The sequence below is a fragment of the Pseudoprimorskyibacter insulae genome (genome assembly GCF_900302505.1).
In the GTDB taxonomy this organism is placed as follows: domain Bacteria; phylum Pseudomonadota; class Alphaproteobacteria; order Rhodobacterales; family Rhodobacteraceae; genus Pseudoprimorskyibacter; species Pseudoprimorskyibacter insulae.
In genome coordinates, this window is record NZ_OMOJ01000009.1 from 1 (window position 1) to 101,123 (window position 101,123).

General features: G+C 60.4%; 98 protein-coding genes and 1 pseudogene. 53 read left to right on the forward strand and 46 right to left on the reverse strand.

The window, feature by feature from the left end; genetic code table 11:
- The coding region (locus PRI8871_RS15735; RefSeq protein ID WP_108887250.1) for a S8 family peptidase at positions 1–1,778 on the forward strand (1,778 nt) is incomplete at its 5' end.
- Positions 1,779–1,944: 166 nt separating this feature from the next.
- Here PRI8871_RS15735 and PRI8871_RS15740 read toward each other — a convergent pair.
- The 18 genes from PRI8871_RS15740 to PRI8871_RS15825 all read right to left on the reverse strand — a co-directional run bounded on the left by PRI8871_RS15740 (position 1,945) and on the right by PRI8871_RS15825 (position 20,589).
- Complete coding sequence (locus PRI8871_RS15740) at positions 1,945–2,673, reverse strand: DUF736 family protein (RefSeq protein ID WP_108887203.1); 729 nt, start codon at positions 2,671–2,673, stop codon at positions 1,945–1,947.
- A 125-nt stretch (positions 2,674–2,798) separates the two neighbouring features.
- Positions 2,799–3,056: a hypothetical protein gene (locus tag PRI8871_RS20015; protein WP_245897888.1), complete on the reverse strand. Its 258-nt coding sequence runs from the start codon at positions 3,054–3,056 to the stop codon at positions 2,799–2,801.
- A 145-nt stretch (positions 3,057–3,201) separates the two neighbouring features.
- The gene (locus PRI8871_RS15750; protein WP_108887204.1) at positions 3,202–3,663 is read right to left on the reverse strand and encodes a DUF6915 family protein; all 462 of its coding nucleotides are present in this window, start codon (positions 3,661–3,663) and stop codon (positions 3,202–3,204) included.
- Position 3,664: 1 nt separating this feature from the next.
- The gene (locus tag PRI8871_RS15755) at positions 3,665–4,051 is read right to left on the reverse strand and encodes a DUF6878 family protein (protein ID WP_108887205.1); all 387 of its coding nucleotides are present in this window, start codon (positions 4,049–4,051) and stop codon (positions 3,665–3,667) included.
- A gap of 121 nt (positions 4,052–4,172) precedes the next feature.
- A complete protein-coding gene (locus PRI8871_RS15760) occupies positions 4,173–8,435 on the reverse strand; it encodes a bifunctional class I SAM-dependent methyltransferase/DEAD/DEAH box helicase (RefSeq protein WP_108887206.1) in 4,263 nt (1,420 codons plus the stop codon).
- A 106-nt stretch (positions 8,436–8,541) separates the two neighbouring features.
- On the reverse strand, positions 8,542–8,817 hold the full coding sequence (locus PRI8871_RS15765) for a type II toxin-antitoxin system RelE/ParE family toxin (protein ID WP_089963184.1): 276 nt from the start codon (positions 8,815–8,817) through the stop codon (positions 8,542–8,544).
- Complete coding sequence (locus PRI8871_RS15770; RefSeq protein ID WP_044353023.1) at positions 8,804–9,103, reverse strand: type II toxin-antitoxin system RelB/DinJ family antitoxin; 300 nt, start codon at positions 9,101–9,103, stop codon at positions 8,804–8,806. Before PRI8871_RS15770 ends, PRI8871_RS15765 begins: the two co-directional genes overlap by 14 nt.
- Positions 9,104–9,207: 104 nt before the next feature.
- Entirely contained in the window at positions 9,208–9,864 is a 657-nt protein-coding gene (locus tag PRI8871_RS15775) for a DUF6927 domain-containing protein (protein WP_089963186.1), read from the reverse strand.
- Positions 9,864–10,457, reverse strand: coding sequence for a regulator (locus tag PRI8871_RS15780; RefSeq protein WP_108887207.1), 594 nt, complete (start codon positions 10,455–10,457; stop codon positions 9,864–9,866). Before PRI8871_RS15780 ends, PRI8871_RS15775 begins: the two co-directional genes overlap by 1 nt.
- A gap of 74 nt (positions 10,458–10,531) precedes the next feature.
- On the reverse strand, positions 10,532–12,514 hold the full coding sequence (locus PRI8871_RS15785; RefSeq protein ID WP_108887208.1) for a ParB/RepB/Spo0J family partition protein: 1,983 nt from the start codon (positions 12,512–12,514) through the stop codon (positions 10,532–10,534).
- Between the two features lie 156 nt (positions 12,515–12,670).
- The gene (locus tag PRI8871_RS15790; RefSeq protein ID WP_088726108.1) at positions 12,671–13,060 is read right to left on the reverse strand and encodes a DUF3768 domain-containing protein; all 390 of its coding nucleotides are present in this window, start codon (positions 13,058–13,060) and stop codon (positions 12,671–12,673) included.
- A gap of 87 nt (positions 13,061–13,147) precedes the next feature.
- Positions 13,148–13,357 carry a DUF6330 family protein gene (locus PRI8871_RS15795; RefSeq protein ID WP_108887209.1) on the reverse strand — a complete coding sequence of 70 codons (210 nt, stop codon included), beginning with the start codon at positions 13,355–13,357 and terminating at the stop codon, positions 13,148–13,150.
- A gap of 23 nt (positions 13,358–13,380) precedes the next feature.
- Positions 13,381–14,319, reverse strand: a complete 939-nt coding sequence (locus tag PRI8871_RS15800; protein ID WP_088726106.1) for an ArdC family protein — start codon at positions 14,317–14,319, stop codon at positions 13,381–13,383.
- 40 nt (positions 14,320–14,359) lie between these two features.
- Positions 14,360–14,845 carry a hypothetical protein gene (locus PRI8871_RS15805; protein WP_108887210.1) on the reverse strand — a complete coding sequence of 162 codons (486 nt, stop codon included), beginning with the start codon at positions 14,843–14,845 and terminating at the stop codon, positions 14,360–14,362.
- A 1,196-nt stretch (positions 14,846–16,041) separates the two neighbouring features.
- Positions 16,042–17,253 (reverse strand): plasmid replication protein RepC, encoded by a 1,212-nt coding sequence (gene repC, locus PRI8871_RS15810; protein ID WP_108887211.1) that lies wholly within the window; start codon positions 17,251–17,253, stop codon positions 16,042–16,044.
- Between the two features lie 213 nt (positions 17,254–17,466).
- Positions 17,467–18,396 carry a plasmid partitioning protein RepB gene (gene repB / locus PRI8871_RS15815; protein WP_089963198.1) on the reverse strand — a complete coding sequence of 310 codons (930 nt, stop codon included), beginning with the start codon at positions 18,394–18,396 and terminating at the stop codon, positions 17,467–17,469.
- Positions 18,380–19,573 (reverse strand): plasmid partitioning protein RepA, encoded by a 1,194-nt coding sequence (gene repA / locus PRI8871_RS15820; RefSeq protein ID WP_009827042.1) that lies wholly within the window; start codon positions 19,571–19,573, stop codon positions 18,380–18,382. Before repA ends, repB begins: the two co-directional genes overlap by 17 nt.
- Positions 19,574–19,707: 134 nt before the next feature.
- A complete protein-coding gene (locus PRI8871_RS15825; RefSeq protein WP_108887212.1) occupies positions 19,708–20,589 on the reverse strand; it encodes a recombinase family protein in 882 nt (293 codons plus the stop codon).
- Between the two features lie 226 nt (positions 20,590–20,815).
- On the opposite strand from PRI8871_RS15825, the gene PRI8871_RS15830 reads away from it, so the two are divergent.
- Positions 20,816–21,883: a hypothetical protein gene (locus PRI8871_RS15830; protein ID WP_108887213.1), complete on the forward strand. Its 1,068-nt coding sequence runs from the start codon at positions 20,816–20,818 to the stop codon at positions 21,881–21,883.
- Positions 21,884–21,910: 27 nt separating this feature from the next.
- Here PRI8871_RS15830 and PRI8871_RS19685 read toward each other — a convergent pair whose 3' ends face one another.
- Positions 21,911–22,393, reverse strand: a complete 483-nt coding sequence (locus tag PRI8871_RS19685) for a substrate binding domain-containing protein (protein ID WP_219929033.1) — start codon at positions 22,391–22,393, stop codon at positions 21,911–21,913.
- Positions 22,394–22,414: 21 nt separating this feature from the next.
- On the opposite strand from PRI8871_RS19685, the gene PRI8871_RS19690 reads away from it, so the two are divergent.
- Both PRI8871_RS19690 and PRI8871_RS15840 read left to right on the forward strand, forming a co-directional pair.
- Positions 22,415–22,789: a kynureninase/PvdN C-terminal domain-containing protein gene (locus tag PRI8871_RS19690; RefSeq protein ID WP_181389494.1), complete on the forward strand. Its 375-nt coding sequence runs from the start codon at positions 22,415–22,417 to the stop codon at positions 22,787–22,789.
- Between the two features lie 266 nt (positions 22,790–23,055).
- Complete coding sequence (locus PRI8871_RS15840) at positions 23,056–24,258, forward strand: aminopeptidase P family protein (protein ID WP_108887215.1); 1,203 nt, start codon at positions 23,056–23,058, stop codon at positions 24,256–24,258.
- A 39-nt stretch (positions 24,259–24,297) separates the two neighbouring features.
- On the opposite strand, the gene PRI8871_RS15845 is transcribed toward PRI8871_RS15840, so the two are convergent.
- Genes PRI8871_RS15845 through hutI form a run of 6 tightly spaced genes read right to left on the reverse strand, consistent with a single transcriptional unit; the run spans position 24,298 to position 31,656 of the window.
- Entirely contained in the window at positions 24,298–25,374 is a 1,077-nt protein-coding gene (locus tag PRI8871_RS15845; protein ID WP_228069645.1) for a GlxA family transcriptional regulator, read from the reverse strand.
- A gap of 42 nt (positions 25,375–25,416) precedes the next feature.
- Complete coding sequence (locus PRI8871_RS15850) at positions 25,417–26,457, reverse strand: aromatic ring-hydroxylating dioxygenase subunit alpha (RefSeq protein ID WP_108887216.1); 1,041 nt, start codon at positions 26,455–26,457, stop codon at positions 25,417–25,419.
- A gap of 3 nt (positions 26,458–26,460) precedes the next feature.
- Positions 26,461–28,131 (reverse strand): urocanate hydratase, encoded by a 1,671-nt coding sequence (hutU, locus tag PRI8871_RS15855; RefSeq protein WP_108887217.1) that lies wholly within the window; start codon positions 28,129–28,131, stop codon positions 26,461–26,463.
- Positions 28,128–28,928, reverse strand: coding sequence for an N-formylglutamate deformylase (hutG, locus tag PRI8871_RS15860; RefSeq protein WP_108887218.1), 801 nt, complete (start codon positions 28,926–28,928; stop codon positions 28,128–28,130). Before hutG ends, hutU begins: the two co-directional genes overlap by 4 nt.
- On the reverse strand, positions 28,925–30,466 hold the full coding sequence (hutH, locus tag PRI8871_RS15865; RefSeq protein WP_072704124.1) for a histidine ammonia-lyase: 1,542 nt from the start codon (positions 30,464–30,466) through the stop codon (positions 28,925–28,927). The genes hutG and hutH overlap by 4 nt, the downstream gene beginning before the upstream one ends.
- Complete coding sequence (gene hutI, locus PRI8871_RS15870; protein ID WP_072704121.1) at positions 30,463–31,656, reverse strand: imidazolonepropionase; 1,194 nt, start codon at positions 31,654–31,656, stop codon at positions 30,463–30,465. Before hutI ends, hutH begins: the two co-directional genes overlap by 4 nt.
- Before the next feature lie 75 nt (positions 31,657–31,731).
- Here hutI and PRI8871_RS15875 point away from each other — a divergent pair, with 75 nt between their 5' ends.
- Genes PRI8871_RS15875 through PRI8871_RS15885 form a run of 3 tightly spaced genes read left to right on the forward strand, consistent with a single transcriptional unit; the run spans position 31,732 to position 36,847 of the window.
- A complete protein-coding gene (locus tag PRI8871_RS15875; protein ID WP_108887219.1) occupies positions 31,732–33,102 on the forward strand; it encodes a formimidoylglutamate deiminase in 1,371 nt (456 codons plus the stop codon).
- Positions 33,103–33,131: 29 nt separating this feature from the next.
- Complete coding sequence (gene hutC / locus PRI8871_RS15880; RefSeq protein ID WP_245897890.1) at positions 33,132–33,800, forward strand: histidine utilization transcriptional repressor HutC; 669 nt, start codon at positions 33,132–33,134, stop codon at positions 33,798–33,800.
- A gap of 41 nt (positions 33,801–33,841) precedes the next feature.
- Complete coding sequence (locus tag PRI8871_RS15885; protein WP_181389495.1) at positions 33,842–36,847, forward strand: aminotransferase class III-fold pyridoxal phosphate-dependent enzyme; 3,006 nt, start codon at positions 33,842–33,844, stop codon at positions 36,845–36,847.
- Positions 36,848–36,849: 2 nt separating this feature from the next.
- Here PRI8871_RS15885 and PRI8871_RS15890 read toward each other — a convergent pair whose 3' ends face one another.
- Positions 36,850–37,722 carry a LysR family transcriptional regulator gene (locus tag PRI8871_RS15890; protein ID WP_108887221.1) on the reverse strand — a complete coding sequence of 291 codons (873 nt, stop codon included), beginning with the start codon at positions 37,720–37,722 and terminating at the stop codon, positions 36,850–36,852.
- A gap of 84 nt (positions 37,723–37,806) precedes the next feature.
- Between PRI8871_RS15890 and PRI8871_RS15895 the strand changes: the two genes are divergently transcribed.
- Positions 37,807–38,604: a phytanoyl-CoA dioxygenase family protein gene (locus PRI8871_RS15895; RefSeq protein WP_108887222.1), complete on the forward strand. Its 798-nt coding sequence runs from the start codon at positions 37,807–37,809 to the stop codon at positions 38,602–38,604.
- Positions 38,605–38,628: 24 nt separating this feature from the next.
- Positions 38,629–39,864, forward strand: coding sequence for an MFS transporter (locus PRI8871_RS15900; protein ID WP_093994246.1), 1,236 nt, complete (start codon positions 38,629–38,631; stop codon positions 39,862–39,864).
- Here the strand turns inward: PRI8871_RS15900 and PRI8871_RS15905 are convergent.
- The 4 genes from PRI8871_RS15905 to PRI8871_RS15920 form a co-directional block, all read right to left on the reverse strand.
- On the reverse strand, positions 39,861–40,904 hold the full coding sequence (locus tag PRI8871_RS15905) for a PLP-dependent cysteine synthase family protein (protein WP_108887223.1): 1,044 nt from the start codon (positions 40,902–40,904) through the stop codon (positions 39,861–39,863). The genes PRI8871_RS15900 and PRI8871_RS15905 overlap by 4 nt on opposite strands.
- Positions 40,905–40,924: 20 nt before the next feature.
- The gene (locus tag PRI8871_RS15910) at positions 40,925–41,650 is read right to left on the reverse strand and encodes a sulfite exporter TauE/SafE family protein (protein WP_108887224.1); all 726 of its coding nucleotides are present in this window, start codon (positions 41,648–41,650) and stop codon (positions 40,925–40,927) included.
- A 189-nt stretch (positions 41,651–41,839) separates the two neighbouring features.
- On the reverse strand, positions 41,840–42,136 hold the full coding sequence (locus PRI8871_RS15915) for a DUF6522 family protein (protein WP_219929034.1): 297 nt from the start codon (positions 42,134–42,136) through the stop codon (positions 41,840–41,842).
- Between the two features lie 9 nt (positions 42,137–42,145).
- Positions 42,146–42,559, reverse strand: a complete 414-nt coding sequence (locus tag PRI8871_RS15920) for an RrF2 family transcriptional regulator (RefSeq protein ID WP_108887225.1) — start codon at positions 42,557–42,559, stop codon at positions 42,146–42,148.
- A gap of 139 nt (positions 42,560–42,698) precedes the next feature.
- Between PRI8871_RS15920 and PRI8871_RS15925 the strand changes: the two genes are divergently transcribed.
- The 8 genes from PRI8871_RS15925 (at position 42,699) to PRI8871_RS15960 (ending at position 47,397) form a co-directional block, all read left to right on the forward strand.
- Positions 42,699–43,109, forward strand: a complete 411-nt coding sequence (locus PRI8871_RS15925) for a group III truncated hemoglobin (protein ID WP_108887226.1) — start codon at positions 42,699–42,701, stop codon at positions 43,107–43,109.
- A gap of 15 nt (positions 43,110–43,124) precedes the next feature.
- Positions 43,125–43,598, forward strand: a complete 474-nt coding sequence (locus tag PRI8871_RS15930) for a hemerythrin domain-containing protein (protein WP_093994242.1) — start codon at positions 43,125–43,127, stop codon at positions 43,596–43,598.
- Between the two features lie 13 nt (positions 43,599–43,611).
- A complete protein-coding gene (locus PRI8871_RS15935) occupies positions 43,612–44,307 on the forward strand; it encodes a 5-formyltetrahydrofolate cyclo-ligase (RefSeq protein ID WP_093994241.1) in 696 nt (231 codons plus the stop codon).
- Entirely contained in the window at positions 44,304–45,515 is a 1,212-nt protein-coding gene (locus PRI8871_RS15940) for an NnrS family protein (RefSeq protein WP_108887227.1), read from the forward strand. The genes PRI8871_RS15935 and PRI8871_RS15940 overlap by 4 nt, the downstream gene beginning before the upstream one ends.
- Before the next feature lie 4 nt (positions 45,516–45,519).
- Positions 45,520–46,188 carry an NnrU family protein gene (locus PRI8871_RS15945; RefSeq protein WP_245820677.1) on the forward strand — a complete coding sequence of 223 codons (669 nt, stop codon included), beginning with the start codon at positions 45,520–45,522 and terminating at the stop codon, positions 46,186–46,188.
- 72 nt (positions 46,189–46,260) lie between these two features.
- Complete coding sequence (locus PRI8871_RS15950) at positions 46,261–46,704, forward strand: CBS domain-containing protein (protein ID WP_211096247.1); 444 nt, start codon at positions 46,261–46,263, stop codon at positions 46,702–46,704.
- Between the two features lie 133 nt (positions 46,705–46,837).
- A complete protein-coding gene (locus tag PRI8871_RS15955; protein ID WP_108887228.1) occupies positions 46,838–47,131 on the forward strand; it encodes a DUF6455 family protein in 294 nt (97 codons plus the stop codon).
- On the forward strand, positions 47,128–47,397 hold the full coding sequence (locus PRI8871_RS15960; RefSeq protein ID WP_211096246.1) for a DUF6455 family protein: 270 nt from the start codon (positions 47,128–47,130) through the stop codon (positions 47,395–47,397). Before PRI8871_RS15955 ends, PRI8871_RS15960 begins: the two co-directional genes overlap by 4 nt.
- 6 nt (positions 47,398–47,403) lie before the next feature.
- On the opposite strand, the gene PRI8871_RS15965 is transcribed toward PRI8871_RS15960, so the two are convergent.
- A complete protein-coding gene (locus PRI8871_RS15965) occupies positions 47,404–47,718 on the reverse strand; it encodes a carboxymuconolactone decarboxylase family protein (protein ID WP_093994237.1) in 315 nt (104 codons plus the stop codon).
- A 10-nt stretch (positions 47,719–47,728) separates the two neighbouring features.
- A complete protein-coding gene (locus tag PRI8871_RS15970; RefSeq protein WP_093994236.1) occupies positions 47,729–48,424 on the reverse strand; it encodes a cyclic nucleotide-binding domain-containing protein in 696 nt (231 codons plus the stop codon).
- 260 nt (positions 48,425–48,684) lie between these two features.
- Here PRI8871_RS15970 and PRI8871_RS15975 point away from each other — a divergent pair, with 260 nt between their 5' ends.
- The 16 genes from PRI8871_RS15975 to PRI8871_RS16050 all read left to right on the forward strand — a co-directional run bounded on the left by PRI8871_RS15975 (position 48,685) and on the right by PRI8871_RS16050 (position 67,617).
- A complete protein-coding gene (locus tag PRI8871_RS15975) occupies positions 48,685–51,417 on the forward strand; it encodes a nitrate/nitrite transporter (protein ID WP_093994235.1) in 2,733 nt (910 codons plus the stop codon).
- 13 nt (positions 51,418–51,430) lie between these two features.
- Complete coding sequence (locus PRI8871_RS15980) at positions 51,431–55,171, forward strand: nitrate reductase subunit alpha (protein WP_093994257.1); 3,741 nt, start codon at positions 51,431–51,433, stop codon at positions 55,169–55,171.
- Complete coding sequence (gene narH / locus PRI8871_RS15985) at positions 55,168–56,691, forward strand: nitrate reductase subunit beta (RefSeq protein ID WP_093994234.1); 1,524 nt, start codon at positions 55,168–55,170, stop codon at positions 56,689–56,691. Before PRI8871_RS15980 ends, narH begins: the two co-directional genes overlap by 4 nt.
- Before the next feature lies 1 nt (position 56,692).
- The gene (gene narJ / locus PRI8871_RS15990) at positions 56,693–57,397 is read left to right on the forward strand and encodes a nitrate reductase molybdenum cofactor assembly chaperone (RefSeq protein ID WP_072779869.1); all 705 of its coding nucleotides are present in this window, start codon (positions 56,693–56,695) and stop codon (positions 57,395–57,397) included.
- Between the two features lie 12 nt (positions 57,398–57,409).
- A complete protein-coding gene (gene narI / locus PRI8871_RS15995) occupies positions 57,410–58,159 on the forward strand; it encodes a respiratory nitrate reductase subunit gamma (protein WP_072779868.1) in 750 nt (249 codons plus the stop codon).
- Positions 58,160–58,164: 5 nt separating this feature from the next.
- Positions 58,165–58,962 carry a peptidylprolyl isomerase gene (locus PRI8871_RS16000; protein WP_072779867.1) on the forward strand — a complete coding sequence of 266 codons (798 nt, stop codon included), beginning with the start codon at positions 58,165–58,167 and terminating at the stop codon, positions 58,960–58,962.
- Between the two features lie 100 nt (positions 58,963–59,062).
- Positions 59,063–59,551: a hemerythrin domain-containing protein gene (locus PRI8871_RS16005; RefSeq protein ID WP_181389496.1), complete on the forward strand. Its 489-nt coding sequence runs from the start codon at positions 59,063–59,065 to the stop codon at positions 59,549–59,551.
- A complete protein-coding gene (locus PRI8871_RS16010; protein ID WP_108887230.1) occupies positions 59,541–60,158 on the forward strand; it encodes a carbonic anhydrase in 618 nt (205 codons plus the stop codon). The genes PRI8871_RS16005 and PRI8871_RS16010 overlap by 11 nt, the downstream gene beginning before the upstream one ends.
- Entirely contained in the window at positions 60,155–61,432 is a 1,278-nt protein-coding gene (locus PRI8871_RS16015) for a molybdopterin molybdotransferase MoeA (protein WP_093994230.1), read from the forward strand. The genes PRI8871_RS16010 and PRI8871_RS16015 overlap by 4 nt, the downstream gene beginning before the upstream one ends.
- A gap of 16 nt (positions 61,433–61,448) precedes the next feature.
- On the forward strand, positions 61,449–61,967 hold the full coding sequence (locus tag PRI8871_RS16020; RefSeq protein WP_093994229.1) for a DUF2478 domain-containing protein: 519 nt from the start codon (positions 61,449–61,451) through the stop codon (positions 61,965–61,967).
- A 169-nt stretch (positions 61,968–62,136) separates the two neighbouring features.
- Positions 62,137–63,486: an oxygen-independent coproporphyrinogen III oxidase gene (gene hemN / locus PRI8871_RS16025; protein ID WP_093994228.1), complete on the forward strand. Its 1,350-nt coding sequence runs from the start codon at positions 62,137–62,139 to the stop codon at positions 63,484–63,486.
- 99 nt (positions 63,487–63,585) lie between these two features.
- Positions 63,586–64,200 carry a TetR/AcrR family transcriptional regulator gene (locus tag PRI8871_RS16030; RefSeq protein ID WP_072779861.1) on the forward strand — a complete coding sequence of 205 codons (615 nt, stop codon included), beginning with the start codon at positions 63,586–63,588 and terminating at the stop codon, positions 64,198–64,200.
- Positions 64,197–65,360: an efflux RND transporter periplasmic adaptor subunit gene (locus tag PRI8871_RS16035; protein ID WP_072779860.1), complete on the forward strand. Its 1,164-nt coding sequence runs from the start codon at positions 64,197–64,199 to the stop codon at positions 65,358–65,360. Before PRI8871_RS16030 ends, PRI8871_RS16035 begins: the two co-directional genes overlap by 4 nt.
- The gene (locus tag PRI8871_RS16040; protein WP_093994227.1) at positions 65,357–66,493 is read left to right on the forward strand and encodes an ABC transporter permease; all 1,137 of its coding nucleotides are present in this window, start codon (positions 65,357–65,359) and stop codon (positions 66,491–66,493) included. The genes PRI8871_RS16035 and PRI8871_RS16040 overlap by 4 nt, the downstream gene beginning before the upstream one ends.
- 3 nt (positions 66,494–66,496) lie before the next feature.
- Positions 66,497–67,207: an ABC transporter ATP-binding protein gene (locus tag PRI8871_RS16045; RefSeq protein ID WP_093994226.1), complete on the forward strand. Its 711-nt coding sequence runs from the start codon at positions 66,497–66,499 to the stop codon at positions 67,205–67,207.
- Entirely contained in the window at positions 67,204–67,617 is a 414-nt protein-coding gene (locus PRI8871_RS16050) for a hypothetical protein (RefSeq protein ID WP_245897892.1), read from the forward strand. The genes PRI8871_RS16045 and PRI8871_RS16050 overlap by 4 nt, the downstream gene beginning before the upstream one ends.
- A 31-nt stretch (positions 67,618–67,648) precedes the next feature.
- Here the strand turns inward: PRI8871_RS16050 and tnpA are convergent, their stop codons facing one another.
- Positions 67,649–68,047, reverse strand: a complete 399-nt coding sequence (tnpA, locus tag PRI8871_RS16055) for an IS200/IS605 family transposase (RefSeq protein WP_108887231.1) — start codon at positions 68,045–68,047, stop codon at positions 67,649–67,651.
- Positions 68,048–68,402: 355 nt separating this feature from the next.
- Here tnpA and PRI8871_RS16060 point away from each other — a divergent pair, with 355 nt between their 5' ends.
- The gene (locus PRI8871_RS16060; RefSeq protein WP_093994224.1) at positions 68,403–68,633 is read left to right on the forward strand and encodes a DUF1858 domain-containing protein; all 231 of its coding nucleotides are present in this window, start codon (positions 68,403–68,405) and stop codon (positions 68,631–68,633) included.
- 744 nt (positions 68,634–69,377) lie between these two features.
- Positions 69,378–70,124 (forward strand): hypothetical protein, encoded by a 747-nt coding sequence (locus PRI8871_RS16065; RefSeq protein WP_245897894.1) that lies wholly within the window; start codon positions 69,378–69,380, stop codon positions 70,122–70,124.
- 120 nt (positions 70,125–70,244) lie between these two features.
- Here the strand turns inward: PRI8871_RS16065 and PRI8871_RS16070 are convergent, their stop codons facing one another.
- From PRI8871_RS16070 to PRI8871_RS16080, 3 genes are all read right to left on the reverse strand, one after another.
- Positions 70,245–70,472, reverse strand: a complete 228-nt coding sequence (locus PRI8871_RS16070) for a hypothetical protein (RefSeq protein ID WP_108887232.1) — start codon at positions 70,470–70,472, stop codon at positions 70,245–70,247.
- A gap of 168 nt (positions 70,473–70,640) precedes the next feature.
- Positions 70,641–70,898: a helix-turn-helix domain-containing protein gene (locus PRI8871_RS16075; RefSeq protein WP_108887233.1), complete on the reverse strand. Its 258-nt coding sequence runs from the start codon at positions 70,896–70,898 to the stop codon at positions 70,641–70,643.
- A 124-nt stretch (positions 70,899–71,022) separates the two neighbouring features.
- The gene (locus tag PRI8871_RS16080; RefSeq protein WP_108887252.1) at positions 71,023–71,283 is read right to left on the reverse strand and encodes a hypothetical protein; all 261 of its coding nucleotides are present in this window, start codon (positions 71,281–71,283) and stop codon (positions 71,023–71,025) included.
- A 203-nt stretch (positions 71,284–71,486) separates the two neighbouring features.
- On the opposite strand from PRI8871_RS16080, the gene PRI8871_RS16085 reads away from it, so the two are divergent.
- Genes PRI8871_RS16085 through PRI8871_RS16155 form a run of 16 tightly spaced genes read left to right on the forward strand, consistent with a single transcriptional unit; the run spans position 71,487 to position 84,395 of the window.
- Complete coding sequence (locus PRI8871_RS16085; RefSeq protein WP_093994220.1) at positions 71,487–71,840, forward strand: hypothetical protein; 354 nt, start codon at positions 71,487–71,489, stop codon at positions 71,838–71,840.
- Positions 71,841–71,883: 43 nt separating this feature from the next.
- Complete coding sequence (locus tag PRI8871_RS16090; protein ID WP_108887234.1) at positions 71,884–72,498, forward strand: lytic transglycosylase domain-containing protein; 615 nt, start codon at positions 71,884–71,886, stop codon at positions 72,496–72,498.
- The gene (locus tag PRI8871_RS16095) at positions 72,495–72,788 is read left to right on the forward strand and encodes a TrbC/VirB2 family protein (protein ID WP_093994218.1); all 294 of its coding nucleotides are present in this window, start codon (positions 72,495–72,497) and stop codon (positions 72,786–72,788) included. Before PRI8871_RS16090 ends, PRI8871_RS16095 begins: the two co-directional genes overlap by 4 nt.
- Positions 72,781–73,059, forward strand: a complete 279-nt coding sequence (locus PRI8871_RS16100; RefSeq protein ID WP_035252740.1) for a VirB3 family type IV secretion system protein — start codon at positions 72,781–72,783, stop codon at positions 73,057–73,059. Before PRI8871_RS16095 ends, PRI8871_RS16100 begins: the two co-directional genes overlap by 8 nt.
- A 34-nt stretch (positions 73,060–73,093) precedes the next feature.
- On the forward strand, positions 73,094–75,424 hold the full coding sequence (locus PRI8871_RS16105; RefSeq protein ID WP_245897902.1) for a VirB4 family type IV secretion/conjugal transfer ATPase: 2,331 nt from the start codon (positions 73,094–73,096) through the stop codon (positions 75,422–75,424).
- The gene (locus PRI8871_RS19695; protein WP_168770630.1) at positions 75,421–75,588 is read left to right on the forward strand and encodes a hypothetical protein; all 168 of its coding nucleotides are present in this window, start codon (positions 75,421–75,423) and stop codon (positions 75,586–75,588) included. Before PRI8871_RS16105 ends, PRI8871_RS19695 begins: the two co-directional genes overlap by 4 nt.
- 55 nt (positions 75,589–75,643) lie before the next feature.
- Positions 75,644–76,732, forward strand: a complete 1,089-nt coding sequence (locus tag PRI8871_RS16110; protein ID WP_108887236.1) for a lytic transglycosylase domain-containing protein — start codon at positions 75,644–75,646, stop codon at positions 76,730–76,732.
- Positions 76,732–77,541, forward strand: coding sequence for a type IV secretion system protein (locus PRI8871_RS16115; protein ID WP_108887237.1), 810 nt, complete (start codon positions 76,732–76,734; stop codon positions 77,539–77,541). Before PRI8871_RS16110 ends, PRI8871_RS16115 begins: the two co-directional genes overlap by 1 nt.
- Before the next feature lie 17 nt (positions 77,542–77,558).
- Positions 77,559–78,212: a VirB8 family type IV secretion system protein gene (locus tag PRI8871_RS16120; protein WP_071974116.1), complete on the forward strand. Its 654-nt coding sequence runs from the start codon at positions 77,559–77,561 to the stop codon at positions 78,210–78,212.
- 2 nt (positions 78,213–78,214) lie between these two features.
- Positions 78,215–78,910 carry a TrbG/VirB9 family P-type conjugative transfer protein gene (locus PRI8871_RS16125; RefSeq protein WP_108887238.1) on the forward strand — a complete coding sequence of 232 codons (696 nt, stop codon included), beginning with the start codon at positions 78,215–78,217 and terminating at the stop codon, positions 78,908–78,910.
- Positions 78,907–80,286 (forward strand): TraB/TrbI/VirB10 family type IV secretion system protein, encoded by a 1,380-nt coding sequence (locus tag PRI8871_RS16130; RefSeq protein WP_108887239.1) that lies wholly within the window; start codon positions 78,907–78,909, stop codon positions 80,284–80,286. The genes PRI8871_RS16125 and PRI8871_RS16130 overlap by 4 nt, the downstream gene beginning before the upstream one ends.
- Before the next feature lie 4 nt (positions 80,287–80,290).
- A complete protein-coding gene (locus PRI8871_RS16135) occupies positions 80,291–81,277 on the forward strand; it encodes an ATPase, T2SS/T4P/T4SS family (protein WP_089963177.1) in 987 nt (328 codons plus the stop codon).
- Entirely contained in the window at positions 81,274–81,465 is a 192-nt protein-coding gene (locus PRI8871_RS16140) for a DUF4177 domain-containing protein (RefSeq protein ID WP_089963179.1), read from the forward strand. Before PRI8871_RS16135 ends, PRI8871_RS16140 begins: the two co-directional genes overlap by 4 nt.
- Complete coding sequence (locus PRI8871_RS16145) at positions 81,465–81,878, forward strand: hypothetical protein (RefSeq protein WP_089963180.1); 414 nt, start codon at positions 81,465–81,467, stop codon at positions 81,876–81,878. Before PRI8871_RS16140 ends, PRI8871_RS16145 begins: the two co-directional genes overlap by 1 nt.
- A gap of 12 nt (positions 81,879–81,890) precedes the next feature.
- Positions 81,891–82,967, forward strand: coding sequence for a TrbL/VirB6 family protein (locus PRI8871_RS16150; RefSeq protein ID WP_108887240.1), 1,077 nt, complete (start codon positions 81,891–81,893; stop codon positions 82,965–82,967).
- A 30-nt stretch (positions 82,968–82,997) separates the two neighbouring features.
- A complete protein-coding gene (locus tag PRI8871_RS16155) occupies positions 82,998–84,395 on the forward strand; it encodes a hypothetical protein (protein ID WP_146188700.1) in 1,398 nt (465 codons plus the stop codon).
- A 61-nt stretch (positions 84,396–84,456) separates the two neighbouring features.
- Here PRI8871_RS16155 and PRI8871_RS16160 read toward each other — a convergent pair whose 3' ends face one another.
- The 9 genes from PRI8871_RS16160 to PRI8871_RS16200 form a co-directional block, all read right to left on the reverse strand.
- Positions 84,457–86,328, reverse strand: coding sequence for a UvrD-helicase domain-containing protein (locus PRI8871_RS16160; RefSeq protein ID WP_245897896.1), 1,872 nt, complete (start codon positions 86,326–86,328; stop codon positions 84,457–84,459).
- On the reverse strand, positions 86,328–88,316 hold the full coding sequence (locus tag PRI8871_RS16165) for an ATP-dependent nuclease (RefSeq protein ID WP_108887243.1): 1,989 nt from the start codon (positions 88,314–88,316) through the stop codon (positions 86,328–86,330). Before PRI8871_RS16165 ends, PRI8871_RS16160 begins: the two co-directional genes overlap by 1 nt.
- A gap of 65 nt (positions 88,317–88,381) precedes the next feature.
- A complete protein-coding gene (locus PRI8871_RS16170; protein WP_108887244.1) occupies positions 88,382–89,857 on the reverse strand; it encodes an argonaute/piwi family protein in 1,476 nt (491 codons plus the stop codon).
- Positions 89,854–91,260 (reverse strand): DUF4365 domain-containing protein, encoded by a 1,407-nt coding sequence (locus PRI8871_RS16175; protein ID WP_245897898.1) that lies wholly within the window; start codon positions 91,258–91,260, stop codon positions 89,854–89,856. The genes PRI8871_RS16170 and PRI8871_RS16175 overlap by 4 nt, the downstream gene beginning before the upstream one ends.
- Before the next feature lie 120 nt (positions 91,261–91,380).
- Entirely contained in the window at positions 91,381–93,360 is a 1,980-nt protein-coding gene (locus PRI8871_RS16180; protein WP_108887245.1) for a type IV secretory system conjugative DNA transfer family protein, read from the reverse strand.
- An 8-nt stretch (positions 93,361–93,368) separates the two neighbouring features.
- A complete protein-coding gene (locus PRI8871_RS16185; RefSeq protein ID WP_108887246.1) occupies positions 93,369–95,702 on the reverse strand; it encodes a relaxase/mobilization nuclease domain-containing protein in 2,334 nt (777 codons plus the stop codon).
- Positions 95,689–96,270 carry a transposase gene (locus PRI8871_RS16190; RefSeq protein WP_108887247.1) on the reverse strand — a complete coding sequence of 194 codons (582 nt, stop codon included), beginning with the start codon at positions 96,268–96,270 and terminating at the stop codon, positions 95,689–95,691. The genes PRI8871_RS16185 and PRI8871_RS16190 overlap by 14 nt, the downstream gene beginning before the upstream one ends.
- 565 nt (positions 96,271–96,835) lie before the next feature.
- On the reverse strand, positions 96,836–97,042 hold the full coding sequence (locus PRI8871_RS16195; RefSeq protein WP_007120662.1) for a hypothetical protein: 207 nt from the start codon (positions 97,040–97,042) through the stop codon (positions 96,836–96,838).
- Positions 97,043–97,579: 537 nt separating this feature from the next.
- The gene (locus tag PRI8871_RS16200) at positions 97,580–98,509 is read right to left on the reverse strand and encodes a DUF2493 domain-containing protein (RefSeq protein ID WP_108887248.1); all 930 of its coding nucleotides are present in this window, start codon (positions 98,507–98,509) and stop codon (positions 97,580–97,582) included.
- A 687-nt stretch (positions 98,510–99,196) separates the two neighbouring features.
- On the opposite strand from PRI8871_RS16200, the gene PRI8871_RS16205 reads away from it, so the two are divergent.
- A complete protein-coding gene (locus tag PRI8871_RS16205) occupies positions 99,197–100,279 on the forward strand; it encodes an AAA family ATPase (RefSeq protein WP_081536350.1) in 1,083 nt (360 codons plus the stop codon).
- Positions 100,280–100,310: 31 nt separating this feature from the next.
- The gene (locus PRI8871_RS16210; protein WP_108887249.1) at positions 100,311–101,021 is read left to right on the forward strand and encodes a hypothetical protein; all 711 of its coding nucleotides are present in this window, start codon (positions 100,311–100,313) and stop codon (positions 101,019–101,021) included.
- On the opposite strand, the pseudogene PRI8871_RS16215 reads toward PRI8871_RS16210, so the two are convergent.
- Positions 101,009–101,123 (reverse strand): annotated as a pseudogene (locus PRI8871_RS16215) (IS5/IS1182 family transposase); the annotation flags it as partial. The gene PRI8871_RS16210 and the pseudogene PRI8871_RS16215 overlap by 13 nt on opposite strands.

The following is a 101,123-nucleotide window of genomic DNA, read 5'->3' on the forward strand; positions in this document are numbered from 1 at the left end:
TGGAAAATAGGGCTTCAAACGCGCCATCTGCGCATCGCTCAACCAGAAAAGATCAGACATGTTCACCGCTCGTTTTTCGAACCGTGAATCACGCCGCTAGACGGAAATCAATGGGTCCTGACCCTAGCTACGTCACGCTTTTGGATACCAGTGTCAGTCGCGCGCATCCTCTCATTCAGCCGGCGCTCAGCGTGGATGACCGACATGCCGCCAACCCGGCCTGGGGGCTGGAGGATGTGAAGGGCCATGGCACGCAGATGGGAGGACTGGCGCTCTTTGGAGACCTGACGCCGAAACTGCACCAGGCGAATCCGGTTTCTGTCGTGAACCGTCTGGAATCCGTGAAGCTGCTGCCTGATGCAGGGATGAACCCGCATCATCTCCTCGGCGCGGTTACCAGGCAGGCGATCAATACAGTAGAACAGGTCGGCCCCCGGCGCCGGACCTTCACCATGACCACGACGACGGGTGAGGACACCCCGCATGACGGCGCGCCGACGTCATGGTCGACGGAGGTCGATCAGCTCGCCGCCGGTGTTTCAGGTGAGGTGAAACAACAACGCTTGGTGCTTGTCTCCGCAGGGAATACCGACAACTTCACCTTTGGTGCCGGAAACTACCTGGACCGATGCGATCACGAAGACAACGAAATCGAGTCGCCGGCCCAGGCATGGAATGTTCTGTCTGTTGGGGCCTTTACAGAGAAGACCGTACTGCCAGACGGAGAGCCGGCCCAGGCGCTTGCACCATTCGGCGATCTATCGCCAGCTTCGAGAACTGCATCGTGGTCGTCCCATTGGCCGAACAAGCCGGACGTCGTCCTTGAGGGTGGAAACTGGGCGCTAAGTGCCATGCCACCGCCAATGCGGCATGGATGGTTATCGCTGCTTTCGACTCACCACAATTACCCAGTCCGATCCTTCACATTCACCTTCGATACCAGCGCGGCGACCGCGCTTGCCGCGAAGGATGTAACGGAACTCTGGTCGGACTATCCGACGCTTTGGCCCGAGACAGTGCGTGGTCTCTACGTGTCGTCAGCGCGGTGGACGCAGCAGATGCGTGCGCATCTGCCGGCCCAGCCAAACAAGGGTCACTTCACGCCCCTTTTTCAGCGCTATGGGTATGGTGTGCCGGACATGGCGCGTGCCCGCCGCAGCGCGTCGAACGCGCTGACCCTCATCGTGGAAGATACGATTACGCCGTACGGGATTTCAGAGAAGACCGGCGGTGATGTCCACAATGAAATGAAGCTGTTCGCCCTTCCCTGGCCCGTTGAGGCTTTGCGCGCGCTCGGCAATGCCGATGTGACCTTGCGGGTGGCACTCAGTAGCTTTATCGCTCCGAACCCGTCCGAAGCCTCGCGCGGCGTTCGGTATCGCTACGCGTCCCACAACTTACGTTTCCAACTCAATCGCGCTGGCGAGAACGAAGCCCAATTTCTGGCCCGGATCAGCAAGGCGGCCGAACAGCCCGATGGTCCTGCAAGCGACGAAGATGATCTTTGGGACTTCGGTAGCAATCGGCGCCATGTCGGGTCGCTCCATATAGATCAGCTGACATGCAGGGCTTCAGATCTGGCGCGGCGCAACTTGCTGGCTGTTCACCCAGTCACCGGTTGGTGGAAGTCGAAAAAGCTTCTCGCTGAGAGTTTGCCTTCCGTACGCTACGCACTGATTGTGGAAATCGACGCAGCAGAGTTGGACACCGAGCTCTACGCCGAGGTTCAAGTTGCTGTTGACGCATTGATTGCCGCTCAAGCAGTTGTACAAGTCTGACTTTAATCGAAACTCCGCGCGGCACTTCCGATCTAGCAGTCTCATCTACACCGGAACGCCATATGAAGTGGCAGTTCGATCGCTCTATTGAAGCAAGCACAGCAAAAGGGGAACCGTGAACCCACGGCTCCCCTTGCAGTTCAGATGTTCAAGCCTCGTACCAAGGTCACGCGACCAGCGACAGCCCCGCGCCCGCATCGTGCGACGGCTCACCGCTATCGATGAACGGGATGATCGAGAAGGTCTGACCGCCGCGCTGCTCTTCGTTCTGCACGGCGTTCACGCGCAGATCACCATCGGGCGTGTTGATCAGCAGCGAAAGGTAGTCATTGCCCGTGCGGCTGCTCTTGGCCATCCACGCCGAGCCAACGCGGATCGGCGTGCCCCGGGGCGAGCTGACCTCGATGCGGTAGTCTGGGTGGGTCTCCTCGGACTTGTAGCTGTTCTCGATCAGCATGAACTCCAGATCGAACATCATATTGGCGATGTAGCCGGTGAAGGCGTTGTCAGCGTCCATGGCGGTGAGCTCGCCCGAGATCGAGCCGGATTTCATCAGGCCGTTCGAGACCAGCGGGATGATCTCGAATTCGCCGCTCTGGGCCGCGCGCGCTTCCTTCGTCTGCACGGCATTGACGCGGAACGGGCCCAAACCGACATCGATCTGCATCGAGATGTAGGGATTGCCGCTGGTCGTGCCGGTCTCGTTCCAGGCCGTACCGATGCGCACCTTGCGGCCAGACTTGTTGACCGCCGTCACGTCGTAATCCGGGCTGCGTTCGGACATCTTGGCCCGCGCTTCCAGCTGGATGGCGATATCAAAGCGCGTCGAGTGGATCATGCCGGTGTACTCGGCGGCTGCGGTCTCGACATTGCGGGTGAGGGTTCCTGCGAACATGGGATATTTCCTTCTTGGATTGGCCGGTGCCTGACGTTCTTGCCAGCGCATCCGGGATTGCTTTCTCGACCCCTCCTGGGATCACAAATCAGAAAGCCTGCTTTCCTTTCATCCCCGCCCGTGGGTCAGGGCTGTCGTCCGAATGGGTGTGCCACCGCGCGCCCGGGTGCTGCGCCCCTCTCCTGTCCGTCTGATCTTGATTGGCGGCCCGGATTTTCCGCGGCGTCCTTCGATTGCGCGATGAAGAACTCCGCCTCTTTGCCGTTCAACCGGTGCCCGCTTCGGTCGGTCAGGCCGATGCAGCTATCATTCGGCACATAGGTGATGAGGTACTGACCGAGCCGGTCCTTGTGCACAACGTAGCCGGTATTGACCCAATGCACGGTCTAACCGGCATCGGCGGCGGCCTTGATTTCATCGAGTGTCATGCGAACCTCCAGAATAAAAATGGTAGGAAAACGCCGGAAGAAGCCCGATCTTCCAACCAGGCTTCTGTGCGGCATTCATTTGGCGAAGAGCCGGGACCTATCAGGCACCTTGCGTGGCTTGTGTCGCGCGCGCCGCCATCCAGTCCTTCAAACCAAGAACCGTTCTGCCGGCGGCGACTTCAGATGCCCAGGCGGCCCTTGGGTCGCCGCAGGGCTCATCGCCGGAATGCCGGTCGATGTGGCCATTGGCCATCCATGGCTCGGGCTGGATCCGTCGCAGCCAGTCCGCCATGCTCGGGATGCGGCCTTGGCAATCTTCACGGACATGCTGCTCACCAATCCAGCGCACGGGTATGTCCCGACCTGCGCTATTGGTCAGGGTCAGACCGAACGTACGTTCAGCCTCGAACAGGCCTTGGGCATGGTGGCGCAAGGCTCTGTGCGTGAAGAGCGCAAGGTGCTCTTTCGAGGCATCGAACCAGTCGTGCACAGCCTGATAGTCAGACGGCACCCCGCCGAATTTCCGGGCAGAGCTTTCAGCGTGATGAAGCGGATGTGCCATCTCACAGTCCCTCGTCATGGCTGTGCTCGCATTCAACGTAGCGGTCCGCATGATCGAGCGTGATGCTGTCGGCTGCGATGTCCCAGGTCAGCGTGCCATAGCCGCCTTCGTTGTTCTCGAACCCAGGATGATGGTGATAGGCGAGCGACCAGGCGAAATCGCCCACTGCGGTGACAAGCGGTTCCGGCAGTTGGACCTCCGCAGGCTGCACGGTCACATCCTCGACATTGCCGGAGTCGCCATAGCCTTCGTATTCGGCAGTGACCTCGCTGATGCCAAGCGCGCGCAATTGCGCGATCAGTTCCGCTCGGGTCGCCTTCAGCGCGGTTTCGCGCTCCGCGCGCCACTGAGCCGCCATTGCGGCATAATCGATCTGGGGATTGGTCATGGGTCTGTCCTCTTGTCTGCAATTGGGGGGCCGGGCGAGGCATTGGCCCGCGCGCGCCCGGAACGCGCAAACCGGACAAATCCCGATCCGCGACGCCCGTCCCAAAGCCCACTTTGACTTTTCAAGCGGCTTGGTCTGCCGCCTTGCTGGTTCCCTGCCCCACGATCCGTGCCAGAATGCCCAATGTATCGACCCCGTCCCCATGCGGCACGAACACCCTCAGCTGGAAGGCGATGATCTCGGTGAAACACCCCATGGCCTTGAGGCCGTCGATCATGCCCTTGTCCGCGCCGCTAAGCTCGAGACGCATCTCGCCTGCGACACGGCGACGGGTCAGGGTGAGACCCCGGCCCAGATCGACCGGCGCGGTGATGCCCAATGCGGCGGTCAGCATCTCCTGGGGCGTTTGCGGATTGGAGACGAGGAAGCGCGCACGCAACGCGGCCGCCCCTTCCTCGCTCAGCGTGCGCCCAATCATGGCGGTCGCCCCCTTGGGCGTGACCCGGTAAATGCGCTCATTGGTGGTCGGAATGTCCTTCCAGATCGGCAACAGCAGCCCGGTCAGCAGGTAGAGCTTGGTCGTGGTGGTTTTCGGCAGGGACGCAGCCTCGGCCTCCCAAAGCCGTACGAACTCAGGCTTGCCGATCTCTTCCCAGGCCGAGAACTCGAACCGCGTTTCCTCGAGATAGCTCGACCCGTTGGGCCGCACGGCCTTGCGCATCAGCGTGACGATATCCTCGTCATACATCTGCATGGGCCGCGCCGAGATGAGCGCCGCGCGACCGGAGGCGCGATTGACCATCGGCAGCTTGTCGGGATTGCGCGAGAGGGCGTCATCTGCCGACAGCACGTGGACCGGGTCCGTCACCTCAAGTCCGATGATCCGCGTGACCGCGCCGGATTTCGGGCAGGTCCAGAGATCCTCGGTGGAGACCTGTTCGATTTTTTCACCACGCAGGGTTTCCACGCCGAGATCCAGCGTGCCAGCCGCGCGCGCCCGTTCGGTCTGATCGGATATTCTCGCCATGAACTCCGCAAAAAGCGCGTTCTGCATGTGGATGGGGAGGGCAAGCACCCGGTTGAGAAACCGCTGGATCGGTGGAAGCTCCTCAAGGAGCACCCCGTCCTTGTCGATCAGCCGCAGGGCCGTCCAGTCGGTGAAGCTCTCGTAGCTCATCGCCTCAGCGCGCCCGGCGGCAAGATCGGCGAAATACCCACGCAGCGCCGCCCGCGCGATCGGGCTTTCGAGATTGTCCTCCTCCCGGAACATGCCTTGCGAGCCGGTCTCGCGCTGACCCTTGGTCAGGGCCCCAAGCTGATCGAGGCGTTTCGCGATCGTCGAGGTGAAGCGCTTCTCGCCATGCACATCCGAGGTGCAGACCCGGAAAAAGGGCGCGCTGACCTGCGCCGAGCGATGCGTGCGCCCCAGCCCCTGGATGGCCGCGTCCGCGCGCCAGCCGGGCTCCAGTAGATAGTGCCGCCGCCGTTTCTGGTTCTTCGCCGTTTGCGCCGCATGATAGGACCGGCCCGTGCCACCTGCATCGGAAAAGATCAGTATATCTTTCTCGCCGTCCATGAAGGCTTGGGTCTCGGAGGAATTGCTGCTGGCACTGCGTTTCTCGATGAAGAGATGACCATCCGCGGCCTTGAGGGGCCGGATGGACCGCCCCGTGACTTCCGCCACGGCCTCGTCGCCAAAGGCCCAGAGGATCTGATCGAGCGCCGAAGGGATCGGGGCGAGCGTCATCAACTCCATCATGGCCGCGTCACGTAAAGCGAGCGCTTCGCGCGAGACGACCAGCGCGCCGGCCTCATCCCGCAAAGGTTCCGCCACCATATTGCCGTCGATTTCCACGAGCTTTTGCGCGTGGATCGGGAAGGCCTGTTCGAGGTAGCCCAGAACATAGTCGCGCGGCGTCAGGGCACCCTCGACGAGCTCGTCGTCGGGGTCCATCGTTTCAAGCCGGCGTTTCAGCAGGCTCTCGCCTGTCGAAACCACCTGGATGACGCACGCGTGGCCCGTTGCCAGATCGTCCTCGATGGCGCGGATGATGGTCGGTGCCTTCATGCCCATCAGCAGATGATTGAAGAAGCGCTGCTTCGTGCTCTCAAAACGGGACTTGGCCGAGGCACGTGCGGCGGAGGCGTTGGTCTCCCCCGAGGCATCGTTGACACCGGTCGCCGTCAGTGCCGCCTCGAGATTGTGGTGGATCGTCCGAAACGCGCACGCATAGGCGTCGTAGATCTCGATCTGGGCCGGGGTGAGCGCATGTTCCAGCACGTCATACTCGATCCCATCGAAGCTGAGAGCGCGGGCAGTATAGAGGCCGAGCGTCTTGAGATCGCGCGCGACCACCTCCATGGCGGCGACACCGCCTGCTTCCATCGCCGAGACGAAACTCTCGCGGCTTGGGAAGGGGTATTCGGGGCCTTGCCCCCAGAGACCGAGACGCGCCGCATAGGCCAGGTTGTGCACACTCGTGGCGCCCGTGGCCGAGATGTAAAAGACGCGGGCGCGTGGTGCTGCCAGTTGCAGCCGGAGGCCTGCAAGGCCTTGCTGGGAGGGTTTGACCCCCCTGCCCTGCTCGGACCCCGCCGCATTCTGCATGGCATGGGCCTCATCGAATGCCAGCACGCCTTCAAAGTCTTCGCCCATCCAGTCGAGGATCTGGCTCAGCCGCGTGGTGCCGCATTTGCCCGCCGAGCGCAGCGTGGCGTAGGTGACAAAAAGGATACCGTCGCCCATCGGGATCGGCTGGTCCGGTTTCCATTTGGAGAGCGGCTGGATGTCGGCGGGCGAGCCGCCGAGATCGGTCCAGTCGCGGACCGCGTCCTCGATGAGCGTGGCGGATTTGGAGACCCAGATCGCCTTGCGGCACCCGGCCAGCCAGTTCACAAGGATCAGCCCCGCACATTCGCGACCCTTGCCGCAGCCGGTGCCGTCACCGAGGAAGTAGCCGAGGCGATAAGTATTGGCGTCCGGGTCATCATCGGCACGGGTGAGCTTGGTCTGGTCGTCGTCGATGGTGAACCGCCCCGGCAGGTCACGCCCATGGGCATCATGGGCCATGATGATAGTCTCGAGCTGAGCCTCGGAGAGATGCCCATCCTCGATCAGCCTGGCAGGCAGGCGCAATTCCGCACTGGCCGCGCCAGAGGGCACGGGCGGCGCCACAGAAGCCATGGCGATGCTTTCGACCAGCGGCGTGGGATGTTCCTGCGCGCCTGCGATGTCGATCCGCTGCGGACGGTAGCGCGCATAAATATCCGAGACGGGAGTGTTGTCGCGCGGAGCATCAAGGCTTGTGAAAGTGAGCGGTATGGCGGCGTTGGTCTGAGCGTTGGACGCCGCAACTCTGGCAACTGGGCGCTTGCGCGTGACAGGTACTGGACCGACCGATCGCGCATGAGGGTTTTTCGTCGCCTGTTGTACGGGGCGCGCCTCGGGCCGGGTTGCGGCCACGGCGTCGACAAAAGGAAGGGCTTCATCCAAGTCCCTGACGCTGGCGCGGATCATCTCGCCATCCTCCTGCACCTTGTCGAAGACCATCAGCCGGGTTTCCACAGAGGTGCCAAGCTTACGGTAGACCTGCCCAGGCATCGTCAACGCCAAGCGCGGCGTCAGGAGACCGCAGGTGCGGGACCAATGCGCGGCATCGCGCTCAGACGTGAATCCCGGCGGCATGATCGCCACCAGCCGCCCGCCATGCGCGAGACGCTTTGCAGCCGCAATGAGATGTTTGGCGGCGATGTGCTTGTCGCGGGAGCGATCGACCGAGGAGGCGAACGGCGGGTTCATCACCACGATGTCGGGTAGAACCGGCGTCTGCAGCAGATCGTCGATATGCTCGCCGTCATGGCCCGTCGCCTCGCCGCCGAAGACCGCGCGCAATAGGCTATGGCGAAAGGGGTCGATTTCATTGAGAGAAAGCGTGGCACCGGCCCGGGCAGCAAAACCGGCCAAAGCACCGGTGCCAGCCGAGGGCTCCAGCACGGTCTCGCCCTTGCGAATGGCTGCCGCCCGCACGGCCAAGGCGGCAAATGGCAGTGGCGTGGAAAACTGCTGCAACCGGATCTGCTGCTCGGAGCGGCGGGTTTCCGTCAGCAGCCGTGAGGCAAGCAGTTTTGCGGCGAAGTAATCATCCTCACTGTTGTCGCCACGTAGCAGCGCCTGCACAGCCGCCGCCTGCATCAGGTCATAGGCCTTCCGCCAGTCCCAGGCGCCCCCGGCATCACTGCCAAGAAAGGTCTCTCGCATGATGCGTGCGAGCGCTGAGCTGCGCAGGGGTTGGTGGTCGATCTCCGTGCCGATCTGCTCGAGGGCAGAGACGAAGTTAGCTTTGGATTCAATAGGATCGGGGAGCGTTGAGCAGGGCTTGGACATGGGGAATTCCTTTGGATCAGGGTCTGAGTTCCAAAGGAGAAAAAGCCCGCTCTACACTTTGAAGGCGTAGAGCGGGCAATTTCTTAGCGGGGGGCCTGCACCCCCATCATGGCCACTGCTGCGCAGCATGAAGAACGCGTAAAATGGTCACCATCTCAAGGCTTTCAGCATAAACCACGATGTAGTTCGGCCGAATAACCATCTCCCTAGTCCCGTCCACACGGCCCGCGCGGTACATCTGAGGGCGTTCTGGAAGGAGGGACGTCTTGTGTTCAATCTCGTCTTTGAGAACTTGGGCGGCATCCGGGTTGTCGTCAGAGATGTAGTCAATGATTGCCAGCAAGTCGGCGATGGCCGTCGCTTTCCATTCAAGATTTGGCAAGGCGCTTCCCGTCAATCAATGCCTGAGCGTCTTGCATCGCCTTGGCATGGGGCGTTGTGGGCCTTGGATCGTCTAGCGCTTCCTGTACCTTCGCCCGGAACCAGGCGTCATAGGCATCCGGATCAGCGGTCAATCCGGCAGGCAAGCCGCCTTCTGCGGCCACGCGGGTCAGAAGAATACGCACCGCGTCGGAGAGCGTCAGACCGACGCCCGCAAGTGCGTCCGAAGCCTGTGCTTTCAGCTGATCGTCAACACGGACATGAAGCATGGATGTTTGGGCAGGCATGGATGGTCCTCCAGTTGATGGGAGCGATGTATCTCATTTGAGATACGATTTCAAGGCGGCAGTATGTGTGCACGTGGTCCCGTGGTGTTGTCTCCGCGGGAAACTCAGCCACCCTGCCCCGCGAGATACTCCGCCAGCACCGGGCTGGCAGCACCTTTCGCGGAGCTGAGCAGCTCAGAACCCGCAAGCGTGGCCTTCGAGAGGCGTACGAGCCCGCCGGTTTCCTCGATCCGGTAGCAGCGGCGTTTTTGCCGCCCCCGCTTGTAGTGGGTCGCGGTGACGATCTGGCATGTACTGCCATCGGTGAGCGTCACAGGGGTGGCGAGCCTGATCTTGTCGCCTTCCTCGTAGTTCGGGATCGAAGCCCATTCCCGGCAGCGCTGGCGCCAGTCCCGGGCGTAGCTGTCCGGGTCTTTCAGGTCGGAGAGAAGTTCGATCAGCGCAAGGGGCGCGCGCGACGCGTTCGGGCCAGCGCTTTCCTCCATATCCTTGTAGCCCCAACACCCATCGTCGTAGGCGGTGAGGAAGACGGCGGCGAAAGTGATCGAGCCGTCAGGATCGGTGACATAGGTCGCGTCCTCGACAGGGGTGCCATCACGATTGGTAACCCTAGCCGCCGCATACCAGGTTGAGCCGACCTTGCAGGCTTTCACCAGTTCGGTTTTGCGCGTGTCGCCCTCAAAGGTGCAAAGCCGGGTGATCTCTGCTTTCTCATCCGCGTAGGATTTGACGCGGCCGTCGGTGTAGAAGAGCCAACCCATTACGCCGCCCTCCGGTCATCGATTTCCATCAGCGTATCGAGCGGCACGCGGTAGGGCTGCATGGCGTCGAAATCCTCGCAATTGCCGCAGTTCTGAACGATCGCGAAGGTGTCGCAGGCATCCTTGAGGATGACCCGGAAGGTACCGCCAAGACCTGAAGGCACCTCGTAGGTCCCGCCGATCAGATAGTCCGAGGCCCGGCGCACGAAGACGCGGATGCTGTGGCCATCGGTGGCGAGCCGGATCGCCCCCTGCCCCCGATCGATGAGCGCCTGCACATCGTCAAGGATGTCCGTGTAGAACTGGCCGGTCAGATCGCGAAACGCCATGCGGCGCTGCGCCATCCAGTCGGCATCCCGAAACGGGTGCATGCCTTGGGCGAAGGCGAAGGACGGATCGGCCTGCTCGGTCGTGACGATGCGGGTGGTTGTGCCGTCGATGCCGTTCGAGCGCAGATGCACGCCATTGCCGACGATGAGGATCAGGGCCGGCCTGTCCACGGGCCCGTTCCAGTTGGGCAGGAAGGTTTTGCAGGCGCGCGCATGGGCGATCTGCGCCGCAACAGCGGAGGCAGAGAACTTGAGAATAGCCATGGGGATGTCTTTCGGTTGGGTATGAGAAGATCGACCCGCGCAGGCGTCATGGCTCGCGCGGGTCGCGTGAGGACTCAGGCCGCTTGCGCGATCTCGCTGTCAGGCTCGGGCGATTGCGAGGCATGCTCCGCCTCATCACAGGCGACGCCGGCGGTCTGCATCATGGGCGGGCACCAGGCGGCCACAGCAGCGCGCTGCGCGTCCGTGAGCGTCGCGAAAGGCTCGGCGAAGAGCTTGTCGCAGAAGGCGACGATCTCTTTCTTGCTCGACGAGGCCAGCGTCACCGCCTCCTGGGCCAGACCCAGATCTTCGCCGAGGATCTTCAGGAGCCAGGCCTTCTTGAAGCGGTTGAAGAGCGCCGCATTTGGCGTCCAGTGGGCGCGGATGTCGGGCATGATCTCGATCTCGAAGTCATGCATCAGGCTGTCGCGCTGGCGGTCCCGTGCGAAGCAGGACTGCGTCGTGCTGGCGGTCGCATAGGCCACGAGCTTGGCCTTCTCGCCGGCCTCCAGCGCGCGAAACGCCGCGAACTGATCGGCGGGCGAACGGTTGTCATCGAGCCAGGAGAGGTCCAGCGCATCATGCGCCGCCGCCACCTGCTCAAGCGAGGTCTCGTCGATCTCGTCCATTTTGGCATGGCTGCGGTATTCCTTGCGGGCATCGATCTTGATCGCCTGCGTGACGCTCATGCCGCTGGCCAGAACATCACTGACCAGCTTGAAGAGCGTCAGATCGAGCGTGGCCTCGGGATGCAGCGCCATCGCGGCGCCGAGGGCCATGGCCCGCTCCGTCTTGAGGTCCTCTGCCAACGAGGCCGGGTAGCTGATTTCACCAGCGTCGGGGGCCTCCTCTCCGGTGGTGTTGGTCGACGAACCGCGCGCGCCCTCCTCTTTCACGGTGTCCTCGGGGCGCACGAGGCCGATATGGAGCGTAATCTTTCCACCCTGCCACGACGCGATCACCCCGGACCGCGCGAGGTCCTCGGCGCTATAGGCCTCCTGCAGATCGCGCGCTTCGTCTTCCAGAGCGTCCACGCGCTCGTAAAGGGCATTGTTGGCATCGTCTTCGAGCCCCTCATCCTCCATCTCGAGCTGCAGTTTCTCAAGCTCGGCGGTGATCTCATCGATGCGCTTCTGGCTCGCCTCATCCGGCTCGATCGGGCTGGGATAGACTCGGCCATAGTCGGCCATGGTCGCGTAATCGTAGCCGACCACCGAATCGGCCCAAGCAAAGCCCAGCTTTATGCGGGCCTCCTCGGCGGCGGCCGCGAGCTTCTCGAGCAGGATGGTTTCGACCAGCGCAGCGTCTTCCAGCACCGAATGCTCTTCCAGGAGATCGGCCGCGATCGCTCCGCCGCGGGCCTCGTATTCCTCGCGCACGAAGGTACCGATGTCGTCGCTGACCTGCACCCCGCGCGATTTGAGCGCCTGACGGACGGTGTAGGCCTGCAAGTAGCTGTCTTCCTTGGTGAGCGCCTCGAAGACCTCGCGCTGCACTTCCTGGCTCGGATGCTCAGCAAAGGCCTTCATCGTGTCGAGTGTGATTGTCTTCGCGCGAGCCGCCGCGCGAATGTCGGGATGAATGAGACCGTAGCGCAGGCGGCCTTTCACGGCAGCGACTGTGGTGCCGAAGGTCCTGGCGATGGTCTCGGGGGTCTGGCCATCGACCTCCATCATCCGCGCGAAGGCCTCGAACTCGTCAATCGCGTTCATCGGGGCTTGCGTGATGTTCTCTGCGAGCGACAAGGCCGTGGTGACGTCGCAGTCGTCCCGGACGAGACGGCAGTCCACCTTGGTTTTCGCCGTGAACCCCTTGACGGCCTTGTCCGCGACCAGCTCTTTCAGCGCGGCATGGCGCCGGCCACCGGCAAGCACGGCATATTTGCCGTCGAGCTTCTGGACAAGGAGCGGCTGGAGCAGGCCCAGTACGGCGATGCTGGCCTTCAGATGGGCGATGTTCTCGGGGTCGTAGGTTTCCGGGGAGTTGCTACGCACATTGGCTGGATGGGCAGTCAGATCGCCGATGGCGACGGAGACGGGTTTGAAGCTTGCGGTCATGGGATGTCCTTTTCGATGGGTATGGTGAGATCCGCGCGTTCACGCACGTGACCAATCCCCGGCTTCGGGGATCAAAAGGACAAAAGGTCCACTCTTCCTTTGAGGGGTCGGTGGGCCTTCATTGCCTGAGATGTCGGGGAGGAGTCCCCTGCCCTTCTACCAGTCGCGCGCCAGCATGATGGTCAGCACGCGCGTGGTGGTCGTGGGGTTGTCCGGGGTCTCGGCTCCGTAGCGAAAGTCGGAATCCGCTTCATACAGATCGATTTTCCAGAACACGGTCTCGCCGCGGACCGTGACCGACCCGAAATCATGCCATCCCTCCGGGTCGTTCTCGGGCTCGAACACATCAAACTCCCCGGTCGCCTTCACCGCCTCGGCCATGAAGCCGTCACCAGCCTCCATGAGCGAACGGGTAACATGCATCCGGCCTTGGATGGGCTGCGCGGGCGGCACTCCAAGGCACGCGAGTTTGCGGAACGCGTCGTTCTGCGCCGCGATCACGGTCGGATCCGGACGGTCTGACTGGGGTTGAACGGTCATGGACATGGGTCTTTCCTTTGAGAAGTTGAAACACCCTTCCCAAAGCCTGCTTTTTCTTTTCCGCGGGGCGGAGGAACCGAAGCAGAAGGTGCCCTACCCGAACAGCCCCTTGGGTCTGTAATTCGGGTTGGGGATGGTTTCGATCCAGCCGCCCTGGTCCTTGATGCTCTCAAGTGCCGCCGAGAGCGGATAAGCGCCCTCAGACGCGCTCCACCAATAGGCACCGCGTTTGAAGGTGATGATCTTGCCGCCGCCGTCTTCGAAGCAGGCCACCCGCAGCGTCTTGGGTTCCTTGCGTGACATGCGAGTCTCCGTTCTCCGTGTGGTCAGGCGGCCTCGGCACTGCGCCCTGCCCTGCCCGTCTCCGATCTGGCGATCAGATAGTCGCAGGCGCGCTGCGCATCCGCGGCGTGCTTGAAGATCGCACCCTTGTCCGACCGAAGGACCCGTAACCAGTTGTGGAGATAGGCGGCATTCATCTCGAGCGTATGGGCCGTGAAGCCGAGCGTCTGACCCAGGAAAACCGAGGTCAATTCCGCGACGATCTCCTCGCGCGCATAGGAGGTGTTGCCGAACTTCGAGAACCCGAAATCACGGTTCAGTCGATGGGGGGCTTTCGTGGCATGGGCCAGCTCATGCGCCCAGACCCCGTAGAAGTTCCGCGGGTTTTCGAACCGCGCGATCGACGGCATGAAGACCTTGTCCACGGGCGGCAAATAGTAGGCTTCTGTTCCCGTGAAAACGGTCGTGATGTCGATAGCATCGAAAAACGCCTGCATGTGCGGGATGGGCTCGGACGGCGGATGCTCGGGCACGGGCTCCGGGTCGGGGAAGAAGCTGTCGGGCAAGCCATCGATCTGGCAGGCGTTGAACACGCGGTAGGATTTCTGGAAGCGGAATACGCGGGCCTCCTCGGAGCGATCATCCCTCTCCCCGTGGTCATCCTCGCCGCCGGCGTCCCTCCGGCTTTGACCGTAGTAAACGACGACAGAGGACTTCTCGCCCTTGCGGACCTTCGCATCCAACGCATTGGCTTGCGGCAGCGTCATCCAGAAGGGCGAGCTGTGCCCCGCCATCACGGTGCGCATGGTTAGCAGGAAGTTGTTGACCCCCTGGTAGGGCTCACCGCCCACGCGCAGGGGGCGCGAGCTGCCGCCTGCGGTCCAGGGCTTGCGCCACGGCAGGACACCGCGCTCGATGATGCGGATGATTTCGTTCGTGATGACCTCGGAGGCATCGAATTTGGGCGTGCGGGATCGGGCCATGGCTGGCGTCCTTTCGTGTGTTGGTGAGAGAATTTAGGGGTCAGGTTGACTGGCGGGGGCGCGGATCGTTGACCATCCTCGCGCCGAGCCGCTCGACCATGTCGATGTAGGTGGTCAGCGAGACAGACTGGCCGGCACCTGAATGGTCAGCGTCAACCGATCTGCCTCGTGTCACACGGGGCAGGTTCGCGAAGCCGATGCCATCGGTGACGGGTCGGATATCGATGAACGGCGTCCCTCGCGCGACCGCAAGAGAGGCCACGGGAAAGCGCTCGATTGGCGCGTGGGTGGATACGGTGGCGCAGCCGAGATGGAGGAACGTTCCACCCGCCCCGCAGATCACATGGGCATTCGGCAGCGTCGCCGCCTGCCTGAGATAGCCGAGATCACGCAGGACGGTCTGGCGTTCGAGCCGCTGTGCCAGCGCCGTCTGGCCAGTTCGGCGCAGCTCTCTATGTCGCCACCAGGAGGCCGCGGTTGCGCGGAGCACGCGCAAGACACCTGTTTGCATGGAAATGCCCTTCATCCGGAACGGCAGACCGGAACCCGGCCCGGACCCATCTGAGGGACCCCAAAGGCCCTCATCCGTCAGTCACAAAACCCGAAGAACACTTTCACTTTTCGTGGACCAAACCCATGAAACACCCAACCGCCACCGAACTGTACTGGTACGACGGGATCAGAACTTCCACAGGGCCCATCGGCTAGACCTGTGGCGGCTCCTTCTTCACGAGATAGCCCAAACCGCTCAATCGGCCCGCAACTGCCAACTTCTTTATAAAGCGTGCTGATGCTTTGGCTTCCCGCCGATGTAGCGGATCGGCACCCTGGAAAGGGAAACCATGTCGATGATGGCTGTTATGGGCATAATTTCCCATCGCGAACACTAAAACACAATAACCCATTGTTATTAAATCGCTTTCATCCACCGGATGGATCAGATCATTCCGCAACCAACATCAAAGCACTCTTTTGAAGAGTTCGGGTGTCATGAAATCAAGAGATTAAGTTGCACCCGCTGTTCTGCGATGTCCTCGCCGTCCACTACGACCAAATCAGTGGAACGCGGGACCGCTGGCAACCAGCTGCTGCGCTTGAGGAACCGATTGCCTCGCTGGCCATGTCGCCATTATCGAAGTGACTGAGAAGTTACCGGCTCCCCGCGTGCGGGAATTCGAGGATCGAGCCCTTGGTCAAACGGTTTTGGCAACCATCGATCGTCTGCTCCTTGTGCGCTGCGGCCCGTAGCCACGATATCATGCAACAGACATCCACAACCTACCTCTCAGGCATTAGCACCGATGAAGGCCAAGGGAATATCCGAGGCCAGGACCCAAATCGCCGTCAGCAGGCGCCGGATAGCGTAGAACCAATTGTTCAGGGTATTCATCTTCAGATCTCAGACATCGAAAAGGGCAGGGGCCGCGGAGGCGCGCAACTGCTAGGTTGGCTACAGCGCAACGCTCTGTATGTTCTTCACTAGCCGCCTTTGCGCTACTAGCAGCGATGGTCACCAGCTGAGGTTTTACCATGATGATCGGGATGCCCTCGTCATCAGATCTTCGCCGCGACGAAGGCGAAAGCCACTTTCACGATCTCAAATACCGCCACACCTCAACCCCCTAACTTTTCTCTCTCGAACACCGTTTGTGTGCCGAGAGCCTGCTTAACAGCTGTTAAGTTATGCCATGCCCGCCGCACGAGATCGGAGTTTAACAGCTGTTAAGCCGCGTTCCGCCGGCCAATCAATGCCATGACCATTGGGCCACAGGAAAACTCGCCTGCCGCAGCTTTGGCAGTCAGAGCTCGCAAGTATCCACCAGGCGATCTTATGTCGGCGAAGCGTTCCAGCATGGCAGCAACGACGATCGACGCTTGCTCCGGACCCATGAACCGCTGTGCTTCTTCCCATGCAGACGCACTGATGCCCATGGCTGGCCGCACATGGCACGCCGCATCGAAGAGCTGATGCCAATGCCGGATCTCACCTTGGTAGAAGGTCTTGAGCGAGGGACATGCCGCGATCACTAGGTGCAGCGGGATCTTTGGCAGGTGTCTTGTGTCCTGTTCATCAACGTCAGCCACCGGCTCATTCGTGTCCACATCTGGCACACCCGCCGCCGCCCCGCTTTTTTCTAAAGCAGGTTCAGGATCTATAGATTCTTTATTTGAATTATGATGGTGACGCTCAGATTGGGCATCATTGGTGTTCATTTCTTCTGTTTCAGGGCCATCAATGATGTTGCGTGCCTGGTCAAGGAGAGCTTCAAGGTCGGCTCGATAGGCCGCGAGGTCCTCAACTGAAAGCTTGCGGCGAAGCGCGCGGGCTGTGAGGGCAGCCCTGTCGCGAAGCTGATCCCAGAAGCCTAGGCCTGGCTGCATCTCGTCTCCGAACTCGGCGAGGGCCGCGAGATCGCGGCGCATGAGGCTTACGACCTCTCTCAGGCGCCTGACGCGCTCCTCAGCCTCACGTACGGCCTCTGCGGCCCGTGCTATCTCCTCGGACTGACAGTAGAGCGGGGAAAGATCGAAGCCAAAGGCAACGCGGTCTTCGCCGTGCTTACGGACGTAGCGCTTCCCATTGGGGCTATCGCGCCGCTGGAGCAAGCCAGCCTCGACAAGACGCGCGAGGTGACGACGCATCGTGGAGCAGGGCATACCATTCAGGCGCTCACAGATCGCCTTGTTCGAGGGGAAGACGACCATCTCGGCGTTCCCGCCAAGCGCATCGTCCGGAAAGAAGCTGAGGAGCCCCTGCAAAACCGTCAGATCACGTTCCGAGACCCCAAAGGCCGCTTGCGCCTTGGAGAGCTCGCGCAGGAGTTCCCACTTGTTAACGGGTCTGGCTGGAACAGATGCCTCGGGTCGCTCAATGACGCGCAAATGGGCGTGCGAAATTGGCCGCATAAACGGCGAGATTGGTGTGTACTCCATGAAAATGTCCACGAAGACAAAAATTCTAGGGCCCGCGAATCGCTTTGCGCTTGCGGGGTAGGGGCCAGAACGCTACATTCAGAAGTGCGAAAACTGAGATTTTGTAGCGGGCTGATCCCGGTGCGAAACCTTACAAAGGTCTCGTGAAGCTAGCTTCTCGGGGCCTTTTTCTTTTTGCCTGTATCGTGCCTCCTTCTTGTTGGTTGCTCTTCCTCAGTCTCCTGAACGCTTCCAGCGCTCATGAAGCTCGGTAATCAGCTTTGGGGCGTTGCCCTCCAACCAGCTGATAAAATCAGGTTCATCCGTAGTTAGATCAAGTTTGAGCTGCTTGCCTTGGCGGCTGGTCTTGACCGTCGCAGCTCCAACACCGGGGATCGCCAAAGCAGGCACACCCTTTCTAGACGGGCTTGCTTTCTTTTCTGCGCTCTTCGCAGCTGCCAGAACTGCGAGAAACGCACGCTCAGAAACCTCATCGACCGAGCCGGAACTTCCGGACTTGGCTGCATGAGCTATGGCTAGCAGTTGGTCCCGATTACCGTCGTAGGCACCCAAAGCCTTTTTGAGCTCTTCCCATCTCGGGCGACCAATCCCAGGAGCTGCACCAATTGCCTGGATGAGATCCTCGCCGACCGTCCGAACGACACTCAAGAGCTGTGAAACCCCAGCTTCGTGGAGGTTAAGGACTTCGGCGACACCACGATTGGTGCGCTCAGCCCCTTCCAAATGGTCGCCGTCTAGAAGCGCCGTCGCTACTAGCGCACGTTCAATAAAGCTCAGATCACGACGCTCTTGGTTCTCGAGAAGCTGATCTCGAAGCGCTTGATCACCTTCAACCTCTGTGACGATGGCTCGAACTTTGATACCGAGTTCGCGACATGCTTCCAAGCGTCTGCGGCCATAGATCAGGTTGTAGCGATCGCCTTCCAGTGGGCGGACCAAGACAGGCACACGCTGACCGTTCTTGGAAATAGAGTTCTTCAGGCCCTCAACTTCAATCTGAAGCCTGTCATCCAACCGTCCTTCGGTAACAATCTGCGCCGGATCGATCTCAAAAACACCGCCACGCAGTCGGCGCCCTTCAAGAGCGTCAGGAGCGTTGCGAAGGGTCTGCAGCGGCAGGCCAAGTTTAGGCTTTCTTGCCATTCCGCCCCCATGTGTTCTGGATGATTTCAGCGATCTCATCGTTCACTGCGTTCATAGACTCGATCGCACGATCAAACGTCTGACGCGTGAAGTCCTTCTTGTCAGCTTCGTATAGCGTTTGCTTGGTCAAGCCGGCATCAGAAATTGCGGTCGACTCAACCATGTGATTGGTCAGGACCGACCTCCCAAAGAGCCCGCGAATGAAGGCGATGACTTCGGTCTGTGGTGCGTCGCCGACTTTGTATCGCGTTGGCAAGAAGCGAAGCCAATCGAAGCGCAGATTTGCGCCTGCATCCCTGATTACTCCAAGGAGATCCGCAGTCATTCGCAGGAATTGGGACATCGACATAAGGTCAAGCATCTGCGGGTGAACCGTCACGAGCACACCAGAGGACGCGGAAAGTGCTGACATCGTCAAGAAACCAAGTTGCGGCGGACAGTCGATCACAACAACGTCGTAGTTCGCTTCAACACTATCGAGTGCGTCATGAACTCTCGCGAAGAACGCCTTCGCTCCGCCTCGCTGGATCGCAGCAGGCGTCTCGTGCTCGAACTCCATGAGTTCAAGGTTGCCCGGGATAAGATCAAGGCCGCGGATGTAGGTCTTGCGGATCACTTCGGCGATCGGAACCGGATCGTCATAGCGAACGGCATCATAGAGGGTTCCGCCCTCCATGAGGTCGAGTTCTGGCTGGATTCCGTGAAGAGCCGAAAGAGATGCTTGGGGGTCGAGATCGATCGCAAGAACCCTGTACCCCTTGAGCGCCAAGCGCTGAGCGAGGTGAGCAGACGTCGTCGTTTTGCCGGACCCGCCCTTGAAGTTCACCACTGAAATGACTTGAAGCTCGTCACCGTCGCGACGTCCAGGCACGTAAGTTCCAGACTTTTTTGCGTTTCCTTCAAGCGTCTGCCGGATTTCCCAGATATCGTCGAGCGTATAGCGGCGATGACTTCCAGCCGTCGTCTCGACGTCAACGATCTTTCCTTCTCGATGAAGCTTCCGAAGATAGGTATGGTCGACGCCAAGGAGCTCAGCAGCTTCGCCGCTGGTCAGAGTGCGCATCACCTTCTTTGCATCTGGTGGGAAGTGTGCAGCGCGCTGAGCATGCAGGTTCGACGCGAGAAGTTCCGCGTAGTGCCCGATGGCGATATCTAGATCCTGTTCTGCTTCGCTCATGTTTGCCCCGATCCGTGGGCGCGTTTTTTATGTGACCGCGCGTTATTTTTCGAGACTATTGCCCGAGCAGCCAGATTCGTGCAAGCACTTTCTAGATTTAGTGGCAATCCGTTAGGCCAACACAAGTGTCGTGTTCAGAGGAGCCCCAACTTTTCCGCACGCTCAAGCAGCATTTTGACCGAAGACGGCTGCCAGCCAGTGCGGCCTCGAGGGGTGCGCTCACGCATGGCTTCCAACCGGTCGCAGATCGCTTGTAGCGTGATATCCGGGTCCGACCCTTTGATGGCCGCCACGATGGCCGGCAGGCGGTCATCGGTTTCGCGGCGTCCGGCGCGGCCAAGCACCTCGGCAGGAAGGAACCCGTCGCGCACATATGCCTTCACAGCGCGGAGCAGTCGGCTTTGTGTCCAATGGCGATCTGCGGGCAGGGGGCCATTGATGATCCGCAGCAGGTCTTCCCAGGCCATATCGGGGCGCAATCGGCGCACATGGGGCACCCAATCCTGCGCGGTCTCGTTGAGGCGCTCCATATAGCCGTCCTGTCGCGCCAGCCGCACCTTGCGCAGTGCGGCGGGGTCTTTGGCGCGCAGTCCAGGATTGCCACCAACGCGCCCTTTGGCCCGCGCAGAAGCAAGCCCGGCCTTGGTGCGTTCGCGGATCAGAGCGCGTTCGAACTCGGCCGCGGCGCCCAGAACCTGCAGCGTGAACTTGCCCTGTGGTGAGGATGTGTCGATCGGGTCTTGGAGCGAGCGGAAGAAAGCCCCCTTGGCCTCCAGACGCTCAATCACCTCAAGAAGGTGCGACAGCGACCGCGCGAGCCGATCGATTCGCACGACGACCAACGTGTCGCCGCTCTGGACACGTTCGAGCACCCGCGCGAGCACCGGCCGCGCACGATTGCCACCTGAGGCGTGTTCTTCGAATATCTCGACGCAACCCGCAGCTTGCATGGCCTCAGACTGGGGCAGGGGGGTCTGATCCTCTGTGGAAACGCGGGCATAGCCTATCAGGGGCATGAAATCGGGCCGTTTGCAATTTTAGGTATCGCTACTAAACGACCGTTTGTAAACGAATGCAAGCATGTGTTCTCTCGTCGGGCTGGGGCACAATCCCTTGGTTTCCTTGAGTAGAGCGCGAACTGAGAGGTTCCGCCGGCAGTCGCGCGCGCGTACTATATAAAGGGCGTGGGCAGCGGCCACAAAAACACTTGGGTAATGTGCAAAAGATAAGTATTTTGCAGATATGAAGACGCAAGCCCCTATTTTGACTGATGATTACGACGACCCCCTCATCACTACCGAGGAGGATGCAGAGGCTCATGGAGACGATCTCTGGTTTTTACCTGGGCCACTCGAGGAAGAGCCGGATGTTTTGCCTCCGGGGCCACGGGCGGAACCGCCCGACACTGCTGTCATCGAAGACTGGGCAAAGGCAGAAGGCGTTCACGCTGCGCGACTGGCAAGAGTGGCTGGACGCCTTGGAGCTCTGGATGACCGGCTGCTGCGCGGCCCGGAAGGCTGGCGACAGCGCCTCGCTCTTATCGAGGCAGCGGACCTCAGCTGGTTCGCAGGGGATCGGGTGAGCCCTGATCGGTTGGCGCTTTGGATTTCCATGCGATTGTCCGGCGTACAGGATGACCCAAATTCGCTGGTTCGGATCGGGTGGGCTGTCCGGCGCCTGACAGGTGGTCCGGGCCCGATGGTCGATTTGGCGGCTTTCCTAGACCGCCGCGATCCTGAAAACATGGAGGACAACTCGGAACGCTTCAAAGATCGCGCGAGCGGATGGCTGGACGTGATGATGGCTGCGGCCGATCTACATCCGATAACGTGCGCTTGCATGGGATTTCATCTCTGGAGCCTCGCGGGTCTCGTTCGGTACGGAGATAGGATCGAGGCAGCGGTCACCGCAGCCCGGGTCGCAGCCAGCGATGGGAGCGGTGCCATCTTCGCACCGTTGGCCATGGGTGGGGCAATGGGGCTGCGCGCTGATGGCACACCTGCCGAGCGCCTGGTGCGGTGGCTCGACGGGATGGAGACGGCATGTTTGACCGCTATGCGGCACCTTGATGGTGTTGAGGCATGGTCGGCGCGCGCGGATGCCGAGATGATTTCGCTCTCGGGCAAGACCTCGCGCGCTTTGCGCGCTGCACTAACCGAATGGCCGCTGATTTCCGCCCCGATGGCCGAGACCCTAACCGGTGCTAGCCGCGCCGCCGTCCAGCGTAACCTCGCCTGGATGGAGAGCAACGGATTGATAAGGGAAGTAACAGGGCAGGGTCGATTTCGCATGTGGCGGATTTCGTCCTAGACCGCACACGACTTAGAGGAACTTCGGCTACCCCTCCCACGGAAGTTCGCGACTTGCCGCAGTCAGTTGATCGAGAAACAGGCGCAGGCGCGTCGATTGAAACCGGTTCTGCGGATAAACGGCGTAAATTTCGCGTTTCGGGTAGGTCTCGTGATCCGCGAGCACGACCTCGAGTTCCCGGGTCTTCAGGTGGTCGGCGACATAAAAGATGGGTAGAATGACGATGCCCACACCGTGCAGGGCTGCGGTGCTCAATAGGACGCCGGAGTCCGCCTTGAAGCTGCCGCGTAAGGACACCTGACCTCTGTTCCCATCATCCATCGAATAGCGCCATTCGTGCACGCCGCTGTTTCCGGTGAATGCAAGCACGTTGTGGGTAGCAAGGTCATCGGGCCGTGCCGGGCGGCCGTGCGCCTCAAGGTAGGCCTGACTTGCACACAGAACAAACGGGCAGGACGCCATGCGCCGCGCAATCAGCGTGCTGTCGTCGAGCGTGCCGATCCGCACCACAAGGTCAAATCCTTCGCGCTTTTGTCGGTTGCATTGGACATCTGGGACAAGGCCGACATGGGCGAGGTTCACGCCAAGTCCATCGAACTGCCAGAGTTGTTCATCCGCGAGGTTGAAGCCCGATGCCCCGGCCTGAAGTTGGTCAGCCCGCGCGATCCGGCCGCGCGCGGCAGCCACGTGTCCTTCGCATTCGAGCACGGCTATGCCGCCATGCAAGTGTTGATCGCTGACAACGTGATTGGTGATTTTCGGGCCCCTGACGTCATGCGCTTTGGCATCACACCGCTGTTCGTGAATGAGGCCGATATCATCGATGCCGTCGACAAGCTGGAACGCATCCTTGAGGAAGAACGCTTTAAGGACGCGGAATTCCAGAAACGCGAGTTGGTCACGTAGACTCTCATCACGATGAGGCCAACGGCTCGGATAACGCAGAAAAAATTGGCTGAAGAATTGCCAAAAGCGACATGAAGTGGCGTGAAGGTGTTAGCCGGGTTGCGTGTCAGTATCTTACCAGCGCGACAAGGGTCGGCGATGGCGTCGCCAGCACAAAGTGCACACCCTCTTTCACCATCCTGAACGCCGGGATCTTGCTTTGTCGTTTGCGCGATGAGGAGAGATTTCCATCTCCATCGCTCAAACGCTTGATAGGAGTTGGATTTATGGAGCGTCCACAACATTACCGCTTTCACCAGGGTCAGAAGACCCTGCCGTTTTCAGATGCCGAATATGAGGCGCGCCTGCGCAAACTGCGCGCGCAGATGGCTGAGATGGGCGTCGACGCTTGCGTCCTGACGTCGATGCACAACGTCGCCTATTATTCAGGTTTCCTCTATTGTTCCTTTGGTCGTCCCTACGCACAGGTTGTGACGCCCACTGAAACCGTGACCTTCAGCGCTGGCATCGACGCGGCGCAGCCGTGGCGGCGCGGTTATGGCGACAACATCACCTACACCGACTGGCAGCGGAACAACTACTGGCGCGCGATCCAGTCCGTGACAGGGTCGGGCAAGGTCATTGGCTTTGAAGGCGATCACATATCCTTCGCGCAGTTGGGTTTGCTGGATGAATTCCTGTCCCCGTCGGCGAAGAAAGACATCGCACCCACGACGATGAAACTGCGTATGCACAAGTCTGCGGCTGAGATTGAACTGATCCGCGCAGGTGCTGCGACCGCTGACGTGGGTGGCTATGCGATCAAGGATGCGATCAAAGCAGGCGTCCGCGAAGTCGATGTGGCGATGGCAGGCCGTGATGCCATGGAGTTGGAAATCGCCCGGCGTTTTCCGGACAGCGAGATCCGCGATACCTGGGTCTGGTTCCAGTCCGGCATCAACACCGATGGGGCCCACAACCCGGTGACAACCCGCGTTCTGGAGCGTGGCGATATCCTGTCGCTCAACACCTTCCCGATGATCTCAGGCTACTACACCGCGCTGGAACGGACATTGTTTGTTGAAGAAGTTGACGCCGCCAGTCTGAAAATCTGGGAAGCCAACGTCGCCGCGCATGAGCTAGGCATTAGCCTGCTGAAGCCGGGTGCAACTTGCGCCGAGGTTACGCACAAGATCAACGATTTCTTTGCAGAGCATGATCTGCTGCAGTACCGGAGCTTTGGGTACGGCCATTCCTTCGGCGTTCTGTCGCACTACTATGGCCGCGAGGCGGGTCTGGAGTTACGCGAGGACATCGATACGGTGCTTGAGCCGGGCATGGTGATCTCGATGGAGCCGATGCTGACCATTCCCGAAGGTCAGCCCGGGGCAGGCGGCTACCGCGAGCATGACATCCTTGTCATCACCGAGGATGGCAACGAAAACATCACGGGTTATCCGTACGGCCCTGAGTTCAACGTGGTTGGCTAGTTTGCAGACATCTGAAGTGAGCAATAACTATTGCTCACTTCATTCACTTTTCTGTTTGTTTTTCTGGTGCGCAGAAGGAGAGTTTCCAAACCGGTCCTTGTAGTGGCGGGAAAGTACTCCAGTAGAACTGAACCCGCTCGCAATGGCAATTTCCGCAACAGTCATATCAGTTTCAACGACAAGTGCGCGTGCTCGATCCAGCCGGATGTTGCGGTACGCAATCATGGGGCTTTCCCCCAAATATTGCTTGAATTGACGCTCGATCTGTCGACGAGACAGCCCGGTTATCTCACTCAGCTCATCAAAGGATACCGGCTCTTCGATATTGTTGTACATCGCCTGAACGACCTGAACCAATTTGGCGTTGCGGGTACTTAGCGCGCGAGCAAGTGAGGACCTTTGTGCTGCGTGCGGTGCCAATTCACCGTAGTTGAGGCACATGTCAGAGACGACAATCGCGAAATCCCGACCATAATCGCGCTGGATGATCGAAAGCATCATCTCGGTTGCAGCAGCACCGCCACCACATGTCCAGAGATCACCGTCAATCTCGAACCGCTTCGGCGAAGGGATCAAGTCAGGATACCTTTCCACAAACCCGGGCTGGTTTTCCCAATGCATGGTGAAGATGCGATCGTTCAGCAAACCTGCACGTGCAAGAGTGGCGGCGCCCGTACAAATCCCCCCGACCTTGCCACCAAAGCGGACGTGTTTGCGAAGCCGCGCAACCGTCGCGTCTGACGCCGCGTCCAACCCCTGATTGCCTGAGCAGACCAGCAAACGCAGGTCTTTTGGCAAGGAATCCAGGCTGCCATGGACGCTTACATCCATCCCGGAAGATGAGGTGATGGCCTGACCATTCTCGGAAAAAACGGTCCATCGATAGAGTGGCTTTTGCGCAAGCTGATTGGCGATACGCAGTGGATCAAGGGCAGCACTGAAGGCCAGCAGCGTGAAACGCGGCAAGAGCAAGAACCCCAGATCCAAAGGTACTTTGAAGTCTTCCACAGGGAAGAAAAACGCACCTTCCGGGACTACTTCAGGTCCGAGGCCAAGATCAGGGTCATTTTGGTTCACCACAACGGCAATGCTAATGGCCCGAGCGGCCTTGTCCAAGCCGACATCGAGAATTTGGGGTGGACCCAGTGGCACATACCGCTATTCGGCCATTTGCCGGTCGACTTGTCGTTCTTCGTTGATCATGGCCTGCAACTGGCGGCGGAAGCGCAATTGCCCGCCGTCAATGGGCAGATCAATATGTGGCGAGGTCTTGTTGCTCATGCCCTTTTGCACTTCGTTCAGCACGTCCCTGTCCTCTTCGAAAGCGTGCTGAACGTCTTCGGACATCATCCTGGAAAGCTCGTCGTCATCGGGCCTGATGTTGCGCAATTGGAACCAGTAATAGCGCGTCCGCCCCTCATCTGTGGGGGTCATGAAATTGTAGCTGTCCATGATGAAGGTGTTTTCGTGCAACGAACCGTCCGGCCCTCCGGTGCCGGCGGGGGTGAACACCGCCTTGATGAGCGCATGGGACGGATAGCGCACTTCGTAATGCTGAAGGCGGTCGCAGTTGCCCTCGAACTCCACCACTTTTCTGTAAAATGGCGCGGGTTCGTGATCCATCATCCAGCGGTGCACGATCACGCCATTTTCGGTTTTGGTGATCCGCAGCGGCGTGTCCTTGGTGGCGTCCGCGGCAAAGCTGCTTTGGTGCACCCATGCCACGTGGGTCGGATCCAGCAGGTTGTCGCACATCAGCAGATAGTTGCAGTCCAGTTCCATCGCGGCACCGCGATTGATGCCCCAGGCCGGGTTGTCGTAATTCTCGATCTCGAAGATGTCGGCCGGATCGGCCAGCGCGGGGTTACCCATCCAGATCCAGACCAGCCCGTATTTTTCGTGCAACGGATAGGCGTGCACCTTGGCATTGGACGGGATTCCGCCGGATCCGGGCGCCCAGACGCATTGGCCGACGCAGTTGAATGTCAGGCCGTGGTAGCCGCATTCGACAGTATCGCCTTTGATGCGCCCTTTGGACAGGGGCAGCTTGCGGTGGGGGCAGGCGTCTTCGAGGGCGACAAGCGCGCCAACCTCGCTGCGGAACACGCAGATTTTCTCGCCAAGCACCATGATCTGTTGCAAGTCGCGGGTTATATCATGATCCCAGGCGGCGACGTACCAGGCGTTTTTCAGGAACATGTGTTATCTCCCCAGAATGCCGGGCAAGTTCAGCCCTTTTTCGCGCGCGCAGTCCAGCGCGATGTCATAGCCCGCGTCGGCGTGGCGCATGACGCCGGTGGCCGGATCATTCCACAGGACATTGGCGATCCGGCGATCCGCGTCTTCGGTGCCATCACAGCAGATCACCATGCCGGAGTGTTGCGAGAACCCCATGCCGACGCCGCCGCCGTGGTGCAGCGACACCCATGTCGCGCCGCCTGCGACGTTCAGCATCGCATTCAGGAGTGGCCAGTCTGAAACCGCGTCAGAGCCGTCTTTCATCGCCTCGGTTTCGCGGTTGGGCGAAGCCACCGACCCACTGTCCAGGTGATCGCGGCCAATGACCACAGGTGCCGACAACTCGCCATTGCGCACCATCTCGTTGAAAGCAAGGCCGAGCTTGTCGCGCAGGCCCAGACCGACCCAGCAGATGCGGGCGGGCAGGCCCTGAAACGCGATCCGCTCGCGCGCCATATCGAGCCAGTTGTGCAGATGCGGGTCGTCGATCAGTTCCTTGACCTTGGCATCGGTCTTGTAGATGTCCTCGGGATCACCCGACAGCGCGCACCAGCGGAACGGCCCGACGCCGCGGCAAAACAGCGGGCGGATATAGGCGGGCACGAAGCCGGGGAAGGCAAAGGCGTTCTCAAGCCCTTCCTCCTGCGCGACCTGACGGATGTTGTTGCCATAGTCCAGCGTCGGCACGCCTGCGTTCCAGAAATCGACCATCGCCGCGACCTGGATCTTCATCGAGGCGCGCGCGGCAGCCTCGACAGCCTTGGGATCGCTTTCCTGCTTTTCGCGCCACTCCGCAACGCTCCAGCCTTGGGGCAGGTAGCCGTGGACCGGATCGTGGGCCGAGGTCTGGTCGGTGACCATATCCGGCCTGACGCCGCGCTTGACCAGTTCGGGGAAAACATCGGCGGCGTTGCCGATCAGAGCCACGGACTTGGCTTCACCCGCCGCAGTCCAGCGCTCAATCATCGCAAGCGCTTCGTCCAGATCGTGCGTTTTCTCATCCACATAGCGCGTGCGAAGACGGAAATCGGCGCGGGTCTCGTCGCATTCGACAGCCAGACAGCATGCACCCGCCATCACCGCGGCCAGCGGCTGCGCGCCGCCCATGCCGCCAAGACCCCCAGTTAAGATCCACCGACCTTTCAGGTTGCCTTCATAATGCTGGCGGCCCGCTTCCATGAAGGTTTCATAGGTGCCCTGCACGATGCCCTGCGTGCCGATGTAGATCCACGACCCGGCGGTCATCTGGCCGTACATCGCCAGGCCCTTTTTATCCAACTCGTTGAAATGATCCCAGGTGGCCCAATGCGGCACTAGATTGGAGTTGGCGATCAACACGCGCGGCGCATCCTTGTGCGTGTTGAACACGCCTACGGGTTTGCCCGATTGCACCAGCAGCGTTTGTGTATCGTCCAGATCCTTGAGCGCCGCGACGATGGCGTCAAAGTCTTCCCAGGTGCGCGCGGCACGGCCGATGCCGCCGTAAACGACCAGCTCGTGCGGGTTTTCAGCTACATCGGGATGCAGGTTGTTCATCAGCATCCGCATGGGTGCCTCGGTGAGCCAGCTTTTGGCGGTGATCTCGGGGCCGGTCGGGGGGTATATGTCGCGCAGGTTGTGGCGGGGGTTGGTCATGATGTGCCTCCTAGGGTCGGGGCCAGATCGGCCAGAGTGGTCAGGATTTCGGCCAGATGCGGGCGCAGCTTTGCCGCTTTGGTTTCGTCATAGGCCCAGGGTGCGGCTTCGTCTTGCAGGTAGGTGGACTGTGCCAGTTCTATCTGGATTGCATGGACGCCCTGTGCGGGCTGGCCATAATGCCGCGTGGTCCAGCCGCCCTTGAACCGGCCATTGGACGTGCTGGAATAGTCAGCGGCCCTTTCGCAGATCTGACGTGCGGATTGCTCAACGGCTGGCGCACAGGTGCGCCCCTGGTTCGTGCCGATGTTGAAATCCGGCAAGGTGCCTTCAAACAGGAACGGAATGCGCGACCGGATCGAGTGGCAATCATACAGGATCGCGCAGCCGTGCAAGGCATGCACGCGCTTCAGCTCGGCTTCCAGCGCCGCGTGATAGGGCGCGTGAAAAGCCGCGCGGCGGGTGTCGATATCCGTCGCCGTGGGCGGTTCGGCCCAGATCGCGGCACCGTCGAAATCGGTGAGCGGGACCAGGCTTGTCGTGTTCTGGCCGGGATAAAGGCTTTCCCCCTGCGGATCACGATTGGCGTCGATCACGTAGCGATGGAAATTGGCGGTAACGGTCGTCGCGTCGGGCAGCAAGCCCGCATAGAGCCGGTCGATATGCCAATCTGTATCCGCCAGCTTGCGGCCATTTTCGTTCAACGTCGCCATGATGGCGTCAGGAACGAAGGTGCCTGTGTGCGGCAGGCCCAGAACGACAGGGCCGCTGCCCTGGGTAACGGAAACCGGATTCATGCCGCGTACCCTCTGACAAAGGCAGGCAGGTCCACAGACGCGGCCAACGCACCGTTTTCCACCAGAGCAGCGGCCGCCTCAAGTGAGGGCGCCATGTAGCGGTCTTCGGCAAGGCTGGGCACGGCCTCGCGCAAGGTTGCCATCGCCACCTGAAGCGGTGCGCTGGTTTGCAGGGGCGCGCGGAATTCGATGCCCTGCGCACCGCACATCGCCTCCACCCCGAGGATCACGTTCAGGTTCGCGTTCATCCGCAACAGGCGGCGCGCGGCATGGGCTGCCATGCTCACGTGATCTTCCTGGTTGGCAGAGGTGGGCGTACTGTCGGTGGTGCAGGGGTTCGCCAGATGCTTGTTTTCGCTCATCAATGCGGCAGTCGTCACCTCGGCGATCATCAGGCCGGAGTTGAGGCCGGGATCAGGCGTCAGGAAGGGCGGCAGATCAAAGCTGAGCGTTGGATCCACCATCAAAGCCACGCGCCGCTGTGCAATCGCGCCAATCTCGGAAATGGCGACAGCGATCTGATCAGCGGCAAAACCAACGGGCTCCGCGTGGAAATTCCCACCCGAGACGATCAGATCGTCCTCGACCAGAACCAACGGATTGTCGGTGACAGCGTTGGCCTCAACCTCAAGCGTGCGCGCCGCGAAATGCAGCAGGTCCATCGCGGCGCCCGTCACCTGTGGCTGGCAGCGGATGCAATAAGGGTCTTGCACGCGGGTGTCGCCGTCCTGGTGGCTTTCGCGGATTTCCGAGCCCTCCATCAGCGCGCGTTGGGCGCGGGCCACAGCGATCTGGCCGGCATGGCCGCGCAGGGTGTGGATGGCATCCTGCAAAGGCGCGGTGGAGCCCATGATCGCGTCGGTGGACAGCGCACAGGTCAGCACGCTGGTCGCGGCATTACGCCAGGCGCCCCACAGACCCACCAGCGCGCAAGCGGTCGAGAATTGCGTGCCGTTGATCAGGGCCAGCCCCTCTTTGGGACCCAGAACAATGGGCGTGATCCCCGCCTTGGCCAGCGCCTCACCGGCCGGCATGCGGGTGCCGTCATAGGTGGCTTCACCCTCTCCGATCATCGCTGCGGCCATATGGGCGAGCGGGGCCAGATCGCCGGACGCGCCAACCGACCCCTGGCTGGGAATCACCGGCGTGACGCCGCGCGCAAGCATGTCTTGAAGGATCTCGACTGTGGTCATGGCAACGCCAGAGGCACCGCGCCCCAGCGACAACAGCTTGAGCACCATCATCAGTCGCGTCGTGGGTTCGTCCAATGGCTCTCCCACACCGCAGCAGTGGGACAGGATCAGGTTGCGCTGCAGAGTGGCCACGTCTTTTGCCGCGATCTTGACGCTGGCCAGTTTGCCAAACCCAGTGTTGACGCCGTAAACCGCCGCGTCACCGTTGGCGGCCTTTGTCACCAGTTTCTGCGCAGCGGCGATGCCGGCATGGCAGGCAGGGTCTAGCGCGACAGCATGGCCTTTGGCCCAGATGTCCTGCAACTGGGCCAGGGTTGCGGCACCCGGCGTAAGCGTGATTGTCATAGCGATCCCCTGAAGATGCGTTGGTGAAGCGGGTTGAACCCAATGCGGTAGGCAAGTTCTGCCGGGTGGGTCACGTCCCAGACACACAGATCGGCCTGCGCCCCTGCGGTGATGCGCCCGCGATCGGCCATGCCCAAAGCCGCCGCCGCATGGGCGGTCATACCCAGCAAGGCCTCAAGCGGTGTCATGCGAAACAGCGTGCAGGCCATGTTCATCGCCAGCAGGGGCGAGGTCAGCGGGGATGAGCCGGGGTTGCAATCGGTGGCCAGCGCCATCGGCACGCCGTGATTGCGAAAGGACTGGATCGGCGGGCTTTGGGTTTCGCGCAGGGTGTAGAACGCGCCGGGCAGCACGACAGCCACCGTGCCAGACGCCGCCAGGGCTTGCGCATCCGCATCGGTGGCATATTCCACATGATCCGCGCTGAGCGCGCCGTATTCTGCGGCAAGCTGCGTGCCGCCGATGTTTGACAACTGCTCGGCATGCAGCTTGACCGGCAGCCCCAATTCCACGGCGACGTCAAAGACGCGGGCGATCTGGCCTGTGTCAAAGGCGATGCCCTCGCAAAACCCATCCACCGCATCGACCAGCCCTTCGGCATGGGCGGCGCGCAGGGTGGGAATGCAGATCTCGTCGATATAGGCGTCGGGCCTGCCCTTGTATTCGGGCGGCACAGCATGGGCACCAAGAAAGCTGGTGCGCACTTCGACAGGCCGCGCCTGCGCGATCTGACGGGCCACGCGCAGCATCTTCAACTCGGTGTCCTGATTCAGACCGTAGCCGGACTTCACCTCGATCAGGGTGATGCCTTCCGCGATCAGAGCGTCCACGCGGGTCAGCGCATCGGCCAAGAGCGCGTCCTCGGAGGCCGCGCGGGTTGCCGACACGGTGGATACGATCCCGCCGCCTGCGCGGGCCACCTCTTCATAACTGGCTCCGTTCAGGCGCAGCTCAAACTCCGCCGCCCGGTTGCCACCAAAGACAACATGCGTGTGACAGTCGATCAGCGCGGGCGTGACAAGCCGTCCGCCCAGATCATGCGTTTGCGCGTCGGCATAGGCTGCGGGACGCTCTGCCGCCCGACCGACCCAGGCAATGCGGGCATTCGCAAGGGCAATCGCGCCGTCTTCGATCAGACCGTAGGTCTGGTTGTCTTTCAGTGTCGCGATCGTGGCATTCGTCAGGAGCATGGCCGACTCACTTGCAAATTACGGTGCTTAATGTCTTTATGTGCGTACATAATAATCTGTCAAGCGGAGTGTGCCATGCAGATGATCTGGGCTGAAACGGCCTTGTTGCCGACCGGCTGGGCGAACAAAGTGCTTGTCGAGATTGACGGGCAGGGCCGGATCGGCGGCGTGCAACGCGGGGCCTCTGCGCCGGATCAGGCCACGCAGGTTCCGCTGCTGCTGCCCGCGCCGGTCAACGTGCACAGCCATGCGTTTCAACGCGCCATGGCGGGCCTGACAGAACGCCGTGGCCCTGATCCAAGCGACAGCTTCTGGACCTGGCGGCAGCTCATGTTCCGCTTTCTGGACCGTCTGACGCCCGAGCATATCGAGACGATCACCGCCTTTGTGCAGATGGAAATGCTTGAAGCGGGCTACGGCGCGTCGGTCGAATTCCACTATCTGCATCACCAGCCCGGTGGCGTTGCCTATGACGATATCGCGGAAACATCCGCCCGTGTCGTCGCGGCGTCGGATCGCACCGGCATGGGGCTGTGCCTGCTGCCTGTGCACTATCAGTTCGGCGGCTGTGATCAACGCGGGCTGAGCGCGGGGCAAATCCGGTTCGGCAATACGTTCGAACAGTTTCAAACGCTTCATGACGCGGCAGCGGCCCACATCAAACAAGCATCCGCCGACAGCGCCATCGGTGTCGCCCCGCATTCCCTGCGCGCGGTCGGGATCGAGGATCTCAAGGGCTACAACACCGCCTTTCCCGATGGACCCATTCACATGCACCTTGCCGAACAACGCGCAGAGGTTGCTGAAGTTGAGTCGCATTGGGGCGCGCGGCCGGTGGCCTGGGCGCTCGATAACATGCAGTTGGATGGGCGCTGGTGCCTGATCCATTGCACCCAAATGACACCGGACGAGACCATCGCGCTGGCCCGTTCCGGTGCCGTCGCCGGTCTGTGTCCGATCACTGAAAGCAGTCTGGGGGACGGGATCTTTGACGCGGTGCGCTGGCTGGACAATGGCGGGGCTTTTGCCATCGGGTCAGACAGCAACATCCGCATTTCGCTAAGCGAGGAATTGCGCACGCTGGATTACTCGCAACGCCTGCGCGACGGCACGCGCGCAGCACTGGCGACGCCGGACAAATCGACCGGTCGGCGAATGTTCGACGGGATGCTGCAAGGCGGCGCACAGGCCTCTGGCCGAAAGACCGGGCGCATCGAGGCGGGATGCTGGGCCGATATGCTGGCGCTGGATACACTCTCTGAACATATGTGGGGCAGGCAGCTCGACACCGCGCTGGACGCCTGGATTTTCGCAGGCGACGATCGCCTGGTGACGGATGTTTGGTCCGCTGGCCGCCATATGGTAAAGCACGGCCGGCATGTGCAGCGCACCAGTATTGTCGCTGCCTATAAACGCACGATTGACGCATTGAGAGACGCCTTGTGAACTCGCCCACGTTTCGGAACTGGCAAAGCGTGCAGGACGAAGTCCTGCGCCGCATTCATGCCCGCGAATGGCCGCCCGGCGCCCTGATCCCCAACGAAGCCGATCTGGCGATCGAGTTTGGCTGCGCCCGGTCCACGGTGAACCGTGCCTTGCGATCCTTGGCTGAAAGCGGTTGGCTTGACCGCAAACGCAAGGCGGGTACTCGGGTTGCCGCGCAACCGGTTGCCAAGGCAACGCTTGATATCGCGGTGATCCGGCATGAGGTCGAGGAACACGGCGCGACCTACGGCTATCAATTGATTTCGCGCAGCGTTGCCGTGCCGCCGGCCCCTGTCAGCGGGACGATGAAAACCAGAGCGCAAGACAAGCTGCTGAATCTGCGCGCGCTGCATCTGGCCGATGACGCGGCCTATGCTGTCGAAGACAGGTGGATCAATACAAGCGTGGTCCCCGACGCTGCGGCGGAACCGTTCGATGTGCTCAGCGCCAACGAATGGTTGATGCAACACGCGCCCTACACGCACGGGGATATCGCCTTTTCCGCCGTGCAGGCCGACCAGCAGGATTCGGAGGTGCTTGGGATCGCCCCCCACAGCGCCTTGTTTGCCATTGACCGGGTGACTTGGGACAATGCGGTATCCGTCACAAAGGTCAGGCTGCTTTTTGCGCCCGGCTACAAACTGCGCACGCAAATCTAGGTGGCCCGCGTTTCGGCTTTTCCAGAACCAAGGACATTTCCATGCGGCACATCCAGCATTGGCAGACGGCCCTGGCACAGCATTGGGGCATCACTGCGGAGCTGAGCCCGCTTGACGGTGAGTATGATCTGAATTTTCTGGCGAAAGCCGATGATGACAGCGGGTACATCCTCAAGGTCATGCGCACGGGATGCGAAGCGTGGCTGGTGGATATGCAGGTCAGCGCCTTCGAGCACATCACCGCGAAACGACCTGACCTGCCGTGTCCGGTGGTTGTACGGGCCGCCGGGGGCGCATCGGTTGTGACTTTGAAGGACGAGACATGCGCGGAACGCCTAGCCTGGGTTCTGCGCCAACTGCCAGGGCGCTGCTATGCCCATGTGGCGCCAAAAAGTCGGGCGCTGATCCACCAGATCGGGCAGGTGCTGGGCGGGACGGCCCTGGCGCTGGCAGATTTCGAGCATGCCGGTTTGGTGCGTGATTTCAAATGGGATCTGATGCGCGCCGGGTGGATCGCGGATCAAACGGGTTGCATCCCCGATCCGGCGCGGCGTCGGATCGTCGAGGGGATCCATGCCCGGTTCGCGGCGCTGAAGCCTGCGCTGGATGCCCTGCCGCATCAGGCGATCCACAACGACGCCAATGACTACAACATCCTGGTCGAGGGCACATGGAACGACGCGCGCCGCGTGTCCGGCCTGATTGATCTTGGCGATATGTGCGCCGCCCCGCGTGTGTGCGATTTGGCCATTGCTGCGGCCTACATCGTGCTGGATCATCCAAAGCCCGAAGCCGCGTTGGCGGCCTTTGTCGCGGGTTATCACGAGGCCAATCCGCTTGCGGCGCAAGAGGTGGACTTGATCTGGCCGCTGCTGCGGATGCGGCTGGCGGTCAGCGTTGTGAACTCCACCTTGATGGCCGCAGAGAACCCCGATGACCCCTATGTCACGATTTCGCAGGCGCCCGCGTGGCGGTTCCTGGAAGGCTGCGCGCTGCACGGCGGATTGCTCAGCGCAAGGCTGCGTGCTGCCTGCGGCCTGCCCGTGGTCGAAGGGGCGGACCGTGTGGCGACATGGCTTGACCGGGAACGCGGGCATTTCGCGCCCCTGATGGGGTGCGATCTGTCGCAGGCCCCATTGGGGTCCTTGTCCGTCGAGGAATCGGCCTGGCCGCAGAACCCGTTTCATATGCCCCTGGAAGAAGCCGCCCGCGTGGGCGAGGAATTCGAGGATCACGGGCGCATGTGGCTGGGCTACTATCACGAGCCACGCCTGATCTATGCCGAGCCTGCCTTTCGCAAGGGGCCATGGAAGGCCAGCGACCGCCGCACGGTGCATCTGGCCGTCGATGTGTTTGCACCCGCCGGGACGCCAATGTTCGCGCCTTTGCGGGGCGAAGTGTTCATCGCGGAGTATCGCGCGGGGCATCTGGATTACGGTGGGGTGATCATCCTGCGCCATGAAACGCCCGAGGGTGATCCGTTCTTCACGCTCTATGGGCACCTCGACCCAGAGTTTCTGGACCGCCTGCGCGTGGGTCAGGTGATCGAGAAAGGTGAGGAATTCTGCCGCCTTGGTGATCCAAGCATGAATGGCGGCTGGGCACCGCATGTGCATTTCCAGCTTGCGCTGACCACTGAAGGGATCGAGGCCGACTGGCCCGGTGTGGGCGATCCTGACGAGATGTATCTGTGGCGCGCGGTCTGTCCCAACCCGGCCGCCTTGCTGAACCTGCCCGACGACAAGCTTTGCTATGTCCCGACAGACAAGGCTGGGATCAGGCAGGGTCGTGAGGCGCATTTCGGCGGCAATCTCAGCCTGACCTATGATGACCCCGTGATGCTGGTGCGCGGCTGGCGGCACCATCTCTTTGACGAATGGGGCCGCCCCTATCTCGACGCCTACAATAATGTGCCGCATGTGGGCCACGCCCATCCGCGCATTCAGGCGGTGGCGGCGGATCAGCTCAGGCGGATCAATTCCAATACGCGTTATCTGCATCCCGCGCAGACCGCTTTTGCGGACAAGATCCTGTCCAAGATGCCCGGCCACTTGCAGGTCTGCTATTTCGTGAACTCGGGGTCTGAAGCGAACGAGTTGGCTCTGCGGCTAGCGCGGGCGCACACCGGTGCCAAAGGTATGGTCACGCCCGATCATGGCTATCACGGGAACACTACGGGTGCGGTCAATATTTCTGCTTACAAGTTCAACAAGCCAGGCGGTGTTGGCCAGGCCGATTGGGTGGAGCTGGTGGAAATCGCAGATGACTACCGCGGCTCGTTCCGCCGCAACGACCCTGAGCGCGCCCAGAAATTCGCAGACCTTGTCGATCCTGCGATCGCGTCCTTGCGGCAAAAAGGGCAGGGCGTCGCGGGGTTCATCGCCGAAACCTTCCCGTCGGTTGGCGGTCAGATCATTCCGCCCAAAGGCTATCTGTCGGCGGTCTATGCCAAGGTCCGCGCGGCGGGCGGCATCTGCATCGCGGACGAAGTGCAGACCGGGCTGGGGAGATTGGGTGAATACTATTTCGGCTTCGAACACCAAGAGGTGCTGCCGGACGTCGTCGTGCTGGGCAAACCAATTGGCAATGGGCATCCAATGGGAGTGGTCGTCACGACCAAGGCAATTGCGGAGAGCTTTGACAACGGGATCGAGTTTTTCTCGACCTTCGGAGGCTCAACCCTGTCCTGCCGGATCGGACGTGAGGTGCTGCAGATCGTGGACGATGAAGGCTTGCAGGAAAACGCCCGCGTGATCGGCGGCCAGTTGATGGCAGGTCTGAAAGCGCTGGAAGCGAAACATGATTGCGTGGGCGACGTGCGCGGCATGGGGCTGTTTCTGGGGGTGGAACTGATCCGGACCGATGGCTCTGAGGCCACAGAGATATGCGCCTACGTCAAGAACCGCGTGCGCGATCACCGCATCCTCATCGGCAGTGAGGGGCCAAGGGACAATATCCTCAAGTTCCGCCCGCCGCTGACAATTGAGGCGGAGGATGCGGGGATGATCATCGCTGTTCTGGATCAGGTCCTTGGCGAATGTGCCTGACTTCACGGTGAAAGCACATCAAGTATGGCGCGGAAATCGGGGCTGTCTTCCCGCAGGCTTGACCAGATCAGGGAGATCTCTGTTTTCGCCTGTGGCGTGGCAATCGGCACGGTCACAAGGGGTTTGCCGTCATAGCTCAGATCACCGGGCGGGCGGGAATAGCTGATGCCGACACCCACACCATTGGCAGCCAGCGATCGCATCATCTCCAGCGATGCCACCTTTTGCTGGATCACCGGTGTCAGGTGCATCCGCGCGAACAGATCGCGCATGAATCCCTGCGACAGGTCCTCATTGAACAGGATCAGGGGTATGCCCTCGAGGTCGGACAGTTCCAGCTCATCCCGTCCGGTCAGGGGATGATCAATTTCGACAAAAGCCACAGGCGCAATATCGGTCAGCTTGCGGCGCATGAAATTCCCTTCGAACCCAACATCATAGGAAATCACGAAGTCCAACAGTCCTTCGGCCAAATCGCGCGCCAGATCCGCAAAACGCCCTTCGCGTCCCGAAAAGGACAATGCTGGAAAACGGTCCGCAAGTCGTTTGAGCGCGGGCGCCAGATACCACGGCGCGATGTCTGCAAAACAGCCAACGCCCCAAGTATGCGTAGCGTCGTGGCCCTGCTCAATCTCGGTTGCAAGCGTCAACAGGGACCGCGCCTGCGCAATGAGACGGTGCCCGAAAGGGGTGATCTCGATTGCTGACCCTTTTCCGCGCAGGAAGATCGCTCTCCCTAGGTGTTGTTCGACCCGAGTGATTGCGACCGAAAGCGATGGCTGCGACACATTCAGTTGCGCCGCTGCTTTGGTCAGACTGCCTTCGTCGGCAACGCCGACGATATATTCATACTGGCGCAGGGTAACGTTTAACATGACGCTATTATTAGTATGATAAAATATTATTAGAAGTTAAATCTTTTGTTGCGTATGCCTGCCCCGAATACGGAGGATCACAAGATGCACGCACTTCTTACCCAAGACCATGTCGATACCTTCCAGCGCGATGGCGTTGTGCTGATCAAGGGTCTGTTTGCCGATCATGTCGAGACGATCCGCGCCGGTATCGAACGCAACATGAAAGAACCCGGTCCCTATGCTGCCGAGAACCTCAAGGAAGGCGAGGGCGGCCGTTTCTTCGATGACTATTGCAACTGGACCCGCATTCCCGAATTTGAAGAGGTGATCCGCAACTCCGACGTAGGTGAAGTGGCCGCCGACCTGATGCAATCGAAGCGCGTTCAGGTGTTCCATGATCATGTGCTGGTCAAGGAGCCGGGCACGTCGAAGCCGACGCCCTGGCATCAGGACGGCCCATATTACTTCGTCGACGGAATGCAGAATGTCAGCTTCTGGTCGCCGATGGACACGGTCAGGGGCGCAAGCCTGCGCTGTGTCGCGGGCAGCCATTCCTGGGAAAAGCCCGTGTTGCCGACCCGTTGGCTCGCAGAGACCAGTTTTTACCCGAACGAGGATGACTACATGCCGGTGCCGGATCCCGATGCCGAAGGCATGGAAATCCGCGAATGGGAGATGGAGCCGGGTGATGCGGTGGCCTTCAACTATGGCACGCTGCATGGCGCGCGCGGCAACACCACAGAGTCCCGCCGCCGCGCATTTTCCTTGCGCCTCGTTGGGGATGATGCCCGCTATGTAGAGCGCCCCGGTCCGACCTCGCCGCCGTTTCTGGGCCATGGCATGACACCGGGGCAGATGCTGCGCGAAGATTGGTTTCCTGTGATCTACCAACGGACCTAACGACTTCTGAAAGGCCCCGTGCTCATGACACAGCCAGATCATAAATCGCCCGTGCTGGCGATTGTGACGATCCTGCTGTGTGCAGGCCTTTTGTTTGCGGGCAACGGGTTGTTCCAGACCCTGCTGCCCATTCGCGCGGGGCAGGAGGGCTATACCGCCGCGATGATCGGCGTAATGGGCACGGCCTATTTCGGCGGCTTTACCATCGGCTGTTTCGTTGGGCCAAGACTGATCAGCGCGGTTGGCCATGTGCGTGTATTCGCGGGGCTAACCGCGCTTTTGACAGCGACGTTTTTGGCCTTTCCGCTTTATGTTGACCCGTGGGTCTGGGGCGGCTTGCGCATCGTCAGCGGTATTTGCATCGCCGTGATCTATGTCGTCGTCGAGAGCTGGCTGAACGACGCGTCCTCAAACGCCAATCGCGGGCGGGTCTTGTCGGTTTACATTATCGTGACAAACATCGTCACGATGATTGGACAGTTGTTGGTGAACGCCTCTGATACAGCTGGTTCGACCCTGTTTCTGGTCGTTGCAATCCTGATTTGTCTTGCGATTGTGCCGATCAGCCTGACGCCCACGCCGGCTCCTACTCCAATTCCAGCGGCGCGGCTGGACCTTCGCAAGCTCTATGCGGTATCTCCGGTGGGTATTGTCGGCTGCTTCTCATCAGGCATGGCTGAAGGTGCGTTCTGGTCGCTGGGTCCGGTATTTGCGCAAGGGCGGGACATGATCACCAGCGACATCGCACTGCTGATGGCAGCTTTCGTGTTGGGCGGCACGCTGTCACAATGGCCACTTGGCTGGATTTCAGACAAGATTGATCGGCGAATTGTGATTGGGATAGTGTCTTGCGGCACCGTGCTTTCAGGATTGGCCATTGGCTTTGACGTGACCGCGCCCGGGGCACCGATACTGATGCTGGCAGTACTGCACGGCGCGCTCATGATCCCGATCTATGCCTTGTGCATATCCCATGCCAATGATGCCGTCCCCAACGCGCTGATGGTGGAGACCAGCGGCGGATTGATCCTCGCCTTTTCCGTTGGGGCCACAATTGGCCCTGTAGCGGCGTCCCTGTTCATGAGTGGCAATTCCGAAGGCGGGTTGTTTCTTTTTATCGGTCTGGTGTTGTTCCTGTTTGGCATCTTCGCGTTTTTCCGGCTCGCTGTGGACACGCGCCAGCGGATCAAGGACAAGGTACACTTCGCGGCAACACCGGCGGCATCACACACCGTATTCCCGCGAGAGGACCAGCTTTAGCTGTAGGTTTCTTCCAGAACAACGTCGAAATCCTGGTAGTCGCCAATGCAGTCACGCACCCACTCCGGGTTGTGATAGGTATCCAGATACCGATCTCCACTGTCACAGAGCAGGGTCACGATGGAGCCCTCTCGTTTTGCCTGTCGCATATCCTGCGCAATCTGCAACGCCCCCCAGAGGTTTGTCCCGGTCGACGGGCCGGTCTTGCGCCCGATCAGTTTTTCCAGCCACAGCATCGTCGCAATGCTGGCCGCATCGGGCACCCGGATCATCGCGTCAATGACGCCGGGCTGGAAGGAATGCTCAACCTTGGGCCGCCCGATCCCTTCGATACGACTGGATTTATCTGACCGCAGATTGCAATCACCGGTCATGTAACCATCATAGAAAACTGAGTTTTCAGGGTCCACGACTGTCAGCTGTGTATCATAGCCCTTGTAGCGGATATAGCGACCCAAGGTGGCCGAAGTGCCGCCTGTGCCCGCGCTCATCACCAGATGGGCCGGGACGGGGTGGGGTTCATACGCCATCTGCGTGAACACGCTTTCGGCGATGTTGTTGTTGCCGCGCCAATCGGTTGCCCGTTCGGCATAAGTGAACTGATCCATGAAGTAGCCGCCGATCTGCTCGGCCAAGGCGACGGAAGCGTCATGCATCTGCGGTGCGCTGTCGACGAAATGCGTCTGTCCGCCATAAAACTCGATAAGCCTGATCTTGCTGCGCGCGGTGCTTTTGGGCAGGACCGCGATGAAGGGAACCCCGATCATGCGGGCAAAGTAGGCCTCGGACACCGCCGTGCTGCCAGAGGACGCCTCAACCACAGTTGTATCTTGCGTGATTTTGCCGTTGCACAGGGCGTACAAAAACAGCGATCGCGCCAGCCGGTGTTTCAGACTGCCGGTCGGGTGGGTGCTTTCGTCCTTGAGGTAGATATCGACGCCTTCGAGCCGGGGGATCGGAAGTTTGAACAGATGCGTGTCGCCCGAGCGATGTGCATCTGCGTTGATCTTGTTGATTGCGTCCGTGATCCACTTGCTCATGTCATCATCCCGCGCTCGACCTAAATTGATTTCAGCAAGAGTAATACGGCCCCGCCAGATGCAATTGAAAGCATCAGAAAACGCCCGATGTCACGGCTCATGTAGCCTCTTACACGTTTTCCAACGACATATCCCAGGATTAAACCGGGTAGCATCAGCAGCCCAAGAAATGCCAGTTGCACCGAAAAGAAACCTGCAATACCAAGCGCTGACAAAGATGAGACGTAGGAAAAAGTAAAGACCAGTGCCATCGTCGGCCGCGTCTTTTCAATCGGTTCGTTTTGATACAGGACCACCAAAGGCCCTCCGGGAATGCCGGTGGCAGTCCCCATCACCCCGACGGCCACGCCACAGATCGCAAGATTGCCAGATGTCATCGCTAGTGCTTTTGTGAAGACAGTGATTGCGACGGCCACAAGGATCATCAGGGCAAATACGATGCCCAGAATGTCGACTGGCAAAAGCATGATGATTGCCGCGCCAATCAAAGTGCCGACAAAGATCGTCGGAAGCAGCAGTGTCACCTCTTTGCGCACCACGAAACTTCTGCCGTCGCCCAACATCAACAATGAAAGAAACAAGTTCACGAACAGCATCGGGCCTGGCACGCAATCAAGACTGATCAATGCAAGTAGCGGGGCGGCGATCATGCCAAACCCCATGCCGGTAGAGGTCTGGACAAGGGATGCAAAGACGACAAAACCGTTGGCGACCAAAAGAGATGGGAGCGACTGCGTCAGTTCCAATTCATCTCATCCCTTGTCGCGATTGCGCGGGCGGATTGACCGCTGGGAAGTGGGGCGGGTCACACCCGCTGCGCAATCAACTGAACGCCTTGGGCGGTTTTCTCAAGCGGTATCGAGCAATAGCCGAGCCCGAAAACTTTATCGGATGATCCTCACGGCGAAAGCCGGGCACGCCTGCCCCTCCGTCGCTTAGGCAGTGCGCCCGGGGGTATCGAACAGCGTACGTTTCAGAACCTCACCCTGAGCGTCGACGGTTAAACGCAACGTCCGACCATTGTAAAAGAACGTGATACGCCAACGACCTGCGTCCTCCTCCACCCCGGTCTCACTACGGCTCGTGATCGTACCTTGTCGCATCAGGTCGGGCACGTCGGCGGGGGCCAAATCAAACGATGTGGCGATCAGTTCGGCCGGGACCAGAAAGCGGTTACCGTCAAAGGTAATCACGTCCGGCGTTGTGGTCGGCCTGGAACTTGATGTCGTCATTTGTCTGCCTCATATGCTCTGCGATTGGCGCAATGCGATGTCGGCGAGCGTGCTGCGGTCGAGCGATTCCAGAAAAGCGGTCTCGGCCACACGCAGCCGTGCTTTGAGACCGCAGGAGCCATCGAGCGTGCAGGCATTTCCGGTGGAGAAGCATTCGACCAAGGGCTGATCTTCCTCCAGCAGCTTGATCAACGCCCCGAGCGGGATATCACTTGCCGGTTTGGCAAGCCGTGCTCCGCCGCCTCCCCCACGCCGCGTTTCGACGACACCGGCTGCCGACAACCGCTGCATGATCTTGCTCAGGTGATTGCGGGACAGACCGAACTCATCGGCCATCTCAGCCGTGGAGTGGGCGCGGTCCGGCGCACCAGCCATGCGCATCAGCATGCGAAGGCCGTAATCCGTAAAAGATGTGAGACGCAAAGGGCTCTCCACTACATGAATAGGTATTTACAATACCCATTAGCAGGTCTACGTCTTGGTGCAACGGAAAAACCCTCAGGACGCCAGAATGGTCGGCATGCAATCAGAACAACCTCGCATTTCATCAGCACGACCCGAGATGACCCGCGCGATCATGGACAAGACCGGCCTCGATCAAGGGATGCTGACGGATTTGGTACATCGATTTTACGGCAAGGTTCGCGCAGACAGTGTTCTCGGACCGATCTTCGCAAGCCGCATCACCGACTGGGAGCCACATCTTGCGCGGATGATAGCCTTCTGGTCGTCCGTCGCGTTGATGACAGGGCAGTATCACGGTGCACCGGTGCCGGCGCATGCGCATCTGCCGGTAACACGGACGCATTTCGACCGTTGGCTGAGCCTGTTTCGCGAGACCGCCTATGAGACCTGCCCACCTGCCGGTGCCGCGCATGTGATGATCCGCGCCGAGCGGATTGCACACTCTTTGCACATGGCCGTGGAGGACACGGCTCGCGCCAACTCAAAAACCGTTCCAAACCTGCGCTGACGAAAGGATGCTGCAATGCCTGATGCAAGCCCGCCACAAGACCCTGCTGAGCTGACCCGGTACATCGAAACGCGCTATCATGAGCGGCACCGCGAACAGCTTCCCGTGCTTGCCCAGATGGCCGAACGGGTCGAAACGGTGCATTTCGGCGATGATGATGTGCCGGAGGGTTTGTCCGCCCTGCTGGAGCGGATGATCGGCGAGATGGAAGTGCATATGAAAAAAGAGGAACTGATCCTCTTCCCCGCCATCCGCAAGGGGGGGATGCCCGGCATCGAAAACCCGATTGCGGTCATGCGTGCTGATCACGACGATCACGCCACCGAAATTGCCGAGATTCGCCGTCTGACCGGCAATTTGACCTTGCCGGCGGGGGTCTGCGGCACCTGGACTGCGCTTTACACCGGGCTGGCGGGGTTCCTCGGCGACCTGGAGGAGCATATGCGCCTGGAAAACGATGTCTTGTTCCCACAGTTCGAGCCGGCTTGAGGGCGCTCGCGAAATGGGGATCACAGACACTGGAAGCCGTTTCGCCTCGCCGCCGTGCCTCGCGGGCGAGATCGCGCCAGACTATTTTGATCCGATGGCGGTGGATCCCGAACAGGCGCGGGACGTGGCGCGATGGCGAACGTCGGAACGTGCGCGACTGCGCGCCGAACGCCAAGCGCTCAGCGTCAGCGACCGTGCAGCCGTGGGAGCGGCGGTCTCCAGGCATCTGCGAGAGCTGCTGTTAACGCGCTTTGACGGCGCGCAGGGCAAGGTGATCTCGGCGTATTGGCCAATCAAGGGAGAGCCCGATCTGCGACCGCTGATGGCCGATCTGCACGCGGCACGTGTCACAATTGCTTTGCCATTGGTCGAACACAAAGCGGCGCCGCTTGTCTTTCGCCGCTGGACCCCCGACACAATCATGGTGCGGGGGGATTGGAACATTCCCGTCCCGCCGCCCGAGGCAGACGCACTGACACCCGACATAACGCTGGCACCATTGGTGGGCTGGGACAGCGCAGGCTTCCGACTTGGCTATGGGGGTGGCTATTTCGACAGAACGCTGGCCGCGCTGCGTCCGCGGCCTTTTACCATCGGTATCGGGTTTCACTCCGCCTGCCTGATAACGATTTTCCCACAGCCTCACGATATTCCCTTGGACGTCATCCTGACCCAAGAGGGCGCGCAAGTTTTGAGACAAACACCATGAGCAGCACAGCTGAGCAAATGCGCGCCTGGCGTGGCCCGGCACTGCTTACATTCGGCTTTCGCCCCTTTTTCCTCGGGGCTGGGGTCTGGGCCGTACTGATCATGGCGCTTTGGGTGCCAATGCTGTCTGGTGCTCTGACAGTGCCGACGGCCTTCGATCCGGTGTCATGGCATGCGCATGAATTCCTGTTCGGGTATCTCTCGGCCGTCGTTGCGGGGTTTCTGCTGACGGCGGTGCCGAACTGGACCGGTCGTCTGCCGATTGTTGGCTGGTCGTTGGGCGGGCTGGCTGCGCTTTGGGTGGCAGGGCGCGTTGCCGTAGGGCTGTCGCTGCTGCTGCCGCCTCTCGTGGTCGCCGTCGTCGACCTCGCGATGCCGGTCGCCCTTGGGTTTGTGATCGCGCGCGAGATTGTCGCGGGCAAGAATTGGAAGAACCTTATCGTTCTCGGCATGCTGGCCGCGTTCACGCTTGCCAATGCGCTGTTTCATTGGGAGGCCGCGACTGGCTCCTATGCCGCGCAAGGCTATGGCCTGCGCCTGGGGCTTGTCGCTGGCGTGATGATGATCGCCGTGATTGGCGGGCGGATTGTGCCGTCTTTCACGCGCAACTGGCTCGTCAAACGTGGTGACGGACAATTGCCGACACCGCCGATGCAGAAACTCGACAAGGGCGCCCTGCTGCTGCTTCTAGCGGCGCTTTTGATCTGGGTCGTCTTGCCGGTCCACTGGGTCGCGGGCTTCGCGCTTCTTCTGGCGGGGATTGCGCATGCCCTCCGTCTGGCGCGGTGGGCCGGGTATCGCACGGGACCCGAGCCGCTGGTTGCCGTTCTGCACGTCGCCTATGCCTTTGTGCCGCTGGGGGCACTCGCCATCGCCGCGGAAACTCTCCGGCCGGACCTCTTCGGGGCGGCAGCGGCACAGCATATTTGGATGGCCGGGGCGATCGGGCTGATGACGCTGGCCGTGATGACCCGTGCCACGCTGGGGCATACGGGCCAGCCGCTGACGGCCGGGATCGGAACGGTTGGTGTCTATCTTGCTTTGATTGTGGCGGTTCTGGCTCGGGTGGGTGCGGGGGTCTGGCCGTCCGAGGCGGACTGGCTGCACCTGATCGCGGGCCTTGGCTGGATCACGGGCTTCGGTGGGTTCGTCATGATTTATGGGCCTCTGCTGCTGCGATTACCGCCGGACAAGCGACCCGGAGACTAGGGAAGTGGGCTGGTTGGAATTTGCATTGGCTTGGGTGGGCTTCATGGTCACCCATTCGCTCCCCTTGCGCGCTCCCGTACGGCCGTGGTTGCAGGCCCGGTTGGGCCAACGCGGGTTCACGATTGCCTATTCTGTTTTGTCGCTGGCCGCGCTGGTGTGGCTGATCGGAGCCGCCGGGCGCGCGCCTGTCGTGCTGCTGTGGAACTGGACGCCGTGGCAGGCGCATGTTCCACTTGCTGCGATGCTGCTCGTCTGCGTGATCCTGGCGCTCGCCATCGGGCGGCCGAACCCGTTTTCCTTCGGCGGCGCGCATAACGACCGCTTTGATCCGACGCACGCTGGAATAGTTCGGATGACGCGGCACCCGATACTTCTGGCATTGTCGCTTTGGGCGTTGGCGCATATCGTGCCCAACGGCGATCTGGCGCATGTGCTCTTGTTCGGATTTTTCGCGATCTTCGCCGCGATCGGCGGGCGTCTTGTCGACCGGCGGCGGCAGCGTGACATGGGGGTGGCGTGGCACCGTCTGCATGCCGAGGTGACATCCAGCCTTGGGACTGCCAGACCGACCTCCTGGGGCGCGGCGATCGTCCGCGGGATCGCTGGCGTCGCGTTTTATGTCGGCTTGATCTGGGTGCATCCATGGTTGTTTGGTGTCAGCCCGCTGGGCTGAGAAAACCCATGATTGATTCCGATCAAGGCGCGCGCACCGAGATCGGCTACAGTATCTTGCAGCAGTTGATGCATGGAACCGCTTCCGATGAAAACGCTTCGGCAAATCCTGGACGAGAAGGGCACGGAGGTCTTCAGTGTGACGCCTGATGCCACCGTTCTTGATGCCATCCAGGCGATGGCCGATCATGACATCGGGGCGCTTGTTGTTCTGGATGGTGAGATGCTGGTCGGGATTATTACCGAGCGGCATTACGCACGAAGGGTTTTTCTGAAGGGCAAATCCTCTCCCAAAACCAAAGTCAGGGACATCATGACAACCCCGGTTGTCTGCGCCGATCCCGGCCAGTCAACCGATCAGGGTCTGGCTTTGATGACGGAAAAGAAGATACGTCATTTGCCGGTCATCCGTGAGAACCGGGTCATTGGCATTGTCTCGATCGGCGATCTGGTAAAAAGCAAGATCAGCGACCAGCGCTTCGTGATCGACCAACTGGAGCGATACATATCCGGGTAGCGAGCGCTTTTGTGGTGCCCGGATAACCGGTGACGCCGCGCGTCTCATTTTGAGCCGAATTGCGCCAGATCAAGGTATTCAGTGATTCTACGCATAAGGTGAGCATGTGCAACACAGGGGAGGTGTGTCTGCCATGACAACAAGCTTGTGCGAGACAACGATTGGTGCCTTCGAAGAACGCATGGCGCTCAGGCGGAAAATGCTCAACGTCACGGGTGTCACGCTCCCGAAACGGCGTATGCCGAAGGACGTGGAAGACAAAATTCGCGACACCATTATCAACTGCTACGAATGCAAGAGCGGCGACACCTGCGCAAGCTGGCTTGCGACAGCGGAGGATGGCGTGCCGCCGCCCGCGTTCTGTCCGAACCGGGACACGATCCTGCGTTTGAAGGCAGACGGCTACACAAAGGAACCGGGCGCATGACCATTCGTGAGGCACTTGGCAGCTTTTACGCGGTCCGCGAGGCGCGGTTGGGCCAGATGGGAGATATGCTTGATATCACCGGAGCGATGACGGCCCTTGAACGCGGGCTGTGTGGGGACTCGGAGCTTCAGTCAGCCGTCATCAGATGTCTGAACTGTCGGAATGACGAGGCCTGCAAGGCTTGGTTGGCAAAGGCCGAGCACGGTGCTCCGCCACCGTCCTTCTGTCCGAACGCACAGCTGTTTGACGGGCTGAGACCGCGCTAAGTCACTTTACGCGCCGAGAACGTCCTCGATCCAGGTTTTGGCCGCCACGGCCCGCGGCAGGCCCAGCGTGCCGATCGCCAGTAGCGCCACTTGCGTGAGCGCCGCATTCTCGACGCCCTCGGTCTTCGCCCGGCGGCTGTGCGAGTGGACGGCCCCTTCGGAGGCCGCCCCGATCGCAAGCGCCAGTTTCACCAACCGTTTCTCGCGATCGGTCAACGGACCCGCCTCTGCGCAGGCTGCGCCGAGGCTGGAATAGGCGCTCCAGATTTCGGGGTGTTGCTCTGCAAGGTCACCGGCCGCACCGGGCATGGATTTTGTCATTGGACGCTCCTCACGTTGTATGATCATCGATCAGGGGATTGGGCTTTGCGAACCGGGCAAGGTCATCGGGATCGACGATTGAGATATGGTTCGAGGAGACCTTTACGCCATAGGGCTCAAGGCCTTTGAAGGCGCGGCTCAGGTTTTCCGGTGTCATGCCGAGAAAGGAAGCCAGACGCCTTTTCTCCATTGTCAGGTCGAACTCGGTCGACCCGGAAAGCGTTTGCTGACGCAGGATGTAGTTGGCCAGCCGCTCCAGCGACGTGCGCAGTTTCAGATCCTTGGTGTTCTTGACGACCGACCGATAGCACTGCGCCAATTCAGTCACGATCGCCCGTGCGAAGGCGGGGTCCTTGGAAAAGATTTGCCGCACGTCCGTGGAAGGAACTAACACGATACGGCTTCTTTCCAATGTGCGGGCGGACATCAGATAGGGAAGGTCGTTGATGGTTGCCGCAAGGATGAAGGTCGAGATCGGCCGCACCGTGGCCATCGAACTCTCGCGGCCGTTCCAGGACGAATAAAGATCGACGGATCCGGTCAGAACGACATGTAGGAAATCAGGCCGGTCTTCTTCATGGATCAGATCGATGCGTGGCGGGAAATTCTGCACATAGGCGCCCCGCATCAGGGCATCAAAATTTGCCTCTTCCATCTCCGCGAACAGCTCGAGCGCGCGAATGTCTTCTTCATACGACTCAGGCATTGCAGACTTCGCGGCTCCCGATCCCTTTTTGACATATGTTTCGTCAATAATTGATAAATGTCAATCAACAGTATGACCTTTGCCGGACCCGAACTTGATCGCCGCGTGCACCGACTTGATAAATCTGCATAACATATTTATTTTGCTGTATTTTTCTGTTTTCTTGATCCAGATCAAGCACCGTTCACGCGACCTCCGCCACACCTGTCCGCAAGCCCGCAAAGGGCATTCTTGCCGTACAGATGCCAGGAGGACATGCCATGGACAGTGCCGGAACCGTCCCAAGATCAGACCAGAACAGAGCCCTCGCGCTCAGCACGATCGCCTTCACAGCCTGTTTTGCCGTCTGGACCATTTTTTCGATCATCGGGGTCGGCATCAAGGCCGAGCTCGGTCTCAACGAGGCTCAGTTCGGCCTGTTGGTGGCAACACCGATCCTGACTGGCTCGATCTCGCGACTGTTCCTGGGGGTCTGGACCGAGAAATACGGTGGACGTCTGGTATTCACCGCACAGATGCTGCTGACGGCGCTGGCCACATGGGCGCTGACATTCGCGTCAACCTACATCATGTATCTGGTCGCGGCGCTTGGTATCGGTTTGGCTGGCGGCTCCTTCATCATCGGCGTGGCCTACGTGTCTCGGTTCTACGATGCGGGCCATCAGGGGACGGCACTCGGCATTTTCGGGGCGGGCAACGTGGGAGCCGCGGTCACCAAGTTCGTCGCCCCCTTCGTCATGGTGGCTTACGGCTGGCAGGGCGTCGCGCATGTCTGGGCGATCGGGCTGGCGGTCATGGCCGTCATCTTCTTTCTGTTCGCCAAGGACGATCCGGAACTGGTGGCGCGGCGTAAATCCGGCGTCAAGGCGCCGAGCCTCACCCAGCAGTTCGCGCCGCTCCGGAACCTCCAGGTCTGGCGCTTCTCGCTTTATTACTTCTTCGTCTTCGGCGCCTTCGTGGCGCTGGCGCTCTGGATGCCGCACTACCTGATTGATGTCTACGGGCTTGATGTCAGGGCGGCCGGGATGGCGGCTGCGGCGTTCTCCCTCTCAGCCTCGCTCTTCCGCGCCTATGGCGGGCATCTCTCCGACAAGTTCGGCGCCCGCGCGGTCATGTACTGGACCTTCGGGTTCAGCCTCGTGCTGCTCTTCATGCTGTCCTATCCGCCGACGGATTACGTGATCCAGGGCAAGGACGGCACCATCACCTTCTCCACCGAGATGGCGCTCTGGCCGTTCATCATCACACTCTTTGTCCTCGGCTTCTTCATGAGCCTCGGTAAGGCGGCCGTGTTCAAGCACATCCCCGTGTACTATCCGCACCATGTCGGCGCGGTCGGCGGACTTGTGGGCATGATCGGCGGCCTCGGGGGATTTGTCCTGCCGATCGGCTTTGGTGCCCTGCTTGAATTGACGGGGATCTACACAAGCTGTTTCGCGCTTCTGTTTGTGCTGGTCGCGATTGCACTCGGCTGGATGCACCTGTCGGTGCGCGCGATGGAGCGGGCGGCGCATGGTCCCGCACTCGATGCGCTCCCCGAGCTGCCCGAGATGCAGGAGATCCACTCACCCGAGAAAACGGCCATGCCCCGGACGCTGACCGAGTGGCAGCCCGAGAACGCCGACTTCTGGCAGCAGAAAGGGCGCGCCGTCGCCCGCCGCAATCTGTGGATCTCGATCCCGGCGCTGCTCCTGGCCTTCTCGGTCTGGATGGTCTGGTCGATGGTTGTGGCCCGCTTGCCCGCCATCGGGTTCGACTTCACCTCGTCCCAGTTGTTCTGGCTGGCTGCCCTGCCCGGCCTGTCGGGCGCGACTTTGCGCATCTTCTACAGTTTCATGGTGCCGATCTTCGGCGGCAGGCTTTGGACAACTCTGTCAACGGCATCGCTGCTGCTACCGGCCATCGGGATCGGCTATGCCGTTCAGAACCCCGAAACGCCCTATCTGATCTTCCTCGCCCTGGCACTTCTGTGTGGCCTCGGTGGCGGCAACTTTGCCTCCTCCATGGCCAACATCGCCTATTTCTTCCCGAAAGCGGAGAAGGGGAATGCGCTGGCACTGAATGCGGGTCTCGGCAACCTCGGTGTCTCGGTCATGCAATTCCTCGTGCCGATCGTGATCACCGCCGGTGTATTCGGTGCCATGGGCGGATCGCCAGTCACTTTGGATGACGGCAGCCAGCTCTGGATGCAGAACGCAGGCTTTGTCTGGGTGCCCTTCATCCTCGTCGCCACGGCGGCAGCCTGGCTTGGCATGAACGACATTGCCGACGCCAAGGCCAGCTTCCGCGATCAGGCGATTATCTTCAGCCGCTTCCACAACTGGGTCATGTGTGTGCTCTACACCGGCACCTTCGGCAGCTTCATCGGCTACTCGGCCGGGTTTCCGCTGCTGACACGGTTGATGTTCCCGGAAGTGAATGCATTGCAATACGTGTTCCTTGGACCCCTCGTTGGAGCGCTGAGCCGCGCGGGCACGGGCTGGATCAGCGACCGTTTCGGCGGCGGGCGGGTCACCTTCTGGACCTTCGCCGGCATGATCGTCGCGGTCTTCGGGGTGATCTCCTTCCTGCCGTCGGACGGGCAGGGCGGCAGCTTCATGGGCTTCTTTGCCTGCTTCATGGCTCTGTTCTTCCTGACCGGCGTGGGCAACGCCTCCACCTTCCAGATGATCCCCGCGATCATGGGACGCGAGATCCCGCGCCTGATGCCGGAACTCGATGCGGTGGCAAGCCGTAGGCAGGCCGAACGCGAAAGCGCTGCCATCATCGCCTTTACCTCGGCGATCGCGGCTTACGGGGCCTTCTTCATCCCCAAACTCTACGGCACGTCGATTGCCATGACCGGAGCCCCGAATGGCGCGCTCTGGGCCTTCCTCGGCTTCTACGTGATCTGCCTGGTCGTGACCTGGGTCTACTACACCCGGCCCGGCGGGCTTCTCTATGACATTGAACGCGGTCGCGGCACAGGTGCCGCTGCGCAACCTGCTGAATAAGAAAGGACGCCAGATGAGCCACCTGCTCGACAGATTGAACTTCCTCCAGTCCAGGGACCTTGAACAGTTTTCCGATGGCTTTGGCAAAGTCACCCGCGAGAACCGCGACTGGGAAGACACATACCGCAACCGCTGGCGTCACGATAAGGTCGTGCGCTCCACACATGGGGTAAACTGCACCGGGTCGTGCAGCTGGAAGATCTACGTGAAATCCGGCATCGTCACCTGGGAGACGCAACAGACCGACTATCCGCGCACGCGGGCCGACCTCCCCAACCATGAACCGCGCGGCTGTGCCCGAGGCGCAAGCTACAGCTGGTATCTCTACAGCGCGAACCGGGTGAAGAACCCGCTGGTCCGCGGACGGCTGATGAAGGTCTGGCGCAAGATGCGCGAAACCATGAGCCCGATTGAGGCCTGGACCAAGCTGCAGGCCGATCCGATCCTGCGGGCCTCCTACGTGGAGACCCGCGGCAAGGGCGGGTTCGTGCGCGCCACATGGGACGAAGCGACCGAGATCACGGCGGCTGCCAATGCCTACACCGCCAAGACCTATGGCCCCGACCGCGTGTTTGGCTTCTCCCCGATCCCCGCGATGTCAATGGTCAGCTACGCCGCCGGCTCGCGCTACCTGAGCCTGATGGGCGGCGTCTGCATGTCCTTCTACGATTGGTATTGCGACCTGCCGCCGGCCTCTCCGATGACATGGGGCGAGCAGACGGACGTGCCGGAAAGTGCCGACTGGTACAATGCGGGCTACCTGCTGCTCTGGGGCTCGAACGTGCCGCAGACGCGGACACCGGACGCGCATTTCTACACCGAGGCGCGCTACAAGGGCACCAAGTCCGCCGTGATCTGCCCCGACTATTCCGAGGCCGCCAAGTTCGGCGATGTCTGGCTGAATGCCAAGCAGGGCACCGATGCAGCCTTGGCCATGGCCTTTGGGCACGTGATCCTGCGCGAGTTCCACCTCGACCGCCAGGCCGCGTATTTCGAGGACTATACCCGCAAGTACTCCGACTTCCCGATGCTGGTGAAACTGGACGAACGTGACGGGAAGCTCGTCCCGGGCCGCTTCCTGCGGGCCGACGATCTGGACGGCAAGCTCGGAGAAGAGAACAACCCCGAATGGAAGACCGTCGCCTATGACGAGCAATCCAAAGGGCTTGTCGCCCCCAATGGGTCGGTCGGCTATCGCTGGGGCGAAGACGGGGAGTGGAACCTCGAAGAAAAGGCACATGAGGCGGACACCAGCCTGAAGATGTCCTTCGTTCTGGACGAAGACCATGACGATGTGGTCGGCGTCGATTTCCCCTACTTTGGCGGGGAGGCGTACGGTCAGTTTGCGACCGACGCCGATCACCCCAGCGTGCTGACCCGCAACATCCCCGTCAAGAAGATCAAGACGGCGGATGGCGAGATTTCCGTGGCCACGGTTTTCGATCTGTTCTGCGCCAACTACGGTCTGGATCGTGGACTGGGCGGGGACTGGGTCACCTCGGACTATGCCGATGACATGCCCGGCACCCCTGCCTGGGCGGAAAAGATCACCGGGGTTCCGGCCGACAAGATCATCCATGTCGCTCGGGAATTCGCGGACAACGCCGAGAAGACACAAGGCAAGTCGATGATCATCATCGGGGCCGCGATGAACCACTGGTTCCACATGGACATGAACTATCGCGGTGTCATCAACATGCTGGTGATGTGCGGCTGCGTCGGCCAGTCCGGTGGTGGTTGGGCGCATTACGTGGGGCAGGAAAAACTGCGCCCGCAGACTGGCTGGCAACCTCTGGCCTTTGCGCTCGACTGGAACCGTCCGCCACGCCACATGAACTCGACCAGCGCGTGGTATGCCCATACCGACCAGTGGCGCTACGAGACGCTTGAGGCCTCGGAGATATTGTCACCGACCGCCCCCGAGGGGGATTGGGACATCAGCCTGATCGATTACAACATCCGTGCGGAACGCATGGGCTGGTTGCCCTCGGCACCACAGCTCAAGACAAACCCGCTGGAGGTCGCAAAGGCCGCGAAGGAAGCGGGCAAGGAAATCCCGGCTTATGTGGCCGAGAACCTCAAGTCGGGCGATCTGGAAATGTCCTGCGAGGACCCGGACAACCCCGCCAACTGGCCACGCAACCTGTTTGTCTGGCGCTCCAACCTGCTGGGCTCCTCCGGCAAGGGCCATGAATACTTCCTCAAGCACCTGCTCGGCACCGACCACGGCGTTATGGGCAAGGACCTGGGCGAAGACGGTCGCCAATTGCCCAAGGAAGCCAAGTGGCATGAAGACGCGCCGCGCGGCAAGCTGGACCTGCTGGTGACCATCGACTTCCGGATGAGCACCACGGCGGTCTACTCCGACATCGTTCTGCCGACGGCCAGTTGGTACGAAAAGGACGACATGAACACGTCGGACATGCACCCCTTCATCCACCCGCTGCAGGCGGCCGTGGACCCTGCCTATGAAAGCAAATCCGACTGGGAGATCTTCAAGGCCATCGCCAAGAAGTTCCAGGAGATCGTGCCGGGCTATCTGGGCAAAGAGACCGACATCGTCGCTCTCCCGATCCTGCATGACACCCCTGCCGAGATTGCACAGGACCAGGTGAAGGACTGGAAGAAAGGCGAATGCGACCTGATCCCTGGCAAGACGGCGCCGGCTTACGTGGCGGTCGAACGCGACTACACCGCGATCTATGATCGTTTCACGGCGCTTGGACCCGCGCTCGACAAGCTGGGCAACGGCGGCAAGGGGATCACCTGGAACACGGAGGAGGAAATCGACAACCTAGCGGCATTGAACGGCCTGCAGTTGGACGGAGCCGCGGCCGGACGGCCGAAGATCGACAGTGCGATCGATGCCTGCGAGGTCATCCTGATGCTGGCCCCAGAAACCAATGGCAACGTGGCCGTGAAAGCCTGGGAAGCGCTAGGCAAGGCGACAGGTCGCGAACACGCGCATCTGGCCGAAGGTGAGCATCACCAGAAGATCCGCTTTCACGACATCGCCGCACAGCCGCGCAAGATCATCTCGAGCCCGACATGGTCAGGGATCGAGAGCGAGAAGGTCAGCTACAACGCAGGCTATACCAACGTTCATGAACTGATCCCCTGGCGGACACTGACAGGACGGCAACAGCTCTACCAGGATCACCTGTGGATGTTGGCCTTCGGCGAAGGGCTCATGTCCTATCGACCTCCGATCGACCTCAAGACGATCACCAAGGAGGTGCAGGACGAAGGTGACACCCTTGTGCTGAACTTCATCACACCCCACCAGAAATGGGGCATCCACTCCACCTATACCGACAACCTGTTGATGCTGACGCTGAACAGGGGCGGGCCGGTGGTCTGGATCTCCGAAGTGGACGCCAAATCCGCCGGTATCGTCGATAACGACTGGATCGAGGTCTACAACACCAACGGCGCGTTGACCGCTCGAGCGGTTGTGTCCCAACGGATCAAGGAAGGCACGACCTTCATGTATCACGCTCAAGAAAAGATCGTGAACACACCGGGGTCCGAGAAGACCGGACACCGGGGAGGGATCCACAATTCGGTCACCCGCACGGTCCTGAAACCCACCCATATGATCGGCGGCTACGCCCAGCAATCCTACGGCTTCAACTACTACGGCACCGTAGGCTCGAACCGGGACGAGCTCGTGGTCATCCGCAAAATGAAGAAAGTTGACTGGCTCGACCGCGAAAAGAGCTGGAAAGCGCCTGCACAGGAGGCAGCAGAATGAGAATCCGCGCACAAATCGGCATGGTGCTGAACCTCGACAAATGTATCGGGTGCCACACCTGCTCTGTCACCTGCAAGAACGTCTGGACGAGCCGGGATGGCGTTGAATACGCCTGGTTCAACAACGTGGAAACGAAACCGGGCACCGGCTATCCGACGGACTGGGAAAACCAGAAGCGCTGGAAAGGCGGCTGGGAACGGACCAAGGCAGGCAAACTGCAGCCTAAGCAGGGCAGCAAGTGGCGCATCCTGTCCAACATTTTCGCCAACCCATCCATGCCGGAAATCGACGACTATTATGAGCCGTTCGACTTCGACTACGATCATCTGAAATCCGCCCCCGAGATGGAGGCGTTTCCGACGGCACGTCCCCGCTCCAAGATCACCGGCGAGCGTATCGAGAAGATTGAGAAGGGTCCGAACTGGGAAGAAATCCTGGGCGGCGAATTCTCCAAACGGTCCGAGGACTATAACTTCGAAGGCATCCAGAAGGAGATTTACGGGGAATACGAGAACACCTTCATGATGTATCTCCCCCGCTTGTGCGAACACTGCCTTAACCCGGCCTGCGCGTCCTCGTGTCCATCGGGTGCGATCTACAAGCGCGAGGAGGACGGCATCGTCCTGATTGACCAGGAGAAGTGCCGGGGCTGGCGGATGTGCGTCTCGGGCTGTCCCTACAAGAAGATCTACTACAACTGGGAATCCGGGAAATCCGAAAAATGCACCCTGTGCTATCCGCGGATCGAAAGCGGCAATCCGACTGTCTGCTCGGAAACCTGCGTTGGGCGCATCCGCTACCTCGGCGTCATGCTCTATGATGCCGACAAGATCGAAGATGCGGCCAACATGGAGAACGAACAGGATCTCTATGATGCGCAGCTTGGTGTCTTCCTCGACCCCAGAGACCCGGTGGTTATTGAGACGGCCCGTGCCGACGGCATTCCCGAGGATTGGATCAAGGCCGCGCAGGAAAGCCCGATCTGGAAGATGGCAATGGAGTGGAAGGTCGCCTTCCCGCTGCATCCCGAATACCGGACGCTGCCAATGGTGTGGTACATCCCGCCACTCAGTCCGATCCAGAACGCGGCGGAAGCCGGGGCGATCGGGACCGATGGTGGCATGCCCGACGTCAAGAACCTGCGCATTCCGGTGAAATACCTCGCCAACATGCTGACGGCCGGAGACGAAGAGCCGGTGGTGCACGCGCTGGAGCGTATGCTGGCCATGCGGTCCTACATGCGGACCAAGACCATCGAGGGTGTGATCGACGAGGCCATTGCGGCCCGCGTCGGCCTGAGCGGTCGCGTAATCGAGGACATGTATAAAATCATGGCCCTTGCAGATTACGAAGACCGGTTCGTCATCCCGACCACGCACCGCGAGCAGGTCGAAGAAGCCTATGACCTGCGTGGCGGCTGCGGCTTTACCGACACCAATGGATGCGGCGGCGGATCAACCAAGGGTTCCCTCTTCGGTGGTTCCAAAAGGCCCCTCAAGATGCCCACGGAGGCGATGTAATATGGACCGGACTTTGAAAGCACTCTCGCTCATTCTGAGCTACCCGACACGCGAGCTGCAGCATGCCATGCCCGAGATCGGCGCCGTTCTGGCCTCGGACACGCGTTTGACAGCAGCAGCCCGTCGGGCGTTGCGCCCGCTGGTGGAGGAGCTTGGCGGGCGCGACATCTATGACCTCGAAGAACAGTTCGTGCTGCTCTTCGACCGATCGCGGACCCTGTCGCTCAACCTCTTCGAGCATGTCCACGGCGAAAGCCGGGACCGGGGCGGGGCGATGGTGTCTCTGATCGAGACCTATCGCGCGGGCGGTTTCGAGCCGAATACATCGGAACTGCCTGATCACCTGCCGGTCCTGCTGGAATTCCTGTCGACGCGTCCCTTCTCGGAAGCACAGGACATTCTCGCGGATGCAGCCCATATCTTTGAGGCGTTGAACGCACGACTTGGCCGGCGGGAAAGCAACTACGGTGCTGTGTTTGCCAGCCTCTTGCAGCTGGCAGGCGCAAAGGCCGACCAGGGCGCAGTGGCCGAGATGCTGGCGCAGCCCGATGACGATCCTTCCGATCTGGAGGCCCTCGACGAGGTTTGGGAAGAAAGCGAAGTGCTTTTCGGCCCAGACCCGAATGCGGGGTGCCCGCAAGTTCGTGACATGCTTTCGCGCATGGACACACCCGTCAATCCCGCACCGCACCACGCGGCCGAATAGGGAGAAAGCACCATGTTTGCCAATTTCGATATCGATTTCATCATCTTCGGCATAATGCCCTATGCCGCGTTGACCATCCTCGTGGTCGGCTCGATCGCCCGCTACGATCGGGATCAATTCACGTGGAAGAGCTCATCGAGCCAGCTTTTGCGTCGCAAGCAACTGATCTGGGGGTCGATCCTGTTTCACGTCGGCATCATCACCGTCTTCTTCGGGCATCTGGTCGGGCTCTTTACCCCGGTCTGGGTGCTGGACGCGATTGGCGTGCCGTACTGGGTCAAGCAATGGATGGCCGTGCTCATTGGCGGCCCTGCGGGCATCGCTGCATTGATCGGTGCGACAATGCTATTGCATCGCCGCTTGGGCGACAGCCGTATCCGGATGACATCCAGCTGGGCTGACATCATTATCATGGTATTGATCTGGTGGCAGCTGGTGATCGGCCTTCTGACCATCACGCAGACCCTGCAACACATGGATGGCGCAGAGATGGTGCGTTTCATGACCTGGTCGCAGAGCATCGTGTCATGGAACCTGAACGCCTGGGCCATGGTGGTTGACGTGCACTGGCTCTACAAACTGCACATCTTCCTCGGGCTCATCATCACGGCACTGTTTCCGTTCACCCGGCTGGTGCACATGGTGTCCGGTTTTGCCGCGCCGTTCCGGTACCTGTTGCGCCCCGGATACCAATTGGTGCGCTCGCGGCGGCAGAAACCACTGCCCAAGCGCGCTGCGCCCAAAGCAACGCCGGCGGAGTAGGGATCATGAATGCAGCAATGTTTCCCGATCTGATCGTGAACGGCGAGCATGTGCCGCACACGCTCGTCGCCGCAGAAACGCAGAACCAGGACGCCCCAAAGGGCAAGCCCGGAATTGCCTGGCGGAAAGCGGCCAACGCAGTTGCGATCCGAACGCTGCTTCTGCAGGAAGCCCGATCACGCGGCATTGCCGCTGACCCGCAGGAGGTGGGGCCGGGCCGTTTCGAGACCGACGAGGAGGCCCGGATACGGGGCCTCCTCGAAGAGGCCATCGATGTCGGAGCCCCCGATGACGCTGCAATCGAGGCCGAGTGGAGCAAGGATCCCTCGCGCTTTCGGTCCCCGCCACTTTGGGAGGTGTCACATATTCTCATTGCCTGTGATCCAAGAGACGCGGAAGCCCGAGACCGTGCGTTGAACCGCGCCAAAAAACTGTTGGACATCGCGTCAAACGATCCGAAAGCATTTGCCGCCCTGGCCGCCCGCGAAAGTGACTGTGGGTCGAAATCCTCGGGCGGAGCTTTAGGCCAATTGGGTCCGGGAGATACAGTTCCGGAATTCGAGGCCGCACTGCGCACTCTGGCTGAGGGGGAGGTCACATCCGAACCGGTCCTGACACGGCACGGGTACCACATCATTCGCATGGACGCTCTGGCCTTGGGACAAGTTCTCCCCTTGGCTGCGGTGCGTGCCAGGATTGCGGAGGCGCTCGAAAAGGCCGCATGGGCGCGCGAAGCGCGGCGGTTCGTCGACCAGTTGGTCCAATCCGCAGATATCGAAGGGGCGGATTTGAAGCAGGTCTGAACGGGAGGAAGGACCGATGGTGCGAGATCGAGACAGACGTCTGAACACGGCACGCAGCGCAACACATCGCCTTGGGACGCTAGAGAATCCATTGGATTTCATGGCCGAAGACCACCTGCGTGAGCGGGAAGTCTGCACCCTGATCGATAGCATGGTGGAGGGAGAACCGGTCGATCACGAAGACATCGCAATGATGCGCACATTCCTGATCGACGATTTGCCAAAGCATCTTGCGGACGAGGAGAGTGACCTCTTTCCCTTGATGCTGGAACGATGCGATCCGGACGAGGAAATTGACAAGATGATCACGCGTCTGCAAGCCGATCACCGCCATGCGATTGGCGATTCCCCGGCTATTGCCGCGTTGATCGTGGCCCAAGCGGATCGCAAAAAGCCGTTGTCCGAAACGGACTGCGCCAAGATGTCGGACTTCGCCACGCATGCGCGGCGCCATCTGATCCTCGAGAATGCCATCCTCCTTCCGCTAGCCCGCGCGCGGCTGACCAAAGCAGATCTCGAAAAGATGCGCGCGCATATGTTGGAGCGCCGTGGACAGGCAACCGAACAAGGAGCGGAACATGCTGGCTGATCTTCTGGAGCGGAATGCCCGGTGGTCTGACACGATCAATGCCGAGGAGCCGGGTTACTTCCCGAGGCTGGCACAACAGCAATCGCCCGAGTTCTTCTGGATCGGCTGCTCTGACAGCAGAGTGCCTGCCAATGTCGTCGCCGGGCTGGATCCCGGCGAAGTGTTTGTCCATCGCAATGTGGCCAATGTGATCCACTCGAGCGACATGAACATGCTTTCGGCGCTTGAGTTTGCCGTCGATGCGTTGCGTGTTCGCGAGATCATTGTCTGTGGCCATTATGGCTGCGGCGGCGTGAAGGCCGCCACGGAGGACCTACCGCATGGCCTGGCCGACCATTGGTTGGAGCCGATCCGCCGCCTGGCCCGCGCCTACGCCGTGGACCTCGCGCGGGAGGATTGCGCGGAAGCAAAGCAAGACAGGCTGGCCGAATTCAACGTCATCGAAGGGGTTCGGCGTGTTGCGGAAACGCCGATCATGCAGAGAGCTTGGCGCGCAAAAGCCAACATCCGCATTCACGGGCTCATCTATGGCCTGAAGGACGGGCGGTTGCGCGATCTCGACAGCACTGTGGGCCCGGGGCATTTCCAACAGGAGGCTGCAAAATGACTGTTCTCACGAGGATCGAAGAGCAGGGGTGCGGATGCGGCACTGCTGATCATCCGGGGGATTTGATATCAATCGATGAAGCGGTTGCGCAGATTTTGCGGAACGCGGGACACGTTCGGGAGTCCGAAGAGGTGGCGCTTGCCGGGGCGCGTGGCCGAACTCTGGCCGAACCTATTGCTGCAATCGCGGCCGCACCCCCGTTTGACAATGCCGCGATGGACGGGTTTGCGCTGAACACGGCCTGCCTGGTCGGGCCGGGACCGTGGCGGCTTCCCGTTGTCACCCGCATTCCGGCAGGGCAGCGCGGCTCGGAACCGCTGCCGATGGGCGCGGCAGCACAGATCTTCACAGGCGCTCTGATGCCCGATGGTGCGGATGCGGTCGTGATGCAGGAAAACGTCCGACGCACAGAAAACACCATTATCGTTTCGCATGAGATTCTGGCAGGCGCGCATGTCCGGCGCAAGGGCGAGGACATGGCGGCGGGCGACATGGTTGTCCCTGCGGGCCGCACCCTGACGGGGCGTGATATCGCAGCCTGCGCGGCAGCAGGGCGGGCAACCGTTTGCGTGCGCCGTCGGCTTCGGGTTGCGCTTGTTGTCACCGGTGATGAAGTGAATTCCCCCGGCCGGACATTGAGCTCTGGCGGCATCTGGGATGTGAATACGCCGATGCTAAGCGCTCTGATCCCTGCTCCGGAGATCGAATTGGTCGATGTCCTGGGGTTTCGGGACAATCGCGCAGCTCTGCGGCAGCAGCTCAGCGCGCTTGCCGACGAGGTCGACCTGATCGTCACCACCGGCGGGATATCGGTGGGTGAGGAAGATCATGTCAAACCCGCCTTGAGTGATCTTGGTCTGGATATGGTGTTCAGCGGCGTTGCGATAAAACCCGGCAAGCCGGTCTCGTACGGTCGTTTGGGACAGGCGCATTGGCTGGGGCTGCCAGGCAATCCGCTCTCCGCATTCGTCACCTGGCAGCTTTTCGGAACGGTGCTTTGCCAGTCCCTTGCCGGGAACAGCGCGTCATCGCCCGACCGCCGTCATGTGGTGCTGTCACAGGAGTTGCGCCACAGCTACGGGCGATGCGAAGTGCGGCTCGCGGAAATCTCAGGTTTCGACAGCACAGGCCGTGAGATCGTCCGCTTTGACAAGACCACCCATTCCGGCCGCGTGGCGCGGCTTCCCGCAGCAGATGGCGTCATTTTGATTCCGTCGGAAGTTGAAGTTCTGCCGGAAGGTGCGCTGGTCGAGTTCCAGCCCTTCCGTGATTGATAAAGGAAGAAAGACCATGAAGATTGCTTATACGATGGGCCCTGGGCGCGGTGATACCGATCAGTTGCTTTTCACTTTGGCGCAACACCTCGCGTCTGACGGGTATCGAACATGCGGCACGGTTCAGATCAACACGGATTGTGGCGCGCATCCGTGCGACATGGATGTCAAGGTGCTCCCGGATGGGCCTGTGTTGCGAATTTCCCAGAACCTCGGGGCCGGGGCGAGGGGATGCCGACTGGACCCTGCCACTCTCGAAACGGCTGTTGGACTGGTCGAGACAGGGCTTGAGGCCACCCCGGAGCTGCTGATCGTGAACAAGTTCGGAAAGCACGAGGCCGATGGTCGGGGGTTCCGTTCGGTGATCGCAGAGGCCATTGCGCGCGATATGCCCGTTCTTGTTGGGGTCAACGCATTAAACTTGGAGGCCTTTCAAGACTTCGTGGGCCCTGAAGCAACAGAGCTCGAGCCTTCCCTGGAGGACTTGGTCCGTTGGCTACAAACTGTGTTGAACAAGGAACGGGATGTGGCCTGAGACCTTTCACGCCGCATCTGTGATCTCGGTCAAGGACGGATCAAGGGTTGTCGGTGAGAATGATCAGAACATGAGCTGATTGAAATGGCTTTTGGAAGACAGGCAACAATCGCGCGACATTTTTTCCCGGAATCAAGTCGGGGCATGATCGGAGCAGATCGGAACATCAATGACGGACACGCTGAAAACCTACATGAGCCGCAATGTACCGCGCTACACGAGTTATCCGACTGCCCCGCACTTCTCCAAGGCGGTAAGGCCAGCGGATTACGCCAACTGGCTCTCCTCGCTCTCTCCAAAGGAACCCGTATCTCTCTATTTGCACGTTCCCTATTGCCGCGAGCTTTGCTGGTATTGCGGGTGCAACATGAAGTTGGCCCGAAAAGATGCGCCTGTCGCGCAATACGCGCAGACGCTCAACCAGGAAATCCGTCTTCTGGCCAAACAATTGCCGGACCGCATGTCGATTTCTCATTTGCATTGGGGTGGGGGGACACCGACGGCGCTGGTGCCGGATGATCTGGAGCGCGCGATGCAGAGCGTCCGGGACAATTTCGACATCACCGCTGACGCCGAACTTGCCATCGAGAGCGATCCGCGCACGCTCACGGATGAAATGATCCGGCGGATCGGACAGTTGGGCTTCACCCGCGCCAGTTTCGGCGTGCAGGAATTCGATCCGAAGGTTCAGAAAGCCATTAATCGCGTCCAGCCACCCGAAATGGTGCGCCATTCGGTCGAAGAGTTGCGCCTGGCAGGGGTGGCGGGCATCAACTTCGATTTGATCTACGGCCTGCCGCACCAGACTGTCGCCACGCTGCTGGAAACGATCCGCCTCTGCATCGACATGCGCCCGGACCGGATTGCGCTCTTCGGCTATGCACATGTGCCTTGGATGGCCAAGAAACAGCGACTGATCGATGAAACCGCGCTGCCGGGGAGCGCAGAACGGCTTCGACAATCACAATCGGCCGCCAGCGCGCTGGTCGAGGCGGGGTACGTCGCCATCGGACTGGATCACTTCGCACTTCCAAACGATTCCATGGCGAAAGCCGCCAAGGCAGGCACCCTGCGGCGCAATTTCCAAGGCTATACCACGGATCGTGCCGAAACCATGCTCGGGGTTGGATCGACATCCATCGGTCGCACCCCTTCGGGATATGTGCAGAACCTGTCGGAAACCGGGGCTTGGGCACGGTCCATCGACGCCGGTGTTTTGCCGGTCGCCAAGGGCGTCGCCCTGAGCCAGGATGATACTTTGCGGGGCCATGTGATCGACCGGCTGATGTGTACCGGCGAAGTTGATCTTGATGCGGCGGCCCTGCGGGCCGGTGTCTCGCAGAATTGGTATCACATCCATGAGCAGGAGTTGGCCACGCTCGAAGCGGACGGACTGATTGCGCGCCGTGCTGGCCGGATCTCTATGACCAAGGAAGGCGCGCCGGTTGTGCGAGTGGTTGCAGCAGTCTTTGATGCCTATCTTGCGACCAATATCGCGCGGCATGCAGTGGCGGTCTGATGAACGTCAGGTCCTCCGGGCGGGGGGCCGCAGAACGGCACTTGAAGAACGAAAGGAGAGATATTAGTTAGTAATAGATAACTAACTAGGACAACGGAAATGCCGCGCAAATCCGCCGATGATCGCAAGGCAGAGATCGTTGCAACCGCCCTGAGGTTGGCTGATGAGCTTGGGCCGGACCGGCTTACGACCCAGGCAGTCGCGGATGCCGTTGGGCTGACCCAACCCGCGATCTTCCGACATTTCCCGACGAAACAGGCCCTTTGGCAGGCGGTGGCAGAGGTCATCACTGAAAGGATGACAAACGCATGGCAGGGAGCACTGGCGAAAGAGCGTGAGCCGGATCGACAGCTGGTCGCGCTCGTTCTCGTTCAATTTCGCCAGATAGAAGCCAATCCCGCGATCCCCGCGATCCTGCATTCACACGAATTGCAAACCGAAAACAGCGATCTGCGGCAGAGTTTCCGCGTACTGATGACGCGGTTTCAGGGACTGCTGCAGGCAGAGCTCACCCGCGCCCGTGATACGGGGCGCGTTCGCTCCGATCTTGTCCCGGAAGATGCCGCGGTCCTGTTGATTTCGCTGATTCAGGGGATGGCGCTGCGTTGGTCACTCGGCGACCGCTCGTTCCCGCTTGCGACAGAGGGCGAGCGACTTCTCGACGCGCAGATGCGCCTGTTTCGGGGCGCCCCAGACGGGGAGCCAAGCTCATGAAACGCAGAACACGCCGAAGCCTCGTTGCCATTGCCGTCATCGCATTGATCGTCATGGCCGGTTGGTTCTTTCTGACCGAACGCCCCATCGCGGTGCAGGTGGTCACCATCGATCGGGATGTTCCGGTCCGGATCTACGGACTTGGCACGGTGGAGGCGCGCATCGTTTCCCGGATCGGGTTCGAGGTTGGCGCCGCCTTGACCGGTCTGGAGGTCGATAATGGCGATGCCGTTGCGCGGGGTCAGATACTGGCGCGACTGCACGCCGCCGAACAGGAGGCCCGGGTGGCACGTGCCGCCGCATCCGCCGAAGCGGCGGACGCGACACTTGGACGAACCCGCGCGAACGTCGTGCGTGCACGTGCCGTTCTTGCACAGCGTGAGGCGACCAATACCCGTCAACAAGCCTTGGCCGTCCGCAACACGATCTCTGCGCAAAGAGCGGAGGAAGCGCAGCGCGACGTGGACGTCGCGGCCGCGGAGCTTGCCGTGGCCGAAAGCGATATCGCGGTCGCGCTGGCACAACGTGCCGATGCCGAAGCTGCATTGCGCTACGAGCAAGCGCTCCTCGATCATCATGTTCTGAGGGCACCCTTCGACGCGATTGTCGTTGATCGACATGTCGAGGCGGGCACGGTCGTGCGTGCGGGCGAGCCGATTTTCACGCTGATGGACCCCACAACCGTTTGGACACTGGCTTATGTCGACGAAGCGCGTGCCGGTGCCATTGCCTTGGGCCAGTCGGCAGAAGTTCGGCTGCGGTCGCTGCCACACGAGGTCTTTAGCGGCACGGTGGCGCGGATCGGTATCGAGAGTGATCGCGTCAACGAGGAGCGGCGCGTCTGGATCGCCTGCGACCGCTGTCCGCCGCAAGTCTATCTGGGAGAACAGGCCGAAGTCAGGATCACCGTCGCTCTTCTGACCGAAGCCTTCCTTGTGCCCGAGATTGCCGTCAGCGGTTTCGATGGGCACCAGGGCCGCGTCTGGGTGGTGCGGGACGAGAAACTGACCGAGGTTTCTGCGGTGTTCGGCCACCGCACGGAAGACGCACGGCTGGAGATCGTGAGCGGACTGGCCGAGGGTGACCAGGTGGTCTCGGCTCCCGCGAAAGGCCTGTCCGAAGGGCGGATGGCGCGTGTCTTGGGGGGAGGGGCATCATGAACCTCGCCTACCGCGATGTGCGTCACAACCTGTTTCGATTTGTGCTGACCTGTCTTGGCCTCAGTCTGCTGATGGCGGTCGTGCTGGCGATGATCGGGATCTACAATGGTCTGGTCGCCGACGCATTAAATATCGTGAAGGCACCGCAAGCCGATCTTTGGGTGGTGGAATCGGGCACGCAAGGCCCATTTGCGGAGGCCTCAAAGATCCCCGGCAGCACGCGTGATGCCGTCGCCCGGCTGCATGGCGTGGCAGAAGCGGGCAGCATCACCTACCAGACCGTCGAGGCGCGCCATGCGGGCGACACACTGCGCCTGTATGTCATCGGCTATGAGCCAGGGCGCCCCGGCGGGCCGCAGGCAATTGCCGAGGGGCGCGGTATCACGCAGACCCATTTCGAACTAGTGGCCGACCGGCAGACCGGGCTTGTGGTCGGCGACCGCATCCGCCTCGGCCGCAACAGCTTTGCTGTCGTTGGCCTCGTCGAGGATACGATGAATTCGGGCGGCGACCCTGCCGCGTTCATCACACTCGTCGATGCGCAAACCCTGCAATCGCAACTTGCCCCGCCAGCCCAGCGAGTCCAGACCGCGCGGGGTGCCGGCCTGCTGGAAAGCGCCGACACCGTTGCGGCGGTCATCGCCCGGCTCGAACCCGCGGCCGATCCGCAGGGTGTCGCCACCACTGTTCGTCAGTGGAAGCACCTCGGCGCGCTGACGCAGGCAGAGCAGGAGGCGATCCTGATCGGGTCGGTCGTGGACCGCGCCAAGCGGCAGATCGGCCTGTTCCTCGGTATTCTGCTGACGGTCTCGGCCGTGGTGATCGCGCTGATCATCTACACGATGACGATGGAAAAACTCAAACAGATTGCCACCTTGAAGCTGATCGGCGCGCCCGATCGCACCATCGTCAGCCTGATCGTGCAACAATCGCTAGCCCTGGGTATGGTTGGCTGGAGTTTCGGCCTGATCCTGATCCTGCTGGTCAAGGACTACTTCCCCCGCCGCGTCGTGCTGGAGCCGGTGAATGCGGCGGCACTCGGCGGGATTATCATCGTGGTTTGTATCGTCGCCAGCGGGCTTGGTGTCCGCGCAGCGCTGAAGGTCGATCCGGCAACAGCGATCGGAGGCTGAACAATGGATGACGCGCGCCAGCCCCTGATCGAGATCGCCGGCGTCTCCAAGCATTTTGGCGAGGGCGAGGCGCGCGTCGATGCGCTGCGCGACATTGGCCTGACCGTACGCCGTGGCGAGGTGGTCGCCCTGCTGGGCCCATCGGGTTCGGGCAAGACCACACTGCTCAACGTCATCGGCTGCATTATCGCGCCGACCGTAGGCCGGGTGACGCTGGACGGCGAACTGGTCTATGACAACCGCGCCCTGCGCGGCGATCTGCGCCGCCTGCGGCTCGACAAGATCGGCTTCATCTTTCAGTTCCATAACCTGCTTCCGTTTCTCAACGCCTGTGACAATGTCGCCTTGGTGTTGACGCTGGCGGGTCGATCGTCTGCGGAGGCTCAAGAGCGGGCTGTGGAGTTGCTCGATTATCTTGAAGTAGGCCATCGCAAGGACGCCATGCCGGCACTCCTGTCCGGAGGTGAAGCGCAACGCGTGGCCATCGCGCGCGCGCTCGCGAACAGTCCGCGCATCATCCTTGCGGACGAGCCTACGGCGGCGCTGGACAGCAAACGCGCGGGGATCGTGATGGATCTTCTGCGCAAACTGGCTGCCGAACAGGATGCCTGCATTGTCGCCGTCACCCATGACGAAAAGATCTACGACCGCTTCGACCGGTTGTTTCACCTGCGCGATGGGGTTCTGGAAGATCAAGAGGAGGAAGTGTCGTGAAGAACCTTTCAAACAGAATTTGGCCAATGAAAACTGCTGCAGGCGTCGCCATTGTCTTTGGAGTTCTGACCATACTGTCCGGTGGCAGAGTGCTTTTCGGTGGTGAAGCTGCGCAGGCAGCAGCTGGCAACGCGGTTTACTTCGTATTGTGGTTCAATTTTCTATCGGGGTTTGTCTATGTTCTGGCTGGTGTTGGGATAGCGATGTTGCGTCGCTGGGCGGTTTGGATCGCTATCACAATAGCTGTCTCGATCGCGGCTGTGTTCGCACTTTTTGGTCTGCACATCTATGGGGGTGGAGCCTTCGAGATGCGCACGGTGGGCGCGATGACCTTGCGCCTCATCGTTTGGGTGGCCATTGCCATCATCGCAGGCAGGACCATTCTTGCTAAACAACACATCGCAGAGTGAGTGAACGACACACCGGCTGACGCCGGTGGCATCATTTTGCGGAATGTAATTCCAGGTGCTGCATGATGATGTCGTCTGTCACATTTCCCGAGGTGGTCGAGAAGTATCCGCGGGCCCAGAACCGTCTGCCCCAGTAACGCTTGCGCAAGTCGGGAAACTCCATCTGGATGCGACGCGATGACCGGCCCTTGATCCGCTGCATCACGTCCGAGAGCGACAGCTTGGGCGGGATTGACAGGAACATGTGGACATGGTCCCGCGCGAGCACCCCGCGTACGATATGGACGCCCAGTTCCTCGCAGGTCTGGCGGATGATCTCGCGGATCCGTTCCCGCATAGCGCCCTGAAGAACCTTGTAGCGGTATTTCGTGACCCAGACGACGTGGAACCTGTGGTAAAATCGCGTGTGCGCGGATGACGAATAGCGCATGATGTTCTCTCCTGAATTTTGAAGCCTTACGGGCAAGCCGGGCTTCAAAATTCAGGAGAGAACATCAGAACAAGATACGCTGAAGCGGACCGGCTGAAAGCCGGTGGTTTATCTCCAATAGGTGGAAAATTAAGTTCATTCGCTTCAACGCTTGGAGCCCGGTGTTAGGTGAACTGGCTCCATGCATGTTGCTGCAAAAGCGCAATCGATCTTGAGAATGCTAAAGCTACGGCGGGAACACCCGCATCTTCCGAGCTAAGGTTTGAAATATGCTTGTGACAGCGAGTTTGTGCTAGCGCAAAGACGCTGCGACCGACTCCGTTAGGATGAAAGTTTAGGCACTCGTGAGGCTGATATGCAAAGGCCCAAATGTGACGACCTGAATGATCTCTCGCTATGCGCGCTGATGACGCAATGGCCGCAAACAATTCCAGTTTTCATTAAGTATAAAATGTTGTGCGTCGGTTGCATGGTGAGTTCTTTTCACACGGTCGAAGACGCCAGCAAAGAACATGGCGTTGACGATGCACTTTTTAAGGCTGACCTTCGCAAATGTATGGGGTGTCAGAAAACGCCAGAAATCTAACCACGTCACCGAGGCCTCGAACTGCTTGGAATAATCGTGGCAAGACTTTGAAACATGACGAGTCAGGTAAATGCAGACTAAGGCTCTGCTTCAATGAGGCGCAAGGTAAATGGCGATGCAAGAATTTCGCAAAAAGGAAAGATCTTGGGCGTGACAAAAACTAGCATTCTGATCTTTGCACTTGTAGCTAGTGCTGGGCCATTGCTTGCCGACACGGTTTGTCGGTTGGAGCTTCAGGAACGAGCTGGCCCACAGTTGATGGCAACACTCACAATGACTGATGCAACCGCAACTATTGAGTATGAACCTCAGACCGGATTTCTCTACCCGTTCACCTTCGATTGTTCTTCTATTGAAAAACTAATCTGTGTGACCGTCAATCGGTGGTCTCTACATGCAATATCCTTTGAGTATCCTTCATACGCAATTACGCTTTCAGTGCTCGATAGAGAAGCGTATGGCACTGCGGCGACAAATACCACAATCAGATTATGGACAATCATTAACTGTGTCGGTGACACTGAGTTTGACTGGCTCAGTCGGAGACCATAGCGTTACAATCCGCAGTTTGCGGGCCTGTGCTTCGGGAGCCAGAGTTGCCGTTTGATGTGCGACGGTAGACGTAGTCCAGAACGGTCCATTTGAATTAGAATGAACATAATAAACCTTACGCGTATTTATACTTATTGTTGCGGTAGTATATTATCGTATGTATGCTGAGCCTTGTTGCAAAGGGCCCTCAGCATGCGTCATCTACTCAAGAAACTCCTCCCCTCGTTCGCAGTCGCTTTGGCTGTGGCGGGTCTTTCGCTGCCGATGGCCGCCCGCGCGCAGACCTACCCGATCGATTGCGCGATCCTCTTGTGCCTGTCAGGCGGTTGGCCTGCTTCCGTGCCATGCGCCAGAGCTCGCGCCGAATTCATCCGACGCATTACGCCATGGCCGGTGGAACCGCCGCTACAAATCTGGCGCTGTCCTATGGGTGTTTCCTATGAGACTGCCCCAGCACCAAGCAGTGCAGAACGCATCTTTGAAGCGTTCTTCCAGAACAACAACACTGGACCGCGACAATCCTTTCCAGCGCGCGATGCCGCTGACCCAATTGAGGCTGCATGGCGCACTCCAGAAGCCCCAGATGACCTTGTTCGCGCCGATCGGGCCCTTCGGCTTGTTCAGGACCGCGCGGACATCGACATTAGCGGACCTGAATTCAACTTCGTACGATCCATCCGAGTCTTTGATGTCCGGTATGCCCGACAGCACGAATCCGGTCGTGATGGTGACTGCAACCGTAGCGCCACCGTGGTCCTCGGCACTTATGGCATCCAAGGTGACTTCGCCTGGCAGAGGTCTTCCATAGCCGCCCTACCAGCCGACCATGTCGGTCTCGAACGCTGGGGCCAGAATTGCCCCGGCATCTATCACCGTTCCGTGTTCGTCGATTGGCGTGACTATGAGGGCAATTATGGGTTTGAGCAGGTAAACTACTGACCTACCGCTGCATTGGCTGGCCACGGAACCCGGCTCCTTTGAATTGTACGACGGCACCGCTTACGCATCGCGGTCCACAGGCTATTTGGCGTTTCGGCAACCACTGCAGGCTCTCTGTCCTCACCCGCCCTCGTCACTTCCGATCCGCGTGAGCGCGTCGAAGTCAATTTCCTGTTTCTGTTCCGCAGTGAGATCCGGCCGGATTTCCGACACCGGTTGGGGCCCGTGGACGTCCCACATCACCGCATGCGCGCCTGTAGTCCAGCGATAAACCCAACCAACAACGCTGCACCCATCGGTCCCGATCAGATTGGCGATCGCGACGCCCTCACCTTTATCATCGTTCACTGTTTACTGACTTCCTGCACTGTGGCGCTGAATTTGCGGCATGGTGTCATAAGGCGCTCACTCGCGCCGCAGGCCGCACGTGGTGGATGTTGGCTAACTGCTCTTCATTGAGGTAGCTGATCTCACGCGGGGACATCCAAAGCAGAACGCCCCAGAATTGCATTGTTTTCAAATCTTGTGGTCGGGCTCCGTGGCGGCTTCGACGATCGCCAGAACCTCCGATAAGTCGAAGCCAAGCGCCCGGGACAATACGATGAACTCGACAACGTCGATCCGTCGCTGGCCACTTTCAATGCGCGCCACGAGAGACTGATGACAGTCGAGCCTGTCCGCCAAGTCTTTCTGCCCCTGACCCGCGTGTTTTCGGGCCTCGACCAAAGACTGACAAAGGGCCAGATGCCCGGTACTCCAGATTGTTTTCGACACGCGTCACATACCTTTTGTGACGTCGCTAGCGGATGAAATCTGTTATCTAAAAAGTAGATATTTGAGGGTGTTATCGGCGTCTGGTTTCCAAGGGATGCAAGTCTGATGCATGCCCAGTGGCCCATCAATCCCCCACCAGTTCCAGAAACCGCCCGTAGTCCTGACTGACTTCGCGGGCTTCTTCGAAAGCACGCGCACGCTCCTGTTCGAGGCAGCGGAAGTAGTCCTGAATGTCCGCGATGTAGACCTCAAAGTCCCGCCGGATGATGTCGGCATAATCCGTAGCCGCTTGCGAATCGCTGGGAACGAACGGCCGGACCGGGGCGAGACAGGATTCTGCGTGGCTTGCAGCCGGAACGAGCAAAAGCAGTGCTACAGACTGCATGCCCACCCATCGGCTCAACCGCAGGTTTCTGAAACCCCTATTTTCCTTGATAGACGCCAATGGCCGTGCCTAGAGTTTGAGTAACCGAGATACAGCCGTATCTGCCGCATTATATCTTGCGGATAATAATATACTATCGTAACTCTGGGCTTCAAGTGGGAATGCCCGGGCGTTGCGCGTTTGAAGAAAGCGTGAGCCGGGCCATGAACTGGGACATCGAAGCACCAAATGTGGTTACGGAAGCACGTTTCCGCGAACTCGTGGAAAGTGGCTATAGCGCAGAAATCCTGTGTCAGGAGTCGGCACATAAGAAGGGCCCCAGCTATTACGGGGTCTGGATCATGCGTGTGGTCTCTGACGAGGGCGTGGAAAAGCTGCTGGTCACAGCCCGTACCCGAACGACCTATAACGACATCAAGATCCGCGAGTTCAAGACCATTACGGGCGTGGTCTCCTTCCTTATCGGGATCGGCTTCTCCCATGCCGATGTCCCGCTCGAGGAAGGCCAGCGGACAACGCACAAACTGGCTACAACCGACAAGGGCGGCAGCAAGTAGCCTTCTCCTTTTCTGGTATCTCGCAGGTCCCGCCACAGCGCAAATGGTACTGGTCATGGAGAGCGATGGCTCTCTGACCCCGTCCCGCTCCCAGGACAGCTTTGCCCGCAATTACAATGACGGCATTGGCCAGGGGTCCGCTGCTGATGAGCTGGCGATCCTCGGTGAGATTGACGTTAAGCCAGACGAAATCCAGATAGCAGCCCTCTCGCGGCCCGCTCCCCTGCCCCGTGCCGAAGTTCTCTCGGCCATCGAGGCCACCGCCCTCCGCTATGCCAGTCATCCCGGGCTGCGCCGCACGGATCTCTCGGTTCGTGATTGGCTGACGCTCTACCGTGCCAATATCGAAGTCGAGAGCGCCTATCGGCAGGATGCGGTCTCGAGCGCTGGCGCCATTGGCCTTGGTCAATTGATGCCAGCAACCGCCCGCGATCTCGGTGTCGATCCACGCGATCCGCTTCAGAACCTCGACGGCTCCGCCCGCTACCTCGCGATGATGCTGGAGACATTCGGCGATCCGCGTCTGGCGCTGGCTGCCTACAACGCCGGACAGGATGCAGTGCGCCAATACGGCGGCATTCCCCCCTACCGAGAAACCCGGAACCACGTGGCCCGAGTCATGGCCGTCGTGGCCCGATTGCAAGGAACAAATTCATGAAACACATATCCAACCTGTTTATTGCCTCACTCGCGCTGTTACTGCTCATTGCAGAACCGGCTCTTGCGCAAAGCATCGATCTCTCGCCGATTCAGAGCCTGTTGCAAGGCATCGTCGATGCGCTGACCGGCCCGCTTGGCGTTGTCATCGCCACGCTGGCCGTGCTCGGCGTTTTCTTGAGCTGGTTCTTCAACATCATCGATCTGCGACAGGCGCTCTGGGTTCTTGTCGGCATCGCCGGTGTTGCCGCCGCTCCCACCATCGTTGCCGCGGTCTTCGCCGGTGGCTGAGCGATCGCCCCTCTTTCTGGGTCTCGTGCGCCCACCGAAGCTTCTGGGCCTGCCCATCATGTATGCGATGGTCTGGCTCTTTGGCTCGGTGCTGCTTTTTGTCTGGATCCAGCACATTGCGGTGCTGGGCGTGGCCGCCCTGCTCTACCCCGTGCTTTGGAAGGCCGCAGACTGGGACCCGCGCTTCATCGACGTGATGATGACCGCGTTGCAGGAGACGCCACCGACGCGGAACCGTTCCATCCATGGCGGGGACAGCTATGCACCCTAATACAGCCTTGGACGAAACGCTCGATCTCCGCACGATGACGCCCGACTGGTATGCCCGCGAAACTCGCCTCGCGCATATGCTGCCTTACGTCAGCCTGGTCGATGACCGCACCGTACGGACGCGGGTGAACGAGCTCTTCCAGTGCATTCGGCTCGACGGGGTCAACAGCTACACGACGGATGATGCCTATCTCGACAAGGTGACGGCGCTTTTTGCCCGGATCATCGCGCAGCTGGGGCCGGAGTTCAGCTACTACGTCCACAAGGTCTCGAAGGCGATCACGCCGGACCTCGAGCCAGTGCGCGAGGACAGTTTTGCTGGAGAAGTTGACCGGCTCTGGCGCAAGAAACTCGAGAGCAGTGGCCTGCGCGACAAAACCTTGACGCTCAGCGTTATTCATCGCCCGCCTCCCAAAAGCGTCCTGCCCTTCCTGAACCGCAGCGCGCCAGACCGGCTGAAGGAAGCAACCGAGAAGCGTCTGCGTCGTTTGGGCGAGGCCGTAAGTGTGTTCGTGTCGGGCCTGACGGAGCTGAATCCGCGCGTCCTGTCGGCCAAGAGTGGCGCGTTGATCGGGTTTCTGGGAGCCCTCAACACAGGTCAGGAACTGCCGCTCTATCCGACAAACACCTACGGCTTTCTGTCATTCAACGTGGCCAACACGCGAGTGACGTTTCAAGGAGATCACTTCGAGCTCTCCGAAGGCGTCGTCGGCCATCGCTACGGCAAGAGCTTCACCATCGGGGAATACTCCGAGGCCACCTCCTGCACCATGTTCGACATGCTGAACCTGCCTGTCGACATGATCGTCACGCACTCCTTCACGCCGATCAACTCGAACCTCATGGCGGGTCGGATCAAACGGCAAAAGCGCCAGATGCAGGCCTCGCAGGACGCAGCCCTGTCGCTCATGGAAGCGCTGGACATCGCCGCCGACGATCTTGAGGCCAAACGCCAAAGCTTCGGCGAGCACCACATGGTCGTGACGATCTTCTGCGATACGCTCGACGAGCTGCAAACACTCAGCGCCGAGATCGTCAACGCCGCCGCCGCCGAAGGCGTGAAGATGATCGGCGAGCGGGTCGCGGCTAAAGCGCATTACCTCAGCCAGCATCCCGGCAACCAGCCCAAGCGCGTGCGCGCCAGCGCGATCACCAATCGCAACTTCGCGGATTTTGCGGCGTTTCATCGGACCCAGCTCGGCAAGCCTGCTCAGAAAACCCCCTGGGGCAAGGTCATCACCTATCTGCCCACGCCCGAACAGAGCGCTTACCGATTTTCCTATCACGAGCAAGGCAGCCCCGACAAAGAACCGACCAGCGGGCACACCTTGATTATGGGTCGGCCCGGATCGGGTAAATCGGTGCTTTCCGCATTCCTCATGACGCAGGCCCGTCGCGCAGGGGCGCGGATCTTCGTCTTCGATTACCGTCTCGGTATGGAGATGGCGGTCCGCGCCAATGGCGGGCGCTACGCCTCCCTGAACGCCGGCCAGCCCACGGGTCTCAACCCGCTCTGGACAGAGACCGATGCGCGCGGCACCGCCTGGCTCTCGGATTGGCTCACAACCCTGCTCTACCGCGCCGACAAGCCGCTCACACCTGCGCAGACCAACCGCATCCAGGAGGTCGTCCGCCAGAACGCGCAAGCCGCAAACCCGGCCCTGCGGAACTGGCGGGATTTCGCATCGCTCTTTGTGTCCACCGACGATAGCGGCGATCTGCACCAGCGATTGCTCGAATGGACCGAAGAGGGCCGTTACGGCTGGATCTTCGGGCAGACGCTGGAAGACACCTTCTCGCTGGAAGGCGATGTTGTCGGTTTCGATCTCACCGGCATTCTCGACAGCGAGGCCGAGAAGGAACGCATGGCCGTGCTCTCCTATCTCTTCCGCCGGGTCGAGCGCGAGATCGAGGATCGCCGTCCCACGATCATCGTCATCGACGAGGCCTGGAAGGCGCTCGACAATGCGTATTTCGCCGAGCGGCTGTCTAACTGGCTGGTGACCGCGCGCAAGCAAAACACCGTCGCGGTTATGATGACGCAATACGCCAGCCAGCTCGAGCGCACCCGAACCGGCAAGACCATCGTCGAGGCAGTGCCGACGCAAATCCTCCTCCCGAACATCCGTGCCCACGCCGCCGATTACGCGATGCTGAACCTCTATGAGAAGGAACTCGATGTGCTTCTCAACACCGGCAGCGACAGCCGCCTTGCGCTGATCCGTGACGACCAGGGCTCCATCGTTGTCGATGCCGATCTGAGCGCCCTCGGACCCAATCTCACCATCCTCGGCGGCATGGAAAAAGGCGAGGCGCTCGTCGGCGCCGATTACCGCGACCGCCCTGATTTCTGGAGACTTTCATGACACGCATTTTGTCGCTTCTCGCCGCGCTCGGCGCGCTGGCCTCCTGCGCCCAGTACCAAGAACCGCAGGCCAATTGCTTCACCTTCCTGGCCTCGACGGCACCCACAGCACCTGATTGTATCTTCACGCCCCTCGGCGCGCCGGAGGGCGACGTTGAGGTCTAAGCTGCCCCATATCCTTGCGCTTTGCCTGCTACCCGGTCTCGCCTTGTCTCAAGGCGTGCCGACCAATGACAGTGGGCTGACCGCGCGTGACATCGTCGAGTCTGGCGATCGCGAGGCTGACTTGGCCGTTCAGGCGGATAAGCTCGCCGTACGCGAGCTCATCGCCGAGATTGAACGCGAGCAATTGGCCACCCTGCAGCGCATCCTCGATGCCCAGACAAGTTTTGGCGGTCAGGGCCTGCCGGCAATGGTCTCTGGTCTGGAAAGCGGCAGCGGCGATCCGGACCGTTCCGTCGAGGCGGTCTATGGCACAGGTGAGATCGATCCCAATCCCGGCGGTGCGCAGATGTTCAGGGATGCGGCAGAAAACATAGAGCAGCTCATCATCCGCGTGGCTCAGGAAACAAGCGGCTTTGCCGGTGTTGGCCGCGCGGGTCTCTCGCCGGTTCAATGGCGGGCTCTGCTGCAGGCGCTCATCTGGCAGGAAAGCCGGTTCACCATCGGTGCCCGCTCGCCGGTCGGGGCCTTCGGCCTTACCCAGATTATGCCGGGCACCGCCAGCGATCTCGGCATCAACCCGGAATACTATGACAGCCCCTATCTGCAGGTGCATGGCGGTGCTCGATATCTCGCGGCCCAGCTCAACACCTTCGATGGCAACATCATTAACGCGCTCGCGGCCTATAACGCCGGACCCGGCCGCGTGTTCGAATATGGGGGCGTGCCGCCCTTTGCCGAGACCCAGCATTACGTGTCGGTCATCCCTGAACGCTACAATCTCTATCTGAGCCGTATCGGAGGGATCGATGCGCTTGGCACGATCGATCCGGCGCTTCTGGCCAATGCCAACCTCTCGCTCACTGGGCACGGCGCGGCCTTTTATGGCAGCAACTCACCCGCCGCGATCAGGCAAGCCGCCATGCGCATCCGCGATATCGTCGAACGGATTTCCACTACCGAAGACGTGCAGGAAAGCATCGCGCTCAACACCTATGCCCGCGCCGAACTCGTTCGTCTCGTCGCCGCGCGTATTCGACTTCAGGCAGCGCGCACCCGCGTGCTTTCGGCCGAGGAATTGGCCCAGGCCAGCGCCCGCATGGCCGAAGGCGCGTTCATGGAATTCACGATTAGGGAGATAGACTGATGAGAGATTTACTCATGAGAACGGCCTTGGCCACGGCGCTTGGGATTGGCCTGCAACTTGCCACCCTCACCCCCGCCATGGCGCAAGGCGTGCCCGTCGTCGACACCCAGAACATCGCGCAAAACATCCAGCAGCTCCGGCAGATGATCGAAGACGAGATCCTGCAAAACGAGCAGCTGACGCAGCTCCGCGAACAGCTTGCCACACTCACGGACCAACTCGCGGAGCTGCAAAGAACTTATGAAGCACTCACCCGCCTTGCTGAGCTTCCCGAGATCATCCGCACGGAAATGGAAGATGAATTGAATGGTCTGCTCGACCAAGAATTTGGCGACATCCTCGCCACGATTGAGGCGATCAAGACTGGGGATTTCTCCGGCCTGTCCGGGTCCGGTGCGGGCGAGATCGAAACCCAGATGGATCGGGTGCTGGCCGATCTCGGCTTTGACGACGATACGCTTTCGGAAATGGCCACCAGCGGTAACCCGGGGGCCAACCGCGTGGCGACGCAGGCAACAACCGGCGCGCTCGTCTCAGCCGCTGCCCAGAACAGCTATGAAGATGCAGGCCAGTCGCTCGAACGCGTCGACCGCCTTGTCGGGCTTATCGACGACATGGACGAATTAAAGGAAAGCATTGATCTCAACACGCGCGTGACGGCGGAACTGGCCATTGCGCTGGTCGCCATGTGGCAACTCGAAGCCATCCAAACTGTGGGCGACGGCACGGGCGGCGTGATTGATGCCGCCACCATCGCCGAAGAGCAGCGCTTCATGGATTTTACCTTGCCAGACCTCCGGGCAGACTGATCGTGGGGGCATGACGGGTGGCGAGTGAACAAGAGATCATCGAGGAAGAACTGGTCTACGGTGCCCTGCGCCGTGAACGGCTTTGGCAGCGTCTGGGCCTGATAGGCCTTGTCTTCGGCATCATCGGCTGTCTGAGCGCAGCAGCAGTCTCGATCCTTGATGTCGACCCACCCCCCGTCGTTGTCCCCTATGATCCCGCCACTGGTTTTGCCCTGCCCGAGGCGTCCGTTGGGGCCACATCCGTCACCGCCAACCAAGCGATCATCGAGGCGGAGGTGTTCCGCTATGTGACCGACCGGGAGGTCTATAACCAGCTCGACAACGATCTGCGCATCCGCAGCGTTCTGCGCCGCTCGGACGGGGCCGCTGAGAGCGGGCTGCGCCAGATCTGGAACAGCGCCAACGAGAATTACCCGCCGACCGTCTATGGCCCCAACGCCCGGCTCGACGTGGAAATCCTCAGCATTAACCGGATCGGCACCAACCGCGCCACTGTGCGCCTGCGCAAGCGTCTGACCTCCATCAACGGCACCCAAACCGGGCTCTTCACTGCGACGCTTCTCTTCGAGTTCCGACCGGAGACCCGACGCTCCATCGATGAGGTCTGGACCAATCCATTCGGCTTCACCGTCCTCGAATATTCCATCCGCTCCGACAGATTGGAGAACTGACGTTGTCGTTTATAAGATCGCTTATTCTTGTCATTGCCCTGTTGCCCGACCTCGCCTCTGCCGAAGCCATCCCTCGTGGCGGTCCCAACGACAGCCGAGTGCGCTTGGCCACCTACCAGGAGGGTCAGGTCTACCGTCTCAGCGTGTCGCTCACCCATGTGACCACCATCGAGTTCGGCGAGGGCGAAAGCATCCGCTCGATCATCGCGGGCGATACGGAAGGGTTTGAGATCGATGGCGTGCCCGGCGGTCAGGCATTTGCAATCAAGCCCGTCGCGCGCGGTGTCCATACCAATGTGACCGTCTACACGAACAGGCGCAGCTACTATTTCAACGTCCAGGAGGTCCGCAGCCCAACCTTCTATGTGGTGCAGTTCCGCTATCCGGAGGACGCTGCGCGCCCGACCCGGGCCATCGCGGCCCAAGCGCCGAACTATAATTACGGTGCCAGCGCGCGGACCGAGTTCACGCCAACCCGCATCTGGGATGACGGGACGTTCACGTATTTCGCGTTTCCAAGAAACGCGCCTGTGCCCGCGATCTTCCGCTACGCGGGCGGCCGTGAACGCGCGGTCAACACGCAAACCCCTGAGGACGGCGTGATCCGCGTCAGCGGCGTGAACCGCCAATGGGTCCTGCGACTTGGCGAAGAGGTGGTTTGCATCGAGGCGATCCCGCCCGCGGAGGCCGCCTCATGAGCGAGACCGAAAACACCGAGCTGGAAAAACGCCTCGCCGCCCTTGAGAAAGTCAGTGCCCGCGCCCCCAAGGCGGCGCAGCGCCGGTCGCCCCTTCTCGCGCTGATCGTGGTCCTCGTCATCGGCGCGGGTGGTGCCCTGCTTTATCTCCTCTCACAACCCGAGGAAGAGGAGGCGCTGCCCACGGCCACGCCGGACGTGTTCCAGAACGAAGGCGACGGGTTCGGCGCGATCGAGACCCTCCCCCCACCCGAGCCCGAAGTCGTTCTGGTCGCACCGGAACCGGTGGAACCGAACGCCGAGCTTTTGGCACAACTCGCCGCCCTTCAGGCCCAGATCGAAGAGTTGCGCAATGCGCCCGAACCGGTGGTCGAGGAAGACACGGCGGCCGCCGAAGCCATCGATGCGCTCACCGCCCAGATCGCCGCCCTGCAGTCCGCCTCGGAAGCCGCGCAACAGCAGTTTCGCGATGAACTCACGGCGCGCGATCGCGAGCTGGAGCAACTCCGCATGGATCTCGAGCTGGCTCAGCTCGAGGCCAACCGCCCCCTCCCCGCACCCATCGGGCCCACCGAGGACGAGCTGCGCGCGCGGGAAGAAGAACGCCTGCGCCGCGAGGAAGACGCAAGACGTCTCGCGGAACTCGAGCGTCGCGCGGCCGAGGAACGTGCGTTTCAGGAACGCCGCATCACCTCGCCCACCATCGCCTTTGGCGGCATCTCCGGTGCAAATGAGACGGCGTTGACCGAGCGCACTTTTGGCGAGGTAACGGATTTCGTGCTGAATGGCGCGCTGCCCACGTCGGTGACGCAAGCCGAGGTCATCGCCAATCCTTCCAACACCATCATTCAGGGCACGATGATCCAGGCCGTCATGGAAACCGCTCTCGACAGTTCGCTGCCCGGCCAGACCCGGGCCGTCGTCTCCGAAGATGTGTTCAGTTTCGATGGTTCTCGGCTCCTGATCCCGCGCGGCTCTCGTCTTATCGGACGCTATCGCTCCGGCGTTGATATCGCGCAACGCCGCGTCACCGTCGCCTGGGACCGGATCATCCTGCCGGACAATCAAACCATCCAGATCAGTTCCTTTGGTGGCGATGAGCTTGGCCGGTCCGGCGTGACTGGCTTCGTCGACACGCGCTTTGACGAGCGCTTTGGATCGGCAGCGCTGATTTCACTGATCTCCGCCGCACCAAGCGCCGCCGCCGCAAATGTCCAGGACGAAACCGCCGCGGATGTGCTGGAAGACGTGGGCGATGATCTGGCCGATGCCACGGACAGCGTGATTGGCGACTACCTCTCCATCGGCCCCGTCATCTATGTCGATCAGGGCGCGCGCGTCACGGTGATGGTCGACCGCGATCTGGAGATGTTCTGAGCCCATGTCGCTGAGCTATCTCCAGACCTCGCTTGATCGGATCGATGCCGCCGCGCGCGACGATGTCATCGAGATATGTATCAACCCTGACGGCACCTGCTGGGGCGAATTCCAGGGCGATCATTTCATGCGGAAGCTGGATCAGACGCTGACCGCAACCGAAGTGAAGGACCTCGGCAACCAGATCGCTTCCTCCGCCAACACTACGATGAGCAAGGACCGCCCCATCGTCTCCGTCTCGATCACCTACAAGGGCCGCCCGATCCGGGCGCAGGTCATCACCCCGCCAGCCGTGCTCTCAGCCATGTCGATCAGCCTTCGGTTCTTCTCAAGCCTGCCGCTCGACGGGATCACCCTCGATTTCCTCTATGGCAAGGAACGCAAACTGGAAGAACTTCGCCTCGAGAAAACCCGCGAACTGCGCGAAGTGGTGGCCGCGGGCGCCATCGATGATGCACTTGCCTTCTGTGTCGACAACAAGCTCAACATGATCGTCTCGGGCGGCACGTCCACCGGCAAGACCGTCGCCGCGCGCAAGATCCTCTCGCACGTGCCAACAGAAGAACGCATCGTCACCATTGAGGAAGCGGCCGAGCTTCTGCCGACCCAACCCAATGCCGTGACCCTCATCGCCAACCGCGACGCGGAATTCCAAACCGCCGATGTGCTTCTGACCGCGACGCTGCGCATGCGCCCGGACCGCATCATCCTCGGCGAAGTGCGCGGCAAGGAGGCCATGACCTTCCTCGAGGCGATAAACACCGGTCATGGCGGGTCAATGACCACGCTGCACGCCGAAACCCCGCAACTTGCCGTGCAGCGCCTCGCAATCGCGGCGCTCAAGACCGAGATCCCAATGACCTATGCTGACATGATCCAGTACATCGAGAACTCCATCGATGTGATCATCCAAGCCGGTCGGAATGACGGCAAACGCGGCATCACCGAATTCTACCTCCCCGGCGCCAATGAGATCGGAGCTTCCCAATGAAGACCTTTGAATATGATATCCTCAGCTTTCCCATGACTCGTAAGACCAGCCTCGCTGACATGCAGGCCAGCCTTAATGCCAAAGGGGCAGAAGGTTGGGAGGTAGTGTCGATCAGCTCTTCGGAATTCGCCAACGTGGGACACACTGTCTTCCTGAAGCGGGAAACGACAGCTGGCGGCGCGGTCTGATGATACGTTGCGGGATCGATATCACTTTCGTCACTCTTGCTCTGGTACTGGCGGCGTCATCCTCCTTGGCCGAGCGCAACCTGGTCCCGAGCCTTGAGCGCAGTTTTGATGTTTGCCCGGACAGACCGCTGGAGTCCGAATGGATGCAAAACATACCATTGCGCCAAGCCTATCAGCGGGTTCTGGTTCAGGACATCTACCGCGCCCAAAACCTCGAGCGCATCGTCGAGACTGGCAACTGCGATTGTGAAATCCGGTTCCCCTCTTGGGACGCTGCCGAGGCGGTGTTTCGGGAAAGGTACGCGAGTGACGAACGATGGGAGATGCTGCAAGCCTCGGACGCCTACAACCGCCGCGCAAACGCTGCCCGCCCTGCCGCCAAGGCCATCTGCGAAGCCGCGGGCAATTGGTAAGGCAGCCCCGTCATGAGCGTCGTCACCTATTTCGTTGAAACCTCCCAGGGCTATCTCGACACCGCCGCAGAAACCCAGTTCGGGTCCGTCGCGGCGACAGTCGGCACGCTTCTGGTGCTGGGAACAACTCTGGTGGTGATCCTCGTCTTCCTGAACATGATCTACCAGTACAAGGCGATGGACGGGCGCATGGCCTTCTGGCTCGCGGTCAAGATCGGGCTCATCGGGATATTCGCGACCAACTGGGTGCAGTTCAACGCCCTCTCCTCCGCCATCCTGGCCGGCATCGACAGCATTGCGGGGGCGCTTGTCGCCTCGGTCGGTGGCGGAACCCCGGGTCCCTCTGGCACCTTTGCAGAAGAATTCGATCGGCTGATCGCGGAACTAGGGGACTATCTCAACGCCGCCGGGTCCGAGCTGAACTGGATGGCAGGGGCCATGCTCGACATTGTCGGGGTCCTCTTGCTCTCGATCCTCGGCGGGCTGGCCGCCTTCATCCTCGTGGCCTCCCGCCTGATGATCGCACTTCTGATCGGGATCGCACCGGTGATGATTTTTCTGACCCTCTTCGAGGTCACCAAGGACTATTTCGCGCGCTGGCTGTCGGCACTGGTTTCCTTCGCGCTCTACCCCATCGTCGTGGCCGGCGTGTTCGCGACAATCACGGGTGTCTCCTCCGCACTCATCGGCGAGCTTGGCGACCCGGAAGGGGCCTCAAACATCGGCGCGCTCATCCCCTTCTTCATGATGGTCCTCATGGCGAAGGGCTTCATTATCGCCACGCCGTTCATCGTTCGCGCGATCTCCGGAAACATCATGATGCCCGCCCTCTCAGGTGGTCTCGGCGGCGGTTACAGCTTCGCCCGCGCCGCCATGGGCAGCCAGCAAGCCTACAACCGCTACTTAATCGGTGGCGCAAGTGGTGCGGAATTTGCCGCCCTTAGAGCGCGGCAGTTCTTTGGTGTGCAGCAGATGCCAGTGCGGCAAGGCATGGGACAGACAGGTCAGGCAAGCGGCACAGGGTCACCGGGGGCCGGATCCCAGATGCTGGCGCAACTTGCACGTCTGGGAAGGCTGGGGCGGAGGTGATGAAGCTTTGTTTTGCGCGGCTACCGAGCCATGGATGAACGCAGGCCCCATAAACATTCACCAGTAAAAACGGTACCACTAGAGCGGGTTCAAGCAGTCCTGCGCTCAGCAGTGAATGGAAGATCTGTCGGGCTTGAAGAGGCAATACGTGTTCTGGACTGCGATGCGCATCATGCCAACCGCGTCTTGCGCCAGATGGCCGAGGCTGGGTACTTGGAGCCTGCCGACATACTTGAAGGCTTGTTTTGCTGGCAGCTAACCCCAAACGGAACTCGCCTGGCACTGGAACCCAAGCGAAAGCGTATCGGGCGCGATAAGGTTCAGACCATCATTTCTGAACTGCTTGCTCGGGCCAAGGTCATCAACAGCGATCCGAACCGCCTGCAACGTATCACATTGAAGCTGTTCGGCAGCGCGCTCGAGGAGCTTGACGACTATGGGGACGTAGATGTTTCGATTGCGTACATGCGGCGCCAGCTAAGCGATATCGAACGAGAGCGCATCGAAAACACACTGAAAGCCCGTGAAAGCAAGTCAGACCGCCAATCCTTTCACGGACGGCTCATGGGGGCGGAACGTCAGGATACGCGCGAGATCATGGCGTTCCTCAAAAAAGGTCTGCCACATCTTTCGCTCATGAATGATGATCCTATGGACCTCGGGACACCGTACCGCTGGCTGGTCGACCACGACGTGAAAACGGACAGACCAGTTGATGTTTCTGACGATATCGTTCGACCCAACGGGCCTTCGATCCTCGACCAATACCCGAGGAAACCGATACCGCCCATCACACTGCTTGAAGCACGACACAGAACCATTTCCGCGGATACCAAAGTTGCGATTCATGACTTACACATAGGTTTGGAGGATGCAGCCACGCTCGAGGAACAAATGTGGTCTCCGAAGGTCACGCGCGAAGGCGCTTTCATTGCCAATGACATCAGAAGTCAGAAGCGGGTCAAATTCGCCGGGTTTCAGCACCTATGTCCGATCTGGAAGAAAGACCTCGGCGGCGTAGCGATGCTGAAGGAAGCCCTCGACTGGTGCGATGAACATAAGGTTTGGGTCAGAGACCTATATCCGGGAGTTTCAATCCAACGGTCCGACCGGACACATATCATACGCCTCGGGTGGGGCCATGACCTGATCTATTTCAATGTCGGCGGTAAATCGACAACTGGGAGCCTGCTGCCCAGAAATAGAACACGCGTTTCCAAAATTGACTTGGCCGGAGCCTATGCGGTCGGAAGGGCACTTTCGAAGATGTATGATGAAAGCAGGTCCGCGAAAATGCCATGGTTCAGCGCTGACATTTTGCTTCCGTTAGTCGAGCTAGACAGGCCTCCAGATTTCCCTCGGCTGCATAAAACGGGCGCGTTTAGAGAAGGTGCATTTCAAGGTCTGCGGGAGATCACCTTCTTCTGAGCCGGGATCATACCCCCGTGTGCACCAACGGGCCACTAAGCCGTGGTTGAAACTAAACTTGCTATTCATCTCCAACCGCAAGGTGCAGGAGCCCGTCGACCCGCTCCAGACCGGCCGGCAGCAACATGTTTTCAAGCCATCCGATCGCTTGTCCGCGCTCACTGCAATAAGCGAAGAAGGCCCTTTGCATGGCACGCGTGAAGGCGACAAAGAAGGAATTCAGCTCTTCATCCCGTCCGGGTGAAAGGCTCCACCAAGTCTGTGCATCGAGACCGAAGAAGATCATTGTGTGAAACTCAAGACCCTTGCTTTTGTGGATCGTCATAAGTGGCACCTGGCCTATGCCTTCGAAGCGATCGAGAGCGTCTGACCAAGCGTCCACAGCTTCGGCGCATTCGCAAAACAGCGTGATGAACCCTGTCCGTACCCGTTCGAAGTCCGCGTCCCGTCTATAGGCGGGAAAAGCCTGGCGCAGCCGATCGGCACCGACAAATTCAAGGGCGATCTGAAACACATTTGCCGCGCTCTCGCCATTCTGTTCGTTATCGCGCATAGCCGCACGCAAAGTGGAGGAGAATTCTTCAATACTTCGCTGCAGCCGCTCCTGGGCTCGTTCATCGCCAGTATCGATGGCGAATAGCGCTTGCAGCTGTTCTTGAGTGGCGTTCCAGGCACCCGGGCTACGTTCACCAGTACCGAGCCTCAAGAGCGGTATAAAGATACCTGTCAGTTCTTCGGCAAGTAGTTCCTGAATCGCAATTCCACCAACACTACGCGCCAAGTTTCTGATCTTCAGGCCTTGCGCTGCAAATACGTCCGTCAGTTCGGCTTCAACATCGTCGGCGCGCATACGCACGAGAATGGCGCAATCATGCGGCTCCAGAATTCCGTGCTCAATTTCTCTATCGATCCAAGCCGCGATTTGCTGTGCTTCCTGCTCGCGTGTATCGAAACGCCAAAGCGCAGCGACCTGACCGTCGACGGCGCGCTGCCCCCTGGCTTCAACGTCTTCTACGTTTGGATCGATGCGCTCCGCAATCACCTGTTGAATGGCGACCAGATCCGCATGAGACCGCCAGTTAAAGCGTAGCGCTCCGTTCACTGCATTGAAGTCAGAAGCAAATTCCTGAAAGGCGTTGTCCATCGCCCCGGCCCAGCCCATAATGCGTTGCTTGTCGTCGCCGACGGCTGTGAAAACGGCATCACTGCCATGAAAAGCACTCTTCACCAGATCATATTGTGCATATGTCGTATCTTGGAATTCATCGAGGAAAACGAAGGGATAGGTGAGCTGCAGGGCACGCCGTATCGCGGGGTTCTCGCGCAGCAAATAATCGACAAGTCTGTTAATCATGGCAAACGAGAGCAACGTACCGGTTGGACGCTCCAATTGCTCCTGCCAATAAGTATGAAGTAGCTCGCGCCAAGCCGGTGGTATTCCCTCCGCATCGAACGGAAGCGGCGCGCGTGCGATCGCCTTTTCGAATTTTTGCCAGCCGATGTCACGCCAACCGCTCCGGGTGAGGAAGTCCTCCAAATCATCGCGCCGCGGAAACCCAATTTCATAGTTGCGGGGCGGCCCAAAGGGTTGAGGGATCGCGGCCCGAAAGCGGTCTAACATATTTTTGGTGAACGCATCGAAGGTAAGCGAGTGAAAACGGCGCGCCTGATCGGGCGGACAACGCTTGCCTACGCGCGCCTTGAGCGTCTGTGCAGCATCCCTTTTAAAGCTGATGGCCAGGATGCATTTGGGCGGCAGACAGATGCCAGTTTGCAGGAGGTATGCTGCTTTTTGCGCTAGGAATTCTGTCTTGCCCGCGCCTGCGCCGGCGGTAACGCATACGCTTCGGTCCGTTTCGCGCAGCGCTTGCCACGCGCCCGGCTCGAGATCGTCGACGCCCTGAGGCCTCCAATCATCGGGAAGCACCAACATCAATCTGCGCCGTTCTCGAGACCGAGCTTCATTTTGACATGTTGAACCAGCGCGCACAGTTCAGGCGGAGCGTTTGCGGCAAGATCTGCCTTCGGAATGCGATTAATCGCGGCCAGATGCGTTTCAGGCTTGCTTCGGCTCAAGAACAGGTATGGATACCAGATAAAGCAATCATCCCACTCAGGATCGTAGAGACCAGCGTTCCCGCCCTTTTTGAGAGTGGCGGCTTTCTTGCGCTCCAAGGCCTCTTCACTGTCGTCAGGACCGTGCGCGCCCGGATCGAGCTCCTTATAGGCGTCTGGAAATGCCGCGAGCATCGCGAAGTCCAGATCGAGTGGATCGGAGAAAAAAACACCTTCGTCTTTCAGCGCCTGCATCCAGTTGTTTTCGGCAAATCCATCAGTCATCTCTTCGTCGGACAGGGCAGGAAGGTTGGCGAGCTCGACTACTTCCATCATCACATCCAAGTTGTTGCTGAGATCGTTTCCAATTTCGGCGAGCGATCCGACGGTCGTTCTTATCGTGTTCGCACCGCCATGTGAGCGCCCCAGGTCGAGATCAATCAGCGTTGCATGCGGTATCTTCAGCGCGTCAAGAAGCCGCCAAAAGTGATCGACATGGCGACCGCCGAGCGGCACAACAGGCACGAAAGAAGGATCAAGAGGGACGCCCATCGCCTCCGCGAGCAGAGGCAACACAATTCGTTCGGAGTCCCCCTCGCCGAGGATGACGAACCGCGCGAAGTAGAGCTCCGGATACGCCCGCACGGCGAGCCGGACATACTTACCCGCCTCGGTCGCATCGTCAGGTAGCGTCAAAGATTTCACCGATGAGGCCCTGCTGGTCGTATCGAGCCGGAAGTAGCGCACCTCGTCCGGCTTGATACGGCTCAAAATGCTAGCGCTGTGGCTAGAGATCAGTACTTGCGCCGAGCTGAGCGCTCCGATGTCGCGCGCTTGGTTCATAATGCGAGAGAGGAAGAACGGCGACAGGCTGTTTTCCGGTTCTTCGATGGCCAGAATCGTAAGATGAGCACGCCGCAGCTTTTCCTGATCGAACGGGCTATCGGCAGCGGCCAGTCGCAGAGCATCTTTTTCGGTTTCAAGCGTCGCCGCAGTTAGAGCTATATGAAACAGAGAGCGTTGACCGTCGCTTAGGTCGACAAGCGCCCGCTCGCGACCGGCCTCATCGGGATGGAATGCAAATTCGACGCGCCTGACCAGTTCCTCGAGCCGACTTTCCACAAGTCTGAGCACTGGCGTCGTATCTGTGTCGGCTTCGTGGACCTGCCGCCAGCGCTTCGTAAGCCGCTCGACGATGAATTCTGCGGGTGCTTCGCGCTCAAAACGTTTCTGGATGAGCTTGGCTCCGCGCTCGGTCGTCTTGGACAGGCGATCCGACCATTTCGCAGCCCGCCACAAACGCCCCTTAAGCAAATCAGTGACACGATCCGCCGGATTACGGGTCGCCGGCACATAAACAAGTTGGATGGTGCCACGATCAACGGCGGCGACCCTTTGGCACTCATCCCAATCGTAGTCATCACCGAGCGTACCAATCCAGCGAACGTCCTCTTCCACCGTACCATCGGGCGTTCCGTCATCCGTCCAGACTGCCTGCAGGCGCATGCGCGCTTTAAGCGGTTCTCCAGGGCCGGTTGCTGCCATATGGTTGAAAAAATCCGGCACGGCGTCGGCCGCCGCCGCCTCGTCAAGACCGTCTAATTCTGGGAAGGACAGGATACACTCGATCGACAACGTCGCTCCAGGATCGAGCTCGGTTTGGTCAGGCCTAAGATGAAAATCGCGTGTCTGGATCTGTCTTTCTGCACTTGAGACACCAAAAAGCCGTGCTAACGCCTGAAGCGCCGCCGTTTTTCCGGCTCCGTTTCCGCCAATCAATGCCGTAACCCCGTTCTCAAACCTGAGAGTTTCAGCCTCTGCGCCGAAGCATCGGAAGTTCCGTATAAAAAGTGTGTCAATCTTCATCCGAATTCCCTAGCGCTCTATTTTTTCAAATCGGTTTCTGCAAATTCCCGAAGGCCCAAGAGGCTCTAAATGTACTTCCGATAGTCACTGCTGACCTTTTGCCCCGAGGGAACGTATTTCAATACGTCACCAACCTTACGGGCTGCTCGGATCGGAATCGGCAAGCGTTGGTTCATCTGGGTCGAGTTCCAGTTCACCTTCGTGAGGCTGAAAACTTCCTTCGCAATCTGTTCGATTGTGCTCTCGCTTTGCGGGTGTGGACAGAGCAACAGGGGGTTCGGGACATAGAGGCCAGGATAGGTCCCATAGTAGGGAATGCTGCCGTTGGTATAGAGCAGCCCATTGCCGTTCAGTTCAACGAAGGTGCCGCGGAGGACAGGGAAGTCGCCGTCGCGCAGCACCTTGACTGAATAGCTCTCATGAATCCAAACGAGATCGCGCAGTTCCACACCTGCCTCGTCGAGCGCCTTGCCAACACCCTCGGCCTCGTCCTCGCGAAAGCGCGACGTCTTCATGACGATCACGCGTGCCGGCATCGTTCTATGGACCGATTTGTAGGCGGCCAAGGCGCTCTCGGTAAGCTTGTGAGCCTCATCGATAGTGAGGAACGGGTGGCGACCCCGCGACTCTGACTGTGCAGGACCGCCTCTAAGAATGAACCCTCTGCCCCGCTCGTCGAACATTTGCGCAGCACTGGTCCATATCTCGTCGGTTTCGGCATCCTTGAAAAAGCTGATGCCAATGTAACAGGCGGTGAACTCGCCTTCTTCCGGCAATCTGCGCCAGGGCACCTTGCCGCTGCCCTTATAGTAGAGCGTCGTCATAAGGTTCCATGCGAGGTCAGCTCGGTCTTGGGTTTGGCGGTCAGAGTTCTCCTTGATTTTGCGAGGGATCTTGGCATCGGGGTTGATGACATCCTCCCAAACAATCTGAATTGAGAATCTGAGGTCCATCGCTCTGGCCTTGAGCAAGCCACGGAAGTTCGGAGAGGTTTCTCTGCCAGCTTTCGCGTCGGCCGCTTCGTCCTCTATAACTCCGTCATCGCGCGCCCGCTCGTTTCTCCAGACCCGTTCGATCAACTTGACAGGGAGAGAAACCATGACCACGTCCGGCCGTTCATGATGCGCCTCCAGCTTTTCCAGTTGCGCCATAACTGCGTCGACGGCCATCTCCACAGCACGCGCATCGCTCGGTTCCTTAGCAATCTTCTCGATCTGACCTTTGGTCAGTACTCCATCTTCGGCAGCCACCATTTCAAACCGGCACCGATAGGGGTTCTGGTTTCTCAACCCGGGGAAATCCGGGTGCAGGTTCGGGTGCTTTTCGGTCTTACCCTCGAACCCATCTTCGATCGCATTCAGAAACTCGCCTGATTTTTCGACGGTCAGAGCGCTGCCAACAACGCCGACTTTGATCGTGTCCCCCAGGTTCGTTTGCAACGGGCCCGCCTGTAGCAACCCCAATCGTGGATCAGGATGATGGTGTTGGTCACCAAATTCCAGTTCAGGCTCCGGGAAGATCTTTGTCTTGAAGTCGCTCATAGGTCGAAGCTGCCTTGTTCATTCGAGCCGGACGGCTTCCTCGACTTTTGCGCCTTCGCGCCCCACACGTCCTCGGGCACACTCTTCGGCAGTTCGATGGAAGGCGGGTCACCAAACTTGATGATACGATCCGTCTTGGTGTCGGGTGCCAGCAGTTCGCCGGCATCTTCAAATTCCAGACCTGACAGCAATCGATGCCACATGATCACCTGGCCTCGAACGGTGCTGTTTGTGTCGAGGCGCTTCTTCCCGGACAACAAGGCATCCGGATAGTTGAGCGCGCGCGCTCCATCCGAAGTGAAGTAGTAGGATGGGTTGATGATCAGGTACCATTGGTCCGCCAAGCGCTCGAACCGGGGATGGAATGAATGGTGCCGCACATAGTCGATGGGCCCCTCCCCCTTCGACTTCTGATAGACGCTGACAACGTCGGCCTGTGTCTTCTGCTTCGCACCAAGATAGCGAAACTTGCGCGCGACGCCTCCAGGTGTCGGCAAGAAGTAGAACTGCTTTTTCTTTCGGTCCCATCCAAGCAAATCCCGAAAGTCATGCGCCAGAGTATGTCGCAACAGGCCCGCAAATTTGTGCTGCTGATCTACGGCGTCGTGTTGTGCCAGAAAGTCGGTTTCGATCCGTTCGACCTGATCCCGCTCAACTAGGTCGCGAACGGGTGTGGTTAGCGGGTCGCAGAATGTCCAAAGCGAGGTTTCATCGATCATCCAATCGTACCGTTGGCCTTCCCGGACCTTATTCATCCGGGCGAGCGCCTTCTGGGTGGAGAGCTGTGTCTGTGCGACGAAGATTTCCTCAGGAAGCTGCAATGGCACCATGTTGATGATCGCGTCCTCCCCTCCCCCAAGTGGCGGGACGTAGTAACCGTGTCCTTGCTTGGCGACGGTCAGGGCAGCGAGGCGATTCTTCGCACGTCCGTCCAAGACGTCGCGCTCCTTGTCGAACTGCAATGTGCGTTCGGCCTCGCCAACGAGGTTTTCGAGCGACTTCCAGAAGAATGTGTCATCTAATTGCCTGTAGAGAACTAGGATGACGGGTAGGTTGGAGCCACGCCAATAGTCGAAATCTGAAGCGCGGACACGATAGGTGAAACCGGCGTTCGTCTCGCCGACATAGCTGCCACGCTCAGTAGCCTTGACCTGAACGGCAATCATCTTCGCAGTCGGATGATCATCGTCCATCACCTCAGCGATGCCGTCTATCCCTGCTTCCAACCGCGAACGCCCATCGAATTGGAACCCAATTCGCAAGAATTGAAGATTAGCCGCCTTCTCCCCGATTTCGCCAATTCGCTGGCTGGTTGTAACTTTCTTATTCACATCTCGATTCCCGAAAACAGGCTTTTCCAGATGTAACACTTTATCTGGAGTAACATAAGGGAGGAGCAACAAGATATGGAGGTTACCCTTGCAAAGGGTCAAACCTGATAGAGAGCGAAATCTCAGACTTCTAGAACGCGGCTGGTGACCACCTCTTACTGCATCAACTTCTGGATGCGACAACCCATCAAGTTAGAGCCCCTGTGTTAGGGCTGTCTCCAACTCGCCCAAATCATGTACGGCCGTTCGTACCTGCTCGACATCCGCATCTTTCACCGAACCAAGAGCAGCCACTTCCCCCCCAAAATCCATTTCAATCTGTCGCTGTTCCTCGGCGATAACGGCTTGAACGACCGGCGAAGTTTTCTTTGGAGCGACATCAGTTTTCCCTGACGATTGGCCATCAGCAGCCTGGCGTTCGGCCTCAACGTCGGCCTCGGATCCGCCAGACCCGTCCAGTGGCGGTGTCATCGGCATGGCGCGCATGCTCAACGGCAGCGTGCCTTGCGGCCCCCCTCCCCCCGGCTCTGGAAATGGCAACTCGCCTGTCTGCGCCGCATGGATGGCCTTAAACAGCCGGTCGTCAAAATACTGGATCCGCTTCGCCCGGACAGGCATCTGGGCATCGATCACCATGACGATCTCGTCGAGCGGCAAGCGGCGCGCCTCATCTTCGGGCAGCAGAGAGCTCTCTTCAGTCCGTGTAGATTGGCTGCGCCCTTCGAAGGGGTTCTTGCCGATGGACTGGGAGCGCGTGATGACGGTTTTCGTGGTCTTGCCGACAGCCTTGCTGAGCTCTTCGACGGTTTTTTCATCCGAGGGCGTGAGATAGAGTTTCACGCCCGCGTTGCCCTGCAGCGCACGGCGGGTGTTCTCGCCATAGATTTCATCGAGGGCGGGGATCGTCTGGGTAACCACGGCCAAGTGGCCGCGGTAGGTGCGCAGGGTCTCGATGCTTTCGACCACGATGGGCATCTTGCCCAAACGGTTGAACTCGTCGAGCATGATCATCACGGGCCAGGGCTCATCCGGCCCGGGATCCTTTTCCTGCATGGCCGAGAGCAGGTCGGAGAAGAAGAGCCGGATCAGCGGCGCCAGCGGCTTCACCATCAGCGGCTGGACCACGAGATAGACCGAAAAGGGCTTTTTGCGGATCGTCCGGAAATCAAAATCCGACACCGCCGTCGCCTCGTCGATCGCCGGGTTCTGCCATTGATCGAGCCCCGATGTCATCAGAAGCGAAACGTAAGAGGTCAGCGTGTCGTTGTTGGTGGAGGCCAGCCGCGTGAAGATCAGCTTCGCGGCCCTGTTGTCGACCTCATGGCCCCGCGCAAAATACTCCTTCTGCTTGTTCCCGCCCGAGGCGGCGATGCGGTAGATCTCGCCCAAGGTCGGGCGCTTGCGCTGGAATGCCAAAAGCCCCGCCGCCACAAAGAGATCGATCCCGCCCTTGAGGAGGCCCTGCACCCGGTCGTTGTCGCTTTGCAGGAAGAGCGTCGCCAGGAGCTGCAATTCCATCTGCTGGCGCGCAGGGTCCTTCAGTTGATAGATGCGCAGGAGCGGATTGTAGCGATGCGTGCGCTTGCCCTCCCAATCGGTGGGGGCAAAACGATAGACCTTGTCGCCCTGGGCTGCGCGGTGACGGGCCGTGGCCTCGAAACACTCGCCCTTCACATCGAGAGTCACGGCGGAGCCTTGCCAGGTCAGCAGGTTCGGAATGACAAAGCCCGTGGTCTTGCCACGGCCCGTGGGCGCCACGATCAGCGCGTGCGGGAATACTTTCGAGCAGATGTATTTTGCGCGGGAGCCGGGCGTCCCAAGTTTGCCCAGGATGAATCCGGTCCCGGGTGCGCCAAAAAACCCGTTGGCCTTCATCTCGCGCGCAGACTGCCAATGGGTCTGGCCAAAGCGTGTGAGGGCCGATCCCGAGAGGGCGAGGCTCAGCATCAGGCCGGCAGCGGCGAAGCTGCCGATGATCAGATGGATAAGTTGCGCGTCCTCCGGTCGACGATCGCGGATCGCCATGTAGTTCTGCGCGATATAGGCAAAGTCGATCTCGGCGCCGAAGCCGAGATCCTGGTAGCTCAGCACTGCGGAGGCGATGGTATAGCCCATGGCCCCGGTCACCAGCGTTACCAGAAAGACCCCTGTGGCGATCCGCGCTTTTCCCATGGAGGCGCTCAATGGACCTGGCCCCGTTCGGTCTCGCCATCCACGTCTGTCGCGCGGTGTTTTTCATATTCGGCGTCGGCCAGATCATCGACCACCTGGCGCAGGGCCTCGGTATTGGCCGTCGCTACATCCGATTGCAGATAGACCTTGGCGACATAGAGCCGGTCGAGGCGGTCCTCGAGTACCTTGTCCAGCGCATCGGCATCGCCGGATGTGAGCCGCTCAAGTTGAGGGTTATCAAGCACCCGCGCGATCTCGGTTCGGAAAGCATCCCGCTCCGCCTCCGTCTCGAAGGGCGCGGACAACTCTCCCGCCCGCTCATGGTCCAGAACACGCGCAATCTCCTCTGCGAGACGGTCGGACCGGTCAGTCTGCGGTGCTGTTTCATCTTGGGTTGCTAGACGTTCGTCTCGCGTGCCAACCCCAAGCCCCTCGCGCAACTCGGTTTCGCGGCGAACCTGATTGATGGCCTCCGTGTCCCGGATCTCCACGACGGCCGCATAGGTCGCGCCGAGCCCACGGGCGAGGTGGGACGGCATGTCCGGATAGCGCTCCGAGACGTCATCCGCGACCGCATCTGCAACGGGCGTACGGAGGTCGCGTCCCTTCATGATCCGGTCGACCTCGCGAGTGATCTCGCTGGCGCGGGCGGCATCGGTAATGGTCTCCCTGTAAGGCTCAGACCGGTCAATCACATCGCCAGGGCGTGCGAGCAGATCTGGGTGTGCCTCGAGATATGCGCGCTGCTCTGTTTCGATCCGGCGCTCCGCCTTGGAGGCCACCTCCCAGTCCCGGTCCTCGATCTGCTGCGTTGTCAGACCCTCGGCGCGCATCTCCTGACGGATTGTCCCTTCCATCGCCCGAACCGCGTCCTCGTGATAATGGAACCGCTCGCTGACCGCTTCCGCTTCCATAACACCATCCCGGCGCAGCACGTTCTCCCGTTCCAGCAGCGTCCCAAGTTCGACATGCACATCGTTGAGAATGTCGCGCGCCTGTTCCAGGTCGGCGCGGCGTTCGAGGTTCAGATCGCACGCCTCGGCCACCTTCGAGAGATCATCCGCGATCCATTGATGTTCGAGCGCTGCATTTGAGGCGCCCGTCTCGATCCGGGCCACCACTTCCGATGTGCTGATCCCCGTGCCGCGCAGGGCCGCGTCAATGCGCGACCGCAAGTCCGGCTCAGCCAGACTGTCTAGCCGGCTGGCGTCGATATTGGCCTCGGAATAGATCCCGCCTTCCGACGGAGCCTCAGACAACGTGCTCGAACGCAAACCGAGCGGCTGCATGTGCTGGACCTGCGTCTGGATCTCGATGAGGCGTTTTTCCAGTAGGGGGCGTTCCGCGTCCGCCTTCTCGGCGATCATGCCCTGTACCCGCGCGAGCTTCTCCGCATAGAGGCTTCTTAGATCCTCGAAACTTTGATCCTCGGCCATGTACACATCTCCTGTTCGGTCCACCTGCCCGCCACGCGCCAGCACCTCGCCCGCGCGGAAGAGGGCTGCGGCGATGTCTTCCCGGGCTTCCCGGGAGGCCTCTGCGGCAAGCGAGTGGTAGACAGTTCTGGTATTGGCGATCTCCGCCAGCGTCCGCGTCAGGTCCTGCCCTACGCGTTCTCGCTCGCGGGGTGCGCGCCCCTCTTCCTTCGCCGCATAGACCTCGCGGGTCCGGGCTGGATAATGCACAACCCCGCGATCCACCCGCCGTGTGGCTTCCAGGCGCACACCGTACTTCTCGGCCTCCTCGACCATGGCGAGGCGGAAGTCGTCATAGTTGAAGCGATGGTTGCGCCCCAAGAAGAAGAACTCGCCTTCCTGCGAGCGGCGGTTCAGCACCAGATGCGCATGGGGATGATCGCGGTCCTCATGCACCGCGATGATATAATCGAAATGTCCCGCGTCGGTCTGGAAGAACCGCTCGGCCACATCCGTCGCGATGTCGCGCACATCCTCGCCCCGCGTGCCGATGGGGAAGGACATGAGCATATGGGTGGTCTGACCAAGCTTGGGTTTGAAGCCCGCATGCCAACGCTTGGCAAAGCGCTCGGTCAGGTCCTTGATATCACCCGCCTCGAGCTTCGTCTTGCCATCCAGAAACCCGCTGCTGTCCACGATATGGGTGGACTTGGTTGTGAGGTAATCGAGCTGGTTTGTGAGCTGTGATTTGGTATGCGTACCGCCGCCCCGGATTGCCTTGAAAACCGCTGGCCGATGCCCCGCTGCCGCGCGCACAAGCTGGGTCTGCTTGGCCACGTGCAGCCCCTGCATCGAGCCCCGGACGCGGCTCCAGCCATCCCGGAAGACCTCGCCCGTGACGGCATGGACGGCATCATTCAGCCGCATGGGCAAACTCCCTCAGCGCGGCCGTGGCCTGCAGTTGCATCCCATCGCGACGGCGGCGCAGGAGCAGATCGATCTCGTCAGCGGAATCCAGAATGAACCGCGCCAACCCGCGCATCTGGGCAAGGCGCAATTCCGTGAACTCCGGGCCAGCGCCCTGCCCCTGCCGGTTGGCCTGCGCCATCTGCTTGGCGATCTGCGCGACGCCATTGCCAACCTCGTGCAGAGAGGCGCGGTAGCGCGCCATCTCTACTGCCATCTGCACGTCCGGAACGAACACCCCGCCTGCCGCCTGGATGAGCCGCCGCAGCCCCTCGGCCCGGCTCTCGATCCCGGCTGTCGCCAGCACCGCATCCAAGGCTGCAAGCTCCGCAGCCGTGACCTTCACGCTGACCGCGGAAACCGGGATCGCGGCATCCGCCTGGCGCTCGGCATCAGCTTTGAGGACATAGCGCACGGCCCGCGATGTGACCTCGAAGCGCTCGGCCAGCTCAGACGTCGACACACCTTCCGCGGCCTCGCGGACGATCTGCATCTTCTCGGTCTCTGTCAGGCGTTTTGTTCGGGACATGCGGAAGAAAGACCCCCTATTTCCTGCCACCTTCCACCAAGGCTGCCCCTACCATACGATAATATATCGATCTGTCAATTATATACTTACGTTGCATTCAGGCTCAGGCAGCCTTGGTGTCCGCTTCACGCCGCGGCCCGCAGGGACGCGGCTCTGCTGCCCTCACCACCGGGCGACCCACCTGTCCATTGGGTCCCCTTCCCCAACACCGCCCGAGGGTCTGACCGAACACGCATGTGTTCGGACGGAACCGCGGGCGGGCGCAAACCCCACCGACAGGGCGGACAGGCAGGGTCAAGGAGGGCCAGATTTGGCTCCGCCAAATCTCTGCCGCAAAAACCGGGAGGCCCTGGCCGATAGGTTTTTGTGGATGGCCCCCTTGAGGCTGACTGGCCGGTCTGTCGCGGCCTGATCATCCCGGGAGGAGTGCGCCCCTTGAACGCGCAGCGACCGGCACCAATCGGAAGTCGCTATCGGCGATCACCTACGCCGGTGACGGCATCCCTGGAACAGGGATCAGGCCGCCCCAAGATCGTCCTGGGGCGGCCCATCCTCTTCAGAGGATTTAATCCTGGGGATCTTTCGCGCTCGGCGGGAACATCACCAGCTCCGAGACCGCGACTGGGAAGTCGAGCTTGAGGCTGAAGAACTCCGAGCCGTCCCCGTTGCGGGTGTTGCGGAACATCGCGCCCACGCGCTGAAAACGGGTGCGCTCCTGGCCATCGGTGTCGGTGAACTTGACGGGGACGGTGGCGACGTAGTGGTTGGTCATTTGGGTTACTCCTTGTTGCGATGGGGATCTGCCAGCACGGGGGCAAGAGGCCCGGTCGCAAGCGCAAATGCGGAGGGTCCGCGGCTCCGCCGTGGAAGCCGTATTTGTGCTTGCCGAAGCGTGAGCTGAGGGCACGATTGGGCCGACCCCGTGCGATCCACATCTATGAGCAAAAAGGAGTGATCCGGATGACCCCTGCCATCACGCCGCAGCCACCTTCCGCGTCCTAGTTCCGCCGATCCTGGCCGGGGTGCTGATGGAGCCCGCCCGCGTGGCTGCGATGTTCCGAAACACCCCCCCGAGGATTGTGCAGGTCTTCAGCCTCATGTGCGACGTTTCGACCCCTCGGTCTTGCGCTGCTGACGATGTGCGAGGTGCGCACCATCCCCAGCCCGTACCGATGCGGATGGGCCGAACTCTGACGGGCTGGGTAGAAGGATGACGGTGCTGGACGCCGTGAGCTGCCGATCAAGTGTGACCGATCGCACGCGCCATGAGACATGACGAAAGGGCCGCGCCAAGCGCGACCCCCTCTCTTCAATCTTGCGCAGTCTTCTTCGCCGGGTCAGCAACCCGCATGACCGTCAGGCCTTTCGCTTCCGCTTTCTGCCCGAGGTTCAGCGCGACCCCGTTGCCGCCGAAGAGCACAACCCCCGTCGCCGCGAACTTGTCGTCCAGCATTTCGTCGTTGCATTTGAACGGTGCCGCCCGTCCGTGAGCGGACCAGCGCGGATCGAAGCGCGCCTGCGCGATACCCCGTGCCCGGGCCCACCGCGCCGCAATCATCTCCGCCCCGTGCTTGCCACCCTTGTGGCAGAGGAATATCTCCTGATTGCGGTTCTGCTTGATCCGCTCGCGAACCTTGTCGAGCGTATTGAAGATCACATCGACATCGGTCCAGTCGGTGGCGCCTGAGACGATCAGGGGCACCCCCTCGACTTTGGATTTCTCGGCAGTCTCGCGGTCGTGCTGCTCCAGGAGCTGCCGCGCCTCGAAGACCGCCCCGGTCTCTTGCGCCCGGGTGCTTGCGCGCGATCCGGCTGCCGGGATGAAGGCGTGGCCCGTCTCGACCTCGTAGCATTCCGCTGCGGCCTCGCTCATCACCTCGATTGCGCCGACGATATCGCGCAGCTGCAGAAAGCGCGACTGCGCCTCTTCGAGCGCGGTCTCGGCGATCTCGGATCCATCGTGGGATTTTGCGAGCGCGCCGATCTTGTCAGCGGTGCGGTCGACCTCCTTGCCGAGCGCCACCTTGCGGCGCTGCAGGATCGTGGCGAGCCCGTGCGCCAGCGGTTCGATTTCCGCTTCGAGCCCGGTCCCGCGCAGCTGCCCGAGCAGAGCCTCGAAGCTCTCGCGGATGATGCGGTCGGTCAGAACGTGATCCTCCGGGATCGGCAGCTGTGCGTCCTTCTCGGTCAGCCCGAAAAGCTCGATGGTCTCGTAGGTGTTTGCGGTGTCGTAAGCCATGTTCTTATCTCCAGTGTTCGGTTCCAAGGCCTCCACGTGAGTGTGGGGGCATGGCCGAATGCCTGGTTTCCGAATCTGCCCGGGTCAGGGACGGCGCAGCCGCCGGCTTGCCGGGCGCAAAAGTTTTCCGAGCGCAGCACCCGACACAGGCCCGCGCTCACGCACGGGATCGCCCCAAGCCATATGTACCGCCCTCGCCGAAAAGTTTTGCGATCCTTGACGCGGGCTGATTTGGGGGCCATCCGGAGGATATGCTTCCGCACTCATGTGTGTGTGTTTTGACGGTAGGTTTGCCCGACCCGAGCAGGCAAACGGCCCGACCGGACGCGGGAGACGGATGGAGTGGCGGGATCGTTTTGCTCTCAAGCAAAACAGACCAGAGCGCAATCCGGCGGAGCGGCCGGGGAGGGACGTGCTCGCGAGGCGGGCAAACCGGGGGCCTAGGTGCAACGCCGCGGTGAGGCCGCATGGCCGAATGCGCGACGGACCGAAGGGCCGTTCTCCCCTGCGACACGCGAAGCCGAGCGGGGGAGGCCGCAAGGCAAGCATCCAAGTCGATGCTCGAGAGCACAAAACCGACACACTCTGCTTCCAAACAGCGCAAATTGTCTGGTCTGCTGAGGGGTTCGAATGTAGAAAAGACCTTAGTATCATTGAAAATGATCATTCAGAAAGAGCAACTCGACCTTGGCTTCCGCCCAACAACTCATCGGTCTCGTCAAGAGCCACGCAGAAGGGGACGCTGATCGTTTTTACGATCTGGCGATGCAACTCTCTGCGGCTGAAGAGCAGAAGGGACATACCCGTCTGGCTGAACAGTTGCGACAATGGGCCGAAGCGGGACAGAAGCCGCCTTCGAAGCGAACCCCTGCGATCACTCCTATCGCAACACCCCGCGGTGATCTGGCGGAGTTCCTTGCCGCGTCCTATCCGACCGAGCGCCTCGTCGATGTCATCTTGCCAGACAGGATTGAGAGCGAACTCGCGCATCTCGTTGTAGAGACACGAATGCGCGAAAAGCTCGAGGCGAAAGGGTTGAAGCCACGGCGGCGCGTTCTCCTCTCCGGTCCTCCCGGAACCGGCAAGACCCTGAGTGCTTCAGCGCTTGCCGGTGAGCTGCAGTACCCTCTCTTTTCGGTCATGCTCCACGGACTGATCACAAAATTCATGGGTGAAACAGCGCAGAAGCTGAAGATGATATTCGATGCCGTCAAGACGACGCGCGGTATCTATCTCTTCGACGAAATCGACGCTTTGGCCGCGGCCCGGGGCGGTGAGAACGATGTCGGTGAGGCCCGGCGGGTTCTGAACTCGTTCCTGCAATTCCTGGATGAGGATACCGGGCCTTCGATCGTCATTGCCACTACAAACCTGCCGGGAATTCTTGACCGCGCTGTGCTGCGCCGCTTTGATCTTGTTTTGCCATATGTCATGCCCGATGGCCCTGCCATTCGGCAGGCGCTCGAACGCCGTTTGATCGGCTTCTCACTCGCTCGCATGGGATGGAAACGGGTTATAGACGTTGCCACAGGCCTCTCAACGGCCGATGTTGTGGCAGCGGCGGAAGATGCCGCTCGACGTGCTGTTCTGAATGATACCGACAAGATTGCGACACAGGATTTGCTTGATGCCCTCGAACGCCGACGGTCGCTCCAAGAACTAGGGACCGATGACAATGGCACGAGACCTTCGGCACTTCCACCTTCGCAATCTCGGACAACCTCGCCCGTTCCAAGCAAAGGGCGGGGGCGGGTCCAAAAGACCAAGTGATGTCCCCAATCGCGCGGCGCACGCCCAAGCATTGCTTCAGGCCATCGACGCGCTGCCAGATATTCCAGCAGCCGAACTTCCCGGCGTCTATCTGGAAGTACGCTCGCGTATCGACGAGCGCCTGAAGAAAGGCAGCCTCGACGCTAGTGGCCTGACTCTCCTTCGCGTCGCCGAGACCCCTGATCCCGGTGGCACCGAAGAGCGCGCGACGGTGTTTGCGACAGCCAAGGGTATTGAAAAGCTGCGCAAGAAGGTCGAGCAGTTTCGGACGGAAGACACACCCGACCGGGAAAAGGATGGTGAATTCATCCCAGGCCGTCCGAAGAACGCGGATCTAGTGCAGAGCGTCGCTGCCATCACGGAAGCGGGATTGCGTGCCCTCTGGCGCAGCCCTTCAGGCAAATTTCCAGCAGCGGATGTTGCGACCGTCTGGGAGGTTTGGCTCGAGCCTCAAATGACCGAAGGTTTCGTCGCGGCCGCACCAAACTATGGCGTTACCGTGGGAGCAGATCGGCTGGAGTTTCCCGAAGATATCGTTGTGATCGTAGAGGCCGATCGCAATCAGCTCGCCCAAGCCGTCCGCCGACTAGGCGGCGTGCGCGCCCTTGCTGCTCCCACCATCACAGCGGATTTCTTCGACGGCTTGCCGGTGGCAGAACAGGCGCAGTGGGTCGACGAACTCGCGGGTCGTACGACCTACACTGACAATCCCGATCCTAGGGTCAGGACTCATAGCCAATAGATGACCAGCGCGGCGAGTGCGATTGCGGAGAGGAAGACCTTGGGGCATCTGTCGTATCGTGTGGCCACACGTCGCCAATCCTTCAGCCTGCCAAACATGATC

Excerpts from the sequence above, each read along its gene's own strand:
- PRI8871_RS15740 (WP_108887203.1), bottom strand. The coding sequence starts at position 2,673 with ATGTTCGCAGGAACCCTCACCCGCAATGTCGAGACCGCAGCCGCCGAG.
- PRI8871_RS15750 (WP_108887204.1), bottom strand. The coding sequence starts at position 3,663 with ATGGCACATCCGCTTCATCACGCTGAAAGCTCTGCCCGGAAATTCGGC.
- PRI8871_RS15755 (WP_108887205.1), bottom strand. The coding sequence starts at position 4,051 with ATGACCAATCCCCAGATCGATTATGCCGCAATGGCGGCTCAGTGGCGC.
- PRI8871_RS15760 (WP_108887206.1), bottom strand. The coding sequence starts at position 8,435 with ATGTCCAAGCCCTGCTCAACGCTCCCCGATCCTATTGAATCCAAAGCT.
- PRI8871_RS15770 (WP_044353023.1), bottom strand. The coding sequence starts at position 9,103 with ATGCCTGCCCAAACATCCATGCTTCATGTCCGTGTTGACGATCAGCTG.
- PRI8871_RS15775 (WP_089963186.1), bottom strand. The coding sequence starts at position 9,864 with ATGGGTTGGCTCTTCTACACCGACGGCCGCGTCAAATCCTACGCGGAT.
- PRI8871_RS15780 (WP_108887207.1), bottom strand. The coding sequence starts at position 10,457 with ATGGCTATTCTCAAGTTCTCTGCCTCCGCTGTTGCGGCGCAGATCGCC.
- PRI8871_RS15785 (WP_108887208.1), bottom strand. The coding sequence starts at position 12,514 with ATGACCGCAAGCTTCAAACCCGTCTCCGTCGCCATCGGCGATCTGACT.
- PRI8871_RS15790 (WP_088726108.1), bottom strand. The coding sequence starts at position 13,060 with ATGTCCATGACCGTTCAACCCCAGTCAGACCGTCCGGATCCGACCGTG.
- PRI8871_RS15795 (WP_108887209.1), bottom strand. The coding sequence starts at position 13,357 with ATGTCACGCAAGGAACCCAAGACGCTGCGGGTGGCCTGCTTCGAAGAC.
- PRI8871_RS15800 (WP_088726106.1), bottom strand. The coding sequence starts at position 14,319 with ATGGCCCGATCCCGCACGCCCAAATTCGATGCCTCCGAGGTCATCACG.
- PRI8871_RS15805 (WP_108887210.1), bottom strand. The coding sequence starts at position 14,845 with ATGAAGGGCATTTCCATGCAAACAGGTGTCTTGCGCGTGCTCCGCGCA.
- repC (WP_108887211.1), bottom strand. The coding sequence starts at position 17,253 with ATGGAGTACACACCAATCTCGCCGTTTATGCGGCCAATTTCGCACGCC.
- repB (WP_089963198.1), bottom strand. The coding sequence starts at position 18,396 with ATGGCAAGAAAGCCTAAACTTGGCCTGCCGCTGCAGACCCTTCGCAAC.
- repA (WP_009827042.1), bottom strand. The coding sequence starts at position 19,573 with ATGAGCGAAGCAGAACAGGATCTAGATATCGCCATCGGGCACTACGCG.
- PRI8871_RS15825 (WP_108887212.1), bottom strand. The coding sequence starts at position 20,589 with ATGCCCCTGATAGGCTATGCCCGCGTTTCCACAGAGGATCAGACCCCC.
- PRI8871_RS15830 (WP_108887213.1), top strand. The coding sequence starts at position 20,816 with ATGAAGACGCAAGCCCCTATTTTGACTGATGATTACGACGACCCCCTC.
- PRI8871_RS15840 (WP_108887215.1), top strand. The coding sequence starts at position 23,056 with ATGGAGCGTCCACAACATTACCGCTTTCACCAGGGTCAGAAGACCCTG.
- PRI8871_RS15850 (WP_108887216.1), bottom strand. The coding sequence starts at position 26,457 with ATGTTCCTGAAAAACGCCTGGTACGTCGCCGCCTGGGATCATGATATA.
- hutU (WP_108887217.1), bottom strand. The coding sequence starts at position 28,131 with ATGACCAACCCCCGCCACAACCTGCGCGACATATACCCCCCGACCGGC.
- hutG (WP_108887218.1), bottom strand. The coding sequence starts at position 28,928 with ATGAATCCGGTTTCCGTTACCCAGGGCAGCGGCCCTGTCGTTCTGGGC.
- hutH (WP_072704124.1), bottom strand. The coding sequence starts at position 30,466 with ATGACAATCACGCTTACGCCGGGTGCCGCAACCCTGGCCCAGTTGCAG.
- hutI (WP_072704121.1), bottom strand. The coding sequence starts at position 31,656 with ATGCTCCTGACGAATGCCACGATCGCGACACTGAAAGACAACCAGACC.
- PRI8871_RS15875 (WP_108887219.1), top strand. The coding sequence starts at position 31,732 with ATGCAGATGATCTGGGCTGAAACGGCCTTGTTGCCGACCGGCTGGGCG.
- PRI8871_RS15885 (WP_181389495.1), top strand. The coding sequence starts at position 33,842 with ATGCGGCACATCCAGCATTGGCAGACGGCCCTGGCACAGCATTGGGGC.
- PRI8871_RS15890 (WP_108887221.1), bottom strand. The coding sequence starts at position 37,722 with ATGTTAAACGTTACCCTGCGCCAGTATGAATATATCGTCGGCGTTGCC.
- PRI8871_RS15895 (WP_108887222.1), top strand. The coding sequence starts at position 37,807 with ATGCACGCACTTCTTACCCAAGACCATGTCGATACCTTCCAGCGCGAT.
- PRI8871_RS15900 (WP_093994246.1), top strand. The coding sequence starts at position 38,629 with ATGACACAGCCAGATCATAAATCGCCCGTGCTGGCGATTGTGACGATC.
- PRI8871_RS15905 (WP_108887223.1), bottom strand. The coding sequence starts at position 40,904 with ATGAGCAAGTGGATCACGGACGCAATCAACAAGATCAACGCAGATGCA.
- PRI8871_RS15915 (WP_219929034.1), bottom strand. The coding sequence starts at position 42,136 with ATGACGACATCAAGTTCCAGGCCGACCACAACGCCGGACGTGATTACC.
- PRI8871_RS15925 (WP_108887226.1), top strand. The coding sequence starts at position 42,699 with ATGACCCGCGCGATCATGGACAAGACCGGCCTCGATCAAGGGATGCTG.
- PRI8871_RS15930 (WP_093994242.1), top strand. The coding sequence starts at position 43,125 with ATGCCTGATGCAAGCCCGCCACAAGACCCTGCTGAGCTGACCCGGTAC.
- PRI8871_RS15935 (WP_093994241.1), top strand. The coding sequence starts at position 43,612 with ATGGGGATCACAGACACTGGAAGCCGTTTCGCCTCGCCGCCGTGCCTC.
- PRI8871_RS15940 (WP_108887227.1), top strand. The coding sequence starts at position 44,304 with ATGAGCAGCACAGCTGAGCAAATGCGCGCCTGGCGTGGCCCGGCACTG.
- PRI8871_RS15950 (WP_211096247.1), top strand. The coding sequence starts at position 46,261 with ATGGAACCGCTTCCGATGAAAACGCTTCGGCAAATCCTGGACGAGAAG.
- PRI8871_RS15955 (WP_108887228.1), top strand. The coding sequence starts at position 46,838 with ATGACAACAAGCTTGTGCGAGACAACGATTGGTGCCTTCGAAGAACGC.
- PRI8871_RS15960 (WP_211096246.1), top strand. The coding sequence starts at position 47,128 with ATGACCATTCGTGAGGCACTTGGCAGCTTTTACGCGGTCCGCGAGGCG.
- PRI8871_RS15965 (WP_093994237.1), bottom strand. The coding sequence starts at position 47,718 with ATGACAAAATCCATGCCCGGTGCGGCCGGTGACCTTGCAGAGCAACAC.
- PRI8871_RS15970 (WP_093994236.1), bottom strand. The coding sequence starts at position 48,424 with ATGCCTGAGTCGTATGAAGAAGACATTCGCGCGCTCGAGCTGTTCGCG.
- PRI8871_RS15975 (WP_093994235.1), top strand. The coding sequence starts at position 48,685 with ATGGACAGTGCCGGAACCGTCCCAAGATCAGACCAGAACAGAGCCCTC.
- PRI8871_RS15980 (WP_093994257.1), top strand. The coding sequence starts at position 51,431 with ATGAGCCACCTGCTCGACAGATTGAACTTCCTCCAGTCCAGGGACCTT.
- narH (WP_093994234.1), top strand. The coding sequence starts at position 55,168 with ATGAGAATCCGCGCACAAATCGGCATGGTGCTGAACCTCGACAAATGT.
- narJ (WP_072779869.1), top strand. The coding sequence starts at position 56,693 with ATGGACCGGACTTTGAAAGCACTCTCGCTCATTCTGAGCTACCCGACA.
- narI (WP_072779868.1), top strand. The coding sequence starts at position 57,410 with ATGTTTGCCAATTTCGATATCGATTTCATCATCTTCGGCATAATGCCC.
- PRI8871_RS16000 (WP_072779867.1), top strand. The coding sequence starts at position 58,165 with ATGAATGCAGCAATGTTTCCCGATCTGATCGTGAACGGCGAGCATGTG.
- PRI8871_RS16005 (WP_181389496.1), top strand. The coding sequence starts at position 59,063 with ATGGCCGAAGACCACCTGCGTGAGCGGGAAGTCTGCACCCTGATCGAT.
- PRI8871_RS16010 (WP_108887230.1), top strand. The coding sequence starts at position 59,541 with ATGCTGGCTGATCTTCTGGAGCGGAATGCCCGGTGGTCTGACACGATC.
- PRI8871_RS16015 (WP_093994230.1), top strand. The coding sequence starts at position 60,155 with ATGACTGTTCTCACGAGGATCGAAGAGCAGGGGTGCGGATGCGGCACT.
- PRI8871_RS16020 (WP_093994229.1), top strand. The coding sequence starts at position 61,449 with ATGAAGATTGCTTATACGATGGGCCCTGGGCGCGGTGATACCGATCAG.
- hemN (WP_093994228.1), top strand. The coding sequence starts at position 62,137 with ATGACGGACACGCTGAAAACCTACATGAGCCGCAATGTACCGCGCTAC.
- PRI8871_RS16030 (WP_072779861.1), top strand. The coding sequence starts at position 63,586 with ATGCCGCGCAAATCCGCCGATGATCGCAAGGCAGAGATCGTTGCAACC.
- PRI8871_RS16035 (WP_072779860.1), top strand. The coding sequence starts at position 64,197 with ATGAAACGCAGAACACGCCGAAGCCTCGTTGCCATTGCCGTCATCGCA.
- PRI8871_RS16040 (WP_093994227.1), top strand. The coding sequence starts at position 65,357 with ATGAACCTCGCCTACCGCGATGTGCGTCACAACCTGTTTCGATTTGTG.
- PRI8871_RS16045 (WP_093994226.1), top strand. The coding sequence starts at position 66,497 with ATGGATGACGCGCGCCAGCCCCTGATCGAGATCGCCGGCGTCTCCAAG.
- tnpA (WP_108887231.1), bottom strand. The coding sequence starts at position 68,047 with ATGCGCTATTCGTCATCCGCGCACACGCGATTTTACCACAGGTTCCAC.
- PRI8871_RS16060 (WP_093994224.1), top strand. The coding sequence starts at position 68,403 with ATGCAAAGGCCCAAATGTGACGACCTGAATGATCTCTCGCTATGCGCG.
- PRI8871_RS16065 (WP_245897894.1), top strand. The coding sequence starts at position 69,378 with ATGCGTCATCTACTCAAGAAACTCCTCCCCTCGTTCGCAGTCGCTTTG.
- PRI8871_RS16080 (WP_108887252.1), bottom strand. The coding sequence starts at position 71,283 with ATGCAGTCTGTAGCACTGCTTTTGCTCGTTCCGGCTGCAAGCCACGCA.
- PRI8871_RS16085 (WP_093994220.1), top strand. The coding sequence starts at position 71,487 with ATGAACTGGGACATCGAAGCACCAAATGTGGTTACGGAAGCACGTTTC.
- PRI8871_RS16090 (WP_108887234.1), top strand. The coding sequence starts at position 71,884 with ATGGTACTGGTCATGGAGAGCGATGGCTCTCTGACCCCGTCCCGCTCC.
- PRI8871_RS16095 (WP_093994218.1), top strand. The coding sequence starts at position 72,495 with ATGAAACACATATCCAACCTGTTTATTGCCTCACTCGCGCTGTTACTG.
- PRI8871_RS16105 (WP_245897902.1), top strand. The coding sequence starts at position 73,094 with ATGACGCCCGACTGGTATGCCCGCGAAACTCGCCTCGCGCATATGCTG.
- PRI8871_RS19695 (WP_168770630.1), top strand. The coding sequence starts at position 75,421 with ATGACACGCATTTTGTCGCTTCTCGCCGCGCTCGGCGCGCTGGCCTCC.
- PRI8871_RS16115 (WP_108887237.1), top strand. The coding sequence starts at position 76,732 with ATGAGAGATTTACTCATGAGAACGGCCTTGGCCACGGCGCTTGGGATT.
- PRI8871_RS16130 (WP_108887239.1), top strand. The coding sequence starts at position 78,907 with ATGAGCGAGACCGAAAACACCGAGCTGGAAAAACGCCTCGCCGCCCTT.
- PRI8871_RS16135 (WP_089963177.1), top strand. The coding sequence starts at position 80,291 with ATGTCGCTGAGCTATCTCCAGACCTCGCTTGATCGGATCGATGCCGCC.
- PRI8871_RS16140 (WP_089963179.1), top strand. The coding sequence starts at position 81,274 with ATGAAGACCTTTGAATATGATATCCTCAGCTTTCCCATGACTCGTAAG.
- PRI8871_RS16145 (WP_089963180.1), top strand. The coding sequence starts at position 81,465 with ATGATACGTTGCGGGATCGATATCACTTTCGTCACTCTTGCTCTGGTA.
- PRI8871_RS16150 (WP_108887240.1), top strand. The coding sequence starts at position 81,891 with ATGAGCGTCGTCACCTATTTCGTTGAAACCTCCCAGGGCTATCTCGAC.
- PRI8871_RS16155 (WP_146188700.1), top strand. The coding sequence starts at position 82,998 with ATGGATGAACGCAGGCCCCATAAACATTCACCAGTAAAAACGGTACCA.
- PRI8871_RS16160 (WP_245897896.1), bottom strand. The coding sequence starts at position 86,328 with ATGTTGGTGCTTCCCGATGATTGGAGGCCTCAGGGCGTCGACGATCTC.
- PRI8871_RS16165 (WP_108887243.1), bottom strand. The coding sequence starts at position 88,316 with ATGAAGATTGACACACTTTTTATACGGAACTTCCGATGCTTCGGCGCA.
- PRI8871_RS16170 (WP_108887244.1), bottom strand. The coding sequence starts at position 89,857 with ATGAGCGACTTCAAGACAAAGATCTTCCCGGAGCCTGAACTGGAATTT.
- PRI8871_RS16180 (WP_108887245.1), bottom strand. The coding sequence starts at position 93,360 with ATGGGAAAAGCGCGGATCGCCACAGGGGTCTTTCTGGTAACGCTGGTG.
- PRI8871_RS16185 (WP_108887246.1), bottom strand. The coding sequence starts at position 95,702 with ATGCGGCTGAATGATGCCGTCCATGCCGTCACGGGCGAGGTCTTCCGG.
- PRI8871_RS16190 (WP_108887247.1), bottom strand. The coding sequence starts at position 96,270 with ATGTCCCGAACAAAACGCCTGACAGAGACCGAGAAGATGCAGATCGTC.
- PRI8871_RS16195 (WP_007120662.1), bottom strand. The coding sequence starts at position 97,042 with ATGACCAACCACTACGTCGCCACCGTCCCCGTCAAGTTCACCGACACC.
- PRI8871_RS16200 (WP_108887248.1), bottom strand. The coding sequence starts at position 98,509 with ATGGCTTACGACACCGCAAACACCTACGAGACCATCGAGCTTTTCGGG.